Here is a 115,343-nt window from a genome sequence, read left to right as displayed (position 1 = left end):
GAAGATGTAGGCCTGAAGTACGGCTACTAAAAGCTCGATCATCGTCATAAACACGGTGAAAGGACCTACAATCACACTTAAAGCAGCTGACTTGAAAATAAAGATCAAGCTCAGTAAGCTCAACAGGATAATGTGACCTGCCGTAACGTTGGCAAAAAGACGAACCATCAATGAGAAAGGCTTCATCATCATACCCACGATCTCTACGGGAGTCATCACAATAAGCATCCATTTGGGTACACCAGGCATGGCAAAAATGTGCGTCCAGTAGGTTTTGCGACCGTTGAAGTTCACAATGATGAACGTTAAAACGGCGAGGGTCAACGTAACGGCGATGTTACCTGTTACGTTAGCTGCTCCTGGAAGCAGGCCAAGCAGGTTGTTAATCCAGATGAAGAAGAATACCGTCAGCAGGTAAGGAAGGAAGCGGCGGTAATGTTTTTCACCAATATAATTCTTAGCTACTTCGTCACGAATAAAGATGACGAAAGGCTCCATCGCAGACTGAATTCCTTTGGGAGCTTTACCCTGACGTTTCGCGTAACCATTGCGAACGGCAAAGAAAATTGTAATTAAAAGAATGACACTAATGATCAGAGAAGCTACGTTCTTGGTAATGGAAAAATCATAAACGGTAGATCCATCCTCTGATGTGAAATGTTCGTGGTGTAAAGTAAATCCATCATGCTCACCTGACCCGTGATAGAATTCCTTTGAAGAGTATACATGAACCCCCCGGGTTGGCGTATACAGGATCACAGGTAGAGGAATAGCCAGGTGCGATTCGCCAATAGTTGCTAAATGCCACTGGTGTTCATCGGCTACGTGATGAAGAATAGTTTGACCAGGATTAAATTCTTCCGCTTCTCCATGGCTATGGGTGGCTTCCGCATGCCCTTCGTGCTCATGTTGAGCAAAAGTAGCTGGCGAGCTAAAAACGGAAAATACTAGAGTTAGAATACTGATAGCAAGTGCTTTATACGAACGATTGCGGCTCATCACGTCTGGATTTCAGGGCTTTTTCTCCGAAAAGTGCCGCAAGTTACTATACACTCCGGCAATTTCAAAACCTGTGAAAAATAAATAGAGTACAAAAAATTGAATTATGAAGTGCTTGATAGCAAGCGTGCCTAGAAAAAAGTAGACTATCAGGAATACAAAACTCAATACAAGCCGTAAAACCATGCTCGCCATGTAAAAAGTAACGAACTTGTCGCCGTTTTGGGCCATGCCCCTTTCCACCAGCCGATGGTTTAAAAATCCGAGGCCCCCAAAGAAGGCTAACATTTCCCAGCTTTGCGGATGAATCCAAGACTGGAGGCCTAGCACTGGAGCTAGAAAAAATACAATTCCTACGAGAATGATAGGGATAATTAACCGCCACATATCAGCTATTCTTAATAGATCAGGCTGTAAAGGTAGGAACGAAATAAGGACGTAGATGCAGGGGAACCTGCCTGCGTGCTAGGTTTTAGGTAAACTACGGATCAAAGAAATTAGAGCGGCCATAATGAAAAATAACGAACAGCCAATGGTAAACCAAGGTGTTTTGGTTTCCATCCACTCGTCGAGTTTAAGGCCTAAAAACACGCCTACGCCGATGGTAACCAGCATCTGCATAGCAATACCCGTGTAGCGAATGTAGGGATTAGATTGGGGATCCTGGCCTGCCATAGGTGTTAAGGTAAAAAGGTTTTGAATTCATATTTGGTAAGAATTTACGAACTTGGCATAAAAAATAAGCCAGCCCCTACGTTTTAGAATCGATGTAATTATTTCCATGCCAACTCCCTTGTATCGATATTCTTTTATTGCCCTTTTTCTTCTGACTGGTCTGTTTGGCTGCACGCAACACTCAACGGCTCCGGCAAATGTGGCTTTCCATAATGTTACTTCCAAGTATAATGCCTTATTGCAGGCTCGGGAAATAATGGGAGAAGCCGAAAAAACGCTTTTTGCTAATCGTCAGGATAACTATGCCATTCTATTACCTGTGTTAATGCCCATCGATTCGATGGAAACCAAACAGGTAGAAAAAGATTTAGCGGCAATTATTAAAAAGTCTTCTCTGGTAGCCGAGCGTCACCAGAATGCTAAATATTTGCCTGATGCCTACGTGTTGCTGGGGAAAGCCCGCCTGCTTCAGGGAGATTTTAAAAATGCCATCGAAACCTTTAAGTACGTTAATACGAATTATCCCGAGTCGAATGCCCGACCGGATGCTTTGATTGGATTGATGCGAGCCTATACCGAGCAGGATGAATACCGCTCGGCTCTGCGAGTGGCTGAGGTAGTGCGTAATTTACCCTTATCCAAGGAACAAACCCTGACGTATTACTTAACGAAAGCTTACCTGCATGAGCTTAATGGGGAATACGCCATTGCAGCGGCCATTTTGGAAGAAAGCCTTCCGTTAATGAAGAAAAACGAAAAGAAAGCCCGGGTGTATTACGCTCTCGGACAACTTTACGAATTAACGTCTAAGCCCGAAAAAGCTCTCGAGAAATACGCTTCGGTTCAGAGAAGCCGTCCGAACTATGATCTTTCTTTTTATGCCCGCCTGAACGCGTTGCTCAATGAACCCAATACCGATCCCAAAGTAAGCTTTAACAAAATGCTTAAAGATCGTAAGAATGCTGATTTACAAGATCAGATTTACTTCGCTATGGGCTCATTTGAAGAACGCCGGGGTCGCATTCGCGAGGCTTTGCCTTTTTACAAGCAGGCCGCCTCCAGAGCCACAGAGCGACCCGAGCAGCTTTCTGCTATTTATCTGCGAATTGCGGATTTGAGCTATGAGCCTTTGCAGGAATACGAAGCAGCTAAAATGTATTATGACAGTACAATTGCATTGAATCCGCGGAGCCTGCCTAACCTGGCTCAAATCACGGAGAAAAAGAAAGTGCTTGACGCTTTTGTAGAGCATTGGAAAGTCATAAAAACCGAAGATAGTTTACAGCGATTGGCGGCTATGAATCCGACTCAGTTGGATAAATATCTGGAAACGTACGTAAAGCAGAAAAAAGAGAAAGAAGCCCGCGAAAAACAGATCGCCGAAGAAAAAGCTGCCCGGGCTCAGCAGGAACAGATTCTGGCTTCTTCGGGTATGCAGCCGGATAATGTGCAGGCGTCGAATGCCTGGTATTTCTATAATCCAGCTTCGGTACAACGCGGTCGGCAGGAATTTCAGGAAAAGTGGGGGACGCGTACGCTGGAGGATAACTGGCGAAGGGCAACCAAGGAAACGTCTTTAAACCCCGAAGCGGTGGCTGCGGCCCGCAATGCCAACAGTACTCAGTCTGGGTCAGGTAATGTGACGGAGGTAAAGCTTTCTCCGCTGCAACAGGAAGTAGAAACGCTCAAGAAGACGATTCCGTTTGGGCCGGATGCGTTGATAGAATCGAAGAAAAAGCAGGAGTACGCGTATTATGAATTAGGAAAAATTTACCGACTTGGGTTGGGAGAAAACGACAAAGCCATTGCCACGTTTGAAAAATTACTAGCCCTTTTTCCAGCTACGCAATACGAAGCCGAAACCCTGTATTTATCTTATCTGGCTAGCGAAGGGACACCCCGCCAGAATGAATTCAAAAACCGCTTGTTCCAGAAGTTTCCTGAATCCTATTACGTCAGACTCATCAATCGCAGCAGCTTAACGCCCCTGACAGCCGGAGCAGAAGCCGCCGCTCAGAACCTATACGCCCAAGCTTACGAAGCGTATCAGAAGGGAGAATATACCAATGCTCTCACGCAGACCGAGCAGGGATTAAAGCAATATGCCGGCAATGCACTCGAAGATAAATTTGCTCTGTTGAAAACTATGCTGGTAGCTAAAACCGAGAATGCCGAGGCCTATCGAAAAGCTCTGACGGTTTTCATTGATAATTATCCTTCGAGTAACTTGGTTAATATGGCGAAAGAGATGTTAACGGCTGCTAAAGGTAAATAAGATATGTTACAATAGATTACTGGCATCATCTCGACGTTGCTTCGTGATAAGGATTTACCTAAAAGGTATGCTTCTCTATTGATTTTTTAACATTTGTAAAAGGATGGCTTGTTCTGAGAATAGAGTTTTGTTTTTGTAAACAAAACAGTTCTACCTATGAGCGTTATGCCTCCTTATCTTCTGTGCTTACTCTATTTTTTGGCCTATCTTATCGGCTGTCCATTGAACTATTAGACGCTTTAGATTAATCTACTTCTGTTAGCGAAGCGGATAATGGTTTGTTGGTAATCTGAAACATACGAAGAACGGTCTATACCGTATCAATTCAGGATAAGATGAATCTGAGTAAGAAAACAAGCGTTTAACGGCTGGATTATTTACATTTCTCAGGACTATTTAAGTCCTTCTTTAGAGAGCTACTTTGGTTTTATTAGGTAACAATCAGAGGCTTTCAGGGAAGCTCATCATCAAAATAGGGAAGGATTGCGTGCTATTAGCAAGAAAATGATAGTGCCTTATTCAAGGCAGGAATTAGTATTAACTATTGAATCATTTCTGAAATGAAAACTTTACTGTTCGTGCCGCTTCTATGGGGAATAATGGCTGTTGATACGAAACCAATCGCTAGAAACGAAAGAGAAATGGCTGTGTCCTTTGTTAAAGCTATTCACGAAGCAAATTTTAATAAGCAAGAAATTTTAGAAGCTTACTTTAGCAACGGCACTAAAAAAGAAGATGACAGCATTCAAATAAAAAGGAAAGAACTTATAGGAATGGTATTAGAAAGTGTTCATCAAAAGATAGCTCCCAAAGACCTGCGTACGTTTCAATATGTCCCTTACGAAAAATTACCTAAGGAAGAGCAAAACCTATTGCATAAGCAAAAACATAATGAAAGAGTTTTCTGCGTTAAATCAAATAATGAGACGTTGCTAAATCTTTTAATAAAAGACAAAAAGATTCTATCTTTTATAACCATAGATAAAGGCGGTACTAGATTTTGGATAATGTTATGATTATAGGCTAAATGCAGGTTTGAAAAGCTAAATAATAGGGGATAAATATGGAAAATGTAGATTACTTTTTAACGTGGATGCAATTACTATGTGCACTGCTTTGTCAGGTATTTAATTGTTATGGAGAAATGGCCTATTATCCGTTGTGGTATAATGAAACAGGATTTCCTTTATATTACCTGGTGTCGTATTTTTCTAAAAAATGGCCCGAAATTCTTTTGGAAACCTTCTTATATCTGGCAATGATTGGAATCCAAATTTCATTAGTAAAAATAGGAGCTTTAACCAAAAAGAGAGTTATGTGGGCTTTGGGGTTTCCTGTGCTGTATGTTTTATATATGGTAGTTTTTACGAAAAGTTTCGCCTGTTTTACGGCTTTAACTTGGCTAGTTTTAGTAGGCCCTGTAGCCGCGTATGTAGGAATTTTAGCCTTAAGAATTCAGCTACAATATCACAAGCCCTGAAGAAATGAGAGGAATACGCCTAGGCGTATTCCTCATTTAATCTATCATTACATCAGTTTTTTATACTTAATCCGCTTAGGTGTAGCATCCGTACCCAGACGTTTGCGGCGGTTTTCTTCGTATTCACTGAAGTTACCTTCAAACCAGTATACCTGTGAATCCCCTTCAAAAGCCAGAATGTGTGTAGCAATCCGGTCAAGGAACCAGCGGTCGTGGGAAATAATTACGGCACAACCCGCGAAGTTTTCCAGACCTTCTTCCAGTGCCCGGAGCGTGTTAATGTCCAGGTCGTTGGTTGGCTCATCCAACAGGAGCAGGTTAGAACCTTCCTTAAGCATCATGGCCAGGTGAACGCGGTTACGCTCGCCACCGGAAAGATTCGAAATTTTCTTTTCCTGATCCGAACCACTAAAGTTAAAGCGGCTGACGTAAGCCCGGGCATTCACCATTTTTCCACCAATCAGCATGGGGTCATTGCCGCCCGAGATGGTTTCGTAAACGGATTTGTCGGCTTTTAAGCTGTCGTGTAACTGATCTACGTAAGCCAGTTGAACGGTTTCACCCACTTCTACCGACCCTGTATCGGGCTTTTCGTTATTCGTTAATAACTTGAAAAGGGTAGATTTACCCGCACCGTTGGGTCCAATGACGCCAACAATACCAGCCGGAGGTAAAGAAAATGTCAGATTTTCGAAAAGAATCTTATCGCCGTAAGCTTTTGAAACATTTTCTATCTCAATGACCTTACTTCCCAGACGCGGACCCGCCGGGATGAAGATTTCCAACTTCTCTTCCCGCTCTTTTATGTCCTCATTTAACAGACGTTCGTAAGCACCCAGACGGGCTTTGGATTTAGCCTGACGAGCCTTGGGAGCCATGCGTACCCAGTCAAGCTCGCGTTGCAGGGTTTTCTGGCGTTTGGACTCCTGCTTCTCTTCCTGAGCCAAGCGGTTTTGTTTTTGCTCCAGCCAGGACGTGTAATTGCCCTTCCAGGGGATGCCTTCGCCGCGATCCAGCTCCAGAATCCAGCCCGCTACGTTATCCAGGAAGTAACGGTCGTGGGTAACGGCAATGACGGTTCCTTTATAAAGACGTAAGTGTTCTTCCAGCCAGAGTACCGACTCTGCATCCAGGTGGTTGGTTGGCTCATCAAGTAACAGAACGTCAGGCTGTTGGAGTAGCAGACGGCACAGAGCTACCCGGCGACGTTCCCCACCAGAAAGGTTCGCAATTTTAGCATCTTCGGGTGGGCAACGCAGAGCGTCCATGGCCCGTTCCAGACGTGTATCCAGCTCCCAGGCGTCCAGAGCGTCCAGTTTTTCCTGAACTTCTCCCTGACGAGCTAACAGTTTATCAAAATCAGCATCAGGTTCTCCGAAAGCCTCATTGATAGCATCAAATTCTTTGAGTAAGTTTACAACCTCAGCGACGCCTTCTTCTACGACCTCACGAACGGTTTTTTCGGGGTCCAGTTGGGGCTCCTGTTCCAGCATGCCCACGGAGTATCCGGGTGAAAAAACCACGTCACCCTGGTAACTTTTATCAATGCCGGCAATGATTCGCATTAAGGTAGATTTACCAGAACCATTTAACCCTAGAATTCCGATTTTTGCCCCGTAAAAAAGGAAAGAGAAATGTTTTTGATGATCGTTCGGCTGGGTGGAATTACTTTACTCACCCGAGACATCGAAAAGATTATGGTTTCGTTACTCATTTTTTGTTTTATTTGTTGCTTGAATACCAGCACTGGCAAAAGTAGGCGTTCAGAACCATTTGTCCAGTCTCAGCCCTCAAAAACCCATGGAGACCACGATCACACCCAACCGCTACGTCGAAGATACCCACGGTTACACAAAAGAAGGAAAAGTTTATCTCAAAGGCTACAATGGTTACGCAGATCGCGAGATCGGTTATGTGCGTAATACGGAAGAAGAAGCTTTAGAGTACTTTAGAACTCGCTTTCAACTCGCTCAACAGAAGGTTATTCAACTACATCAGGATGTTCAGGAGGCCCAAAACAAGGGTTCTTACTTAACAAAACTGCTGCAACTGAGAAAAAATCTCATTGAGTTTGATGGCCTGGGTGATTTCCCTCCTTTGTTGGCCATGTTGGAAAAGCTGGAAGGCTATCTTCGCGAGCTTATTTCGTCCAATCAGGTAAAGAACCTGGAAATCAAACGAGCCTTGCTGGAGGAAGTTCAGCAGGCCGCTACGGCTATTCCTGACTGGAATGAAGCCACGGATAAAATTCAGGAAATTAAAACGAAATGGCTGAAAACAGGCCCCGTTGACAAAGAATACCTCGATGAGATCGAAGGAGGCTTTGATCGGATTTCTGATGATTTCTTCCAGCGTCGCCGTGAATATTATGCCGAACAGAATCGCATCATCGACGAACGTTTCGATAAACTTGAAGCTATCGTTGCGGAATCCGAAAAACTGATGCGAAGCACGGAGTTTGATGAAGCCTTTGGTCGGGTTCGTCAACTTCAAAATGAATGGAAAACGGTTGGTCCCGTTCCTCCCAAACGTCAAAGCAAATTATGGAAACGCTTTAAGAAGGCCACTACCATTTTCTTTGATCGTTATAACGCTATTAAAGGCATTACGCCCCGTCCTCGCGTAGACCCCCGTCTGGCGGAGTTACAAGCCATTGCCGCAGAAGCAGAAACGCTGACTGCTTCAGTTCATCAGGACGTTATCGCCAGAGCAGCCGATCGGGCCAAAGAGTTACTGGTGAAGTGGAAAGATTTAGCTCCTAAAGTAAAAACGCTGGATCGTAACGTAGCCGAGAAGTTCCGTCTGGCCTGTGATAAAGTGTTTGAGTTAAATTATCTGCGTCGGGTAATTGGGTATCGTTACCCCGATTTTGATGAAAAACCCAAACGCGATCAACTCAAAATCCAGATTTATCAGATGGAATATCTGGTACGTAAGGAAAAAGGTGATCTGGAACAATACCTGGAATTTGACGGTCGGATTCGAGCCTACGTCGCGGCAGATAAAGTTCTCTTCCAAAAAGTAAATACTCAAAAACGGAAAGTGGCCGTGAAAGAAATGTTACTCGTTGAGTTCAAACGTGATCTGGAAACCGTTTTATAAGCTTTTAATTTTTTAGTTTTAGAAGCCAGACTATTCGTAGTCTGGCTTTTTTATTGACCAATAAAAAAGAAAACTAGTAATAAAATATTTCGTAGTATTTTAGGTTATCAATTGAATCAAATACAATCCTTGCCAAAATCAAAATATTGAAATGAAAATTTTTCACCATTTTCTAATTTATTTAACCGTCGTTTTGCTGGCTGCTTCCTGTAAAAAAGATGAGAAAGCAATTACGCCAACGCCAACCCCTACTACTAAAACGGCAGATGTTCGGGACAGTGTGTATTTCCTCTCTCAGGAACTTTACCTGTGGTCGGATAAACTACCTTCTCTAACTAGCTTCAATCCGACGAGTTATGCCACCCCTCAGGATGTAATGAAGAAGGTTCGAACGTACAGTCCGCTTGGTACGAAAGGCACGAATCTGGATCGCTGGAGTTTTGCCATTCTTAAATCCGACTGGGATAATGTTGCCTCAGGAACTGAGGGCGATATCGGTGTAGGGTTTCGATTTGCTGCTGCGAACGACCTGCGTATTGCGTACGTATACGCTAACTCAAGTGCGGGTAAACAGGGCGTACAACGGGGCTGGCAGGTCGTGTCTATCAATAACGTGGCTGCTACTACGGCGAACGTAGACGCCCTGAACACAGAATTAGCTAAGGCTTCGATTTCAGTAGCTTTCAAAAAGCTCGACGGCTCGTCAACGACCTTAAATCTTACCAGTGGGAGTTATCAAACCAATCCGGTATTAACCCGCAGTGTAATTGAGCAGAATGGTAAAAAGATTGGTTACATCGCTTTTAATAGCTTTTTAGGGTCAACAGCTTCCGCCGATCTGGATGAAGCCTTTAGTTATTTAAAAAGCAATCAGGTAACCGAACTCATTTTCGATGAACGTTACAACGGCGGGGGTTACGTAAATCTAGCAGTAAAGATTGCGAACCTCATTGCTCCCAGCACCGCCGCGGGCAAGTTAATGTATAAGGACACGCATAACTCCAAGTACGCAAGCTGGAACAAAACGGTTAATTTTGAAAGTACGCTGCCTGCCTCTAATCTGAATTTGAGCAAGGTAGTTTTTATTACCACGAATAATACGGCATCTGCTAGTGAATTACTAATCAATGCATTAAAGCCTTACATGACGGTAAAGCTGGTAGGAGGAACGACGTACGGAAAACCGGCGGGGTATTATGGTCTTCCCACTATGGATTATTACGCATTCCCACTGGCAGTGAAGCAGGTAAATGCAAACAATTATGGTGATTATTACGATGGCTTGACGGTAGATCGTGAACAGGCCGATGACGTGAGTCATAACTGGGGTGACCCACAGGAAAGGTGCATCAAAGACGCGGTAACGTACTTAACCACGGGACAATTCCCGACTTCAAGTGGTCGGATTGCCAATTTTGATAGGTATAACGAACGCCTGCAAACCGAGCTTAATCTACCGGGCGTCTTGTTGACTTTACCTAAAAAGTCATTATAAGTAATTCCACAAAAAAACCTCCAGACAGCGTCCGGAGGTTTTTTCTTTCACCTTAATGATTAAATGGGGGAAATGTCTATTAAAACTTATAACCTACCGAAAGCTGTACCGTTGAGTTACGAACCTGCAAAAGGTTATTCAGAGAAAATCGATCAAGTAAGGTAAAGTCTTTGTTGACGTTATTTAAACCGTAATTATAACGCCCTCCAATGACAAAATCGCCAGCTTCAAATTCAAGCCCTGCTACCGCATCTACGCCCACTTTCTGAAAAGCATTGTTATAATTAAAGGCAAACCAGTTATTAAGTCCGATACGGGCATTGGCCAGATAACTTACCTGCGGTCCTACCACCAGCGACACGTTAGGTGTCATGTGAATTTTAGCTAACAAAGGGACACTAATGGTATTTAGTGACACATTGCCGAATCCATTAATTAGGCGAAAGCCTGACGGGAATACAGAAGTTCGGGCTGAAAACTGACCTTTTCGCTAATGGGCACTTCCACGAATAACCCCGCATGAAAATCAGTCCGTCCACTGATGAGGTTACCCGGGCGGGGCGACACAATGACGTTTGCTAGGTTAACCCCTGCTTTGAGTCCAAAGCGAACTTCACTTGGGTCCGTGCTGGAATAATACTGCTTACTGGGATGGTAACGATTGGCCTGAGCCTGGGCAAAAATGATAGAGAAAACAAAGGCTGAAGTGAAGAGTAATTTTTTCATGGCTTATAGGGAAATACCCGCTTGAATCGATGACAATGTTCTGTTTGGTGATTCAAAAGTGCTTTAGTTTTGAATATTTAAAGAATTTGTTGAGTTAAAGAGTGTTAAGGATTTTCTGAAAAAAAGTTAAAAATCCAACTGTTAATTGATAATGAGGCGGATAGAAAGGGGTAAAATATCCTGTGAAAGGGTGAAAAAAGAAAAGGTCTGAATCGATACCGATCCAGACCCTTTAACCGAGCACACTAGCGTACTTACATCACTCGAATATCTTCGCGTTCCTTGAATTTCTCGTATACCTGACGAATGCCCTCGGGGAGTTCAATTTTATGTTTCCAGCCCAAGCCATGAAGTCTACTTACGTCCATGAGTTTGCGGGGGGTACCATCGGGTTTGGAAGTATTCCAGACGAGTTCACCTTCGTAGCCTACGGTTTCTTTGACCAGTTCAGCTAACGCTTTGATGGACAAATCAACGCCCGTTCCGACGTTTACAAATTCTTCACCATCGTATTCCTGCATTAAGAAATAACAAGCTTCGGCTAAATCGTCTGCGTGCAAAAATTCCCGCAGGGGAGAACCTGTCCCCCAAACTTCAACGCTTGGCGAACCATTGGCTTTAGCTTCGTGAAATTTGCGAATCAGAGCTGGCAATACGTGCGAATTCTGAAGGTCGTAATTATCATTAGGCCCGTAGAGATTCGTAGGCATCACCGAGATAAAATTTTTCCCGTACTGACGACGATACGATTCACACATTTTAATACCCGCGATCTTCGCAATGGCGTAAGGCTCGTTGGTAGATTCAAGAAAACCCGTTAATAAGTACTCCTCCTTTAAGGGCTGGGGAGCGAGCTTGGGATAGATGCAGGAAGAACCCAGAAACATCAGCTTTTTTACGTCCGTTAGGTGAGCCGAGTGAATAACGTTATTCTGTATCATGAGATTCTCATACAGAAAATCAGCCCGGTACGTGTTATTGGCTACGATGCCTCCTACTTTTGCTGCTGCCAGAAAAACATAATCGGGACGTTCTTCTTCAAAAAAGGCCTGAACCTCTGCCTGATCGCGTAGATCCAGTTCCTTTGAGCTTCGTAAAGCAAAATTAGTAAATCCTTCCTGTTGTAGTTTTCGATGAATAGCGGAGCCTACCATGCCCCGATGCCCGGCAATATAAATTTTAGCGTTTTTTTCCACGATTTTTGAACGATTATATGAGATAGGTGGGTTTAAATGTGAATAGGTTTACCTTAGAATAAAATAACTCTTCGCAATTTTGCACTTAGAATAAGAGACTTCGGAAAATAATTAGCATTTTTTTACCGTTCCACCCGCGAGTACTTACCAGAAGCAATCCATGAACAAATCTTTTCTCAGTGTATTGGGAGGATTTATCCTGCTGATTTGTGCCCAACAAACGCAGGCTCAAACAGATTCCTTATTAACTACATCCAAGGCTCCTCTCATTAACAAGAGCGGCCAGAAAACAGTACTGGATGAGCTCAATGAGAAAAAAAATAAAATAAAGGAAGCCTTTAGTAGTAAAGAAAATCTAAAAAAAGCGGCGTTGAGCGGTGTTTCTGCTGGTGCTGGTCTTTCTTCTCCGCTGGGAGACTTAAACACCGATGGCTTACCTTCTGATTTGGGTCTGAAAGTCCTTAAATCTCGCAAGAAGAACAAAAAGACCGTTAATAAGTTTTCGCGGAATGAATACGAAGGTATTGCGGTGACTAGAATAGCCAATCGCTTAGGCTCGGGCGATAAAGTGACGGTTGAAGAGTTTTATGTATTAAAAGCCTATCAGGCCCCCAGTGTGTATGTGCGGGATATTCACTGGTTTGATTACCGGGCCCATCGCATTTTGGTCACACCCATTAAGGATAAAGATTACGCTCAGATTCTTCACGGCCCTTATCGCAGATTCAAAGGTGAACATCTGGAGGAAGAAGGATATTACTATATGGGGACCAAACACGGTCGCTGGGAAAAGTATGGTCGGGATGTGGACGGAGACGAAGGCTTAATGGATAAGCAGAGTTACGATAAGGGATTTCCGGCTGAATCAGAGATTACGTATTACGACGTAGCGAAAACCAAAATCAAAGAAGTAATTCCCCGCATGCATGGTCATTATACGGGTCTATACCGTTCTTTTTACGAAGGGGGGCAGTTGAAGGAAGAGGGCAACATGGATGATTCGGTTCGGGTGAAACTCTGGCGGGAATACCATCAGTTTGGCAGTGGTAGTCGTACCAAACGGGATATTCAGTATGGAGCGGATAAATACGAAGCCGTAGAAGGAGTGGTATTGCGGGAGTACGACAATCGTGGTAAGCTTATTTACGAGAACAAGAACAAAGGAAAAAAAGAAGAAGAGCAGACTACCGAGCGTTTTTAAAGAATCAATGCCTGAGTAAGGGCAGGGTAATAAGCTTAAGTTTTAGGTTTTTAACGGAAAATATTCACGAAAGTGGGCCCTTCTGTAAAAAATGATTTTTATACCGTTGTAAAAATCAGCAGATTGGCCTAACTTTGCGAGCCTTTTTGACAGAGATGACTAATTCGAAGGAAATCCGAAAGTATGATGTCGATATTCTTCAGTTGGAGAATAAACATTATGACTTTGAGTTTGAGGGAGGAGAAGAGTTTTTTAAAGCTCTGGAGCAGGATTTAATTGATAAAGGAGAGTTTAAGGCGAAAGTAGGGCTGGATAAGTCCTCTACCATGCTTCAGCTGAGCTTCGATATTCAGGGTTCCTACGAGCTGGTATGCGATCGTAGTCTGGATTCATTTCAGGAGCCTTTTCATACGAAAGAGAAGCAGATTCTCAAGTTTGGAGATAAAGCTGAACAGATTTCTGATGAAATTGAACTCATCCCCTGGGATACGGCAACCATTAATGTAGCCCGGTATTTATTCGATTTTATCGGATTAACCGTTCCCATGAAGAAACTTCATCCCCGTTTTCGTACGGAATCCAGTGAAGACGAGGAGGATGAAACCAATGAAACTTTGATTTATACGTCTATTCCGGCGGATGAAGAGAAGGAACCCGAAGTAGACCCTCGCTGGGAAGCTTTGAAAAAACTGAAAAATGGATCGAAGTAATCCAGCTTCAGTACGAGAGAAAGAGTATTCAAAATTGATCACATAGATAACAACGGCCCGACGCTACTGGCGAAAGGCTCATAATTGAGAACAAAATGGCACACCCTAAACGCCGTCACTCCAGCACCCGCCGTGACAAACGCCGGACACACGATAACCTGACCCCTATGCAATTAGCAACTGATTCTGCTACGGGCGAAGTTCACCTTTACCACCGTGCACACGTACACGAAGGAAATCTGTACTACCGTGGTAAAGTAGTAGTAGAAAACTACAAAGCAAACGCCTAGTTTATAGCGTTTAAAATGGTTAATTGTTGGTTAACTAATTATGAATTCGTAATTAAAAGCGAGTTCTAATTAGGAACAATCAGCAATTAACCATTTATTTTTTTGGCGAAACGCTTATTTTTGCCCGCCACCAAATATTGGTTACCTGGATGAAGATTGCAGTAGACGCTATGGGGGGCGACTTTGCCCCAAAAGCAGTTGTTGAGGGAGCCTTACTGGCTGCACCGGAACTACCCGAATCGGTTCGGATCGTACTTATCGGTGATCAGGCGGCTATCCAGGATATTCTGGGTGATCGCACTCTTCCTGCTTCGATTGAAATTGTACACACCACTGAGGTGATCTCCATGGGAGAACATCCTACGAAAGCTTTGTCTCAAAAGCCCAATTCCAGCATTAGCGTAGGATTCAAGCTTTTGAAAGAACGCGTAGTGGATGCTTTCTGCTCGGCTGGAAATACGGGAGCAATGCACGTAGGTGCTTTATTTAGCGTCAAAGCAGTAGAAGGGCTGGTTCGTCCGGCTATTGTGGGTTTTGCTCCGCAGGTTTCTGGAAAAATGGCCGTGTTACTCGACATTGGTGCCAATGCCGACTGTAAGCCCGAAACACTTGAACAATTTGGTGAAATTGGTTCTTTATATGCCCAATATACGCATGGAGTAGAAAACCCTCGCGTAGCTCTGGTTAACATTGGCGAAGAAGAACAGAAAGGATCCCTTGTTGCTCAGGCGGCCTATCAGTTAATGAAGGCGAATAAGAAGTATAACTTCATTGGAAATATCGAAGGAAAAGACCTTTTCACTGATAAAGCAGACGTGATTGTTTGCGACGGATTTACAGGTAACGTAATTCTGAAAATGGGTGAATCGATTTACGATATTTTGAGTAGCCGGAAAGTGGATGACGCTTTTGTTAACCACATGAATTATGAATCAGCCGGCGGAAGTCCCATTTTAGGGGTCAATGGTAATGTGATTATTGCTCACGGGATTTCATCTCCTTTAGCAATTAAAAATATGATTCATTTGGCAAAGCGACAGATTGAATCAGAAGTCTCTACTAAGATTAAGCAAGCGTTAAGTTAGCCAGAAGGCATGGGTCGCGTCTGTAAGCGTATGACTCATGCTTTTTTGCTTTATAAGATCCTATGAAAATCACTGCAGCGATCACGGGCGTTCAGGGTTACGTGCCTGATTACGTACTGACGAACGAAGAGCTTTCTACCTTGGTTGATACCTCGGACGAATGGATTACCAGCCGTACCGGAATCAAAGAACGCCGAATTCTTAAGGGCGAAGGGCAGGGAACTTCCGTAATGGCCATTGAAGCAGTGAAAGGCTTGCTGGCAAAAACTCAGACCAGTCCCGAAGAAGTCGATTTACTGCTTTGTGCTACCGTTACGCCGGATTACGTATTTCCATCAACAGCCAATCTCATTGCTGCCGGCAGTGGATTGGGGAATATTCCCAGCTTCGATTTAGGAGCGGCCTGTTCCGGTTTTTTGTACGCACTAACGGTCGGTTCTCAGTTTATTGAAACGGGGAAATATCGCAAAGTTATTGTAGTCGGAGCCGATAAAATGTCCTCCATCGTTGATTACACGGATCGGACTACCTGCGTTCTTTTCGGAGACGGAGCCGGAGCTGTATTACTCGAACCGAGCACCTCTGGAAATGGAATTATTGATTCTCAGGTTTATTCGGATGGGAGTGGCGTTTCGCACTTGTTTCAAAAAGCAGGGGGAAGTAAATATCCTCCCACGCTGGAAACGGTTCAGAATCGTGAGCACTTCGCACGTCAGGAAGGACAGGCTGTCTTTAAATTTGCGGTCGTCCGCATGGCTGAAGTTGCGGCTGAAATCATGGAGCGAAACAACCTGACGGGTAATGACGTAGCCTGGCTGGTACCGCATCAGGCCAACAAGCGGATCATTGATGCCACTGCTCAGCGAATGGGTATTGGACCAGAAAAGGTCATGCTTAACATTCATCGCTACGGCAACACCACAGCAGCGACTATCCCGCTGTGTTTATGGGATTACGAAAGTCAATTGAAACCCGGAGATAATCTGGTTCTGGCTGCCTTTGGGGGCGGATTTACCTGGGGCTCGGTCTATCTCAAATGGGGTAAATAATACCAAATGAATTCAGGATACGATTGAAGGTACTGAATTCATTTTCTGATGTTTAAACAAACTGTTCATGCATTTTAAACGTAGGAACAGAATAAATGCCTTATCAACTGGATCGGGTATTTCACGATTATAACTGATAACTATTTTCATGGCAACGACCGCAGACATTAAGAACGGCCTGGTCATTAATTACAATAACGACCTGTTCCAAATTGTTGAATTCTTACACGTAAAGCCAGGTAAAGGGCCTGCTTTCGTACGTACGAAGCTTCGCAACTTAACCACAGGCCGGGTTATTGATAACACGTTTAACTCAGGCGTAGCCATTTATCCGGTTCGGGTAGAACGCCGTACGTTCCAGTTCCTGTATAAAGATGAAGTAGGATTCAACTTTATGGATACGGAAACATTCGATCAGATTACGCTGGATGATAAAATCGTACAGGGTGCTGATTTGATGAAAGAAGGACAAAGCGTGGAGGTTCTGATTAACACGGAAAATGAGGCTCCTCTGACGATGGAAATGCCTCCTTTCGTAGAACTGGAAGTAACTTACGCCGAACCTGGTATTCGCGGGGATACGGCTAACTCCCCTAAGAAACCCGTTGAAGTAGAAACCGGAGCAAAAATCATGGTTCCTTTATTCATCGAGCAGGGTGAAAAAATCAAAATTGATACCCGTACTTACGATTACGTAGAACGCGTCAAGTAACAGTTGTTTAATCATCAAAAGTGCTTGATGATTGAGGTATTACCATTCAGCTGAATTCTATTTAACGATTAAAAAGTTCTTCAAAAACACCCGAAATGGAAACTAAAGACATACAGCACCTGCTCGATTTTATCGCTCAGTCTAACCTCGATGAAGTAAACATCGAAACCAATGAGCTGAAAATCAGTGTGAAACGGTACGGTTCAGTTGCCCCCGTGGCAGCACCCGTTCATGTAGTAGCTGCGGCCCCCGTGGCAGCTCCTGCACCCGTAGCCGCTGCTCCAGCTGCCGCCGCCCCCGTAGCTGCCGAAGCTCCTGCTTCTAACCTGATTACCGTTAAATCTCCAATGATCGGAACATTCTACCGTTCAGGTAGCCCTGATGCTCCTTCATTTGTAGAAGTAGGTACTGAAATCAAACCTGGAAAAGTAGTATGTATCATTGAAGCCATGAAGCTTTTCAACGAAATCGAATCTGAGGTATCAGGTCGTATCGTGAAAGTACTGGTTGAAAACGCTACACCGGTAGAATTTGATCAGCCTTTATTCTTAGTTGAGCCAGTTTAGGTAATAGCCGGGTTTAACCCCATTTGTACGTTAATAACCTGATTATTAATCTAAGCATTCTCTTAACTGTATGTTTAAAAAGATATTAGTTGCCAACCGTGGTGAGATTGCCCTTCGTATTATCCGCACTTGTCGGGAAATGGGAATCAAAACGGTGGCGGTGTATTCGACGGCTGATCGTGAGAGTCTGCACGTTCGTTTTGCGGATGAGGCTGTGTGTATCGGTCCTCCAGCGAGCCGTCAGTCGTATCTGAACATTCCTAATTTGATCTCCGCAGCGGAAGTAACGGGAGCAGATGCCATTCACCCCGGTTACGGCTTTTTATCGGAAAATGCTGAGTTTTCTCAGATTTGCCGTGAATACGGAATCAAATTCATCGGAGCTACCCCCGAACAGATCAACTCCATGGGAGATAAGGCTACGGCCAAAGCTACCATGAAGGCTGCGGGTGTTCCCGTTATTCCCGGTTCTGATGGCTTATTGGAATCGCTGGAACAAGGAATTGAATTAGCTCGTGATATTTACCCAGTAATCATCAAAGCTACTGCCGGTGGTGGTGGTCGCGGGATGCGGGTAATTCGCGAAGAAGCAGAATTTGAAAAAGCCTGGAACGATGCTCGTACGGAATCACTGGCGGCTTTCGGTAATGATGGAATGTACATGGAGAAATTCGTGGAAGATCCCCGTCACATCGAAATCCAGATCGTTGGTGATCAGTTTGGAAAAGTATGTCACCTCTCGGAGCGTGATTGTTCCATCCAGCGTCGTCACCAGAAACTGGTAGAAGAAACGCCTTCTCCTGTGATTACGCCTGAACTTCGGGCTCAAATGGGTGAAGCTGCCATCAAAGGAGCTGCTGCCATTGGTTACGAAGGTGCAGGTACAATTGAATTCCTGCTAGATAAGCACGGCAAGTTCTATTTCATGGAAATGAATACGCGTATCCAGGTAGAACACCCAATTACGGAGCAAGTAACGAATTTTGATTTGATTAAAGAACAGATCAAAGTTGCTGCGGGTGTACCTATTTCGGGCCAGAACTATACGCCTCAGTTATATTCCATGGAATGCCGGATTAACGCGGAAGATTCAGGAAATGGATTCCGTCCTTCGCCCGGTAAAATCACGACGCTGCATATTCCCGGTGGGATTGGCGTACGCGTTGACAGCCACGTGTACACGGGTTACACCATTCCTCCGAACTATGACTCCATGATCGCCAAGCTGATCGTGACGGGCCAGAGCCGCGAAGAGGTAATTACCCGCATGAAACGTGCCTTGTCTGAATTCGTGATCGAAGGTGTGAAGACGACGATTCCATTCCACCTTCGTTTGATGGATGATGCAGGTTTCCAATCTGGAAACTTTACGACTCAGTACCTGAATGATTTTGATTTCAGCGGATTATAAGTCGATACAACAGTATTACCTGTGAGTGAAAGGCCGGAATTTTCCGGCCTTTTTTCTTTTGGAAGAATGAATACACAAATCTGACGCATTCAGAAGCTTTTTTGTCCTGTTTTCAAGCCATTGATCGCTCTGCTGAGCTTCCTTGCTTTATCTTTACGTTTTCCCTATAAAACAAGTAGATTAATGAGCCGGATTAAATCCATTACTTCTCTACAAACGGAAGCTGCTGAGCAGGGCAGTCATACTTTAAAACGCAGCCTGGGTTCTTGGAACCTCATTGCCATTGGCATCGGGGTTATTATTGGGGCGGGATTATTTTCCTTAACGGGAATTGCTGCGGCTAATAACACGGGACCAGCGGTGGTGTTATCCTTTTTGCTGGCAGCCGTGGGTTGTGCGTTCAGTGCTCTGTGTTATGCCGAGTTTGCCTCTATGGTACCCGTCGCCGGTAGTGCCTATACTTATGCCTACGCTACAATGGGCGAACTTTTTGCCTGGATTATCGGCTGGGATTTGATTCTGGAATATTCCGTCGGAGCGGCTACGGTTGCCATCAGCTGGTCGCAATACCTAATTAAATTTCTCTCTTCCTACGGCATTCATTTGCCCGCTCAACTGGTCATGGGGCCTTTTGAAGAAGCGACCATGGCTAATGGCGAAGTTATTCACGGTTGGGTTAACCTGCCTTCGCTGTTGATTCTCTGGATCATTACGGCCATCATTATTCGCGGCATTCAGGGATCGGCCTTAATCAATGGTATTATTGTAGCCATTAAACTTCTGGTAGTGGTGGTATTCATTGCTCTGGGCATCCAATACATTAATCCCGAAAATTATCATCCTTTTATTCCTGAGAACACAGGTACCTTTGGCGAATTTGGGTATAGTGGTATTCTTCGGGGAGCCGGCGTTATATTCTTTGTCTTTATTGGTTTTGACATTGTCGCAGCAATGGCTCAGGAAGCCCGCAATCCGCAGAAAACCATGCCGGTAGGGATTATCGGCTCATTAGTAATCTGTACGTTACTTTTTATCGTTTTTGGTTTCGTGCTTACGGGCATGGCTAATTATACCGAGTTCAAGAATAGTGCCGCTCCCATTGCCGTAGCCATCGCTAAAACACCCTATCAATGGCTTCAAAAACTGATTCTGGTGGGTATTATGATCGGTTACACTTCCGTGATTATGGTGGATTTACTCGGTCAATCCCGGGTTTTTTATACCATGAGCAAAGACGGACTACTACCTAAAGTATTCTCCAGCCTCCATCCCCGTTTTCAAACGCCCTATCAATCGAATTTGTTACTCTGCACCTTTATTAGTCTTTTTGCAGGATTCATGCCGATCCACATTGTGGGTGAAATGGTAAGTATCGGTACATTACTGGCCTTCGTGATGGTATGCCTGGGCGTGATTGTCATGCGAAAAAAAATGCCGGATGCTCCGCGTCCTTTTCGTACGCCCTGGGTTCCTCTGGTTCCCATTCTGGGCATTCTGACCTGTTTATTAATGATGTTTTCGCTGCCCCTGGATACCTGGATTCGTTTGATTGTCTGGTTAGTGATCGGCTTTGCTATTTATTTCCTATATGGTAAAAAACGCAGCAAGCTGAATGAAGAAATAAAGTAGCAGAAGTCAGAAAAATATTTTGAGTGAGTAAAGCTGAAGCAGGGAAGAGTTGGTTACTTTCGTCCAAACCAAAACCTCCATTTTAACTATAACCTGTTCAAACGTATGTATCCCAAAATTCTTTTTCTGGCGGCCTTTTGTTTAGGGGTTTTCAACAGTCAGGCTCAAACTATCTCGGCTTCAGCCGATTCGGCCAAAGTGGTATTTTACCGGGGAAGCCAGATGTATCGGGCGGCTATGAATTTTACGATTCGGGCCAATGGCGAAGAACAGTGCCGCATTAGTAACAAACGCTATTTCGTTTATAGCTGCTTGCCTAATACCGTAAAATTTACCTCAGTGATTGGCGGCTTGAACATACCAGACAAAGAAGTACTGGAATTAACGCTTGAAAAAGGCAAAGTATATTACGTTCAGTGTGATATTAAATCCAGCTTTCTAGCGGATCGTATAGAAATGACTGAAGTTACGGAATCGACGGCTAAGAAGAAAATGGTAAATCTGAAACCGGATAACTGTATGACTTCTAGACAATAACCCATTTCCATAAAAAAGGCAAGACTTAAGAAACTGTCTAAAAATAAGGTTTTACTAAAAGTGCCCCCGGATAAAATCCGGGGGCACTTTTAGTAAAAGCGAAATTCCCGCAGTCGCTCGGCTCTGTCCGAGCGACTAACTAGCTCTAGGCCTCTGTCCGGTAGACTACGAACCAGTAGGGGGCAGAGAATAACTTTTCTCCAGCAAAAACAGGCTTGCTAACATCGGCCAGAGCCGAGCGAATCTGTAATGTAGTAAACGTAGTTTGGCCCAAAAATTTGGTTTTGAAAAGGTAGAGACGCGATAAAGCCGCGTCTGGAGCAGAGGCCGTTCCCGCCCTGGCTGGTGTCTTCACCAGCCCTTACTCAAAGCCTAGTGGTTGGTGAGGACACCAACCAGAGCGGATGACAATAAGAAAGAACTGCTCTCCATAAAAAAGACAAGACTCGCTTAAGTCTTGTCTTTTTTTATGGTGTAGCAAACTACTAGAACTTCATAAACCGCTTGCTGACTTTAATTCCTTCAGGGGTTAAAACAGAAAGAATGTAAGTACCGGGTTGTAACAGCGAGAGATTCAGCTCGTCGGTTTTCTGTTCAGAAAAATGCTGTTGATGCACTAAGCTTCCCTGAAGTGTATACACTTGAAGGGTTCCGGTAAGGGTAGGACCAAAATTGACAAATAACCGATCTGAAACCGGGTTGGGACCTAGCGTGAGGCTTTGGCTTAAGTATTCTTCAGAAATCGAGGAAGTCTGCACGGATGCCTGAGCATAAGCCGATTCAGAGAGACGAGTCACGGCTTTTAAGCGGTAGGTATACGCTTGCTGCGGCTCGAAGGTCAAATCCCGAAACTGGTTTTTATCCACACTTGCCAGGTATTCAAAAGAATCCGAACCGCTCAATCGTCTTTCAAGGATATACGCTTCGGCTCCGCTAATAGTAGGCCAGGAAAGCACAACGATCCCATTTTGCAGGCGGGCTTCCAGTGTAGGCGTAGAAAGGGCATTTCCCACCGGGAATCGATGAAACGTAAAGGCCGCCAGTCCCCGCGAATTTTTAATGTAAGGACCGATGAAGGGAGAAATGGGAAGATTCGCTGAATGAGAAGGTAGATACGTCAGGGAATTCAGCGAGACCGATCGGCTAAGTTTTAAATGGACCGTATTGCCCTGGGCCGTAGCTGAGCTGATGGGTAACACGCTGGATTCATTGCCGTTGATGTAAAGAAAGTTTCTGAAACTTAATAGATAAAACCCAATCACCGAATCGGCTGGTAACTGAACGGGCTGGTCGAACTGAAGGGCCAGTTGCGTGGCGGCCTCGTCTTCGTAATAAACCTTTTGAATATCGGGTGCCCGAAGACCAGCCGTTTGCGGAACGCCATAATGCTTGGGCGAAAGGTAATTTACCAAACGAGTGGCCAGCGTTCCATAGCCCAAACTGCTGTAATGCACCCCGTCGTAGCCCGGCTGGCCCACGGTAGCAAAAGAATTCATTTTAGGATACAAGGCTGAAACCGTCCGCTGCGATTCTCGAATTGCACTACCTGTATTAGAAGCAATGGAAGGCACATCCATTTGCATGATCACAAACTCATCTACTACGGGGTAATAATCTTTCTCCCAAAGCTTTTGCAGTTTATCGAACAGTTCCGGGTAGTTAGGCGTGTGAGTAAACGCATCGTTTTCGCCGTGGTAGAAGAAAAAAGCCCTGATTCTACTGGCGTGTGATTTAGAAATGCGAAGTTTTAAGTGCTTGTAATAGTTGGATGGCTGTCCCTGAAAATACGTTAACTCGTCAATGGAGCGTCCGGGAAAAGCTCCGTTAATTACGCAGGTTGGAATCCCATATTTCTGTAAAATCTGGTTTTGAAGCTCTAGCCCCCAATATCCGACGGGTGAAACGGTCCAGGCCGCATTGATCCAGTTCGTATCCGCATCACTTACACCAGGATTAGTAAGATCCGGTGTTCTGGAAAAGGTACGAATGTACTTGTCACCAACGGGCGAGCTCATAATAGCATTGGCGTTCGACTGGCCGTAAATGGCATAGATATCGCCCGCTACAATGTCCTGGCAATGGGTTAGGTGAACAGAATCAGTGGCTGTACAGCAGTAGATATCAAAGGAATAGTCGGCTTTTTCGGCTTTGATGGTGGGGTACATCTCAAAAGCAGCCTGCGTACTAGTCAGTGGTTTAAAAGAGGAACGGTGATAGGAGAAAGGCTGGCCGTTTCGATAAGTAACCACGGACACATAATTCCAGTTTTTCCAATCAGCCGTTCTGCCCGTGATGGGCACCTGAGCCATATTATCATTGCCCCGGGCGTAAAGCTGGTAATTTTTAGGAAGCTGATCATAAACGATCCAGCCTACATGTTGAGACTGAGCATTACTTTTAAGTACTAGGCTGAAGGTCAGAACGGTAAGTAACAAAAAAGATAAAGCAGGTAAAATTTTCTTCATTTATGAAAGGGTTGACGGATTTGACTGACAATTCAGTTCCAAAAATACATCCCAAAAATCAGCCATACGCTGGAATGACTCAATCAAAGAAAATTTAATTCCAATTTTCTCATTACTTCAAATAGAAAAGAAGGTTAAAGTACTGCTACCTTAACCTTCTTTTCTATACGTCTTAAAAAGTAAGTACTACTTGTTCAATACGATCACAAGCCTTTTGCATTTGAGCTTCGGTAATAACCAAAGGCGGAGCAAAACGGATTTTATTACCATGCGTAGGTTTCGCCAATAGCCCTTTCTCTTTCAGCCTGAGGCAAAGCTCCCAGGCCGTGCCGCTTTCTTCGGTATCATGAATGACAATGGCATTTAGTAAACCTTTACCGCGAACCTGCGTAATAAGATTCGTTTTCTTTATGAGAGCGTTCATGCGACTGCGGAAAAGCTCGCCCATCCTTTCCGCGTTTTCGGCTAGTTTTTCTTCACGTAATACATCTAAAGCAGCCATGGTAACGGCACAGGCCAGAGGGTTACCACCATAGGTACTGCCATGTTCGCCGGGACGGATGGTTAGCATGATTTCATCATCGGCCAGAACGCAGGAAACGGGATAAACCCCGCCGGAAAGGGCTTTTCCTAAAATGAGTATATCGGGTCGAACGTTTTCGTGGTCGCAGGCGAGCCGCTTGCCCGTGCGAGCCAGACCCGTTTGTACTTCATCAGCAATAAAGAGAACGTTATATTTCGTACATAACTCCCGAACACCTGTTAAGTACCCTTCGTCGGGGACCACTACGCCCGCTTCCCCCTGGATGGGTTCTACCATGAAACCCGCAATGTTGGGATCGGCAGCCAGTGTTTGCTCCAGAGCCTGTAAATCATTGTAGGGAATAATAACGTAACCGGGTAAAAAGGGACCATAATCATTCGTACTAGAGGGATCGGTGGAAGCAGAAATGGCTGCCAGCGTGCGTCCCCAGAAGTTGCCCGATGCGTACACGGTTTTAGCTTCATTCGCTGGAATACCCTTGACTTTATAGGCCCATTTACGGGTGAGTTTCAGAGCGGTTTCGCCGCCTTCTACACCCGAATTCATCATTAGGACTTTATCATAACCGAAGTACTCGCAAAGGTATTTTTCGCATTCGCCGAGCTTGTCGGAATAAAAGGCCCGTGACGTTAGCGTCAGGGTTTGGGCCTGCCGGGTCAGGGCTTCAATGATGCGGGGGTGACAATGTCCCTGATTAACCGCTGAATAGGCCGAAAGAAAATCCAGATACTCCCGTCCTTCGGCATCATATACGTAAACACCTTGTCCACGACTGAGGACAACGGGTAAGGGGTGATAATTATGAGCACCATATTGCTCTTCGAGAGCCATCGCTCGCTGCGTTGCTGTTTCCATGAATATGAGTAGGTTAACTAGTAAATACCAACAAAAAATGAGGGAAGTTGTGGTTCACTAGAAAGCCGGGATTTCACTGGAAGTCGCAATGACGTAGAGCAGTTGATCGGAAGAAGTACGGATGCGGTGAAGTTTACAGAAATGACCGTACAAAGCTCCCGCCGTTGCCGACCGCCGAAGCTTGGTCGGACAAAGAACAAACGTTGCTTTTTTGAAGAGAAAGTCGGCCATGTTAATTCATTACAGGTATAGCTAAGGTACTTAAAAATGAGCAGATCCCCAATTCTGAAGCAAAGCTGGCTGCAAAGCAGTAGCCTTATACAGGCTTAATACATTCAAGAAGGCAACGGTAAGCGGGTTAATAGCTGGCTCTTCCTATTCAGATTGTGGAAATGATGCCTTCTATGACTGGAGTGATTGAATAAAAAAGAGCATGCGTCTACCGAAGACGAGAGAAGCATAAAAAAGCCTGTTCGAATCAATTCAAAACCTGCTGGTATTTAGTGGATAACAGCTTGATCTTCAATAATTAAAAGTAAAGCAGCCTCCCATATTCAACGCCTAAGTAACCCTACCGTAAGTAGAAATTAAGACCTGTTCGAAAGGGGACCGATCTTAATAAAATCAGAAATTATGTTATTAAATTATATTTGGACTTAATCTAAATAAATTATATTTGTACCACTCGAAAGGCTAAATATCAGGAAATGCCTGTCTCTGAATGCTTTACAAAAGAGATGCTAGCTTTTTAAACGGAATTGACCAATGTATTTTAGATCCCTTTTGTTGGTGTGCTTATGCACCTTCGCTTTATCTTCCCAAGCTCAGCGTTCAGGCATTATTCGGGGAGTAGTACGTAACTACTCGGGTTCCCCACTTCACGCTATTACGGTTAAAATCGCTGAACTCAATAAAATCGCCACTACTAATCAGGAAGGAGAGTATCAGTTTTCGAATGTGGCTTCGGGTAAGTATACGCTCGTTTTTACAGGTGTAGGCTTGAAAAAGCTGGAAGAGAAAATGGAGGTAAAGGCTGGGGAGGAAAGTTTCTTAGAAGTGCTCCTTCACGACCATTCGGTTGACTTGAATACGGTAACCGTCGTAGGGCGTACGGAAGTTCAGGAGGTCAACCGACAGGCCTTCAACGTGGCGGCCATTGATGCTAAACAACTGTATAACTCCACGCTTGACCTAAGCAGTGCTCTGGATCGGGTTTCCGGGGTACGGGTTCGGGAGTCTGGTGGCGTAGGGTCCAATTTCAACCTTTCTTTGAACGGTTTTTCCGGTAACCGCATCCGTTATTTTATTGACGGAGTCCCCATGGACAATTTCGGATCTTCTTTTCAGATTAATAACATTCCCATAAATATCGCTGATCGACTGGAAGTCTATAAAGGTGTAGTGCCCATTTGGCTGGGTTCAGACGCTTTAGGAGGTGCCATTAATATTGTGACGGGTGATCGATACCGGAATTACGTCGATGCTTCTTATTCTTATGGTTCCTTTAACACCCATCGTAGCGTAGTAAACGCTGCTTTCACCACCAAAGGCGGATTTACGTTTCGATTAAACGCCTTCCAGAATTATTCAGACAACAACTATAAAGTAACCCTTGACGTAGCCGCATCTATACGGGGGCTTTCAAGCCTAATACGGTCGTACGACGCTTCCACGATACCTATCATAATGAAACGCTGGTGGCCAATGTAGGGGTAGTTGGTAAAAAATTCGCAGACCAGCTTCTTTTCGGGATTACCCTTGGTAAAAATTATAAAGAGCTTCAAACGGGGGCTCGAATGGTCGCTGTTTTTGGCGGCTGGCACCGACGCGGCAACATTGTAATGCCGACTTTGAAATATCGTAAAACGGACCTCATCAAAGGCCTTGATCTGACCGTAAATGCCAATTATAACCTGGGTAAAGAGCAAAATATTGATACACTATCCGCACGTTTTGACTGGTATGGCAATTCAAAACCGCATCCCAGTGGTGAAGGCCGGGGAAAGAGTCTAGCAAAATACGGTAATAATAACGGACTGGTAACGGCTACTGCCAACTACAAGCTAACGGATCAGCAGTCCATTGCTTTAAGTAACGCTTTTAGTACGTTTAATCGCCAGGGTTCAGATGCTTTTAATGAAAACTTTACCAGGGGGGATGTTCGTCCCCGGCTTAATAAAAACGTATTAGGTCTGGGCTATACCTATAATGAAAAAGAGAAATGGAGCACATCTATTTTTGGAAAATACCTTTACCAGAATACCCCCGGTCAGCAGGCGTTTAATAAACTGGGATTCGGGGCTGCCGTCAGCTATTTCATAACACCCAGCCTCCAATTGAAGGCATCGTATGAACGTGCCAACCGTCTACCCGAGGCAAACGAACTTTTTGGTGACGTAGAGTTAGTACAGGGTAATCTTTCGCTGAAACCCGAAGAAAGCCAGAACATTAATGCCGGATTTAGTTACGGTTTTGCTGCCCGGGAAGATCATCGCTTTCTGATTAATGCCAACGCGATTTATCGGTATTCCTACAACTACATCTACTCCAGGCTAAATCAAAACCAATCCGCCTTAATACTGGATAATTTGGATGGTGTGTTTACCATGGGTGGTGAAGGCGAACTGCGGTACTCCTATAAAAAGTTTCTCACGATAGGCACAACCCTTACCTATCAGTACCTGCAAAATCAGCAGCAATACGTATACGATAACAATAATAATCTGGTATTGAGTCCGGTATACAAAGATCAGATGCCAAATATTCCCTACCTGTTCGGGAATGCGGATGCTTCGCTCACGCTACGAAACCTGGGACAAAAAGGCAACGTGCTCAACATTGGTTATAACCTGCTCTATGTGCATGCCTTTTGGTTATACTGGCCTAGTCGAGGGGGCAATGATGGTGGAGATAAATATGGAATTCCCATGCAATTATCTCATGATCTCAACGCCGTTTATAGTATCAATAATGGCCGATACAATATTGGGCTGGAAGTAAGAAATCTTACGGACAGACGACTTTATGACAACTTTAGCTTACAAAAACCTGGTCGTGGCTTCTACGTGAACTTACGCTATTTCTTTAATTCTTTCAAAATATAATGTGCATGAAATTAAGATCGACCCTCGCTCTGGCGGTTGCGGCTGGCCTGCTGGCCTCTTGTAGCTCCAAAACTGAAACTACCCCGGCAAATTCTGGGAATTACATCATTACGGTTAGTCCTGCGGCTACCACAGCAGTAGCAGATTACTTACTTACGGCTAAAAGCCTGGATAAAGACACGATCTCAACCAAAGGAAATGGCATAGAGCAGGATGGATCTTATCGGTATTATGTAACGCACAACGGCAAGTTCTTTAGCATGCTGTACGGACAGCAGAACCCAGGAGCCGTTACCGCTTACAATATCCAGGATGGAAAGCTCAATAAGCTAACTAATTTCCAGACGGAAACGGTGCAGGCTTTTGCTCCGGTAAATGATGATTTGTTACTCTTCAAAATTTCGAGGAGTTTGACGGCCCCTACGTCAAGCTGGTACAAAGTCAATACCAACAGTCTAACGATTACTTCTGAGGGAACAGTCAATACGCTGGAAATGACTAAACTAGGGGAGTTAGCACACTTTACCTGGATTAAACAGGTAGGAACAAAAGTGTTTGCCCCCTATCAAACCATCTACGACCGCAGTTTCAATACCAAATATCCTGATCAAGGTTCTATCGCCATTTTCAATTATGCTGATATGAAACTGGAAAAAGTAATTACAGATACGCGTATCAGCTTCATTGGTCGCTATTTCCAGGATGGTCTTTCGGTACAGGAAAATGGAGATGTATACGGATTCTCTCCCGCTACTGCCATCACCGATGGGAAAATGTCGACGACCAAGCCTTCAGCGATTGTAAAAATCAAATCAGGTACGACGGAATTTGATCAAAGCTACTTCTTTGACGTAGAAGCGGCCAGCGGTGGCATGAGCATTACTTCGTGGCAATATTTAGGTAATAACACGTACGTCGTCAACGCGGTGGCTAAGTCAGAAAAAACTTCCGCTTACGCAGCAGGCGTGCGGATAGGGATTGTGAACGTAGTTGATAAAACCTACAAAGCAGTTACGGGTTTGCCCGAAGCCGCAAGTATCTCTGAAATAACGACTAACAACTATACCCCGAAAGATGGTAAAACGGGCTACGTTGGAGTAAACCTGAAAGACGGTACTAGCTACGTTTATAAGATTGATGCCAGTACACAAACGGCTACGAAGGGTTTACGAGTGGAGGGAGGAACCATCACGGCTATTCAACACCTGGACTAAGCTTTCAGAATAGGATTACGATAGAACCGGAAGATACGCAGGTCTTCCGGTTCTGTCGGTTTGTAGAGATAACTGACCAATCATGACAATCTCCTTATGGTAAGTACCTTATTTCTGATTCAATTTGTCGCTTTTTACTTTTGGCAACTTACTTCGGCCTCGAACAAACGACCCGTCACGGGGGGATTTTCGGCCTATATGCTCAGGGATAGATCCCGAACCCGTTTCATTGGAGGAGTACTAGTTCTGGCGGCTTTGCTGGGTTTTATCTTCACCTGGGGCATCGCCAGCGGCATCCTTGGTTTTATCGTGGGATTGATGGGCGTGGGTTGTCTTTCGGTAGTGATTGACCCTTTTAATTACCTGCGGGTGCAGGGGCTTGCAGCGATCTACGTGTGTTGTGTCTTACTGGAAATGACAATTTAACTATGCCTGCCAACAAAAAATACCTGACTAAATCTCCCTGGATTAAACTCTCTAAACTATTGGCTGGTTCGCTGGGTGGTTACCTGGTTACCCTCAGCTTTCACGCTGCCCTGACTCGCGTGTTTCCCAAGGAATACGTCATGATTACTTCCTTCATTACGGGTTATCTGCTCTGGGCGACGCTTTTACTAGTGGCGTTTCTCATCCCGAAAGCCTGGAAAACCTGGGCTATTTATGTGATGCTAATCGGTTTGTTTTCAGGAATTTACTTCATTTAATTGGCTATGGATAACCGGAAGTATAACATTTACTTTAATACGCACACCATCAGCGGCATTATCATCTGTGCCATTTTGTATGTGATGTTCTTTGCAGGTTCGTTCTCATTTTTCAAAGACGATTTGGCATCCTGGCAAAAAAACGAGTCGTATGTAAGTCACAAAGGAAAAATTACGAAGGATTTCAACTTCATCCTGGACTCTCTTTCCAGGCATCATACCCTCAAAGGACGGGATGTGGATTTTACCATTCAGCGTCATTCGGTGGGAGCCTACGTCGCCATGAGTACCTCGCACGACCCGGTCGTGCAAAAGATGAATAAGCCCAAGAAAAAGCCGGAAGCCAAACGCGGCGGCGGTCGGGGCAGACGCGGTGACGAGGACTCCGCTTTCTTTACTTATAACTTCAGCCAAAAGAAAGAAGCAGATTACGCCTCTTCTTATACCATAGGCGAATTTTTATATCGCTTGCACTTTCTGGCTCAGCTCAATCAGGTTTTCCCTTTCCGCATAGGGGTGCCTTTTGGGTATATGCTGGCGGGAATTATTTCTTTCATCTTCCTCTTCGCCCTGATTACGGGTTTGCTACTGCATTGGGATAAACTAAGGTCTAACTTCTTTACCTTCCGACCCTGGAGTAAATGGAAGACGGTCTGGACCGACTTACATACGGTTTTAGGCGTAATTGGCTTTCCCTTTCAGCTCGTTTTTGCCTTGACGGGTATTATTCTGATCTTTAATTCATTTTTCATTATTCCTTATACCAAGCTGTTTTACCAGGGAAACGAAGAGAAAATCTATCAGGATTTGGGCTATGGAGTAAAGGCCGAGTATCCCTACGCAAACAAGCCTTTAATGGCCTCCTTCGATATCAATGGATTAGTTAGTCAGGTCCAGCAGCAATGGCAGAAAAGTGACATTAGTATGGTGGCCATCCGTAACTATGGGGATGAAAACATGCACGTTATTGTGCAGGCTAAAGCCCATACCGATGCTCAGTTGAATGGAGAAGGAGAAATCATTTACCGCGTTCGTGATCAGAAATTTATCTCTGAAAGCTCGCCACTGGAAATGCCTTCGTACATCCAGACAGTTAAAGGGTTCATTTACCACCTGCACTTTGGTGATTTTGGCGGAAGACCCCTTCGGGTTATCTATTTTGTACTGGGTATTATGGGGTGCTTGGTGATTAACTCGGGGGTCATGATTTGGCTGGTAGCTCGGGATAAGAAGAACATTCCTGCTCGTAAACGTACCTTTAATTTTTGGACAGCAAACGTATACCTCTCTTCGAGTTTGAGCCTGTTACCTGTAACGGCTTTTACGATGATAAGTCTGTTATTCTTGGAAAAACCCGGACAAAGCGACATTTACCACTGGTATTTTTATCCTTGGTTAATCCTGAGTGTGTATTTCCTGGTTCGCAAAGATCTGAATCTGGTCAATCGTCAGTCTACGTTCTTGTCAGCAGTGACTTGTTTCCTCTTGCCCGTACTCGACGGCATCGTTCGCGGAAACTGGTTCTGGAATACCTTTAGCCGCCAGGCCTACGATATTCTTTTCATCGATGTATTATTCCTGATTCTTTCCCTGATGAGCGGATTTGTTCTCTGGAAAATAGTGCAGAAACAATGCCTTCAGCCCGGCGAAGAAACTTCAAAAACCAAAGTGGGTCAGATGAGTCACGCGTAGTCAGGATAAGGCTTAAGTCACTATATTAGTTAGAAAGAGTCCATCTGATGTTTAGTTGGACTCTTTTTCTTTGCAGGCTACAGTTAATACTCTCACTGATTTATAGGTTGTCCTGAATGAAAGGCTGTAGGCTTCTCTCTTCGTTTGAGAGTATGTTAGGAAGAAGAGCTTACCCCTCGCTCTGTCATCCAGAGCGAAGCGAAGGACCTTATTACTATTAGGAAAGTAGTTGATCTTGAGGAAACGCCGCCGTCGCTCAGCTCTAGGCCTCTGGCCAGTAGGATGCGAATCCTTAGCTGGTTACAGAACATGTATTCTCAAATAAAAACATCCTTCTGATAATGAATCTGTAAGTTTATTAACTAGCTGAATAATAGTTATTTGTAGAGATATACTAGCATTTTTGTGACTTTTTTAAGCAGTTTTCCTGCATCTTTTCCTTTCTTTACGGCCCTTCAAAAGCATTGTTAAGCTAAGCCTACGTGAAAATTTATGACAGAAGAGCAGGTCGTACAACTGGCTCCTGATGCTGCCTCGCTGAAAGCGGGAAAAGCTTTAGCCGTCGAAAATAAATGGGTTACTCTATCCTATAATTCTCGGGTTCTTTGGGGCGAAGTGCAAGGAAGTGGCAAGGAACCGTACCGAACGCAGGTTGATTTACAGCAAACCGCTTTCAAGTGTAGCTGCCCGAGTCGAAAATTTCCTTGCAAGCACGGACTCGGCCTGCTGTTACTTTTTGCCAAATCCGCTCCTGGTTTTAAGAATTCGGAAGATGAACCCGTCTGGGTGAGTGAATGGATTGGTAAACGCCAGACGAAAGCCGAAAAAGCCGCCGAGCCTGCCGCTGAAGTTAATCCCGAACAAAAGGAAAAAGACCGACTCAAACGCCAACAGCAACGTTACCAGAAAGTAGAGGCCGGGGTAGGGGAGCTTAGCCAGTGGCTGCGAGATATGGTGCGGACAGGAACCCTGAGCGTGCCCGAAAAGGGGCCTCGCTATTTTGAGCAAACCGCCGCCCGCATGGTCGATGCTCAGGCTACGGGTCTGGCTAATGGAGTGAAAGCGTTTAACCATATCGCTTATTCGGGTTCCAACTGGCAGAGTGAGGTACTGAAGCAATGCAGTCAGTTATACCTTTGGACGCAAGCCTTTAAAAACCTTCCTCAGTTACCGCCTCCGCTTCAGGAAGATGTTAAAAATGCCATTGGGTGGGGCCGGTCTGCCAAAGATCTGGGCGAAGAAGCCGAAAGCGTCACCGACGACTGGCTGGTGCTGGGCCGCATGAGCCGGGAGGAAGATCGCATTACCGTGCAGCAGAACTGGCTGTATGGGTATACGTCGGGTCGAATCGCCTTGATTCTCAACTTTTCTTATCAAAATGCGGGCGTAGAAACGCCGCTTGTACCGGGACGAATTTCTAAAGCTACGCTCCAGTTTTATCCTTCGGCCTTTCCTTTCAGGGCTCTGGTTGCTGAGCACAGGGGTTATGAAAATATGTACCCCCAAGCAAATGTTTTCCCGGATTTCTCCGAAGCCGAAACGTTTTTAAATCAGACCTGGCAAGCTCAGCCCTGGGCCGATGAAATTCCCCTTTGGGTGGATCAGCTTCAACTCGTTAAGGCTGAAAATGACTGGTACCTTCGCGATAACAAAAGTCAGGTCATGTCCATTGATTCGGCTTTTGATGAGATGAAAATTCTTCAACTGCTAGCTCTGAGTGGCGGTCAGCCCATGCGTTTAGCCATCCTTTACAGCGAGGGTTACGTATATCCTTTAGGCTTTCAACTGGATGCCACTTATCACCTTTTATCCGTTTAAACCATGAATACCTGGAATGAATTAGTGCAGGTAGCTTTGCTGGGAACGGAAAAAAGTAAATTTTCTTCCGAAAGCTTACCGCAGTCCATCCAAACGCTACTGGCTAAGGCCAACCCGCAGGATCGGGAAGGTTTTTTTCTGACGGCAGCGGCCCTGACCTATCAATACGAGCGTTCAGGGAAAAAACGGGCCGTGATGGACTTACCAGCCATACCGCCAGCGGAACAGGAAAGCCGCCTGGAAGCTCCAAAGGAAGCCGTCGATTTACTAAAAACGCTTCTCGATCAGCAGCCTTTGAACGCCACGTTACTGAGCCTTTCCTTACAAAAGCTTCAGGAAAAAGACTGGGTGATCCCTAGTGCTCATTTAGTGCAGGTACTTAATGTCGAAGATGCTCAGGTTCAAAAATCCCTTCTTCCCGTTTTAGGCAAGCGGGGCGAGTGGTTACGCTCGTTTCATTCCCCCTGCAACAGGCCGCCGAAACAGACTGGGAAAAAAGCTGGCAGGAAGGAAAAATTGCTGAACGAAAGAAGGCTTTGTATGCTTTTCGGGAACAAAATCCCACGCTGGCTCGCCAGCGACTGGAAGAAAGCTGGAGCGAACTCGCGGCCCGCGAAAGAAAAGAGTTACTGGAAGTATTATCCCTGAATCTTTCTAAGGACGACGAGGCCTTTTTAAGAGCCATTCAGCAGGAATTAAAAGGGAACAAACCTTTAACGCAGGAAATCAGACAGCTTATTTTTCGCCTATTAGCCCTTTTATCCGCCGGAGCCGAACAGCTTTTTTTGCAGCAAAACCTTCCTACGTACATTATTCGGGAAAAGAAGTTACTGGGATTAGTTTCTACGCCCAAGTTGGTTTTACCCGAAGGCGAAGACACTTTTTTCTCCCTGCAACGCTTTGCTCAGGACTGGGGCTTTTATGATAAAAATCCAGATTCTTATCAATACCAGAGTTTAAGTGATTACTGGTTTTGGGAAGCGGTAGCTTTGACCAATCCCCAAATTTGGCGTGAAGCCTTAAAAACGGACTGGGCAGGCGTGGTGAAATTCTTTACCATTGAAAACGCCAAGGCCGACCGTTCGGCGGCTCGCCATAAAGCTTTGTTGCTCGCCTCGGTTCGCTTTAATGTGCCCGAATTATTTGTAGAAGCCTATCAAAAAGGCGTTTCCTTTACGGGCGTTACCACGTTCTCGCTTCAGGATTACCAGTTCATCTTGCAACGTATCCCTTTCCGGCATTTATATCTCCAAAAAAATGAGCTGTTGCAGGGCTCGTGGTCGGCGGAGTTGAGTCGACACATTTTTCAGGAACTGCTTGAACTTGTGAAAAGCTCACACGTGTATCTGGACTTTGCCCGGCAGGCCAGTGAGTACTGGTATGAGTTTTCGGATGCTGAAATAGATGGATTATTACCCGAAAACACGCCTTCGTATTACCGTTCCGGCGAAGAAAAATTAGCCGCTCAACTGAAAGAAATTCTGAGTCTTCGCCGCTGGATTCGAGCTTTATAAGGAGTTGATAGTTCTGGGCGGCCGCCGCTGCGGTTATTGGTTGATAGGCCGTGTTTTGTAGCCCAATAATAGAGCATTAACTAATTACAAAAACGTAATTCATTCTAACCTACTAAAATTTTACCATGAACGCTTTACGCCAACACGCCGAAGAGCAATTTGCCCACGAGTTAGAAGAACTTCAAAAGCAGGATAATGGCCAACGTCCCCCCAACTGGATTCTTACGCCTCAATCAGTAGTAACTTACTTAATGGGAGGTACGCTGAAAAATGGATTTGAGGTAAGTCCCAAATACATTGGCAGTCGTCGCTTGATGGAAATTGCCGTGGCAACCCTGACAACCGACCGGGCTTTATTACTCTACGGTTTACCGGGAACGGCTAAATCCTGGGTTGCTGAACATTTGGCCGCTGCCGTTTCGGGGAACTCAACGTTATTGATTCAGGGAACCGCCGGAACGGGCGAAGAGGCCATTCGTTACGGCTGGAATTACGCCCGTCTACTTTCCGAAGGACCCTCCGAAAACGCTTTAGTGGTTACACCAATGATGCGGGCGATGAAAGACGGGAAAATCGCCCGAATTGAAGAATTAACCCGGATTTCCGCCGATGTTCAGGATACGCTGATTACTATTTTGTCCGAAAAAACGCTTCCCATTCCAGAGCTTAATACCGAAGTGCAGGCTACCAAAGGTTTTAACGTCATTGCCACGGCCAACAACCGTGATAAGGGGGTTAATGAGTTATCCAGTGCTCTGAAACGTCGTTTTAATACTGTGATTTTACCCGTGCCCGAAAGTATGAATGAAGAGGTGGATATTGTGCAGCGTCGGGTAAGTAGTCTTTCCAAAAGCTTGGAACTGCCCGCTGAATTACCCAGGCTAGCTGAAGTGCAGCGGTTGGTTACCATCTTCCGCGAGCTACGTTCAGGGGTGAGCGAAGATGGAAAAACCAAACTTAAAAGTCCATCGGGTACGATGAGTACCGCCGAAGCCATTTCGGTAATGAATAACGGCATGGCTCTGGCGGCTCATTTTGGCGATGGTAGGGTAACGGCTGAGGATTTGGCGGCGGGCTTGATTGGAGCGTCGTAAAAGATCCCGTTCAGGATAAAGTCGTCTGGAACGAATACCTGGAAACGGTCCTCAAAACCCGCGAAAATTACCGTGACATTTACCGGGCCTGTAAGGAATTAAGCCTATGAGGATTCATTTGCTTGGCATTCGCCACCACGGGGTGGGTTCGGCCCGGCAGGTGCAGCAGCGGCTGGCCGAAGTGCAGCCCGATCTGATTCTGGTGGAAGGTCCGCCGGAACTGACCGAACTTTTACACTGGATGGCTCATAAGGAGCTAACGCCTCCCGTGGCCATCCTGGCTTACGATGCGGACGATCCGCAGAAAGCCGTTTTTTATCCCTTTGCCGAATTCTCACCCGAATGGATAGCGGTTCGCTATGCTCAGGAGCAGTCCATTCCGGTTCGCATGACGGATATGCCTTTGGTGCACTCGCTGGCTACCAAAGCGGTTGAAAAGCTCGATAAACTTGAAAATGCCGAGCAGCCTCAGCGGCGGGTTTTTCCATTGGAAGAGCTGGCCCGGCTTGCGGGCTATGATAATTACCACGACTGGTGGGAAGAACGCTTTGAGCAGGACACGAGCCAGGGCGAGAGCGAAGCGTATTTTCAGGCAGTTGAGTTAACGATGCAGGCCAGCCGTGAAGCTGAAGAGGGCATCGAACGAACGAACGATGAAGTTCGGGAAGCATTTATGCGACAGTCGCTTCGCGAAGCTCAGAAAGAAGGCTTTGAAAACATCGCCGTCATTTGCGGAGCCTGGCACGTACCAGCTTTGGGTGATCTGAAGACGACGAAAAAAGAAGATGCTCAGAAGATCAAAGGTTTGGCTAAAACCAAAGTTCGCCTGACCTGGATTCCCTGGACCAATTCCCGTATGAGCTGGTGGAGCGGCTACGGAGCAGGCATTCACTCGCCGGGATGGTATGAACACCGCTGGAAAAACCCAGATGATTTTGGCGAGTGGTGGTTAACAAAAGTGGCCCATTTACTTCGAAAGCAAAAAGTAGACGTTTCTACGGCTCACGTCATCGAAGCGTACCGACTGGCGGAGTCACTGGCCATTCTTCGCAACTTACCCAGAGCAGGACTTCGTGAATTAAATGAAGCCACCCAGTCGGTCATGTGCATGGGTGAAGGCATCCTAATGCGACTCGTGCAGGATGAGCTTATTATGGCTCACCGCATGGGAAGCGTGCCTCAGGAGTTACCAAAACTGCCAATTCAAACCGATTTTGAAACAAAAGCAAAGAAGCTTCGGCTCGAAATTCGGGAGGATCGCAAATACCTGGAGTTGGACCTTCGCAAAGAACTGGATCTGAGTCGGAGTATTTTCCTGCACCGTTTGCGGGTATTAGACATTACCTGGGCAGATTTGGTTCGAACTTCCAGCAAGGGAACTTTCAAGGAAGGCTGGCAACTGAGCTGGCGACCCGAGTCGATTCTCGAATTGATTGAAAAAGCCATTTGGGGTAATCGGATTGAAGACGCAGCTACGCAGTTGTTGCTCGATCAAAGCAAAAAAAGCACCTCCATTACCGAATTAGCTGCCAAACTCGAAGCGGCCATCCCCGCCGAGTTATTCGGAGTATTAGACGGATTAATTACCCGTATCAGCGATTTGGCTACGGTTTCAGCCGATATGCAGGAGCTGATGACGGCCTTAACGCCGCTGGTAACCGTAAGTCGCTATGGAAACGTTCGTAAAACGGACTTCTCGGCCTTAATGCAGGTCGTTGAAAGTTTGTTAACCCGCATCTGTATCGGCTTGCCTACGGCCTGTTATGGACTGGATGATGACAATGCCCGAAAAATGTTTACGCTGATTCGTCAGGTGGATGAATCAGTGATGCTCTTAGAGATCGAGCCGCTTCTATTGGAATGGCAAAATACGCTGAAAGTATTAGCCGATAAAGAACAGATTCCGCCGCTGTTAAAAGGCGGTAGTAGCCGTTTACTATTTGATCGCCGCCTGCTCTCGGAAGAAACCATGGCTCAGCTCTTTGAACAGGCTTTGTCCAAAGGGTATGAACCCGCTTATTCGGCGGCCTGGCTGGAAGGTTTCTTAAAAGGGAGTGGACTCATCTTACTTTATGATCCTATTCTCTGGAAGCTACTTTATACCTGGGTAGCCGACTTAGATAACGAGGTATTCATCGAGCAACTGCCCGTCTTACGGCGAACCTTTGCCGAATTTGAAGTTGCTGAACGCCGAAAGCTGGGGGAGAAAGCCAAGAGCTTACCCGCATTACCCACTCGGACGGTAAGCCTGACGACGGATGATTTTGACTTTGAACGAGCCGAGGCGAGTCTACCCACTATGGCGGCACTTTTAGGATTGATGTAAGCAATGGAAAAGCAAGAAGAAACGCTTAAACGCTGGCGACTCTTACTCGGAGGCCAGAACGCGGACGGAACGGGCGTGAGTCTAAACGACCAGGAAAAGCAGATTGATGAAGCTTTATCAGCTCTGTATGATTTTGAACAACGAGGCAAGTTTGAATACGGACCTAACCAGAAAGGGGGCTCGGGGGCTTCGCAGCCTAATGTAGCCCGTTGGCTGGGAGATATTCGCCAGTATTTTCCTACTTCGGTCGTACAAGTCATGCAGCAGGATGCTTTGCAAAAGCCGGAACTGCAAAAAAAGCTACTTTTCGAACCTGAAATTCTGGAGCAGGCCACGCCCGATGTACATCTGGTAGCTACATTAATGGAGCTGGGAAAACTCATTCCTTCCAAAACCAAAGACACAGCTCGCCGGGTAGTCCAGAAAGTGGTGGATGAATTGCTGGAAAAGCTTTCACAAAATACGATTCAGGCTATTACCGGAGCTTTAAATCGAGGTGTTCGGAACCGTCGCCCCCGGCTCAATGAAATGGACTGGCCTTCGACGATTCGTAAGAACCTCCGTCATTATCAGGCAGACTATAAAACCATTATTCCCGAAGATCTCATTGGTTTTGGACGCAAAACCCGCCGCAGTTTAAAAGACGTCGTTTTGTGTCTGGATCAATCGGGCTCGATGGGAAGTTCGGTGGTGTATTCGGGCATTTTTGGCTCGGTTATGGCCTCCATTCCTTCGATAAAAACCCGCATGGTCGTTTTTGATACCGAGGTTGTGGATTTGACCGAAGATTTAAATGATCCGGTAGATTTGCTCTTCGGAGTTCAATTGGGAGGTGGAACAGATATTGACCGGGCTCTGGGGTATTGCCAGACGGTTATTCAAAAGCCTAACGATACGATTCTGGTATTGATTACTGATTTATACGAAGGCGGAAATCAGCAGCAAATGCGGCAACGCATGCAAGAAATTGTGGCTTCTGGCGTACAATTAATCTGTTTGCTGGCTTTGAACGATGAAGGAGCTCCGTATTATGATGCGAGAAACGCGAAGTTTTTAGGAGATTTGGGCGTTCCGGTTTTCGCCTGCACTCCCGATCTTTTTCCTGAAGTGATGGCTGCCGCTATTAACAAACAGGATTTAAAGCAGTGGGCGGGCGATCAGGACATTGCTCTGAAGGGATAATTACGAAAGACAAAAGACATGCAACTCATTGCTGATAGTGGTTCTACAAAAACCGACTGGCGGATGCTGGCCGATGACGGAAGTGTGGGACAAGCCCGTACGGTTGGATTTAATCCTTTTTACCAAAGTTCCGAGCAAATCGCTCATGAATTAAAGCTGAGTTTGAAGCCTAAAGTAAAAGAGCTGGTAACGGCTATTTTTTCTATGGAGCAGGGGTTACGGGAGCCGAGAAGGCTCAGGTAATCATGGATGGATTAAAGGACGTTTTCCCGGAAGCTGAACACATCGAAGCCCATTCCGATATGCTGGGAGCGGCCCGGGCCTTGTGTGGGCGGGAAAAGGGCATTGCCTGCATTTTAGGAACGGGCTCTAACACCTGTCAGATTGAAAACGGTGAAATCACCCATAAAGTAGATACCCTGGGCTTCTGGCTGGGGGACGAAGGTAGCGGCGGTTATCTGGGGAAAACGCTCGTACAGACCTATCTCCACAAAGAGTTACCCCAAGCCTTACACGAAAAATTTGAAAAGCGTTACCCAAACCTAAACCGGGACGTAGTGCTGGAAAATGCGTATCAAAAGCCCTTTCCCAATCGCTATTTTGCCGGATTTTCCAAGTTTCTCTTTGATAACAGAACTGACGCCGCAGCCTATCAGATTGCAGCGAATGCCTTTGGTTTATTCTTTGAAAAGTACGTTCAAAAATATCCAGACTATTCAAACTACCGGGTTAGTCTGACGGGCTCAGTAGCGTTTTATTACTCGGATATTATTCGAAGAGTCGCCCGGGAAAAGAATATTACCATCGGTGTAATCATGGAAACACCCATTGCCGGATTGACGCTTTATCATCAGGGGAAATCATAAAAAAAGGCTGTTGAACATTTCTTCAACAGCCTTTTCATTAAGAAAGATTGGTAGTGTTTTCAGTGGATTCCAATGCTACCTTGTTTTCGAGTAAATCAGCTACCGTGTTTTGCTCTAATACGTGAAGGTTGGCATCCCGCCAGTTTCGCATGACATTTCGCAGCGTACAGGTGTGCTCATCGGCACAATCATCGCATTTCCCGTAGAAATACAGCGATACGCATAGGGTAGGCGAAATAGGTCCGTCAATGATGCGTAAGACCTTTGCAAAACTTACTTCCTCGGGTGGAATTCGAAGCATGTATCCTCCTCCTTTGCCTTTTTGACTTTGGAGTATGCCATGATTGCGTAGGTCCAGCAGGATTGCCTCCAGAAATTTCTTGGGAATTTTTTCCTGTTCGGCAATGTAGGAAATCAAAACGGGCTTTTGGTTTCCGTACTCCTGACCCAACACTTTCAGGGCTTTAAGAGCATATTTGGCTTTTTTAGAAATCATAATGATGAAGTAACCTTAAGAGCGGTTCTTTGTCAATTTTGCTTTGAATCTACGAAAAGTTTACCATATCTATCATTTCCCTAGGACAGAAAGGCTTCCCTGTTCGATGAAATTATATAATTCTTATTAAATACTTTCACTTCAGACTAAGCCTTTTACATCCCCAAACTCCGGTTACGTCAATTTATTTTATATAAAATGAAAGTTCTAGTAGACTTTTCCGAATGAATAACGACATTTAGTGAGAAAAAATCCATTTTTTTCAAGCATACGTCTTGGGAAACAGAAAATTCTGGCTAATTTTGCCGCTCGATTCTGAAAAAATGAGTTATCCGTTGTCTGTTTCGTAACAACGGCTCGGACGGATAACAGGTAACCAAATAAATAAATAAGGCAATGAAAAGAACTTTCCAACCATCAAATCGCAAGCGTCGCAACAAGCACGGCTTCCGCGAGCGGATGAGCACTCCTAATGGTCGTCGTGTATTGGCAGCTCGCCGTGCCCGTGGTCGCTGGAAATTGACCGTTTCTGACGAAAAACGTCACAAACAATAGTCAATAAAGATTTTCCGTACAAAAAGGACGCTTGCCCAGGGTAAGCGTCCTTTTTGTTTTCAAAGTAGAGACGCGACTTCATCACGTCTGGTTTCTCCTGCAAGCAAGTTAGGGAGTTACCCATGGCCTCCCGCCCTGGCTGGTGTCTTCACAGCCATTAATAAGCACAGTGGTTGGTGAGGACACCAACCATGGTAGAAGATTTTCCGTAAAAAAAGGACGCTTACCCTGGCAAGCGTCCTTTTTGTTTTCAAAGTAGAGACGCGACTTTATCGCATCTGGTTTCTCCTGCAAGCAAGTTAGGGAGTTACCCACGGACTCCCGTCCTGACTGGTGTCTTCACCAACCAGGGCGGAGAAAAGGTGGCTTTATTGCCTTTAAATTGTTAATAGAGGCGACAAAAGAACCTCATCAATTCTTTTGCTGACCGTTTTCAAAGCGGGCGGCTCCCAGTTTATTGCCCTTGGCATCGAAGAATTCTCCTTCTCCTGTCAGACTAATCATTCTGCCATCCGTAAACGTGCCTACCAGTTTGCGTCCATCGCCAAAGCGGTATTCTCCCTTACCAGCCGGCATACCTTTGGCATTGTAGGCACCATGCCAGCCGAATTCAGGATGAAAACGGCACAGGAAAGTATCGGGATTTTGCAATTGAACCACAATCTCAAATTGATCGGGATTGGCCTGTACATAGGGTACCAGGTAACGAGGTGTCGAGGAATAACCTAGGGCATCAATGACGACAAAATCAGCTTTTCGCTTGATTAAGTAATCGTGAAAATCCTTTTGGTTTTCGGTAAATGGGTAATTGGTAACGTAGCTATCCGAAAAAACAATGAATAGACTTGGCTTTCGGCAGATAACCATGGAGTTTTTTGGAGCGTATTCCCGAATCCAGGCTGCTGCTTGAAAATAGTTCTCGTGTGCCGGATCGTAATTGGGAACCCGGGCAAATTGTCGTAAATACTTAAGTCCCGAGCCTTCCCGCGTTTCGGTAGCCGTTTGCCCTACGAAACTCGGAACAAGTAATAAAAACAGGAGCGGCACCAGCGTTTGAGTAACTACACGATTCGTAACCTTTACTTTCGCAAGAGCTAAAATGATAAGGTAATACAGTCCATAAATGCCACAAAAAACAAAGAAGGGCACGATGTGAATCATGAGTCGATTCCCCGTCCAGACTTCAGGTAGATGAGTAGTAGGGCAAAAGTTGCCAGTCCGTATCCGGCAATTAATAGCCGATACTGCTTGAGATGGTACCAGCCCAAAGCCATAATAGCCAGCAGTACCAAACTGCCGATCCATTCTTCTGAAGACACGGGTACTGAATAATCTTCTACGTTGGTGCTTAGCGTGGCCGTGGGAATTTCTCGGGTCAGGTAACGCTCGGTATTATGATAAAATCGCTCGACCCAGCCGCTAAAACCCTGCACGGTGCCTTCTTCAGGCCGCAACGGATTAATCATCTGCATATCGCGAAGGTGACTATCACCGCCGAGTTTGGAAGCCCGAATTTGCCAGGGCAGAATTCCCAGAAAAAAGACTATGGCCATTAACCCAATGTGCAGCCATTTCTTACGAAACAGCAGGTAAAGCCCTACGCCCGCCAATATCATCAGACCCGTTTGCCGGACGTAATACGAACAAACGACACCAATCATAAAACCCCAGAAGTAAGGATCTTTCCAGGCGGGGCGACTTAAATCAGCTCGTACAAAAAGCCAGATGGAGAGCAGCGAGATAAAGAAGTACGTCAGCTCGCTCATCATCATGGTGGAGTATTGAAGAATATGGAAATTCAGCAGTACCAGTAAAGCACTAACAAAAGCCAGGTGAATGTTGCGACTCATGCGGCGGAATAAGTCGAACATTAAAAGAATAGAGGCGATGAGAAAAACGCCGTTGAATCCCTGAATGGTAGTGGTTTTGGTCGAGAAAAACTTCATAATCATGGCAATTACGAAGGGATAACCCGGCGGGAAGTGATTCGCTGGTACTTTCTCTGGCCCGGTAATACCCACGTAGCCGTCCCCCTGAGCGATGGCTTTCCCGAGGATATAATAATCCGTGGCATCTCCGGTAAGGGAGATTTTCTTGTCAAAAATGTACTGAAAGACAAACCAGCCAATGCCAATCAGTAAAAAAGCATAGATAAAGAGTAATAGCTTTTCCGAAGAAACCCCTGGGGTAGCCGCAGGGGTGGGGTGGGGGGAAGAAGGTGTAGTGGCTTTATTTTTCATTCATGAACCAGCTTTCGATCTGCCCAAAGATACAATTGAATTCTACACAACTCGAAAGAAGTGGGAACGGCCTTTCGATGAAGTAAAGAAGAACTTTTGCCGATTTGATGCTCAAACTCGTCTACGGAGTCGAATAGTTTCCCTAAAAACTGCTAAACTCGCAGTTAGATTGCAAAAAATGGCCTCTCCACGTCGCATAACATTATGATTTTCCTCTTCGCTTATACTCTAAATTAAACATTTCAAAAATGAAGTCTTCCGTACGGATTCAATTAATGATCATGATGTTTCTCCAGTTTTTCACCTGGGGGGCCTGGTATGGTCAGGTAACCAAGTACCTGGGTACGACGCTCGGAGCGACGGGTGAGCAGCAGGGGGCCGCCTTCTCGACTTTTTCCATTGCCATGCTTATTGCTCCTTTTTTCGTGGGGATGATTGCCGACCGTTATTTCTCGGCTCAGAAAGTGATGGGTGTGCTGAATTTGCTGGGGGCAGGTGTTTTGTATTTTTTAACTCAGGCCGATAATCCCGATACGTTTTTCTGGTTGATTCTGGCGTACTGTTTAACCTTTACACCTACGCTGGCTCTGGCTACTACCATTGCCATGAATCAGATGGCGAGTCCTGAAAAAGAATTTCCTAACATCCGGGTAGCGGGGACGATAGCCTGGATTGTAGTGGTTAATATCATTGGTTCTCTCGGCGTAGGGGATCAGGTAACGATTTTCCAGTTTGCTATGCTTACTTCGCTACTGCTGGGAATTTTCTCATTCTTTTTACCGGACACGCCTCCCAAGGCGGCGGGGCCGGCCCAATTCTCTCAGATTCTGGGTACGGATGCCTTTGTATTATTCAAGGATCGCTCGTTTGCGATTTTCTTTTTGTCTTCGATTCTGATCTGTATTCCTCTTTCCTTTTACTACGCCATGGCCAACCCTTCCTTAACGGATTCTGGCATGGCGAATGTCGAAAACAAAATGTCTTTAGGGCAGGCTTCAGAAGTTATTTTCATGCTTTTATTACCCTTATCCTACAGCCGCCTGGGCGTGAAGTGGACCTTTATCGTTGCTTTAATCGCCTGGATTTTACGTTTCCTTTGTTTTGGTTTTGGCGATGCGGGTTCGGGAGAATGGATTTTATACCTGGCGATTATCCTGCACGGCGTGTGCTATGACTTCTTCTTTGTAACGGGTCAGATTTATACGGATAATAAAGCCGGTGAACGCATCAAAACTCAGGCACAAAGTCTGATTAGCTTTGCTACATATGGCGTGGGTATGGGCGTTGGCTCGTACATTGCCGGTGTTTTAAAAGATACGTTTACAACATCGACAGGCATGAACTGGAGTGGTTACTGGATGGTACCCGCGGGCATTGCTGCCGTTATTTTATTACTATTCATTGCCGTTTTCCGGGAAAGAAAAACCGAAATTAATGCATAAGTAACCGTGGGTTGTAAGAACAAAAAATCCCTCGCTAACTACTAGCGAGGGATTTTTTGTTCTTACCTATAGGTTTGCCTAAAAGGCTTCGACTTCCGTTCCTGCGAGTGGAATAGTAATAGTGAAACTGGTTCCCCGGCCCACTTCTGATTCCACGTCGATGCGGGCTTTGTGCGACTGAATAATGCTCAGTGTTGCCGCCAGACCCAAGCCAATGCCATTGTTTTTTGAAGTGAAATAAGGCTCGAACAAACGACCGAGGTTTTCAGCCGGTATGCCTGAACCATTGTCTTCCACGGAAATGTAACAGAAGTCACCTGCCACATGATTCTGAACGTGCAGAATGCCCTCTTCGGGCTGCATGGCTTCAATGGCATTGACAATGATATTAAGAACGGCAATTTTGACTTTTTCTTTATCTACCTTAATGAAGCAGTCTTCGCCGTAATCTTTTTGAAGCGTGATGTTTTTAAGTTGAATTCGATCCAGTGCCAGAGCCAGTGTTTCATCTAGCAACTGATGGACAGAAACATCGGCCAGGTTGATCTCTGCCTGACGAGAAGAGTTCAGTAGCTCTGAAATCAAATCATTGATGCGTTGCGAGTTGCGTTTGATGATCTGCGGATACATCAGCAGATCTTCCTCCTGCATACCCGTCAGTAACTCATCGGCTGACAGGTTAATATTGGTCAGCGGGTTGCGAACTTCGTGAGCCAGCGTGCGAACCAGACGAGCCGTAGCCGCCAGTTTTTCCGTGAGTAAAGTATCGCGTTCTGCTTTTTTACGGGCTGTGATATCATGCACAATACCCTGAATTTGTTTACTACCAAAACCATCGGTTTGTAAACTGGCGTAGATCGTACAGTAACGTTTGTCGCCCTGGCTGGTTTGCAGAGCTACTTCAAAATCTTCAATTTCACCAAACTGCTCCAGCATCGTCATGAAGAGGGCGTAGCGTTCGGTACTTTCAAAGATTTCTGCCATCCGTTTTTTCGTGAATTCTTCGGGAGTATATCCCAGTAATTCACTACCATTGGGATTGACATACAGAAATTCACCCGATGTATTGGCCAGAAAAATCATCTCCCGCAATTGATTAAATAAACTGCGGTACTGGCGTTCACTATCACGTAATTTATTAAGTGTGGTGGTCCGCTCCAGGGTGTAACGAATGCAGCGTTCGAGTTTTTCAGCGTTCAGATCACTTTTTACCAGATAATCCACGGCACCTCGACGAGTAGCTTCTTCGTCTACTTTGCGATCGCCCCGGCCCGTAAGTAAAACCATGGGTGTTCGCAGGCCAATCGCATTGGCCTCTTCGATGAGATCAAGTCCTGTCTTGGCCCCTAGGAAGAAATCAACGAAAGCGATATCGGGTTGCTGCTCTTTGAGTTTAGCCAGAGCTGTAGAATAGCCATTGGCCCAATCCAGCGTAAAGTGATTGCCCGGAATATCCCGTAGTGAATCGCTGGTGAGCAGATAATCATCCTCATCGTCATCCACAATGAGAATCTTTGTAAAGTTATTCATAAGTCCTCCCTGCTCGCCAGAGAGCATTTGGTGGTGAAATAGATTAATCGGAAGTTACAGGTATCTGAACAATTTCAAACCAGTACTTACCAAGCGATTTAGTAACTTCAATAAAGTCCCGGAAGGTAACAGGCTTAGTAATAAAGCAGTTAACACCCAGGTCGTAACTTCTTAAAATATCTTCTTCTGCATGAGAAGTCGTGAGAATGATCACTGGAATCCTACGAAGGTCGGGATGAGATTTGATATGCTTCAGAGCTTCGCGTCCATCCATTCGGGGCATATTCAAATCCAGCAAAATTAGGCCCGGTCTGGGGCTTAATTTCGGATTCTCGTACTTTCCTCGTCTTAATAAGTAATCGAGCAACTCCAGACCATCTTCTACAAAATGAATTTCATTGAGTATAAAGTTTTCTTCTAGTGCTTCCTGAGTCATCTCCCGGTCTTCTTCATCGTCATCAGCGATAAGAATCACGACCGGCTTCTTCTTACTAATCGTTTCCATAACACTTTTATTCTAAAGAAGAATACGTGTCGTCTGTATACACTATTTTCTTCCTGTTAAATGACAGTAACTTGCTGCTCAGGAAGTAGGAGTACGAAGGTTGTTCCCTGTCCGCTTTGGCTGGTGGCGTAAATAGCCCCCCCATGATTCTCCACAATTCGTTTGCAAATGGCTAGGCCCATTCCTGCTCCTTCATATTCTGAGCGGCCATGTAATCGCTTGAAAAGTGTAAAAATCTGTTCCGAATACTTCGATTCAAAGCCTATGCCGTTATCGGCAATGGTAAGCTTGTGGAAATTCTGACCCACTGGTAAACGGGCTTCGGCAATTTCCTGACGCGAAGCGGGTAGGGAGTTAATGGTAATGGTTAAAGAACGTTCGGGACTATTAAACTTCAGGGCATTACCAATCAGATTCTGGAATAGCTGGTGCATCTGAGTGGGTAAGGCCAGAATGGTTGGTAAGGATCCGATGCTGACGCTTGCCTGAGTTTCGGCAATACGCAGCTCAAAATCACTCAGTACATTCTTCACTACATCTTGAAGCTGAACGGGTGTAAAAGGCTCTTCGGGACGGGAAGCCCGGGAGTAGCTCAACAGGCTATCAATCAAGAGCTTCATGCGTTGGGTAGCCCCAAGCATCCGGGTTAGGTAATGAGCACCTTCGTCGCCTAGGTTTTCCCGGTATTTGCTATTGATACGCTCCCCGAATGAAGTAATTTTTCGCAGAGGCTCCTGTAAGTCATGCGAAGCAATGTAGGCAAATTGTTCCAGCTCAAAATTAGACTGGTCTAGTGCCTGCATTTTATTTTCCAGCTCTTGCTGATACTGAACTTTAGCCGTCAAATCGGCTGTGATTCCTACTAAATGTAATTTCCCGGTAACGGGATGAACCTGCGTACGGCCCTGTGAAAGCAAAACGAGTTCTTTTCCTTCGTAATTCGTTACGCGATATTGAGCTCTGAAGGAAGTCTGATTATCAATGGCTTCTTGAATAAGCTCATAGGTATGTTGACGATCAGGCTCCAAAATTTGCTGAATGTACCAGTCAAAATTCAGTACCTCTTCGTCATGAGTCGGGATGTTAAAAACATCATATAAGCCCCTGGACCAGTGGATAGAACTTTGGCCTATTTCCCAATCGAACGTACCAAATTGTAATAAAGATTCAGCTTCCCGAAGGTAAGAAGTACTATCATAAAGCTGAGACATAGTAAAAAGGGCAGAAGTTTAGAAATAGTTACGGCTCATCATACCCTAAAACGAAGCATGATGAGCCGTAAGAACTTAAGATAAATGGTAATTCTTCATTTTGTTATAAAGCGTTTTCCGGTCAATACCCAGAAGTTGAGCGGCTTTGCTTTTATTGAAGTTTACCTGTTTGAGCGTCTTGAGAATCATGTCATACTCCGCTTCCAGTGCTGCCGAACGCAGGTTGGGCTTTTCGCCTTTGTTGGCATCGGGCGTAGCAATGGCAATGGGAGGTTCTGTATAATAAGGCTGAGTTGGAATAACGGGAATGACCTGAGGTTGCTCTGGTACATACGTGGGCATCGGGGCCGAGTTATCCATGGATTGCAGCTTATTGAAATGGACAATTTCAAAAGGCAGGTCGCGAGATTGAATAGCTTCGCTATCGGTTAATAACGTAGCCCTTTTGATCACATTTCGCATTTCGCGTAAGTTACCCGGCCACTCGTAACGCATGAACAAATCCACAACGTCTTCGGCAAACCCACGCACTTGCTTACCCAATTCACCATTGGTTGCCTGAAGAAAATAATCGGCAAAGGTCATAATATCAGCGGGTCGTTCCCGTAGGGGCGGCACGTCGATACTAAACTCATTGAAACGATAGTAAAGGTCTTCTCGGAATTTTCCTTTTTTCGCAGATTCAATCAGACGTTCGTTGGAAGCAACAATGATGCGAACATCAATCGGTGTTTCTTTGGTGCCGCCCAATCGGCGAAGCTTTCGCTCCTGCACTACCCGCAATAAAGAAACTTGAACGTCGTAAGGCAAGTTACCTACTTCATCCAGAAAGAGAGTCCCACCGTGAGCTTGTTCAAAGTGCCCAATTTTCTGATTTAAGGCACCCGTAAAGGCTCCCTTTTCGTGCCCAAAAAGCTCGGACCCTGCCAGCTCTTTAGAGATTGCTCCACAGTCCATCGCGACAAAGGGACCACCGGAACGTTTACTGCGTTTATGAATCTCCTGAGCAACGGCTTCTTTTCCTGAGCCGCTTTCTCCGTAAATGATTACGCTATAATTAGTCGGTGCTACTAAATCAACCTGACGATAAAGATATTTGGATTCAGCACCATTTCCGAAGATGTATTGCTCTGAGCCGGAAGGCCGTTTGGCAGGTGCCTGGGTTGGAGCTCCCGAATCATTCGCCGCCGAAGGAGGCGGAGCCAGCGTGCCAGCTGCACTTTGCTCAAGGGCCTTACGAATGGTTACTAAAATTTCATCGGGAAACAGAGGCTTCGTTACGTAATCGTAGGCACCCTGTTTCATTACATTAACGGCAATCTTAATATCTGAGTAACCGGTAATGATGATTACAGGAACCCTGGGAAACTGCTCTTTAATGCGAACCAATAACTCACCCCCGTCCATATCGCCAAGGCGAAAGTCGGTCATGACTAGATCGGGTTTAAAATCAGTTAGTGTTTCAAGACCAGAGGTTCCATTATGAGCAATGGCGACCTCGAAGCCGTTACGCCCCAAGAATCGCCGTAGAAGCAGACAAATGTCCGTATCGTCGTCAATTACTAATATTCTCTGCATAAAAACCTGCCATTGCCCTCACTTAAAAAGAAGTCCTCATATTCCTTAAAGGAGGACTTATGTGTTTATCGTTAATACTATTGCTTTCCAAAACAAGGCTGACCTGTTATACGCCACGCCGGAACTGGGCCGATTGAATACCAAGCTGGTCGCGGTATTTGGCAACCGTACGCCGTGAAATCAAATAACCCTGGGTAGCCAATAATCGCATCAAATCAAAGTCATTGAAAGGATTACGTTTGTCTTCACAGGAGATATGTTCGACCAGAGCCTGTTGGATGGCCTTGTTGGATACTTCCGTTCCGTTCTCAGTACGGATACCTTCTGTGAACAGATCTTTCAGGTGAATAAGTCCGAAAGGAGTCTGAGCATATTTACCGGAGGTAACCCGGGAAATGGTCGAAATATCCATACCAATGCAATCGGCTACGTCTTTAAGAATCATGGGCTTAAGCAAACGCACATCCCCTGTTTCAAAGTAAGGACGCTGTAGCTGAACCAGAACCCGCATGGCTCGATGCATCGTGTTCTCCCGCTGACGAATGGCATCAACCAGCCACTGAGCTGATTGCAATTTATTTTTTAGGTAAGTGGCAGCACCGCGTTCACGGCTGGTGTCCACTAACCCAATGATAGAACTATTTACGCGAATATCAGGCCAGTTGCCGCGATTAAGTGCTACCTCGATTCTTCCATAATCATCGTAATGAAGCACATAATCAGGAATGATGCCTCTTTTGATGACCATGGAATCGTTATTTCCGCCTACAATAGGTTTCGGATTTAACTTACCAATTTCAGCTAGAGCCAGGCGTAACTCGTCTTCATCAATTTCCAGGCTTTTACAAATCTTTTCAAAGTTACGATTTGAAAGCTCAGTAAAGCAGTTGGTAACGATTTCAACGGCCCGTAAGGAAGCTGGTGTAGCTCGACGGCTTTCGAGTTGTAATAATAAACATTCACGTAAATCCCGAGCTGCCAAACCAGCAGGTTCGAGTTCATCGTGAATGGCCGCAAGTACTTCTTCCACTTCTGAACCATCCACAAAAATTCCATGCCCGAATGAATAGTCATCGGCCAGAGAATCGGCATCGCTACGCAGAAAACCGTCGTCATCGAGTGAATCGATAATGAAATCGGCAATGCCACGCTGACGATCCTGTAGGTTCATCCACCGAATCTGTTCCTTGATTACTTCCCGCCAGGTTTCCTGTTCAACAATAGGAGTAGAGTAGAGGTCATCTTCGGCGTTAGGGTCTTGGCTTAAGCGTGTTTTATATTCAGGAATATCATCATTCGAAAATTCATCCCAGTCCCGATAATCTTCAACATTGGTCGGCGTCTCATAATCTGACGAAGAATCGTCGTGACTATCAGACATCTCCATTTCGTCGGTAGATTCATTTTCATTAACTCCTTCTTCCAACAGAGGGTTCTCTTCCAGCTCATTACGAAGGTGCTGTTCGAGTTCCAGGGTAGAAAGCTGAAGGAAATTCAGGAACTGTATCTGCTGAGGGGCGACCCGTAGCGTTTGTTTTTGGCTTTGTGATAAATTAACAGACGTGCTCATAGAGTGGCTTGGATCATTAAGGCGGTAACTGAAGTACTTTACCTTATCATAAAGTCAAGCCATGTATTTCATTTTGAAAGTTATGTTGCATATTCGATACGAAATTAGAGGACTTAGCATACTTTTTTTGTTGATAATCAAGCGGTTTATACAATTATTTAAATTTTAGGCTTGATTTAACTTTCATTAACGGAAGTTTTCAGGGAACAGTAACTGCTTCAAATCCCCTCCTCCTATTTCCCCATGTTGTAGAAAATTTACCACTAGGTTTTGCCCTTTTTATAGATGAAGTCATCTAGCATCTGGTTACTTAACATTGCCGCAGCTTCCGCAATTGCTATTTTAATTCTATTAACTTATCTGGGACTGGATCAGGTGAAATCAACGGCCTGGTTTAGCGAACGCGTAGAGCATACCTATAAAACCATTAATGAAAGTGAGCAATTACTGGCTCACATGAAGGAAGCAGAATCCAGTAATCGGGGATACATGATTACTGCCAGCGAAACGTTTTAAAACGTATAAGAAGGCCCGTCGGGAGTATAACCTTTCGCTTAGACGGATGGCCAATCTAGTAATAGACAACGCCCATCAGATGAGGCGTTTGGCTATTTTTGAAAATTTAAGCCGGGACAAATGGCTGACGATGGATGAAAACATTCGTCTGCAACCCACCGTGAAAAAGCAGAATCTGGATGCTAATGTCCTGAAAGGTAAGGCCATCATGGATGCCATGCAGAAGGTCATTCTGGAAATACAGCAGGAAGAAAGTAAGCTTCTGCAAAGCCGGCTTAAGGCCCGGCAACGGGAGTTTAGTTTAGCACCAGCTTACTTGCTGATTCTGGCTCTATTAGCCGTTTTGTTATTAATCATTTCGGCAGGAATGCTGAACATAGAATTAAGACGCCGTCGTGCCACCCAGAAAGATCTGGAAAAAAAGATAGAAGCGTTAAACCGCTCAAACGCCGAGCTGGAACAGTTTGCTTATATCGCTTCGCATGACTTACAGGAACCTTTACGTAAAATAAGAGCGTTTGCTGATCGGTTACTGATTCGTCAGAAAGACAGTTTGTCTGAAGATGGGCAAACGATGCTTGACAAAATTTCCAATGCTGCCGAACGCATGCAGGGGCTGATTAACGATTTGCTAACCTACTCGCGAATGGTAAGTCGGACGGATACCGCTCAGGTCGTTAATCTGAGCAGCTTGTTGGAAGAGGTCAAGGCGGATTTATCACTGATGATTTCAGAAAAAAATGCTCAGATTGACTGTGATGCCTTACCCACGCTGCTGGTTTACCCTACACAGATTCGGCAATTGTTTCTGAATTTGTTGAGTAACGCTCTTAAATTTCAACAAACGGGCATTAACCCTCGAGTAAGAATTAGTTACAAACAGGTAACAGGCCAGGAGATTCCTAACATCGATACGGATCTCAAAAAAGAGCAATCGTATCATCGCATTCGGATTAGTGACAATGGTATTGGCTTTGAACCCGAATATGCCGAAAAGATTTTTATCATCTTTCAGCGATTGCACGCCAAGACAGCCTATGGCGGTACTGGTATAGGCCTGGCTATTTGTCGCCGGGTGGTTACAAACCACGAAGGGTATATCTTTGCCGAGGGAAAACCCGGAGAAGGTGCTATCTTTACTATTTATTTTCCTATGGAAACCACTAGTCAGGAATTAGTAAATCCAGTCTTGGTTACGGGAAAGAATGAGCGAACCTATTGAATAAAGTGAAGGCTTTTTGTGCAAAATATGAATACTCAAATTCCTATATTGGTTGCCGATGATGACGAAGATGATCGTTTCCTGATTAAAACTGCGTTTCGCGACAGCCTGCTTGTAAACGACATTTTCTTTGTAGCAGATGGGGTAGAGCTCATGCAGTTTCTTCACAATGAAGGAGCTTATGCAGATCGTGGACGCTTTCCCAGACCCGGCATTATTTTTCTCGATTTAAATATGCCGCGTAAGGACGGTTGGGAGGCATTAACTGAAATTAAACAGAATCCGGACTTAAAAGCAATTCCCGTGGTTGTATTGACTACGTCCAATTCAGAGCGGGATATCCTGAAAACCTACGAATCAGGAGCTAACTGCTACATTACCAAGCCTATTTCTTTTGATCAGTTACTTCAGATCGTAAAGAGCTTCGGGCAGTTCTGGTTGAATATAGCTTCCGTACCCGGTAAATAAAAAAGCCAATTCGGAGAAGAATTGGCTTTCTTGCTACTTAAAGCGGCGTGCGAATGTTCAGATCAGGCGAAGTCAGAGGGAGTGTCTCAATAACTATGGCTTCTTTAGGTTCCGGGTCATGGTCTTCCGTCACATCTTTGAGCCAACTGAAGAACTTTTCCTTTAAGCTTTTTTCAGGTTTCAGGCTAATCTTAGCGGGAAAGGCTGGTCTTTCGTCCGTAACATTCTTTACCCATATAAGTGACTTCTCCAGAACCTGAGGACCATTTGAATTCAGAAAGTTCGTCGTTACCCGTTTAACCGCAAAAGGCACTAACATCCGAAGCGGCCAGGCGGCTCTTCCCAGGGGAGTAAACTGCAAGGCGAGATCTATACCTCGCCAATGCCGTTACTAAACAGATTATTTTCAGGCTTGGCCATAAGACCCGAAACCGTGTTGATGACTTGCCGGGCTGGATTGATATCGTCTTTAATGCCGTCAAATTGACGTTTGATCTGTACCTTGGATACTTCAAGCTGATTCTTCAGCCGAGCTCTTTCCGCCTGCAAATCTGATAAATTTTCAATTTTTCTTTCCATAATAAGCTGAGTAAGGACTATCGTTTGTCTAACTATTATTTTTCTTCAGGCTTATAATAAAAGCGTTTGATGAAGGTATTAAGGATAGGGATTTTAATAAACTTGTCCCGAATCATAAATAATACAAGTGTAATCAGGGCATAGCCCAACGCTACCAGACCAAACCCTGCGGCCACGCTACCCGTACTTTCGCCAATCCACCAGGCCAAAGCAATGCTTCCAAAAAGGACAACCATTCCACCGAAAACCGATAAAATGATTATTGCAGCTAGAGAAGAAACAATGTCTGCTGTTTTGTCGGCGGTCTGAAGCACTGCCATATTCCAGCGTGCTTCAATATATTCAGTAATACGTCCAAATAAATCCTCAGCAGATTCACGTATATCTTTCAGAGATTCCATAGATTAAATGCGGGTGAAACAGATAGATTTTGGTTCAAAAGAATCATTTTAATAAAGGAGAATCACTTCAAATCGCGTGGTGAAGAACAAACGGGGAACCCAAATCTGAGTTCCCCGTTTGTACATAGACGAACCGATCGGTAATTAGCTCAATTGTTCGTTTACTTTTTTCTTAGCTACATCAGCTGTATCTTCAGCTTTGCTCTGTAATTCATCAAATTTAGAACGAGCTTTGTCTTTCAGATCTTCAGCTTTAGAAGTAGCCTGGGTTTTCAGGTCGTCTAAAGAAATTTTGCCTTTCTGAATAGCTTTCAGAATTTCATCGGCAATATCGTTTACTTGTTTTTTTACTTTTCCACGTGTATCAGTTCCTTTATCGGGAGCGAATAACAGACCGATAACGGCACCAGCTGCGGCTGCAGTTACAATTCCCAAAAAGATTTTTCCATTATTTGACATGATATCCTCCTGTTTAATTTGTGAAACTTTTGATTCGTGTTGATAAATGAAACACCCGTGCCACCGCAAGACAATATAGAGATAAATACTATGAAAATAGGTATAAAAACGCTTTTATTAATAAAGGAAGATATTTATAATGGTGATTCCTGAATCCCCATTTCGTCATCTTAGAAACGAATTAAGAACAAAATGGAGCAGATTGGGGAATTTTTCACACAGAATCGCTTTGGTATATTATTTTAAAAATACTTCCCGGATACCGCACCGTACAGGTGTTTTAGGTTAGGTGGAAGATCGGCATTGGGCAAATCCACCGGGTTTGCCCAATCTTTTTTAATCACATCCTATTGAGAATTAAAATAATAACTAACAAGTAACACGGATGACTTAGGATATTTCCTATGTTTTAACTTATACGAGATATGCCCACGTATCTTCAGAGTATATATGGTAACAATATGAAGGTTTTAATCGTAGATGATGAAGAAGACTTATGTATGTTGTTAGGCAGCTTTCTGCAAAGAAAAAAAGCCGACGTAAGTTATGCTAACAACCTTCGTAGTGGTTATGAACAACTAATGAGCGTAAATCCAGACGTTGTTTTTCTTGATAATAACCTTCCTGATGGTACGGGGCTTGATGCTTTGCCTAGCTGGCGTCGACTATATCCTGGCAGTCGGATTGTAATGATTAGTGCGATGAGTAATCTTCGCGAAAAGGCATTAGCCTCAGGAGCAGACGCTTTCCTGGAAAAGCCACTTAGTTTTAGACTAGTAGAATCTGTTTTAGACTAATACAACCTATCACTTGATTATTGATACGAAGCTCGGGCATCTAGTCTGAGCTTTATTTATTTTTACGAATACAGGACATCGTTAGCATTTTTTCTACTAAAAATGATACAATCGTTGTACGAATAAGGAGCAATACTAGAATCTGCATTGCTCTTTATTCGTACGCTGACTTTCCTCGGTGAATCTATACCCCAAAATGAGGTGATGGGGATTATTTTTCTACACTAAGTACATTTACTTATGATCGATGCTTTCTTTGGTTTCTTCTATCGTGCGATCAGTTTTGCGTTTAAATTCCTGCCAATCCGATTGAACTTTTAACTTTAATTCTTTCAGAGAAACATCTAGTTTATCACGTTCTAATTCCAGCTTAGCCTTGCGTTCCTGCCAGCGAACTTTCTCTTTTGCCTGAGCTACTTTAATTTTTCCATCAATTCGGTCAATTTCATTCTGCAACGCCGACTTTTGATCCTGAAGTTTTACTTTTAGTTCCGTACGCTCTGCTTCGAGATCTTCTTTGCCCTCTTTTGTCTCCTGGCGAACATCTGAAGCGATATCATCGTAAGCCTCTTTGGTCTTCTCCGCAGCTTTGTCGGCAGCATTTTCAATTTTATCCTGAGCTTTCTGGGCATCGTCAGCTACTTTGTGTTTGTCTTTCTGAGAGCAAGCGATGAATGAAGTACTCAATAACAAAACTGAGCTGAGGTAAATGAAGGATTTTTTCATGATTAAATAAGTAGAAATAAGGGAGATACGTTAAACTACTTACTTAAATAAAAAAAGCGTACAGCAAAGCTCAGTAGGGCCGTGTACGCTTTAACGAAAGATTATAGATAAAAAGAGTGTGTAATTAATTCTACATTGCTCTGTTAATTTTGATTAAGAGGAAGCGGAATGCGTAAGAGCAGAAGGCTGTACGGCCTGTACATCGACCTGTAAACTGCGGAAATTTACCCCTCCAAAATAAGAAGCAAACGCTACATCGGCAGCATCACGTCCGTACGCTACAGCTAATCGATTGCCTTTAGGCTCCGATTGCGTGGCGTCGAAGGTATACCAGCGATCTCCCACATAGGCTTCAAACCAGGCGTGTAAGTCCATGGGATCAAGTTTATACAGATAACCCACCACCATTCGGGCCGGAATATTGAGACTCCGGCAGAGAGCAATGCCCAAGTGAGCAAAATCCCGGCAGACGCCCACACGTGTCTTAGTAATATCTACGGCAGAGGTTGAGGCGTTCGTCACGCCGTATTCATAGCGGACATTCTGATGTATCCACTGACGAATGGCTTCTACCTGAGCATACCCCAAGGAGTAACCTTTAGTAATATCGGCTGCCAGCCAGCCTAGTTTATCTGCCTCACAGTAGCGACTTTGAAGCAGAAACTGCATGACCTCATCGGGAACATTAGACACAGGAACCCAGTCGGCATTCATATGAATGTCAATCTGATCGGCACAGTCGGCAGTGACTCTTGATTCTAGTCGAAAAGGTCCGGGAGGAATCATCAGTCGCTGGCAAAGATTACCGTATGAATCAGTGTATTCGGTAATAGGAACAAGCGGGTCTACGATGTATTCTTCTTTGAGCACAAACTGGCCTACGCCACTGCGAGGACGTAGCATAAAAACAGCTGGAACCAGATAGAGAGCTTCCAGTTCAATTTGACAACTAGCTTCAATAAGCATATAGGGGTGGTGTTAATCAGAGGAGATAACCTTGAAAAAGCTAAGCCAGTTTTTCAGACTAGGCTTTTGGGTAAAAATAAGAAATAGGTGGCACTAAATTTTCAAATAAATGGGGATGTGTTGCTCAAAATGCTCTAATTCCAGGCTGAAAATGCAGATTTTATAATTTCTTAACTTCCCACACGCATGGATTCGAATGAACAAAGACAGATATTGAATTTTTTATATGCTGTTTGTAGTGATCGACTTGAGCAATACCGAAACGCTCAGGATGAAATTAAAGAACCCCATTTTAAGGAATTGTTTAGCCACTGCGAGCAGGAGTCGGCGGAAATGATGTCAGAAATTCATCAGTTACTGGAGCAACTGGGACTGGAGTGGGAAGAACAAAGCACTCTTTCCGGCGATTTGCACAACCTTTGGATTGACTTCCGCTCTAAACTTTCAGGACACGATACCAAGGCTATCTTAAAAGCTTTATTATGTGCAGAAGAAGCAAATCTTGCCAAGTATGCACAGGAATGCGACCAGATACAACTCAGTGAGGATAGCGTACAAACCCTATTACTCAAACATTACGGGGAATTGAAAAATGCTGTGCAGAGGCTTCGGGACTTCATTGAAAAACACGAAAAAGCAACGGAAGTGCATTCAGAATAAGAACGCTTATAAATGAAAAAAAGACACGTTCCTGAAGAGCGTGTCTTTTTCATTTCTGCCAAGTTGTAAGTAAAACGGCGGGAGATATGCTAAAGTTTCACCTTTGAAAAATAATGCGATTATTTTCAGGAAAGTTTTTCAATTCGTCCTGTTTTATAATAAATCGCCCAAAAACCGCAGGCGGCCATGACGCAGAAGGTTACCATAAGCCACCAAACCATAGTAAAACCCATCCGGCTAATGAACTGCGTTCCGATTAGCGGAGCCGAAATCTGAGCGATGGACCAAGAGGCAGTATAGATAGCCGTGTATTGGCCACGATTGTGGGGTTTTGCCCGTTGTAAAGCATAGGTATTCATAAAAGGCATGGCCAACATTTCAGCAAAAGTGGCCGTTATCATCGCAATAACTAACCACCAGACGCCAAAGGTGACATTGAAAATAAAGTAGGAGCAAGCCACTAGTATACTTCCCACAGCCATCAAGTGTAGAGAAGGGTACCGATTTTCGAGTTTATGAACCAGCACCATTTCAATACACACAATCAGGATTCCATTCAGGGCCATTAAGGTACCGATCTGGTCTTCGGGTAAATGATACACCTGTTTATAGTACAGCGGAACAGTGGAAAATAACTGGAAAAAGCTGATGGCAAACAAGGTCACAAAAATCATGAAAACCAGGTATTTATAATCCCGGTAAGCCGAGTCGGTAGGGCTGGATTGTTCGGTGACTTCTTCGGAAGAGCGGGAAGTTTTAGGTAAGATCAACCGGAGGAGAATAGCCGCGGCGATGCAGGTGCAGCCGTCTACCCAGAATAAAAGTGAGTAATTAACAGAAGCCAGCCAACCACCCACCGCCGGTCCTACTGACCAGCCCAGATTTAAAGCCAGACGATTTAATGAATACGAACGCGTTCGGTTTTCGGGTCTACTATATAATGCTACTGAAGCCGTCACGGCGGGGCGGAACGCTTCGGCTACGCTGCCCAGAACGAAAGTACCCAGACAAAGAGCTTCGAAGGATTGAAGCTGACCCACAACAATGAACATCAGGCCACCCAGGCCCAAACTCATCCACATGACGTTATAGGCTCCAAGTCGGTCGGTTAAGCGTCCGCCCACGAGGGTTCCAACGATGGAGCCTACGCCAAAAAGAGCCATGACGACGCCGGACTTATCAATACTTAAATGCAGGGATTCCGTTAAATAAACTCCCAAAAAAGGAATTACCATGGTGCCGCAGCGGTTAATAAACATAACGGCTGCCAGTAACCACACCGATCGCGAGAGGCCACTGTAGGCTGAGCGATATAACTGAATGATCATGATCAAAGGGGAAAGAGCGATAAAGATAATCATTCCCGGAGGTCTGTTCTTGTCGGGACGTTATTTTTGAAAACCAGTCCATAACTAACCAGTCATGAATAAAGATGCTTTACTCCAGGCGGCTCACTTTTGTGCCTACCAGGAACGTACCGTGCAGGATGTCAAACAGAAGCTCAAGAGCTGGGATGTATCAGAAGACGACTCCGAAGAAATCATCGGGCGGCTCATCGAGGATGGATATTTGAGTCAGGAACGTTATGCCCAGTCGTTTGCCCGGGGAAAATTTAGAACCCGGCAGTGGGGACGTTTGAAGATTGAACAGGAAATGCGTCGGAAAGGCCTCGATAGCGAAGATCGAAAGACGGGATTAGAGCAAATTAATGAGGAGCAGTACCTGGAGTCTTTGAAAAATCTGTTGAAAAAGAAGGACGCTTCCCTGAAAGATGAGGATCCCCGCGTTCGCAAGCAGAAGCTGGTTCGCTTTGCTCTGGGGAAAGGCTACGAGTCCGGTTTAGTCTGGAAAATTCTTGGCGAAGACTGGGAATAAGTGGCTCGGAGTTTTTAATGCATTAGGCCTCAAAACGCACGTTAAAGATGGATTTTGGTAAGGTTTCACCCGAAAAAATAGATCAGATAAACTTTCAGCTTCCACCGGATCATCCGGTGACAACCCAGGTTTTAGAAGCAGCCCCAACGCCGAACGAATTTCGGGCCTATGTAGGCTGTCCGGTTTGGCATGAAAAGAGTTGGTTTGGTAAAATTTATCCTTTTGGATTAAAAGAAAAAGAAGCCCTGCCACACTATACCGAGCAGTTCAATACCATCGAACTCAATACGACGCATTATCAGATTCCAAGTGATGAGACGATTGAACGCTGGAAGAAGGCGGCTACGCCGGGCTTTACGTATTGTCCTAAATTCCCGCAGGTCATCAGTCATGAGAAAGAGCTCTTAAACGCCGAGGAGGCAACGGCTTACTTTTGCCAGCAAATCCTGAAGCTGGGCGAGCACCTAGGGATTCCTTTCTTACAGATGGGCCCGGCGTATACGCCTCAGAAGGGAAAAGGGCTGGTAGAGTTTTTCAAACAGATCCCTTCCGGGCTATCCATTGCCATCGAGTTCAGGCATGCGGACTGGTTCAATCGGCCCCGAATCTGGGCTCGTACCTGTGAAGTGGTGGCTGAAGCGGGCCACGCTCTGGTCATTACAGATGTTTCTGGCCGGCGGGATGTTTTGCACCAAAGTCTGACGATTCCTAAAGCGGTGTTACGTTTTGTGGGTAATGAGTTACATCCCACCGATTACAGCCGAACGGATGCCTGGATTGAACGATTGAAAACCTGGAAAGAAGCTGGGTTAGAGGAAGTATACGCCTTTATTCACTGCGGTCAAAGTGAATGTGCTCCTGAATTGGCCGCCTATTGGGTGGAACAGTTCAATACGCACTTGAAGACGGATATAAAGCCACCTCGTTTTCTGCCTAAAGTTGACCAAATGGAGCTGTTTTAGTGCTAAAACAAGACCGTTGAATAAGTTTATTGGTACTTACCTAGCTATATACTAAAAGGCTTGGCTATTTTATTGATATTTATTAATAAATTGGTTGATCATACTTAAATAATTTGTATTTAGTACGATCACTAATTATGAAAAAAATATTTTATGGATTAGTTTATGGCTATTGTCTCTAGCCAGTCTACAGGCTCAGCAAACGCTGGTAGTAAATGAGATAATGGCTTCTAATAGCCATTCAGCTAGTGATGGTTCTGGTGAATTTGAGGACTGGTTTGAGATTTACAATGCTTCCTCCACTACCATCAACCTGGCCGGATATTATCTATCAGATGATGCCGCTAATCCAAAAAAATATAAAGTTCCTGCGGGCTCAGGCACTACCCAGATCTGCCGGAGGGTTTCTGGTTATTTGGGCTAGTGAGGCCATAAATCGTGGACCTTTGCATACTAACTTTAAGTTATCAGCTAATGGTGAACAAGTAATTATTACTTCTCCCGATGGTATAACTACGGTAAACAGTGTCACGTTTGGCTCGCAAAAAACGGATGTTTCTTACGGACGAAAACCGGATGGCAGTAATGACTGGCTTTATTTTGTAAACCCTACTGCCGGATCTAGTAATAATGCAGTGGCGGGTTTGGCTGAGCTTTTGAAAGCACCTAGTTTTTCGCAACCGGGTGGTTTCTACGCTCAGAATATAAACCTAAGTATTTCTTCACAGGATCAGGGGACTATGATCTATTATACGCTGGATGGTTCAGAGCCAACCCCAGATAATTTAACGGCAAAAACCTTCACGTATAAAAATCAGTATCCTGAAGGGCCAAATCAGGGCTTTGGTCCTTTATTATCGGCTAGTTATCAGTCTTATGTTTATACCGGTCCTCTTACCATCAGTGATCAAAGCTCTAGTTCGAACAAACTTTCCGTAAAGTCATCTACTGCTAATTATGACCCGAATTTTTATTTCCCAACGAGTCCGGTTTTTAAAGGAACCGTAGTAAAAGCCAAGGCTTATAAAGCCAACGCCTTACCCAGTGAAACAATTACCCAAACCTTTTTCATTACTCCCAACCCCAATCGGTATAGCATTCCCGTAGTTTCAGTTTCACTGGAAGAAAAACACTTGTTTGACTACAATCAGGGTATATACACGGCTGGTGTCAACTTTGACAATAAACGAATTGAGGATCCTAATTTTTTGCGACAGAATTCTGTACCAAAGGAAATTTTACGAACGAGGGAGAGGCTTGGGAGCGAAACGGTAACGTAGAGTTTTTCTCTACTAATACTACGGTAATCAATCAACCTGTTGGTTTACGAATTCATGGGGGATGTTCCAGTAGTATCTTCAGAAAAAGCCTGCGTTTATACAGTGATAGCGAGTTCGATTATCCTTTATTTACCGACCGGCCCTCTACTTTAGCTCATAAACGACTGATTTTAAGAAGCGGGGGTAACGATTACAAATACTCTTTACTAACGGATGCCTTTATGCAGAAGATGGTAAGGCATTTACCCGTAGCTACGCAGGCCAATCGGGCAGCAGTGGTCTTTTTAAACGGTGAATATTGGGGCGTTCATACGCTTGACGAACGTTACGACAAATATTACTTTAATAAACTTTACCGGGTTGCAACGGATTCCTTGGATTTGCTGACACTATCCCTTGGTATAGAGGTTGATGAAGGCGATCAGACCACCTATGATGCCTTTTACAATTACTTTGCTAATAACAATCCAGTAAACTATACCTACGTGAAGACCTTAATGGATGTAGAAAACTTCACGGATTATTACATTGCTGAAATCTTCAGTTCTAATACCGATTGGCCTCATAATAATCAGGTTTTGTGGCGAAAACGAGTGACTCCCGGCACGCCAACCAATCACTATGGTAATGACGGACGCTGGCGTTGGGCATTGAAGGATATGGACTATGGTCTGGGACTGATGAATCAGTCTAACCATAATACGCTGGCAACAGCTACGGATAACGGTGTTTTTGGCGGTTATACTCGTTACCTGAGACGCTTGCTTGACATTGATGAGTTTAAAGTCTATTTCATCAATCGCTTTGCCGACTTACTCAATACCACCTTCAACCCAACACGGACGAGTGCAATGCTGACGGAAATGAAGAACGAATATAGTCCAGCTATGCAGGAGCATTTTACACGTTGGCCAGAAGGAAACACTTACCAGGGATGGTTGACGAATGTAGAAAAAATCAGGACATTTATTCAGCAGCGACCTGACTTTGTGCGGGAGCATATTCGTAACAAATTTGGATTGCCCGCTAATTACAACTTGACGCTGGGGGTATCTAATACTGAACAAGGATACATCAAAATTAATACAATAGAGTTAGTGCCCAGCACGGCGGGGGTTAGTCAAAACCCTTATCCTTGGACGGGAAGTTATTTTCAGGGCAATCCCATTAAGGTAACGGCCCGGTCTCGGGTGGGTTATAAGTTCATGCACTGGAAAGAAGCGAATACTATCATTAGTACGGATAGCGTCTATACCATCGCAAGTTTAAATTCAGCCCGAAGTCTGGAGGCCGTTTTTGCTTCAGATGCGGTAATTAAAGTAACGCCTACTCCCTACGCCTTGGCTCAATGCGACTATCGGATGGAAAGCTGGTCTTCTTCAGCCACAGCAGGAACGTATCCGCCCCATATGCAGTTTGTACATATGTCAACAGAAGATCCCACCCTTGTCGCTACGGTAGCGGATACCGTACTGGGTCTTTACAATCATACCTCTCGTACGCGACTTAACGGATTGAATGAAAATGGGTTTCCTTTATTAACACTAGTGTTGATAATACCAATCCAGGGTATATACCTGGTCGTTTAGGCGGTGCTTTATTGGCCTTAAACACCCAAAATATAACCGAAGCTCAAGTGCAGTGGACGGGTGGAACCGTAACGGCAAATACTCGTCCCTATCGTATTCGTCTGCGGTACCGAGTGGGTAATAGTGGAGATTTTCAGGATTTACTCGATAACCAGAGTAATCCAATAGAATACGTTCGTAACATCACTGGACATAGTCAGATGATTGGGCCAGTGGCTTTACCCACGGCAATTTTGAATAAACCTTATGTGCAATTACTCTGGCAGTATTACTTCATGGGTACAGGTTCGGGGGCTCGCGATCAATTACGGGTAGATGACATCATCATTACCCGTGGCAAATGCGAAAGTGTAGCTTCGGGTATCTGGAGCGTTGCCAGTACCTGGAGTTGCGGTCGAATACCAACGGTTTGTGATGCCGTTACGATTCGATCTGGGCATACCGTAAAAGCTCAGAAACTGGTCACGTTGGGTAAAAGCCTTCAGATTGAAAACGGCGGAGTTCTTCAATATTTTGAACCTAACGCTACGCTAAACGTTTCTACGAATCCGTAGAATTATCTACAGGAGCAACCTAATTCTCAAAAAATACTCTACTTTTGCCCTATGAATTGCACCGTATTTCATCATCATCCTCACGCATTAATCCGCTCCAACAGGCTGATGTGATTCCGGTTTCCTGATACTGTCACTACCGAATAACAGATATGAACGCCTGATTCCAAGAATCGGGCGTTTTTTTATTCATTTCTCTGAATCAAAGCAATGAAAACCGTTATTATCAAATACAACGCCGGTAATGTACAGAGTGTGCGTTACGCTCTGGAACGAATCGGGGCGTCTTACCTCTGGACCGACGACGAAGAGGAAATTCGTTCGGCGGATAAAGTCATTTTCCCTGGTGTAGGCGAAGCTTCCACAGCCATGGCATATTTGAGGGAAAAGGGTCTGGATCAGGTTATTCCGACTTTAAAACAACCCGTTCTGGGAACTTGCGTGGGCATGCAACTGATGTGCCGCTTTTCCGAAGAAAATAATACGGACGCACTAAATATTTTTCCAGTGGATGTCAAACGTTTCCCCAGCGGGTCGTTGAAAGTGCCGCACGTGGGATGGAACAACCTGTACGACCTGAAGTCGCCCTTAACTAGCGGGTTAACGGAAAATCCCTTTGTCTATTTTGTGCACAGTTACGCGGCCCCCGTTAATAAATACACGGTAGCGACTTGCGACTATGTGGTTCCGTTTTCGGCCATGCTACATAGAGACAATTTCTATGCGGCTCAGTTTCACGCCGAAATCAGCGGTAAGGAAGGACAAACCATTCTGGAAAATTTCCTGGCTTTATAATCAAACGAACCAGACGTGAGGAATCACGTTTCTACAAAACTATAACGTAACGGAATGTACATTATTCCCGCAATTGATTTGATTGAAGGCAAGGCCGTTCGATTGACTCAGGGCGATTATTCCCAGAAGACGATTTATAATGCCAATCCGCTCGAAGTGGCCAAAGAATTTGAAGGAGCCGGACTGACGCGTTTGCATTTAGTGGATTTGGACGGAGCTAAGGCCAAAAAGGTTATTAACTACAAAGTTCTGGAGCGGATTGCCAGTCAGACTTCTTTACATGTGGATTTTGGTGGGGGTGTTCAGTCGGATGAAGACTTAAAGATCGTTTTTGAAAGCGGGGCCAGACAGGTAACAGGGGGCAGTATTGCCGTAAAAAATCCAGATCTGTTTGAAAGCTGGCTGAGCCGCTTTGGCGGAGAGAAAATGATTTTGGGTGCAGATGCTAAAAACGAACGTATCGCGGTGAGTGGTTGGGAAGAAGGTACCGAACTTTGGGTCTATGATTTTGTGAAAAACTGGGAGGAGAAAGGTATTCAATACATTATCTCTACCGACGTAGCCAAAGATGGCTTACTTCAGGGACCCAGTTTTGACCTTTATAAGAAATTGCAGGAACAGTCCCCCGAGCTGAAGATTATCGCTTCGGGTGGGGTAAGTAGCATGGATGATTTAACCAAACTCGCCGATATGAATGTGTACGGTGTGATTGTGGGCAAGGCTATTTACGAAGGAAGAGTTACCCTAAGTGATTTACGTACGTTCGCTTAAAGAAAATCAGGCATGTTAACCAAACGCATTATACCCTGTTTAGATATCAAAGATGGACGCACGGTAAAAGGTACCAACTTTGTTAATCTTCGCGACGCGGGTGATCCCGTTGAACTGGGAGCCCTTTACGCTGAGCAAGGAGCCGATGAACTCGTCTTTTTGGACATTACTGCCACGGTGGATAACCGCAAAACCCTGGTGGACTTGGTTCGTAAGGTGGCCCAGCACGTCAATATTCCTTTTACCGTTGGCGGCGGTATCAGTTCGGTTGAAGATGTTTCCGCCTTACTCAATGCCGGAGCCGACAAGATCTCCATTAACTCGTCGGCGGTTCGCCGTCCCGAGCTAATTGATGAACTGGCTCTGCAATTCGGTTCGCAGTGCATCATCGTCGCCATCGATACTAGGGAAATTTCGGTGCCTGTTCAGACCATCAGTCACCAGGAAAGAGTAACCGACCGTTTTGGCTCCGAACGTGTTAGCTCACACGATGAAAAGCTCATCATCGAACACATTGTGCATACCCACGGGGGAAGAAAGCCTACCGAGCTTCGCACGATTGCCTGGGCCAAAGAAGCTCAGGAGCGGGGAGCAGGGGAAATTTTATTAACCTCGATGGACGCCGACGGTACCAAAGCTGGTTTTGCTCTGGATTTAACGGCTACCGTTTCAGGAGCGTTGAGTATTCCGGTCATTGCTTCGGGCGGGGCGGGAAACATGGAGCACTTCCAGCAGGTCTTTACTACGGGTAAAGCTGACGCAGGGCTAGCGGCCAGTATTTTCCACTTCCGCGAAATCGGTATTCCGGATTTAAAAAATTACCTTAAAGATCAGGGTCTTCCCATTCGTATCTAAGTCATGGAATCATTGGACTTTGCCAAGGCGGGGGGGCTTATTCCCGCTATTATTCAGGACGTTCTTACGAATAAAGTTCTAATGTTGGGCTTTATGAATCAGGAAGCCTATGAAAAAACCCAGCTGAAAAAGTAGTTACTTTTTTAGCCGGACTAAAAATCGTCTTTGGACGAAGGGGGAAACCTCAGGTAATTTTCTGAACGTCAAGGAAATTCGGGTGGATTGCGATCAGGATACCCTGCTAATTAAAGTGGAACCCGTCGGCCCGGTCTGTCATACAGGAGCAGATACCTGTTTTTCGGAAGAAAATCCTCGTTGAAATACATTACACGTATTAATAAAATCTATTATGTCAGTTGAGTTTTTAAATACTCTGAAAACCATCATCCGCGAGCGGAAACTATCGCCATCCGAAAGCTCGTATACGGCTAAACTTTTCGCCCGGGGCACAAATAAAATTGCTCAAAAAGTAGGAGAGGAAGCTGTGGAATTAGTAATTGAAGCCATGTCAGCTAATGACGAACTCTTCAAAAACGAAGCTGCCGACTTACTTTTCCATTACCTGATTTTACTGGAAGATCGCAATATTGATCTCGACGAAATCATTGCTATTTTAGAGGAGCGTCACCAGCAGCGGAAGTAAAATCGACGATTCTGAGGCGGAGAAGTAGATTTGGTACGAAATTTTTTTAGTATTGCTTAAACTTTAATCCTTCTCCTTATGGGTCTCATTGTTCGATTATTAATTAATGCCGTTGTGGTATACCTGGTGGCAAGTTTTCTGCCGGGGGTATCCGTTGCCGGTTTCGGTACTGCTTTAATCGTTGCCGTTGTACTGGCATTACTAAACACCTTTGTTAAGCCTATTTTACAGATTCTAAGCCTACCCATTACTATTCTGACATTAGGTCTGTTTCTATTGGTAATCAATATTTTAATTATCAAGCTAGCGGCTGCTCTCGTCGATGGTTTCTACGTAGAGAACTGGCTGATTGCCTTGATTTTTAGTTTTATAGTCTCGCTGGTTTCGAGTGCTCTGGGAGCGGCGGCTGAAGATTAGTTGCTTCTAGATAAGTAACCAAAGAAAAACCTCTTGAAACGGAAATCATTTCCCAGTTTCAAGAGGTTTTTTGCTGTACGTATAAGTCCATCCTGTAAAAAGCGAATAAGGCTAGTCCACAAAGGATAAGAAATAAGAGCAGGCGATCAAGTGTAGGTCAACGCATCAGAAGATGGCAACCCTAAAAGCTAGGCTAACTTAACATCAACGGCGTTAAGTCCTTTTTTACCTTCCTGAACGTTGAAAGTTACCTGATCATTTTCACGAATATCATCATTGAGACCGGTGATGTGTACGAAAATATCTTCGCCACCTTCGGTAGGAGTAATGAAGCCAAAGCCTTTCGATTGGTTAAAGAATTTTACTGTTCCTTCTTGCATGGTAATGTTTAATTAAATGAAAAATTGATTGATATTTTTTGATATGGTTCTGGTGTTAGCGTTTGGAGTCTAGTGTTCAGAAACGATAAGCAGAGCACGTACGCTGGTATTTTCATACCTGGTTTATTGCAAAACCGGGATACGGGAACCAATGAGTTTTTGAATGTTAGTAAAATCTGCCTTTTCTTCCTGATCACAGAAGGATATGGCAACGCCGTTCATGCCCGCCCGGCCTGTTCTACCAATGCGGTGAACGTAGGTTTCAGGCACGTTGGGAATTTCGTAATTTACTACGTGTGGGAGTTCTTCAATATCAATACCCCGGGCAGCTACATCGGTAGCTACCAGCACACGAATACGGCTATCGCGAAAATCACTCAAGGCACGCTGCCGGGCGTTTTGCGATTTATTACCGTGAATGGCTGCCGCGTGGATTCCCATTTTGCTTAACTGCTTGACCAGTTTGTCCGCACCATGTTTAGTACGGGTAAAGACCAAACTACGCAAAATGTCCACGTCCTTCAGTAAATCAACAAGTAAACGGGTTTTCTCGTTTTTGTTGACAAAGTAAACCGCCTGTTTCACTGTTTTTGCCGTAGAAGAAACGGGGGTTACATTGATTTCAACGGGTTGCCTTACGATGGTATTGGCAAATTTTCGAATACTGGTGGGCATCGTTGCTGAGAAAAACAGCGTCTGTTTTTTGACTGGTACTTTGGTAAGTACTTTCTTCACATCATTCACAAACCCCATATCCAGCATTCGGTCGGCTTCGTCTAATACTAGTATCTTAATCTGAGAGAGACTAATCAATCCCTGTTGAAGCAAATCCAGCAGGCGGCCCGGCGTAGCAATGAGAATATGTACCCCTCTTTTGAGAGCAGCCACTTGCTTACCCTGAGGGACTCCGCCAAAAATAGCCAAGTGTTTTAGGGGCAAATACTTACCGTACATTTTAAAATTATCATCAATCTGAATAGCCAGCTCCCGGGTCGGTGTCAGGATCAAGGCCTGAATACCGGCTTTGGGACTCGAATTCGAATGAAGTAATTGTAAAATAGGGATGGCAAATGCTGCCGTTTTTCCGGTTCCTGTCTGAGCACAGCCAATAATATCACTGCCTTTTAAGATGGTGGGAATGGCCTGGGCTTGTATTTCCGTGGCCTGGGTATATCCTATCTCGCTAAGGGCTTTATAAATAGGAGATATAAGGTTAAATTCCTGAAAGTTCATTAATGTATGTACCGAACTATCGGTTTGTTATTTTGATGGATTAACGGGCCAAAAAGCCCATTGAATAGTAATAAAATCACCTCCCAAAACTATCATTTGATTGATCGTACCATTTGAATATTCTGACTAATGGATAAACGATTGGTTCAATTTTAATGGTGTGGAGGTAACTTGCTTTTTTACTATTATCCTTGATAATCAACAAAATACACCAGTAAATAATGAACTATATGCCTAAACTAGGCTTGCTTTTATATGGACTGAATGTTTAATCTTTTACTGCACAAATGCAGATAAATGACTACTCTTTAGTGCAGTCTAAATACACACAGGGTTTAAATAAATTTGATTTTATAAAAGGGACAACTGAGGAAGCGAAAACTGCTTAGAGGGGAAGAAAATATTCCGAGCTAGATCAGAAGTAGCAAAGGCAGAAACTTTTATATGGTAAAGTTACATATAATTACCACAATGATAACTATCGCTTGTCATTTATAGTTCAATTTAAATTTACTTTTCTTTTTCATCCTCTGATTAAGGATGCTTTCTATTACAGAAAAGCCCGTTTAATCTTTATTTCATTAATCATAATTCACCTGAATCCACAGCGTTTTTACCCGGCCCTGATCGTCCACGCAGGAGATTTTTACCTTTCCTGCCGAAGGCTGACAAAAGACGGATTGCTGAGGAGCCGCCGAGCCGACTAAAACATCATTTACATACCAGTAAAGTGTCTTGGTATCGCTGGCCGTCTGGGCCGTTAGAGCTAACCGGGTCTGGTCTTTGCGGTTCAAACGGTAGGTTGACCCTTCCACTGGATACGTAATTTTCAGCGGAGAAGCATTCCCAAATACCCGGGTGCAGGAAGGATTATGCGGCGGAATTTTTTCGTAGGAGATATGGCGGGCTTCGTAATACTGCGTAAGCTGAGGCGGATCATTGGGAAGAAAAACCTGCTCAACGCCCGTTTCAGGCATGCAGTAAGGACAATAACTCATGCGACGCCGGACATCCAGCCAGACGCTTTTTTTGTGCTCGCAGACTTGGGTGCTGGAAACGCCCGGCAAGTAATAATCTTCGATTTGATGGGTACAGAAAGAACTGGGAATTTGCCCCGTTTCCTGACAAACCATTCGGTGCGAAAGTCCTTCGGGCTGAGCGAACCACTGAGCCGTAGAGTTATAATCAATGCTATTAAAGATCTCGAACAAAAGCGGCGTGGCAATATTGGCTCCGTTAAGTTCGGGCACGCCTTCGCCGGAAAAATTTCCTACCCATACACCAACGGTATAGTGAGCGTTATATCCGATACTCCAGGCGTCTTTCTTACCAAAAGAAGTACCCGTTTTCCAGGCAATGCGGGGCAGCCGGTAGGTGTAGGCGTAGTTATTAGGTAAATCGGGACGAGTAGGCTGGGTAAGAATCTGATTAATGAGAAAATTCGCTTCTTCACTAATCAGCGAAGTGGGGTTATGAAATTCTGGTTTTTGCAGGTAATAGGCTTTGCTAAACTGGCCCTGATTGGCAAAGCTGGCAAATAGGGTGGTTAACTCTTCTAATGTTACACCGCAGCCGCCCAGAATCATGGAGAGGCCCAGTTTGGAGGATTGCTTTTGAATGGTTTTGAATTCCGCTTTTTTGAGTTTTTCGAGGAAAGCTGTCGTTCCCAACTGGCTTAATACCTGAACGGCGGGGACATTAAGCGAATTAGCCAGGGCAAATTCTACGCTCACTTTGCCATGAAACTGCTGGTCAAAATTTTCGGGTTCAAACCCCTGAAAGTTGGTAGGAACGTCGTAGAGAATTGACTTGGGTGTAAGTAAGCCCGCATCAAAAGCCGTCGCATAAAGCAGAGGTTTAAGCGTGCTACCGGGTGAGCGAATGGCCCGAATCCCATCCACCTGTCCGCCGTCAGTATGATCATTAAAGTCGGCAGAACCTACGTAAGCTTCCACGGCCATCGTACGGTTATTAATCACCAGTACAGCCGCATTGCGGATGTTCATCGCTTTCAAGCGGCTGACGTAGTTATAGGTTAACTTTTCAAGCGTGGATTGCCGGGCTCTTTGAAGGGTGGTTTTGAGAATGGGAGTATATGGAAATTCACTTTTTAGTCTGAGGGCCAGGTGCGGAGCCGATTGTGGAGCGGCTACACGTTTGGCCAGTAAAGGCTCGGCAATGGCATCCGTAATCGTTTGCGAATCAAATAACTTTTCTTCTTTGAAGCGTTGCAGCCAACGGTTTCGTTCGCTGAGTAAATAGGTGTTACTCTTACCGGGGCGAAGGCTGCTGGGGCGGTTGGGAATAATCGTCAGGGCCATTACTTCGGCCAAACTTAAGACTTCGGGAGGCTTTTGAAAATAGAGTAAAGACGCTGCTTTAATTCCCTCAATGTTGGAGCCGTAAGGCACCAGATTAATGTACAACTGAAGAATTTCATCTTTGCTGTAATGGGCTTCGAGCTGAAACGCCCGCAGAATTTCAATGCCCTTACTCAGGTACGTGCGAGGGCGAGGTTCAAGCAACCGCACCACTTGCATGGTAATGGTAGACGCTCCCGAGCTTCGCTTGTGGCGGCTGAGGTTTGTAGAAAGGGCCCGGACCAAAGCCAGCGGATTCACCCCCGGATGGTAATAAAACCAACGGTCTTCTTTATGGATAAGGGTTGTGCGAAGCGTAGGGCTGATTTCTTCAAGTTCGGTATAAAGTCGCCATTTATCCTCTTCATTGAGAAAAGCGTGCAAAACCGAACCATCAGCCGCCTCTACCAGAGTGGAATACCGTGGATTTACCCGGAAGGGCAGTAAAAAATCCAGCAACAGGAGTAAGGCTGCCGTTAATAGAAAAATCCATACTGCTTTAGTGAACCGCATGGAGAACAAAAGGGGCTATAAATCGTCTACTACGTAAGTCTGAGCGGCCAGATCGTGCACGCACTGATGTAAACGGTTAAAAAGACCGAAGACGTATACCATATAAAAGTAGCCGCTGATTTCCTTCACTACGTTACGAAAAAGTGAATCTTTATAGGACAGGGGTTGCCCCGTTACTTTTACTACCTTCAGCTTTAGAATGCGTTTGCCAATAGTAGCCTGGTATCGCGAGCTTTCCTGGAGAAAACGGTAAAAGAAGCTAACGGGGATGGCAATCATCAGAAATTGGTAATAGATTTCGTAAAAGGCTTCAGGATTGGCATTAACCTGTTGAATATCCAGATTGAAGAGGGGAATACCTACCAAATACGCTAAGAGAAAGGAAAGAATATTAATTAGGATATTGTCAATTAAATTGGCCAGAAAGCGATTTCCTACACTTGCCAACACCAAATCTTCGGGATTCTGCATAAACTGAGCTAAAATGAGTCTACAAATGTAAAGGCTTTTAGCGGCCAGCAAAGCAGTTTTTTTAGGGTTAAAGCAGAATTTATTAGCCTATTTATTGACTTTCCAGTCTATATGTATTCTCTTTGTGTACGAATAGTTGCTTTGCTAATTATTTACTTATACTTCATCAACAGCGGTTCTACAACTCCCTTTGCCTGAATCGTCCCAATGATTTGGGCATAGGGCTTGTAGGACTTTCTCTCTCTACTTTCCTGATTCTTCCCACGGATAAAGACGTTTGTTACGGGCCTTTTAGCTAATACCCTAGGCTAAAGTGTCTATTTTTAGTTTTCAAATCCTACATTTGAAGTTAAATCATTCGGCAGCTACCCCTAACTGCTTCATCAACGACACCGACTTATCATGACTGCTTCCGATCAACGAGCCTACTTTTTTAAAATTGACACGACTATTAAAAAAGTCCGTTATGTTTTTCAGAAGCGATTGGATGAAGCGGGCATGGAGCTGACGGTAGACCAATGGGTATTACTCGATCACATTCAACATTTTCCGGGCATTAGTCAGAATGCACTGGCTGACAAAACGGCCAAGGATAACCCTACCGTTACCCGAATTCTGGATATCCTCGTTAAAAAAGGCCTCATTGAGCGGCGGATGGCTGAAGAAGATCGCCGAAAATTCAATCTACACTTAACCCCGGCGGGCCTGGATAAATTTCATGCCGCTTTCCCCGTAGTAGCCGAGGTAAGGAAAATCGGCTGGGCCAATCTTTCCGATCAGGATTTCGACGATTTAGTACGAATCCTCGACACCATCTATCTCAACATCACGGGTTAGTTCAATTTTGAATGAGTGAGTGAGAGAATGAGTGAATAAGTAAGAACATAGAGAGAGGTGATGGCAATGATGTGAGCATTAACACAAGGACGACAGTAACTCCACTCCATTCAATCTCTCTCTCCTTCACTCATTCAAAATTGCTGAAGTTCAACATTTGTCATCACGCCATAACTTTCATTTTGCAGCCGATCCAGCGAAGTCACTACGTAACGGTAATTCCCTGGGTTGGGGGGAGTATCGGTGTAGGAAAGCCGTGAGGCGTTGAGAATGGCCAGTATTTTAGAGGCGTTATTCAGAGCAATGGGTTCGTTATCCCGGAAGCGGTACACCACAAATTGCCGGGGTCGTTCACCATCAACGGCGGCAGGAGGTAACTGCCAGTTCATGATCACCTGATTATCCTGCTTGCGTACTTCAAATTCCTGCGGGGGTAAAGGCGGTGTTTTGTCCTTCCAGGGCATGGTTGGTACTAACGCTGGTAAGCGGTACAGATCCTGACGCAGGGTGTCCTGAAAGCCCTGATAGTTATTAATCAGCGAACGCGAGCTAAAGTAAATGCTACCCTGAATTTCCGGGTGTGTACGGTTAAATCGAATCTGAATGGGCATTTCGTCGGCTTTCTCCCAGCCGTTTTCTCCGTTCATGCGATAGGCTCCCTGCCCGATGTAAAGGTGCTTGCCAAAGCAATTTTTTCGCCACCATTCCACTAATGGCTGGTAGGGCACGAGTTTATGATTACGGTGAAAATAGACTTGCGGAGCAATGTAGTCGATCCAGCCCATTTTTAGCCATTTCCGCGTATCTGCGTACAGATCGTCATAGGAACTGAGACCACGGGTTTCGGAGCCGTCGGGAGCCAGCGAACTACGGTTTCGCCAGATGGCAAAAGGACTAATCCCAAACTTAACGTAAGGCTTATGAACTTTAATGGAATCCGAAATTTGATGGATTAACTGATCGATATTATCCCGCCGCCAGTCGTGGATGTTGGCAAAACCGGCTCCGTATTTATAAAAACTAACCTGATCGTTTAAAACCTGCCCAACTACGCGGTAGGGATAAAAGTAATCGTCAAAGTGAATGCCGTCGAGGTCATAATTCTTAACGAGGTTAACCACGATCTGGGTAATGTAATTGCGAACTTCGGGAATGCCGACATTGAAGAGTTTCATACCGTCGTAGCTTAGCATCCAGTCGGGATGCTGGCGGCTGACGTGATCGGCAGTAACGTTGGGATGACCTTTAAAAACGGCCCGGTTGAGGTTAAGCCAGGCATGAAATTCCAGCCCTCGGTTATGCGATTCCTCGATCATGAATTCCAGCGGATCATAGAAGGGCTCGGGAGCTTTGCCTTGCTGGCCCGTGAGCCACTTAGACCAGGGCTCAATGGACCCTTTGGCGTAATAGGAATCGGCAGCATCGCGAACCTGCACAAACAAAGCGTTCATGCCCGATTTCTGGTGCTGATCAATAATTTGTCGAAAGGATTGTTGCTGAGAAGCCGTATTATAATCTCCCGGCTTAGGCCAGTCAATGTTATTAACCGTGGCTATCCACACGGCCCGAAGCTCACGCTTGGGAGAAATTTGCTGAGCACCAACTTGCCCACACACACATAACCAGAAAACGAAAAGCAGGCGTACACTCATTAAACCAGAAAGGATCGGATTGAATAGCAAAATAAGAGTATTCACGGTGACAAAACACCATAAATAGGGTAAAACTGCTTCTACCTAAAGCTATTCATGAAAACCGCTACTCCCCTGAAAAGGTTATGAGTAGCGGTTATTCTTTTTCTATTCCAGCTCTGATTTGGGGCTGATAACAGCCGGACGGCGTCTGGCCCGGCGTTCTAACAGCAGAAATAATGGAGGAATTAATAAGGGAGCAAAAAGGAGCGTGGAAGTAAGTCCACCGATGATTACAGTAGCCAGGGGCCGCTGCACATCCGAGCCGATTCCCGAGGAAGTAGCCGCCGGAACCAAGCCAATGATCGCGACAATCATAATGGCCATAATTGCCCGAAGCTGTTCTTTGGAAACTTCATAAACGGTTTCAAATAAATCACCCCCCGCCGTTTTCGCCCGGTTAAGGGCCGAAACCAGTAAGACACCTGCCATAACTGAAATCCCGAAAATCGATACAAAACCTACCCCAGCCGATACATTGAAGTTATATCCCCGCATCAGCAAAGCGGTAATGCCGCCACCTAAGGCAAAAAGAATACAGGTTAACGTCAGGAAGGTATCCTGGAAATTTTTAAAGAGCAGATATAAAAACAGGCTTACCACGACAACCGTCAGCGGAATGGTTAATAAAAGTTGCCCACCGGCTCGTTCCAGGTTTTCATACTGGCCGCCGTAGATGACTTCGTAGCCTTCGGGAATGGTAACCTTTCCACTAATCTTACCCTGTACTTCTTCTACAAAGCCGCCCTGATCCCGACCCCGAATATTGGTGCGGACAGTAACCATGCGTTTGCTGTTGATGCGGTAAATGTTAGTTTGGCCCTGTACATACTTAATGTCAGCCAGCTCGCTCATCGGAATTAAGGCACCTGAGGCCGCCGGAACCTGCAACTCCCGAATCACGTCAATTGAGTTACGGCTTTCGGGGGTAAAACGAATGACTAGATCATAACGGCGGTCTTCATCGTAAATCGTGCCCACATCCTTACCGCCAATGGCCGCTTCAACCATGGTTTCAACGTCAGAAACATTGACGCCGTAGCGGGCCGCAGCCTGTCGATTCACCTGAATGGAAAGCTGATCCTGTGGGCCTTCCTGTTCAATATTTACCGCCACTGCTCCTTTGGTTTGTTTGACGATGGCAGCAATGCTATCGGCTTTGGTACGGAGCAAATCCAGGTCATTTCCCACGACGGAAATAGCTAAATCTGCCGCCGAGCCCGTTACAATTTCCATAACCTGATCAATAATAGGCTGTCCCGAAGAAAAGAACGAACCGGGAAAGGTATTCTGAAGCTCGGTTTGAATCCGGGCCACGAGATCTTTTTTTCGTAGACTATCCGTCCAGGTAGCGTAATCCTTTAATCCCACGAGAATTTCAGTTCGGTTGGGAGGGAAAGGGTCGGTTCCCGTATCATTTCTTCCGGTCTGGGTAATGACAAAATCAACGGGGTAATTTTTAGCAATAATCTGCCGGATTTTAGGAGCAATTTTGGCGTTTTCCTGAATGGTAACGCCCGAAGGCATAAACGAACGCAGGAATATCGAGCCTTCATCCAGCTCAGGAAGAAATTCCGTTCCCAGTTTAACGCCCATGCCAATCATCACAAAAACGACTGCAAAACCGACGGTTAATACCAGCTTAGGTCCGCGAAGTAAGTGTGTGAGCAACCGAGCGTAGCCTTTTTCGAAGGGATTCAGCAGGAAGTTTTTATGCTCTTTTGCGGGCTTAGCCGACGGGTCCAGCGATTTTTTAAAGGCAAAAGAGACCAACACCGGAATAAAGGTAAGAGCCGCCAACATGGAACCTACTACGGCAAAAGCCAGGGTTAGGGCCATGGGTCGGAAGAGTTTTCCTTCTACCCGCTGCATGAGCAGAATGGGTAAATAGGCCAGAATGATAATGGTTACGGAAAAGAAAATTTCCCGACCTACTTCCTGAGCTGCCGAGAGGGTAAGGGGTATAATGCCCCGCTGTTTTTCTTCCTGCGTGGCCGAACGATACCTTCGAATCAAATGCTCAACCATCACGCAGGCTCCATCGACAATGATACCAAAGTCAATTGCTCCCAGGGAAAGAAGGTTAGCCGGGATGCCCGCAATTTTCATGAGCATGAAGGCAAACAGCAGCGAAAAGGGAATGGTAATGGTCACCACCAAAGCCGCCCGGAAACTACCCAAGAAGAGGACCAAAAGTACAATGACAATCGAAATGCCCTCAAACAGGGTATGGGCTACCGTTTCTAAGGAGTGATCAATTAAAAAGCTCCGGTCATAAAGCACCCGTAGGGTAACGCCTTTAGGTAAATCACGAGCCTGTAATTCGGCCATTTTGGCTTTTAGGGCTTCCAGAGCTTCGCTGGGGTTTTCGCCCCGTCGAAGCACGACGATGCCTTCTGTTGAACCCGTAATGTCAACTTTAGCTTCCCGTACATTATAGCCCAGAATACCCGAAGGAGCTGGCGGAGAGATTTCCACCCGGGCTACGTCGGATAGGAAAACAGGCACGCCGTCAATGGCCGTAAGCACGATGGTTTCAATGTCCTTGGGCGTTTTTAAAACGCCTAATCCCCGCACGGCAAAGCCCTGTCCGCCCCGGTCAATGAGGTTACCGCCGGTGTTCTGGTTATTTTTGCTGACAGCCTCCATGACGTCCGTAAGCTTGAGGTTGTACTTGCGAAGCTTGGTGGGGTCTGTTAGGATATGAAATTCTTTTAGTGGCCCGCCGAACGTTACCACATCCGCAATGCCGGGAACTTGCAGTAACTGCGGTACAATTCGCCAATCCTGTAAATCCCGAAGTTGCATGGGCGTATAGGTTGGCGGAGCTTCCACGACGTAACGGAAAATCTCGCCCACGGCGGTGGTCAGCGGAGCTAGCTCGGTGGTTACTCCATCGGGCAATTCGGCATCGGCAATGCGTTCAAGAACCTGTTGCCGGGCAAAGTAATCTGTGACGGTTTCGTCAAAATTGAGCTGAACTACTGATAACCCAAAAATCGTACGTGATCGGCGATCCGTGACGTGGGGGGTGTTATTAAGAGCCCGTTCAATGGGAATGGTGACTTGTTGTTCGACCTCTTCGGCTGCTCGTCCATCGTACTTGGCAATGACAATGACGTTGGTATCGGCAATGTCGGGATAGGCTTCGATTTTGAGCATTCGAAAACACCAGTATCCCAGACCCATCATGCTGTTGCCAGGGCAATAACCACCCACCGATTCTTGAGGGAAAACAATAATAAACTGCGAATCATCGGGAATGTTAGCAAAGACTATTGGCCCAAAGCCAAGGGTCGGTTAGAAAATTTCTATGGGGTAAGCAATGATTTGAATCCGGGGAGAAAAGCTGCGAATCTCGCGAAGCGTAGCTCTTACCTTTTCCGTTTCTTCTTCAAACAGAATCACCACGGGCGGCTCGTCAAAGGAAAACAAAGCTCCGGGCTGAATAATGCGATGGTTCCCAATGCCACTAATGCCTTCAAACACCGAAGCCTGAGCAATGTCATGAGCGACCAGCCATTGCAGTAAGGTTAAGTATAAGGGATGCCCGTGAGCATCCATTTCGTCTTTATTAAGTAAAATCTGAGCCTGAAGCATCATGGTAGTTTTCAGTTTTCTGTTAAGAGTTTGCAGTTTTCGAATCAGTAAATACTAGAGGTTAGGAAAACTTGACCCTTACTCATTCTATCATTCACTCCTTCAACATTGAAGCCCTAAAACCCGAAGCTGATGCCTTTGAGCTGCATGGCGTTTTCCGTTACCACCTGTTCTCCGGCTTTAAGACCCGAGAAAATGACCAGGGCGTTACCCGTTTGCTGGCCCGTCGTTACTGAGCGGCGTTCGTAGGTCAAGGGCTTGGTTTCCACAAAAAGATAATCCTTACCCTGAATGGTCACCACGGCGGACTGGGGAACTGAAAGGTAATTCCCTTCGGCCAGACCAAAACGTACCGTGGCAAACATGCCGGCTTTGAGTTTTCCACCTGCGTTATTAACCAGAATACGAAGTTTGATCATGCGGGTCTGAACATCAGCGATTTCGTTAATGGCCTGAAGAACTCCAGAGAATTCCTCGTTTGGGTAAGCTGTAAAGGTTAGCTTGCAGGTCTGACCTTTTTTCACACGGGTAAGCTGGCTTTCGGGCACCTCGCAAACCACCCAGGCCGTATGAGGACGTGCTTTTAATAATAGTTCTGCCGGAAAACCACCCATTTGCAGCCGGGCTTCGTGCTCAATGACGGCGGCTTCTTCGTTATCCAACTGGGTTTCGGCTTCGAGTACATCCCGTCCCGTTCCGGCTCCGTTGGCTGCCAGATCTTTGGCCCGGCTTACGTTGACTTTAAGCGTTCGGATGTTAATGCGGTGTTGAAGCAGTTGTGTGTAATGAGCAGCTAGTTCGGCATCGTTAAAGAGAACCAGGTTTTGATTTGGGTTTTCCTGAGAAGCTAGTACGGTCGCCGCTACCTGAGCCGGTGCTTCAAAATGAGCCACCAGATTACTCGTGCTGGCAGTAATGGTTTTAAAGGCCGAAGCCATTTCCTTCGTAGGTAAAATGAGTACTTTGCCGTCCTGCTCAACGGTGGGGCGTAACAGTTCGGGTGGGGCTTTCTTTTCGGTTTTCTGACAGGCCATTATGCTCAGAAGCAGGGCCAGAGCCGCGATATATTGATTCATTACCATTGAGAGATTAATCCAGAACTGTATAAGACGTCAACAAAACTTTTTCGGTATTCAAACAGGGCATCGTAATAGGTCTGACGGGTGTCATACCAGGTACGCTGGGCTTCGAGGTAATCCACCAGCGTGGTAGCTCCCTTGAGATACGCATAGCGAACCGAAGCCAGTACTTTGTCCGATTGTAGCAAAAGCTGCTCGTATTGCTGAAGGGTTCGCTGATGATTTTGAAAGGATGTTAAGGCATTTCTGAGTTCGACGCTGATGCGTTTTTGGAGAAAAGTAAGCTGATCCTGAGCCTGTTGTTGAAGAATTTTAGACTTCTGAATTTCCCCCTGATTCCGGCTAAAAACGGGTAACTCAAAAGTCAGGAACACGCCCGCGTAGGGGATGGCATTCTGTGGGTTCCAGATGGCTCCCATTTCATTGGCTGGTTTGGCCAGTACCTGTTGAAGCTCCCTATTTCGATTAGCCGCTTCCAGACCACTGCGGGCGGCCAGTACGTCTGAACGCTGGTTCTGGGAATACGTTAATAAGCTATCTACGCTAAAAGGTGAAAGCACGGGATCGTTAATGTCAAGCTGGATACTATCGGGCTGACCCATCTGAATGGTAAGCTCGGCCAGTTCATTCCGATACAGTTGTCGGGCCGTGCGAAGTTGCAGGGCATTTTGCGTAGAAAGCACTTCCGTCCGGGTAAGGTCCGTTGTACTAACTACCTGATTGCGGAGCCGCACCCGGTTGAGATAGACCAGGCTATCCAGGTTAATCTGGGTTTGTTCCAGAAGCGTCACCTTCGTAGACGCGTACCAGGCATCCAGCCACAAAAGAGCCGCATCGCGAAGTACATTCCTTGAGGTTTCCTTGACGTTATTGGCTGACAATTGAGTAAGCCCCTGAGCCAGACTTACTCGTCGGCTACGTTTACCATAAATATCAAATTCTTTGGTAAGCTGGAGCCAGAACTGCCGATTTTGGCGACTTAAGAAGGTACCATCGTTGGGCAAATGCCGAGGAGAAAGTTGAAAAAGGGTTTGATTATTCAAGAAAGGATTACTCTTCAATCCAGCCGTAATTTCATCCGATTGGGTTGTGGCAACATCCAGATTTTGCAGTCGTAGGGTAGGGTTACTCTGGCGAACTTGTTCGAGGGTTTTTCGGAACGAGTACAGCGTCTGGCCCCAACTGGAGCTCACCACGAGCATTACCAACCCGATGGTCAGTACCTGTATTCTCATGTATTAACGTTTTTGGGGATAATAAATCAGGATATGCACCAGTCTAAAACAGACTGATGCCTGATAGCCGAGATAAGACGTTAGAAGGCTATGAAAGTCAAATGGCCGCTAATTTCGTTTTTGGAAGTGGAAAAGGATGGTTTGGTAGTGTTAATTTTTGATGAAATAGTGGTAAGGAAGTGGTTGGGTTTGGGCGTATTACGTCTGGCAAAAAGAGCAGATTTAAGGGGCAAACGCAAGTAATGTAGATTAGAAGAGTATTAAAAAACCTGGTAAGGTGATAGGAGAGCAGAGGGACTAAAAGGCAGAAATGAAATCGGATCGTTCAGGTTCTGAAAAGTATTCAAAAGTATTTTTCCAGAACATAAAACAAAAAAACGGCATTGATGGAATTCAATGCGTTTTAGAGATGTGGTAAAGGGCGGGTTCGAACCGCCGACACACGGATTTTCAGTCCGTTGCTCTACCAACTGAGCTACTTCACCTTATTTTCTTGTCCCTGACTGGTGTGTTTTGGGACTGCAAAAGTAGTGACTGAAATAGCCGAATGCAATACCTGTCTGAAAAAATTTCCCAAAAAAGTTGTTAATGATTGATTATCAGGATGAAAAATTTTCAAAAAAATCTAAAAGCCGGATCATAACTAAAAGTTGCTCAATCAGAACTATCCCCGTATGTTTGCACACAGTCTAAAATAGATGCCATATTTTTGATAACGCTGAATAATCAAAATCAATAGGTAGGAATTATTCACACAATCAAAGAAGCGTATTACTAGTTAAGTCATGAATATAATTATTCCCATGGCGGGGATGGGCAAGCGAATGCGGCCTCATACGCTCAGTATTCCTAAACCTCTTATTCCTATTGCCGGAAAACCGATCGTACAGCGTCTGGTAGAAGATATTGCCAAAGTTTGTGCGACTCCCATCGATGAAATTGCGTTTGTCATTGGTGATTTTGGACAGGAAGTAGAGCAACGCCTGCTGGCCATTGCCGAGTCAGTAGGAGCGAAAGGACGCATTTGTTACCAAAATGAGCCTCTGGGTACAGCTCATGCTATTTTGTGTGGCGGTGAAAGCTTAAAAGGTAACGTGATTGTTGCCTACGCAGATACATTATTCCGGGCGAACTTTCATCTGGAAACGGAACAGGATGCCATTATCTGGGTGCAGGCGGTGGAAGATCCCAGTGCGTTTGGCGTGGCTCAGGTCAATGAAAACGGCGAGATCATCGGCTTCGTTGAAAAACCCCAGACCTTTGTTTCAGATCTGGCCATTATTGGCATTTATTACTTCAAGGATGGAGAAAACCTGAAGAATGAATTACAATACCTGGTGGATCATGACATCAAAGTATCAGGGGAATATCAATTAACCGATGCCATTGAAAACATGCGTCGTAAGGGAATGAAATTTATTCCCGGTCAGGTGCAGGAATGGCTCGATTGCGGTAATAAACAGGCAACGGTTGAAACCAATCGCCGTTACCTGGAATTTGTGAGCGATCAAAATCTGATTCACCCTTCGGTGAAACTGATTAATTCCGTCGTAATTCCTCCCGTTTTTGTGGGGGAAAACGCCGTGATTGAAAATACCGTGCTGGGCCCTCACGTGTCGGTTGGCAAGAAAACCAGCGTGAAAGACTCCGTGATCCGCAATTCCATCGTACAGGAAAATACGGTGATTGAAAGCGTAAATCTGGAGAATTCAATGGTGGGTAATTTCGTGCATTTGACCAGCAAAGCTGCGGATCTGAGTGTAGGAGATTACAATTCCATTACAGTATAGGAATGCTCTTCATAACGACTGAGTAATCAACTTTTTAGTTGAAAAATCAGACTGATTTTATTAATACTTTTGCTATTGAAATTATCTTCACTGGCGAAAGTATTAATTGTATCTGACCCTTCGTTGATGAAAACAAAGGGGGAGGAAATGTAGGTAAGGGTATTTCCTTCAAAGAAACATTTACGGGCTACTAACCAAAGTACCCCTTTCAAAGTTTATCTATCAGCGTTAGTAATTCCGCTGGCCATAGATTGCCTCCAGTGAGTTTAAGAAGTTTCGAGCTAAACCCGCACAGCTGTGTATGAAAGCAATCGCGTTAGGGATAGTAATGGCTGTATTGAGTTTGCCAGTTTCCGCTCAACAGAAAAAAAAGAAAGAAGCCCTCACTTCGGAACAGAAGGCAGAGGCTGAACGGGTATTTACGGAGGGCATGAAATTCTTCATGCAGGATGAATATGATCAGGCTATTCCCATTTTTGAAAAAGCCCTGGAATTATCGCCTGACAATTCGGGTATTCAGTTTTCATTAGCTAAATCTTACGAGAAAAAAGGCGATACGGACAAGGCGTTGCCACTGGCCGAAAAGTCGTTCATTGCTACGCCCGAGAATCGGTACTCAACGTTATTGTTAGCGGATTTATACGAGAAAAAAAACAAGTTTGCTGAAGCGGCCAAATTGTATCAGCTCTTGTTTACCCGTTACCCCGACAATGCCGAATACGCTCTGGAGCTTGCCTCGCTCTATATGCAGCAGGATCAGTATCCTGAGGCTTTGAAGGTGTATGAGCGGCTGGAAAAATCGCTAGGGATAACCGAAGAGATTAGCCGTCAGAAACAGTTGGTATTACTCAAACAGGGAAAAGTGAATGAAGCCGTTTCTGAAGGGCAGCGTTTGATTAATTCCGATCCCGGTGAAGTAGAATACCTGGTTGAGCAGGCGGAGCTTTTAATGACGCATGACCGTTCGAACGAGGCTATACCGGTACTAGAGAAAATTCTGCAACTGCAAAGTAATAATGCTCAGGCTCACATCATGCTGGCTGAGTTATACCGCAAAAAGGCGACCTTAAACGCTGCAATGAAGAGTTAGCCAAAGCCTTTTCTGATCCTTCGCTGGATGCGACAACCAAGGCCCGCGTGTTGACGAGTTACATTGCCATGCTGCCGCAGGAAACCAAAAATGAAGAAGTTTTGAAGTTTGCCAAAGCACTCGTAGAAAGCCATCCTGAACAAGTGCAGGGGCACGTCATTCTGGGAGATTTGCTGGCTCAGCGGGATGAAAAAGCCGCCGCCCGGGATAGCTATATTAAGGCTGCCCGGCTGGATAAATCACTCAATGAAGTCTGGCAACGGGTTATCCAGCTCGATGGGGATCTGAACCAAATGGATAGCGTCATTACGCACTCGGAAGAAGCTTTGGAAGTATTTCCCAACCAGGGTATTTTCTGGTACGCCAATGGCTCGGCTTACCTGGCTAAAAAGCAGTACAAAAAGTCGAGCGAATCCATGGAAGAAGCCCGGCGTTTGACAACGGATGCCAATTTACTAGGCTTTATCTACGCTCAACTCGGCGATGCCTATAATGCCATGGGCAAATTCGATGCTTCGGACCATTCCTACGAAGAGGCCCTCAAACTGAATGCCAATAACGAACATGTCTTAAACAATTACGGCTATTTTTTGTCTCTTCGAAAAGCCAAGCTAGAGAAGGCTACTGAAATGACGAGTCGGCTGGTAAAACTATTCCCCGAAAATGCAACGTATTTGGATACGCATGCCTGGGTGCTTTTTGTGAAAGGGGATTATGCCAATGCCCGCAAATTGCTTGAGAAAGCTACCCGGTTAGATGCCTCCAATGCCACTATTTGGGAGCATTATGGGGATGTTCTTTTTCAGTCCAACGACAAAGAAAAAGCCCTTGAGATGTGGAAAAAGGCCAAATCATTGGGAGAAACTTCCGATCGTCTGGAAAAAAAGATCTCGACGGGTTCTATCTAGCCTGATCATCGCTCCAAAGGGGCCTTACGTAAAAGCAATGAAATACTGGATGTTATACGCCTTTATAATCGTTTTTTCATTAAGCGGTTGTAAGCGGCATAAAATGCAGAAATCAGCAACAGGTATTACGGTTGATACGCTCCAGAAAGGAGAAATATCGGTTCGTAGCCCGGAAAGTAAAGAGGGAGAGAACGTTAATTTCACGATCAAAGACGTGGATTTTTCGTACCTGACTACGCGATCAAAAGTTGGTTTTAAAGCGGGAAACAGCGGCATTGACAATGCGGACTTAACCCTTCGCATGAAAAAAGACAGCATCATCTGGTTTACCGCCGGGCAATTTGGCATTACCGGAGCCCGTGGTCTTATTACCCGTGATACGGTGACGATTGTTAATGTGCTGGATCGGAGTTATACCCAGTTAAGTTTTCAGCAATTAAGTGCCCGCTTCGGAATTGAGCTTAACTTTGATCTTTTGCAAGCCATAATCATTGGTACTATGCCCTGGAAATACGAGCCCGCCTCGGTCTCTAAAACCAGCGAGGCTTATTGGGTTCATCAGCAAGAGGGATCTTTAGTCATTGATAATCAGATTAATGTAGAAAATAACAAGCTTACAAACGTGAAAGCCACGCAGGGAAACCGAACGCTCGATCTAGCCTTTTCTGATTTTAATTCGTTGAATTCCTTTTTGTTTCCCTTTACCAGCCAATTGCAGTTACAGGCTCAGACGGCGGATGGGAAAACAGCCCAGACCTCGATTGAGTTGCGGCATAAGAAAGTGGATTTAACGCAGGAAAAACAGAGTTTTCCTTTTAGCATTCCATCCAGGTATACCCGTAAATAAGTTGGTCTGAAAGGCCTCAATTATACTGGTTTAACTATTTGTCTTTTAAAATCTTGAGTACCCCCAAACGTCATTCTATACTCCATTGGCTGCGGCGGCCCTCTCTTCTGTATCTGGGAGTAGGGCTTTTCCTGTTTTTAGTGCCCATGTCGGAAGCTCACGCTCAAAAAGGGAAGAAAAAAACGACTCAGCGTCAGCAGCCTGCCTCAAAGGCTAAGAAAGCTTCAGGGCAGAAGGCATCGGCAAAGGTCGCTCCTAAAAAGCAGCAGGTTCCCGTTAAAAAGACGACTACCCGTCGGCCCACTTCCCGGAAGACTTCGTCAGGGGGTGGAGATGAGATGGTCATCAAGCAAAGTCGTCAGCAACTGGAAGCCGAAAAACAGCAAAATCAGGAGCGAATCCGGGAAATCAACCGTGTACTAGGGCAGACTGCCACTAAAAAAACGGCCACCTTAACCGAATTGAAAGCCCTCAACAGCAAAATTGAAACCAAGACCAAGCAAATAGATCTGCTGGCTCAGGATATAAATTTATTGAACAGCGAGATGAAAGGCCTCTCGGTACAATCGGCTGGTCTGGCCCGGGATTTAAAAAACCTTAAGAAAGAATACGCGGCCATGGTCTTTGCAGCTTCGAAAACGGCCAACACGTATAATAAACTCAGCTTTTTATTCTCGGCCAATAGCTTTAACTCGCTGGTGATGCGGTACCAATACCTGCGTCAGTATACGGATGCCCGCAAAAACCAGGCCCGGCACATTGAGCAAGTGCGGGGAGAGTTAAATACCAAGCAGCAAACCATTAAGTACAAACAGGTTCGTAAAAAAGACGTTTTACAGGCTCAGGTGAAAGAAAATGAGTCTTTAGAAGAAACAAAAGAGCGGCAGGCCGTTGTCGTCAACGAGTTAAGTAAACAGGAAAATACCCTTAAATCGGAGCTTACGGAGCGTACCAAAGCCATTAATCGACTCGATAACATGATTCGGGTTGTGATTGAACGGGAAATTCAGCGGGCCGCCCGCGAACGCGAAGAACGCCTCAGACGCGAGCGAATTGCCCGCCAGCAGGCCGAAGAACGCGAAGCCGCCGCCCGGGCCAGAGCCGAAGCTGCGGCGAAGGCTGCCGCCGCTCCAACGCCTGAAAAAGCCAAAGAAATTATCGAAAAAGCGGACGAGGCCTTAGCTAAAGCTCCTTCTGCTGAAGAGGTAGTCAAAAGTAAAGCGGAAGCCCGAGCCATTGCGGCTGCTCCCGAGGCTGAAGCTGGAGCTACCTTTGGCTCTTCCCGAGGCCGCTTGCCCTGGCCTGTTCGTTCGGGATATATCTCTGAGCATTTTGGTGTACACTCACCCATGCCCGGAATCTCGGTGAAAAATCTGGGTGTGGATATTGCTACTAATGTTGGCGAACCCGTTCGGGCCGTTTATGATGGCATTGTTAGAAATATATTTTCACTTGCGGGCGTAGGAACGGTAGTTACGATTCAGCACGGAGAATACTTTACCATTTACGCTAAACTTTCCAGTGCATCCGTATCTGAAGGTCAACGGGTAAACGCCCGGCAGGTCATTGGAACAGCGAAAGCGGATCCCGATGGAGGTGCTGAAATTAATTTTCAGATTTGGAAAGGCACTGGCAAGCTGAACCCCGAAGGATGGTTGGCTGGTAAGTAACCAATGTCGTATAAAAGCAAAAAGCCGTCCCTGCTATTAGACAGTGGGCGGCTTTTTGCCAGGTGGAAGTTGTTATTTTTTAGAACCCTCTTCGATATTTTCAATAATCTTTTCTAATAAGGTAGAATCAGTGTTAGGAAAATCGGAATTTTCTCTGGTTTCTACACTGGAAGGTTCTTCCTGATTGCCTTCATAATTAGGTTGTGGCTGGGGCTTAGGAGTAACTTTACTCCTTTCTTCATGGGTATTCATGGTCGTAAAGGTTTACTTGTTGCAACTATAAGACTAAAAAACCGTACCCTAGTTAAGCTATAAAAATAAATAATTCACTTATTTAAGAAATAAATTTTCCGTATTAATAAGCTCGAGCTCATCCTGCCTGCCTTGCTATTGTAGCTATTTCTGTATTGCCAAGAGGAGACTCTACTCATAAATTGACGTACTTGTCGTAATAAGAACGTCCTAAGGCCCTGCTTTAGTTCTGATCCCGATCAGAACTAAAGCAGGGCCTTGTATTTCATACCTCTTCGTCAGGTGTAATAATTAAGGCTAATTGCGAAAAGTACATAAAGGGTAAGCTTTGCCAAATTATATTTTTTTGATGTGCCTTAGTACTTAAATAACCTATTGAAATTTTATAAATATACTTTTATAAAATTTTTGATAATAGGTAATATCTTTACAGCAGTTACCCCAAAACCAAAACTACCTTATATGAAAAAATCTCTGTACTTCATCCTAGGGATGATGTGCTTGGCCTGGACGTCTGCCTGGGCCCAAGATCGCAAGATCACCGGTAAAGTCACGTTTGTTGACGACGGAACGGCCCTGCCAGGGGTCACAGTGCGAATCAAAAACACCGGAACGGGTACAAATACAGATGCCCGTGGTATGTTTAGCCTCACTATTTCGGGAAGTACCACCACGCTGGTTTTTAGCTCAGTAGGTATGCTCACTCAGGAAGTAGAAGTGGGGAATCAAACGACGGTGGATGTAGCTATGGCCTCCGACGCGAAAGGCTTGCAGGAAGTCGTGGTAACCGCTCAGGGGATCGTCCGCGAAAAGAAAGCTCTGGGTTATTCAGTTACCACTTTAGAACAGAAGCAGCTCGAGAATAGGCCCCAACCCGACATTGCCCGCGTCTTACAAGGCAAGATTCCTGGTGTAAATATTACCTCTACCTCCGGGGTATCAGGTACGGGTACCAGCATCAACATTCGTGGGTTTTCTTCCATTACGGGTTCTACACAACCGCTATTTGTAGTCGATGGGGTACCATTTAACTCCAATACCAACGGTCGGGGTAATTTTACCGAGGGTGGGCAGTCGTCTTCCAGCCGTTTTATGGATCTGGACCCCAATAATATTGAAAATGTAACCGTACTGAAAGGCCTGGCGGCAACGGTAACCTACGGGGATCAGGGCCGGAACGGCGTAATCTTGGTAACGACTAAAAACGGAACGAAAAAAGCTCGTCCAACCGAGTTCTCTGTTACGCAATCTTACTTTACCAACCGGGCTCACTTACCGCATTATACTGATAAATACATCGGTGGATTCCAGCAAAACTTAGGGTACTTCTTTAGTAACTTTGGTCCAACGCTCGACGAAGCCTATGCGTATCCTTCTCAAAATAAAAACACAGCCTTATCGACGCACCCTTACGCCAATTTCTCAAATGCCGCTCTGCGGGGAGCCTTTGCCGATTATGTCGCTTCTCAGGGTCCTTACCGGTTACAGATTTATCCAAATAACGTACGGGACTTTTTCCGCACGGGTCAGATTTCCAATACTTCCCTTAATATCTCGGGTGGAACGGATCGGGTGAGCTATAATATCTCGGCAGGATACAATGCTGAGCAGGGCTATGTTCCTGAAAATGGCATTAAGAAAATCACGCTGGGCACGGGCCTAAATGCTCAGTTAACCAAAAAGCTACAGGTTACTACCTCATTTAACTTCACTAATACGGATCAGTATTCACCCCCGTTGAGTGGAGGTACGGGTAATAACGCTTTGAACTTCCCTTCGGTACTGGCGAACGTGATGTACACGCCGCGTCAAGTGGATTTGATGGGCTGGCCTTTTGAAAATCCTATCGACGGTAGCACAGTCTATTTCAGAAGTGGAAATGATATTCCTAACCCTCGTTGGATTCTTAAAAATTACAAGACTACAGGTCAGGTAAACCGGGTTTTCTCGGCTACTACGTTCACCTTCGATTTGGCGAAAGACCTCACACTTTTATATAAAGTTGGTTTAGACACCTATATTGAAAAGCAGCGGTACATGCTGAACAAAGGCGGTGTGTCCTATGTCAACGGTTTTTACGCGACCTACGACATTCAGAATACGATCTGGGATAACAGTATGATCTTGTCCTACTCCAAGTCCTTTGGTGAGAAGTTTAGCTTTTCGGCCCGTGCAGGCGGAAACATGCGGAACGATTACACACGTTATTCGGGTGCCACTAGTGAAAATCAGTTAGCTCGTGGTCTCTTCCGTCATAGTAATTTTATTAATAACGTTGCTTTTGACAGTGAAGTTGAGCAAACCCGTATAGGGGTTTTCGGAGAGGTAACCGCCGATTTCAACAACTATCTGTACTTGAATTTAGCGGGTCGTAACGACTGGACTTCTACTGTTGAGATACCCAACCGCCGGATTTTCTATCCTTCGGCCAGCCTTTCCTTCGTGCCTACAACGCCTTCGGCATGCATTCGGATGTAGTTAACTTTTTAAAGGTAAGAGCGGGCGTTGGAACGTCAGCAGGCTTCCCTTATCCTTACTCTACCCGAAACATCCTCGATCAGAACGCTCGTGCCTGGCTTTCTGCCAGCGGAACAGCTTTGCAGTCGCAGTCGGTGAATAACACACTGGGTAACCCCAATCTTAAACCTGAATTACACACCGAATACGAAGCAGGTGTGGAAGGTAAAATCCTGAATAATAAAGTTAGCTTTGATCTGACGGCTTATCGGCGTATCACGCGGAATCTGATTACCAATTCTCCTCTGGATGCTTCAACGGGTTATACAGCTACGACGACCAACATTGGTAAAATCAAAAATGAAGGTATCGAAGCCAGCGTAACGATGACGCCCATTAGCCGGGGAGATTTTACCTGGAATGCAACGGTGGTCTTTAACCGTAACAAACCCAAAGTAGTAGACCTGGGTGGAACGCTTCAGGAAGTACAGATCTCAGGTTTTGGCGGAACGCTGGGTAACTACGCCGTAGTAGGTCAGCCTTTTAACGTAATTAAAGGCATCGGTTTCCGTCGGAACGAACAGGGACAGCTTATTGTCGGTGGTGATGGTTACTTATTATCTACGGCTAGTCCCGTCGTGTTAGGTGATCCTAACCCTGCTTTTACTACAAGCTTGATTAATAGCTTCTCTTACAAAGGTTTTACGCTGGATTTCATGATTTCTTACCGCCACGGCGGAGCCATGTATTCTACGACGGCAGGAGCACTGCTGGGTCGGGGAATGGTGGATCTGGCGATGGGTAAGAACGGCGGTTTTGATCGTGCACAGACCATCATTGTTCCTGGTGTGAAACTCGACGGAACTCCGAATGATATCCAGATCACTGCCTCGGATTTCTACTTTAATAACTACTACTTCTTTGGCGACGAAGGCCGTATTTATGACGGCTCGACCATTCGTTTGCAGGAGGCTTCGCTGTCGTATCAGTTCCCTAAAGCTTGGTTTAGTAGCTAGCAATCAAAGGAGCATCGCTGTCTTTTACGGGTAATAACCTCTGGTACAGAGCTATTCACTTTCCTAAAGGACTCAATTTTGATACCGATAACCTGGGTCTGGGTGTAGGAAATGGGCTAGGTTTTGAATTCCTGACGGGACCAAGTTCTCGCCGTCTGGGAGGTACCGTCAAGCTAACCTTCTAATCCATACTCATCCGAAAATATAAAAAGATGATCAAGAAATTAAGTTTCGCTTTGCTGGCGGCACTAACATTGAGTGTAAGCTCCTGTAAGCTGGATCTGCTCGATAACCCCAATGCCGTAACCAACAGCAACACTGATATTAACTATTTGCTTAACAATATTCAGCTGAATTATGCCACACACTTCAATCAGGTGAGTGATCCGGGCATGCGATTAACCCGAATGCTGAATCAGGGATCGGCTATTTACGAAAACGCCGTTTCGCCTAGTAACTATGATGATACCTGGAGTAGAGCGTATGCCAGCTTGTTAACCGATATTAAAACGCTTATTCCGCTGGCGGAAAGCTCGCAATTGTATGTACACGCGGGAATTGCCCGCACAATTCGGGCTTCGGTTCTTCTGAATCTGGTAGATATGTTCGGCGATGTGCCTTACTCCGAAGCGATTGATCCAGCCAATTTTAATCCCAAAGTGGATGCCGGAGCTACCGTTTATGAAGTGGCACTTAAGGATTTAAATGACGCTATTTCCAATTTTGCGGCTAATTCGGCGAGTAGTCCTTCGAGTGATCTTTACTTCTCTGCCAGTAAAGACAATTGGACCAGAACGGCGAATTCACTCAAGTTAAAGGCCTATCTTAACCGTCGGTTAGTAGATAAGTCGGGGTCAACTACGGCTATTAATGCCCTGATTGCTGGAGGAAAACTCATCTCGTCGGCGGATCAGAACTTTACCTTTAAGTATGGCTCGAACTTGACCAATCCTGATACGCGTCACCCGAGGTATGGGTATAGTAACACCGGAGCTGGAGATTATCAGTCGAATTCCTACATGGGAACGATGTATTACTCCAAGGGTTTCGTTGATCCCCGGATGCGGTTTTATTTCTACCGTCAAACGATTAAAAATCCGACGGACGTAAACGCTCTTCGTTGCATTACTAACTCAAAACCTAATCACTTTTCGGCGTCGGATTTCTTCTGCTTGCCAACGGATGTGGGCTACTGGGGACGCGATCACTTGAATAACGAAGGTATTCCACCCGATGGATTACTGCGGACGGCTTTTGGGGTATACCCTGCCGGTGGCCTTTACGATAACAATGCCGGAACAGGCGTGTTTTTAGGAGCCGGAGCAGGTGGAGCAGGTATTCAGCCTATTATCATGCGTTCGTTTGTAGACTTTATGCTGGCAGAATCAGCCTGACTCTGGGTACGACGGGTTCGGCACGGAGTCTGTTACAATCAGCCGTTGAAAAGTCGATGGCCGATGTGCGAGCCATGGCCTTAGCCACCACCGAAAGTAGTAAGATTACCAGCTTCGAAGCGGCTAATAATATTGTCTGGACGACGGAAGTCAGCAAGTACGTAGCCAAAGTGCTTGAGAACTACGACGCTGCCACAACCGATGACGCTCGCCTGAACGTGATTGCCACGGAATACTGGTTGGCCCTATACGGGAATGGTGTTGAATCCTATAACCTGTACCGCCGAACGGGTAAGCCCGCGAATATGCAACCAGCTTTGGAGGCTAATCCGGGCTCTTTTCCTCGCTCGGTATATTACCCGGCTTCCTACATCAATCGTAACGCCAATGCTAAGCAAAAAGCCGGAGTTACCGTGCCCGTTTTCTGGGATAACAACGCAGCGAATCTGTTAAAATAAAGGTAAAAATTACTGATAATCAGACACATGATTGCACTGAAAAATAAACTGATCCTAGGTTTGCTGGCTACGGCTATGCTGGCCTGTAAAACCGATATGATCAACCGGATCGATACTGAAGAAATGGAAAACGGCGGTTATGTTCGCACAGTAACGCCTTACCCGGTATTATCCAGTACGTTCTTCTTTAATAAGGCTGCTCTCTCAAGCACGGCTATGAGCTTTGTTGCCGAGGCAATTACGCCTAATAAAGGAAGTTATTTATCTTCTTATGATTTAACGATTGGTTTTGTTGATAACACCCGAAGCCGGGGCAGTAACGCTTCGGTAAACCCGCTGACTTTAAAATCCATTGCCGCTTCGGCCTTTGCCAAAAACGATACAACGGGTTATCCGCGGACGGTGATTTCAGTAACGGCTACAGAGGCCCTGACTACCTTGAAGCTCCCCGCTGACAGTATAAACGTAGGGGATTACTTTGAAATCCGTGGGACGATGAAACTCACTACGGGTCAGAGCTTTAACGCTAACAATACCGGAGCCAACATTACTGGAGGAGCTTTCTATAGTTCTCCCTTTTACTACCGGGTAAATGTGGTAAGCCGTTAAGGAGAGTACCCTAGTAAACAGACGTAATCAGACCCGTTAAACGTACTTATGTTTAACGGGTTTTATTTTGTCTATATCGCTCTAGTTATTGCTTTTAATGAAGTATAAAAAGGTTAATTAAGCTGAATAAATACATAATACTTAAATTAAGTAATAGTGAAAAATTAAACGCTAAATGATAGCATAATAAGTGATTTATTTTATCCCCCCTAAATCTTGGTATATTGTACTTTTTTGAGAAAAATACCTCTCATGAGTAAGCGACAAATAATAAATTGAATCGGAAATAAATAGTAATTATTTGCTCATAATGAGTGAATTAGGTGTATGTATATATTGGTATCTGTTTTTTTATAGGGCTTGCGGTTTAACTGCTTTTGATGATTAGTAAGTAAAAGAATACTCAATTGTGAGTCTTACTTTACAGAGTGGTAAATAGGACGAATGCAAGAACAGTATTACACTACTATTGTTACTTTATAAATGAAATAAGTACTTACGGTTCATTTATAAAAGTTCACAATAACTAATTTATCTGGGCAATACTATTCATCTTTTTCAAGCCCATTTATGTCAATTTTTTCTTCAGACACCCCTACGTCGGGTGATCTCATTGGCTCCAAATCTTCCGTGGGCCGTCGAACGTTTCTTCGGTTTGCAGGCATTTCTTCTGTTTCTGCCATGGCTTTGACTACGCTTGCCTGCGAAGATCACAGACCTGCTCCTTTAAACGGAGCGGTAGATTTAGGAGCAGGTGATGTAGGAATCATGAACCTGGCTTATTCCCAGGAACAGCTCGAAGTGGCTTTTTATTCGCAGGTAGTTCAAACGCCTTATGCGAACATCTCTTCTGAAGAACTGGCCTTCTTTACGGATTTACGCGACCGGGAGCGAACGCACCTGGAGCTCTTCAAATACCTGCTGGGCGATAAAGCGATTCCCATGCTGACGCCTAATTTTTCTTCCGTAGACTTTTCCAGTCGCGAGAGTGTGTTGAAAACAGGTCATACGTTTGAAGACTTGGGAGTGGCGGCCTTAAATGGAGCCGGAAGATTTGTAACGGATATGGAGCTACTGGCTTTGTCGGGAAAAATCGTGTCGGTGGAAGCTCGTCACGCTGCTTTATTGCGTGATTTATTACACCCAAAATCGCAAGCGATGGGTTTTGCGGGGGATGATATCATCACTACGGATACGGGTTTGGATCGGGCCTTCTTGCCGCCGCAAGTTGTCATGATGGCTCAGCCCTTCATTCAGCAAAAAATTTCTGCGGAACGCCTGCCCAAGGCTTAAGGTCCGTTTTGAAGTATCAAACACACCTGTTAGGTGCTGCTTTACCCTATTCATGCATCCTTTGAACAATCCAGTCAATGAATATTTTTCAACTGTTTTCTGATATTGAAAGCGTCGACGCAGACGCTCCTGAAAAGCTCTCGTTTTATTCCAGACGGTTTTTCCTGAGAAAAGGCAGTAAAGCGGCTACGGCTGTGGCCTTACCCATGGCTTTGGCTTCCATTTCACAGGAGGCTTTTGCTCAATCAACCGAAGTTCAGGAAGTACTTAATTTTGCTTTGAAGCTGGAATACCTCGAAGAGGATTTCTACAAAAAAGCCTTGGCCGAGGCCACGTTCGATTTTGGTGCAGACCGTCCTGTTTTCGAGCAGATTCACAAACACGAAGCTTCCCACGTGAAGCTCTTGCAAACCGCTTTAGGAGCCGCTGCGGCTCCTAAACCTGCCTTGAAATACGATGCCTTTCCAGACGTATTTACTAATTATCAGACGTTTCTAATCGTTGCTCAGGCTTTTGAAGATACGGGCGTTCGGGCCTATAAAGGGCAGGCTCCCAAACTCTATAAGTTACCTGAACTGACCACGGCTTTGCAAATTCACGCTGTAGAGGCTCGTCATGCTGCTGAAGTACGCCGTTTGCGGGAAGGACGGGTGTGGGTAACCAAAAATGAAAGTGATGGAGCTCCTGCTGCCGTTTATGCGGGCGAAGAAAATACCGTTCAAAAGGTAGACGTTCGCACGTTAGGACCCGGATTTTCGGATATCGTAGTGACTGAAGCGTTTGATGAACCGCTGACTAAAGAAGCGGTTCTGGAGATTGTGAAGCCCTTCGGCGTGGCTTAATCAGTAAGGGAGGGCTTAAAACCCTTTGAAGACCCAATAGGCAGGTTAGCTAACTCTTCATCTATAAGAAGAGTTAGCTAACCTGATTTTTTATGAATTAAAAAGGCTAGGAGCACCAGTGTTCAGCCGCAGGCACTGGTCCCTCTTTTCGAATAACTTCCAGGCACTGCTCCCGATTGTTAAATCCCCAGGAATCCATTTGCTGGAGAACAGGGAGCAGAGACTGGCCCAAATCGGTGAGTACGTATTCTACTTTAAGCGGAATTTCAGCGTAGATAATGCGACGAATAATGCCGTGGTTTTCCAATTCCCGCAGTTGCAGATTTAATACGCGTCTGGAAGCCTGGGTGAGATAGCGTTGTAAATCAGAGGGACGGTGCGTACCCCGGGAGATGGCTAGAATCAGGGCCGCTTTCCATTTACCACCAATAATTTCCATGATCAGGCTTATGCCGCAATTGTAATGTTTAGGAATCTTTGTTTCGTACATAAGGGTTGTTTAGTAAGAGCTTCATCTTCAGATAGGGTTAATTTTTTCCCCCTTTGAATCGAATTTCCCTGCTGGTAAGGATTCGTTTTATCCCTCGATTTTTGGAAGTGTAACTGGGTGATACCCCCTTTTTATAACTTCCAATGAAAACTTTACTATTATTTATTGCCGGGATATTCGGTTTTACGGGCCTGAGTGCCCAACACGTTTTGGCTCCGACTGGTTTCTTTTCTTATGCGTTTCATGATTATGAGATTACTGCTCTGAGTGACGGCTCGATTACCCTGAACTTTAATGCCCTGATTCCCCAGGCTAAAAAAGGCGTGGTCGATAGTTTATTAAATCTGGACCGGGTGAAGAATCCCGTGGCCGTCTCGGTGAATGCGTACGTGATTAAACACGGATCAAAACTGATTCTAATCGATGCGGGAGCGGGTAGTAGCATGGGCTCTTCGCTGGGTCAATTACCTGTTCATTTAAAGAGGGCGGGCTATGATCCTTCTCAGATTGATGTAGTTTTATTAACCCACATTCACGCTGATCACTCCAATGGTCTACTTGACCAAGGAAAACGCGTTTTTCCTAAGGCAACGCTCTATGTAAACCAGGTAGACCATGATTTTGGCTAAGTAAAACCCAGCAGGATGCGGCTGCCGAAAGCGAGAAAAAAGGTTTTATTCAGGCCCGTCGGGTGGTGGATGCTTATGCAAAAGCAAATCGCTTGAAGACTTTTCAGGCTGGATCATCGCTTTTGGAAGGCATTACAGCCCTGGCGAGTCCCGGCCATACCCTGGGTCATACGCATTACCGATTGAGCAGTGGGACAGAAACTCTGTTGTTTATTGGCGACGGCATTCACTCAGCTCCGATTCAACTGCGAGAACCCTGCTTGAGCACCTACTTTGATCGGGATACAATGGCTGCGGCCATTCAGCGAAAAAAACTGCTGGAGCAGGCGGCTACTCATCATTACCTGATTGCCGGAGCTCACCTTGATTTTCCAGGGATGGGTTATATTCGAAAGAAAGGAAAGCTCTATGAATGGGTGCCTTTAAAAAAGTAAGTATTGACTAAGCAAAAAGCGGACTTATCTAAACTCATAGACAAGCCCGCTTTTCTTTTTCATAGCCTTAAATAGCGGCTTCTGCTGATTCAGGCATGGTCATGCCTTCGGCTGGATCTACTTTACCAAACCATTTCATACGTACTTTTTCATTGATGTAATAGAGACAGGGCACGATAACCAGTGTCAGGATGGTCGAGAAAATAACCCCATAGATAATGGTCCAGGCCAGGATGTTCCAGAATACGGCACTATCTCCACCGACCACAATGTTAGGGGCTAGGTCGGAGAAAAAACCAGCAAAGTCGATGGTCAGGCCAATAGCCAACGGAATCAGACCCAGAATTACGGCAGAGGCTGTTAAAAGCACGGGGGTCATGCGAATGCCACCCGCTTCGATGATGGCTCTTCTCAAGGGAAACCCCCGCTGACGAAGCTCTTCGGTGAATTCAATCAAAAGAATGCCGTTTTTAATTACAATTCCAGCCAGGGCGAAAATCCCTACGCCCGACATGATTACTGAAAAACTTTGATTGAATATCGAAAAGCCTAGTAATACGCCAATCAGCGAAAGAAGAATCGTACTGAAAATAATAATGGGCTTCACCGCCGAGTTAAACTGCGTGGCCAGAATCAGATAAATCAGCATAATTGCTCCGAGGAAGGCTACGACTAAGAAATCTGTCGTTTCAGCCTGAGCTTCCTGCTCGCCACCCAACTGAATGTGGTAGCCATTGGGCAATTCCATCTGATTCATTACCTGGGTAATTTGCAGGTTAATGGCGTTGGCATTGGCTCCGGGTACGATATCTGAACTTAGGGTAATAACCCGCTGCTGATTTTTACGGTTAATCTGGCTGTAGGTGGTGGAGTAACTAATGGTTGCGACAGCTGATAAAGGAACTTTGCGAAGCTGACCGCCCATGTTCATATCCCGGTAGACGATTTCCTGACTCAAGAGTCGTTCAATTTGACTACGATCATCGGGTTTTAATCGAAGCATGATGGGATACTCATCTTTGGAATCGCGGAATTTACTGATCTCCAGACCGAATAAAGCCGTTCGGATTGAACCCGCAATTTGCTGAGAACTAATGCCTTCCCGCTCGGCTTTGATGCGATCAATCTGAACGATGATTTCGGGTTTGTTGGTAATTAAATCCGATTTTAGCTGATCAATTCCTTCAATACCCGCTTCCTTAATTTTTTGCCGAAATTCCTTCTCAATCTTCATCAAAGGCTCAAATTCATCACCTGAGATTTCAATCTGGATGGGCTTACCCGTGGCTGGCCCGTTTTGCTCGCGTTCGACCGAGATTTCAGTGCCTGGAATGCCCTGTACGGCTGTGCGGATTTTTTCCAGCATGGCTTGGGAAGAAACGCCATTCCGATCCACGCTTTTCACAAAAGCAATGGTAACCTTTGACTTATGCGGCGTGTCTGAGCGGTCGGGATTGAAGGGATCTCCTGCATTTTTACCCACGTTGGAAATAACTGAGTTCACGGCTCCCATGGCTTTGTTCTCCTGGAGAATCTTAAAGACCCGTCGCTCGATTTCCCTGGTGGTTTTATCAGTAACTACCGCATCTGTTCCCACCGGCATGACGTTATAAATGTAGACATAATCAGGCTCGCCGCTGGGAAAAAATACGACTGCTGGCTGGCGAATGCTTACGGCTATAAAGGAAATAATCAGTAAAGTTATGGCTGCTCCCACGGCAAAGACCGGGCGATACCCCGTAATGACCCAGCTAATAAGATTGCGATAGCCATGCTGAAGTTTAGGTAACATTCTTTCCTGAAAAGGCACCAGAATTCGAGGCGTCAGGATAAAATGATTAAAGTAATACAGCAGCAAAAGGAAAATAAAGAAGTTACCGACACCACGGTGAATAAGGTAACCTACCAAAGCTACTGCTAACAGGCTGATCGTAGGCTTGAATATCGCTTTGCGATGATTGACCTCTACGTGAGCCCCGTGCTGATCGTCGTGGCGTTGCATGAAAGTTACGGCAAAAACCGGGTTCATGACGTAGGCCACAAAAAGCGAAGCAAACAGGGTAATGATGAGGGTAATGGGTAGAAACTTCATGAATTCTCCCACAATGCCCGGCCAGAATAAGAGTGGGAAAAAAGGAGCAATGGTCGTCAGTGTTCCTGAGAGTACGGGCACGAATACTTCGCCCGCGGCTGCTTTGACGGCCTGCTTAATGTCCCAGTCTTTATGCTGATTAAACAGTCGGTGCGTGTTTTCAATAACTACAATTGCGTCATCTACCACAATGCCAAGGCCGAGTAAGAAAGCGAATAATACCAGCGTATTGAGCGTAAAGACCGAACCAATTAAGGGACCAACCAGCGGAAAACAGACGAAGGCTACGAGCGTTGAAAGTGGCACGGAAAGCCCGACGAAGATGGCATCGCGGACGCCCATAAAGAACATCAACACAAGCACTACGAAGATAAAGCCGAGAATTACGGTGTTAATCAAATCGTGAATGTCGGCCTTGGTTCGCTCGGACTGATCAGCCGTAATGATAACGTTCAGTCCCGCAGGCAACTGATTGGTCTTGTATTCTTCGATGATTTTTTCAATGCCTTCCGAGGCAGAAATCAGGTTAGTTCCCGCCCGTTTGATTACGTTTAGCGTGACAACGGATTTATTATTGAGACGGGCAAAGTCCTGCCGCTCTTCGTAACTGTCTTCTACCTGAGCCACATCGCCCAGGCGAACGGTTGCCCCCGTAGAGGTGCGAATCTGGAGTTCCCGCATTTGGGCTACATCCGTGAATTCTCCTTTTACGCGAAGCGTTCTTCTGACGTCGTTGACATTTAATTCACCACCCGAGATATTAATGTTTTCGCCCTGAACGGCCTGTTGAATATCATAGAAGGTTAAGCCGGAAGATTGCATGCGGGCTAAATCCACATTGATCTGAATTTCCCGCTCCAAAGCTCCCACAATATCTACGCGGCTGATTTCGGGTAAACCTTCAAAAGCATCCTGTAAATCTTCGGCGTAGTCCTTGAGTTTTTGCAGGGGGAAGTTACCCGCCAAATTCACGTTCATGATTGGAAACTCGGAAAACTCTACGTTTTGAGCGGTAGGACCCGCATCAAGCTTCACCGGCAAATCCTGCTTGGACTTATCAATCGCATCGCGAACCCGTTGCAGGGCTACTTCCGAATTCACTTCCGGCAAAAATTCTACCAGAATGACGGATACATCATTGAGAGCATTAGACTTCACTGATTTTACCCCATTGAGCGATTTTAACTGCTTTTCAATGGGCTTATTAATCAGGTTTTCAATATCGGCGGGAGCCGTGCCAAAGTATACCGTATTAATGTAAACCTGCGGAACTTTAATATCGGGAAACTGCTCTTTGGGCAAATTGCTGTAAACCAGCCATCCCGCCAGGGTAATAATTACCGTGAAGATGTAGACGGTGGTTCGGTTTTCCACGCACCAGTTGGTAAAACCGAGGGTTTTATATTCTTCGAATTTCATTTCGAATGAAGGTTAAATGGCAGATTAGTAACTAATGGGCTGTCCATCGGTTAACTCCTGATAGCCTACCGTAATAAGCTCGTCACCCGCAGAAAGGCCTTCGGTAATCTCAATTTTGCCGTTGTAACTCAGCCCCGTTTTTACTGGTCTGGCTTTAGCGATTTTTTTACCGCCTTCCTGCACGGCTACATACACGACTTGCCCATTTTCCGTATTTGAATCAGGTTTTGTTCGATTACCAAAGCCTGAGGTTTAGTTACGTCATTAATGAGCATTTGAGCCAGCATATTAGGCTTGAACTCCTTGTTCGAAGGCAGGGTCGCTTCGATGGTAAAAGTTCTGGAAAGCGGATCAACGGTATTGGAAACAAACGTGATTTTGGCCTTAATTTCCTTATTCACATCGGGGAGCTTGATTGTTACCGCATCGCCCCGGCGGATGTTAGCCACGTACGTATCCGCCACTTTTCCAACTACTTTCAGACTACTCAAATTCACAATTCGCATTAAGGGCACGCCGGGCGTAGCCATCATACCCACTTTGCCGTCTACCTGATCGACCGTTCCCGCAATCGGAGCAGATACACGCGATTGGTTGAGCTGAACCTGTAGGGTTGCAATGCGTTTTTCCAGGGCCTCCTTATTATTCTTAGCCTGTAAATACTGAATCTCCGTACCAATTTGCTGATCCCAGAGCCGCTTTTGTTTGTCATAAAGCGTTTGAGCCAACGAAAGTTGATTTTTGGTTTCTTCGATGGATTCCTTCAAGATGCTATCGTCAATGCGGGCCAAGGTGGTTCCTACGCCCACGGCATCGCCTTCTTTGACCAGAATGGCTTTGATTACACCCGAAGCTTGAGGACTGATCTGTACGTTATTTTTGGCATCAACGCTGCCCTGCACCTCAATCATGTGTTCAAACGTGCTGGCTTGCAGCGGCTGAACCGAGACGGCTTTTACTTTTGCTTCTTCGGCTTTTTTAGGATCAAGCTTGGCAATTTCACCTTCCAGCTTTTTGATTTTAGTGTTGATTTCGGCCTGCTCACTTTTTAGTTCCGCTAACTCTTCTTTCTTACCTTCCAGACCTTCTTTTTTTTGAGAACAAGCGACTAAAAGAGCTGTGAGAATAAATAAGTAGGTGACTTTCATGATTGTATTTCTTGCGATGATAGGAGATGAGATTATTCGACGTAGAGCTTTCCGGCGGCTTTGTCGAGATCCACTTTAGCCACAATGGCGTTGTAAAGAGCCGTATAGTAGTTGGTCTGGGCCTCGCGGAAGCTGGCTTCGGCGTTGATGACTTCAATGTTGGAGCCTACGCCTTCTTTGTATTTGATTTGGGTAACCCGGAGGACTTCCTGAGCCAAATCCAGGTTCTTTTGCTGTTCCTGTAGCGTAAACCAGTAATTGCGAAGCTGAATTTCGGACTGACTTAGTTGTAGATCAATGCTTTGCTTAAGAAGCTCCATATTGTTTTCTACTTTCAAAAGATTGCTTCGCGATTGAGAAAGCTTGTAACGGCGGGTAAAACCATCAAACACAGGAACATTAATAGCAAAACCAATGGATCCCGCATCCAACCAGGGACGAGTAATGAAACGGGCAATGCTTTGACGACCATTATAATACCCATACGTTCCCTGCAAAGAAAGGGTAGGCCAAAGGCTCCGCTGAACGTTTTTAACATCAATCGTCTGTAAATCCCGCTGAGTTTGAAGTGTAGCATATTCAATGCGGTCGCCGTACTGGAAAGGGCGTTTAATAGCCTGAATCATTTCTTCAGAAAAAGAAAGCTTGGCTAGTTTCTCGCTTAATTCAAAGGATTGGTCCAGCGGATGACCCATTTGATACTTGAGCAGAATATAGGCCAGGTCCTGCAACCGTTGCACGTTTTGCTGCTCGGTGACCAGGTTGTTTCGCTGCACCTCAATGCGTTGTACGTCAATTTTCTCAACGAGCCCTTCCAGATTTGAAGCCCTCGTATCCCGCAGTAATGTATCGAGTCGATGCACGTTTACTTCCAGCAAATTCAAGCGTTCTTCATTGACTAAAACCGCATAATACGCCTTCGTAATGTTTTCAGCCACCGTAATCTTGCTGGCGGTAATGTTTTTACTGGACAGATCAGTATATACTTTCGCGGCTTTAAGGCCCAGTAAATACGAGTTACTGAATAACAGCCAGTTCAGACTAGCCACGGCACTGGAGTTGTAACGAACCCCGCCAAAAGCCAACGCAAGTTCTTCATCACCCGGCGGAGCAGGCTCGCCGGGAATAAAGCTCATGCCGGGGGGCATGAAAAAGGGTTGCGGCTTAATGGTATGCGAAAGGCCCAGAGCCACGTTGGCCTGAGGCAGACCCATGGCCTTGGTTTCGCCAATGCGGGCCTTGGCGATGGCTAGATCCAACTGAGCATTGGTAACGTTTCGGTTGTTTTTAAGGCCGTATTCAATGGCCTGTTGGAGTGAAAAAGCAGATTGAGCGTAACTGCCATAACTTGCCCAAAGCATACACAGCAGTAAGCCCCATCGATTTAGATAGAGTTTTTCATTGGGAATGGTGGTCGTGCACAAGTTCAGATGCGTAATCTGAAGCGGCGGATAAATAGAGGAAAACGAGAGTAATGCCCTGCGGACTTTAGCCAGAAAGCTGCTTAAGCCATTGGGTACGTTGGCTTACCTGAGGAGTAGACAGAGAGGTGTATAGAACTCCTGGTAATAGTCAACAAGGGGCTTTTTAGTGATACTAGTAATTCAGTCTGAAACTTAGCTGGGTCAGGTCGCCTAACGAGCGTGTTACCGATTCATGAAACGACTGGCATACAAAGATCTCCCTGGAAAATTTCGTATAATACCGCTTTGGGTGGAACGGGGATTTTTAGGGATGGTCTACGAAGAATAGTACTAGCCCATACACCTACTTTCGCAGGCCAATGAAAGGATAAGAAAAGATCGAAACATACATAGAATTGAGGTTATTAGAGAATTTGGCTGAATCGGTTCGAAAGTTCGTAAATATTCTTTTAAAACAAGCATGATAGTTGCTTAATTTGTTTAAAATATATTTTTTTAGACAAAATAAGTAATAATGACTGAAAATGGCAGGTTCAATGATACGGTTGGTTATAAAATTAACTCACGTTGGACGGTAAAGTCAAAAATAGATGGTGGTTCTGACAACCCTATGTCAGCAGGAATTAGTAATTCAGGAATTTGATTAAATAATTAACAAAATGGCCGATTGGATTCAACTGCGAGTAAAGGCAGTTCAGAATGAAACCTTAGAAAGTAAAACCTATACGCTTGAGCCCACGGATGGTCAGGGCCTGTCCTACGAGGCTGGGCAGTTTTTAACGCTAGGATTAATTCATGAGGCCATGAAATCAGACGTTCGTATTCGCTGAGTTCTACGCCAGGAGTAGATACGGACGTTAAATTAACGATCAAGCGAGTGCCTAATGGAGAAATTTCCCGCTGGCTTTTGCAAACCCTGGAGGTAGGTTCAATTCTCAACAGCCTGCCCCCTTCAGGTCGCTTTACGCTGGCTTCGCCTTCGCAGGAAAAGTCAGATATCTTCCTATTTGCAGCAGGGAGTGGCATTACACCCATTTTTTCGATTTTAAAAGCCGTCTTAACCCAACAGCCGGATCGCCGGGTTGTTCTTATTTACAGCAATACCCATCCACGTAGCACTATTTTTCTAGCTGAACTTGGAGAGTGGCAAGAGTTATATCCCAACCGTTTGTTCATTGAACACATCTGGAGTAATCCGGGGGGAGATGCCGCAGGGCGACGGCTTAATAATACCTTACTTGAAAAACTTGTCAATCAGTATCATCACGCTCGATGGGGGAAGCCCGAATTTTACATTTGCGGCCCTGAAGATTACATGCGAATGGTTCGCATCGTGCTCATTTTTATGGGTTTTGACGCAGAATCAATCAGGAAGGAAAACTTTGTGATTCCGATGGTAACACCTCAGGTTCCCGAAGGCTTTGGCGTTGCTTCTAAAGTAACGATTCATTACCGTCAGCAGTCGCATGCATTAGCCGTAGAAGCCGGAACCTACATCCTCACAGCAGCTTTGAAAGCAGGCATTGAATTGCCCTACAGTTGCCGGGGTGGACGCTGTAGTACCTGCGTCGCTCTTTGTCAGGAAGGACGGGTTAAAATGACCATTAATGACGTATTAACCGAGCGAGAACTCGCTGAGGGTGAGATTCTAACCTGCACAGCATTAGCCGAAACGAGTGAAATTGTGATTAGAGTAGAATAAGTTTAATTTTTTGGGAGATTCATGAGTTGAAAAGATTGTAAAACTGCTTTGTTTTGTAGTTGTTTACCTTTCACATTTCAACGTTAACATGAAAAAACCTCTTCTTGGGCTATGGGCTGCCGGATGGCTTGTGGCTGGATTGAGCACCATAGCCTCGGCTCAGTTCGGTACCCCTGCTCAACCTGTTACCCTAACCGACATGAGTGCGTTTCGTCCCACCAATGCTGGCAATTGGAAGATTGTCGGGGACGCAGCCGCAGATCTTCAGCAAAAAGAAGTATTAACGACCAAGCCCGGATCGGGCGTTTTAGTGAATCAGCCCAGTGATAAAAACCGGGCCAATTTACTGACGGCTTTCGAGCACGGTGATGCTGATTTTGAGTTTGACTTTATGATGGCCGTGCATTCCAATTCAGGTTTCTATTTGCAAGGACGTTACGAAATTCAATTGCTTGATAGTTGGGGCGTTAACGTGCCTACTTACGGCGATGTAGGCGGTATTTACAAGCGTCGTGAATTGCCTTCGGGCCGTTTATACGAAGGACACGCTCCCCGCGTCAACGCAGGTAAGGCTCCAGGACTTTGGCAACACATGGAAATTTCTTTCCAGGCTCCCCGTTTTGATGCTAGCGGCAAAAAGATTGAAAATGCCAAGGTACTTAAACTGGTTCTCAACGGCGTTACAGTTCAGGAAAACGTAGAACTTTCAGGTCCTACGGGCGGCCCCATCTCAGAAGAAGAAGCGGCCAAAGGTCCCATAATGATTCAGGGAGATCACGGTGCGGTTGCGTTCAAAAACATGACGTACCGCAACTACAATGCACAACCCTTACAACTGACGGGAAATGCTTATAAGGTGTATCAACCTAGTAATGATGATGCCTTTTCTAAAATTCCTGATTTCTCGAAGCTCAAGGCCAGTAACACCGGAAGCAGTCCAGAGGTAACCTGGGACGTAGCTAACCTGACGAATAATTTCGGTTTGGTTTCTATTTCCAAAGTAAAAATCCCCACGGAAGGCGAATATACTTTTTACCTTTCAGCCGGAGGTACTTCTCGCCTGAAAGTCAATAACAAAGTAGTAGTTGCGGAAGGTTTTGGTCAGCCTGGTCAGTTCCGTTCGGGTAAGGTGAAGCTTTCTCCTGGTGAAGCCACAGTGGAAGTTGAATACGTAAAACGCGATGAGTGGGTACGCCCTGGTCTGGCCGTTGAAGTAGAAGGTCCCGGCCTTCGTCACGCAACGCTGACGGCTGGTTCTTCCTTACTAAGTAACCCGGCTACGGATCCGATTCTGATCGATGCCCGTGAAGCAACCATTACCCGGAGCTTCATGGATTTGTACACGAAAGAAGGCCGCAGAGGCAAACGCGTGGTTCACTCGGTACAGGTAGGTTCTCCTCAGGGCTTACACTATACGTTTGATCTGGACAATGGAGCTTTAGTGCAAGCCTGGAAAGGTGATTTCCTCGATGCTACGCCTATGTGGCACAATCGCGGCGATGGTTCTTCCCGTCCCCGTGGCGTGCTGGTATCTTTTAACGATTTTCCTGATTTTGCCGTTTTAGGTTCTTCTTCAGCCGCATGGAGTGATACGCTTTCAGGTAAAGAAAATTATAAACCCATGGGCTATGACGTAGACGAAGCAGGGTATCCTACTTTCCTTTACGCGTATGGCTCCACGCAGGTAAGCGATGCCATTCGTTTATCGGACGGAAATAAGGCCTTAAGCCGGGAAATTACGGTGAAAAACCCAGGCTCTAATCTCTATCACCTGGTAGCTACTGGGCAAGACATTAACGAAGTTGAGCCCGGTCTGTATGCCATTAATGGTAAGGCTTATTACGTACGCGTAAAAGGAGCGACGCTTCGCAAATCCGGGGATCGGCAGGAGCTGATTATGCCCGTTTCGGCTAACAAAATCAACTACGAAATTCTATTCTAAATAGTATAGTGCAGGTGCTGACTGCTTCGGCTTCTCGGGACTTGCCTAATAACGCATTGTCAATGAAACGTATTCTTCAAGCGACGCTTTTGAGTCTGGGAATGGCGACGGCTGCACTGGCTCAGGACAGTTCTCCGGCTGAAAGCGATCTCTATAAAATTGTTAAAGTAAGTACGCCGGAAGGCATCGTACTGGAAATTGGCGGGGTAACTTCCCTGCCCAACGGAGACGTAGCTGTTTCGACGCGTCGGGGTGATGTTTGGGTGATTGAAAATCCCAGTAGCCCTAGACCGCACTTCCGCAAATTTGCCAGTGGTCTGCACGAAATCCTGGGTCTGGTTTACAAAGATGGCTCTTTCTACTGTGCTCAACGCGGAGAGTTAACCCGTCTGACGGATACCAACGGTGACGGAAAAGCCGATCAGTACCATACCGTATACGCCTGGCCAATCTCTGGTCACTACCACGAGTATAGCTTCGGTCCTAAAATCGCTCCCGATGGCAGTTTCTTTGTGAGTGCTAACGTAGCCTTTGGTAATGAAGAATGGTGGAGAGGGGAGAGTAAAGTGCCTTACCGCGGTTGGGTCATGAAAATTTCTCCCGACGGAAAAATGGAGCCCTGGGCAACGGGTATGCGTTCTCCGTGCGGACTAGGCATGATTGACGGCGAACTTTTTTACACGGATAACCAAGGTGACTGGATGGGTTCAGGTGGCGTTTGGCACGTGAAAAAAGGAGCTTTCGTAGGACACCCTGCCGGGCTACGCTGGAGCAACCTGCCTGGCTCTCCCGTAAAACTTACGCAGGAAGAATTCTACAAAACCTACGATGAGCGTCGTCGCCGGGATGCCAATGGCCGAGCCATTAAGCCCGAAAACGATGCTTCAGAGAAGAATCCGTTACTGTTATTCGAAGCCAAGAAAAAATTCCCTGAAATTCAGCTTCCCGTTGTTTGGTTACCTCACGGAGTATTGGGGATTTCTAACTCGGAAATCATCACAGATGATACCAAAGGAGCTTTTGGTCCTTTCGCTGGCCAAATGCTGGTAGGGGATCAGGGCCAATCGAAAATCATGCGGGTATTTATGGAAAAAGTAAACGGCGAATTTCAGGGAGCAGCCTTTGATTTCCGTTCGGGTTTCCAGTCCGGCGTATTACGTATGGCTTTTGGTAAAGACAACTCATTATTTGTCGGTGAAACCAACCGGGGTTGGGGTTCAGCCGGGGAAGCGAATGAAGGCTTGCAACGTCTGGTTTGGACGGGTAAAACTCCTTTCGAAATGAAAGCCGTTCGTGCCATGCCTGACGGCTTTGAAGTAGAATTTACCCAGCCCATTGATGCTGCGAGTGCCGAAGATTTAGCAAGCTATAAAGTAAAAAGCTTCATCTATAAATATCACTCAACCTACGGAAGTCCAACGATTAACGAAGAAGAGAATCCCGTAAAAGGCGTGAAGGTATCCGCCGATGGGCTCAAAGCTCGTATCATCGTTGATAACCTGCGTCAGTATTACGTACACCAGTTAACGCTGGACGGCATTCGGGAGAAAAACAGCAAGTTTAGCCTGGTTCACCCTAATGCTTACTATACGCTCAACAATATCCCAACGGGCGAGAAGTTAGCTATTTCGCAAACAAGCACGAAAAATTCGGCTACCCCTACGACCGCCGCTCCTGCAAAAACGCCTGCTAAAGCAGTTGCTGGTAAAAATGCGAAGACGGATGTTACCAAGGTCGGTGCTACTGTGAAAACAAAGGTGCCTACTTACGAAGAAGTGAAGCCACTACTTTCCAAACACACCTGTTTGGCTTGTCACAACGCTGATAAACGCCAGGTAGGACCAGCTTATAAAGAAGTAGCCAAGCGTAACTATTCAAATGAGAAGATCGTGGATTTGATCTATAACCCTAAGCCTCAGAACTGGCCTGGTTATGCCACGGAGATGCCACCGATGCCTCAGGTTCCTAAAGGCGATGCTCTTAAAATTGCAGCCTGGATTAATTCATTAAAGAATGCTCCAGCAAGTGCTAATCCTTAATTGTTAATAAGGTGATCTATAGAAACGGTACGGCTCATTTGGGTCGTACCGTTTTTGTTTATGGAAAAAGGTATATACCTTTAAATTAGTTAATTTATTAAGTTTTTATACTTAATATTGGCAAAAAGATAAATATATATTTATGGACAACCCCATTGAAATTTATCAGAGTAGTGAGGGAGATACGCAGATCGAAGTAAAGTTTGAAGAGGAAACCGTGTGGTTAAATCGTATGCAAATGGCTCATCTGTTTGATAGAGATGTGAAGACCATAGGCAAGCATATTAATAATGTATTTCAGGAGGCAGAATTGATCGAAAATGCAGTTGTCGCAAAATTTGCGACAACTGCTGCTGATGGTAAAACCTATCAAATCGAACACTATAATCTTGATCTGATTATATCCGTGGGCTATCGGGTCAAATCTCGGCAGGGAACCAGATTCCGGCAGTGGGCTACGCAGCGTTTAAAGGAGTATTTGATACAAGGGTATGCCCTTAATGAAAAACGGCTGGAGCAGAAACAACAGCAGATTCAGACCTTAAAAGAAGGCATTCGAATACTAAGCCGAGCCATCGAAAGTAAAAGTAGGTCGGAAGAGATCCAATGGCTTAGCTGGTATTCAACGGGGCTTGAGTTGCTGGATGATTACGACCATGAAAGGCTGGACAAGCTTGGACTTACGAAACGCCCGGCAGTCTACCCTGACCTGAAGGATTACTTCCAGGTGATTGATGCGATGAGAACCGACTTTGAGTCGGCAATATTTGGAAAAGAAAAAGACCAGGGTTTTCAGAGTGCAACACTTCAGATTGCTCAGGGATTTGGCGAAACGGACTTTTATCCCTCCATTGAAGAAAAAGCAGCTACCCTTCTTTATTTGATTGTCAAAAATCATGCATTCGTTGATGGTAACAAACGCATTGCGGCGGCCTGTTTTCTATTGTTTCTGAACGAAAATGAAATGCTCTATACCAAGAATGGGTTTACCCTGATTAGCAATGAAGCTCTGGCCAGTTTAACGTTGTTCATCGCGTCCAGTAAACCAGAAGAAATGGAAACGGTAAAAAAGCTAATCATAAGCGTTTTGAATAGAAATCAGAAGAATCTATAAGGGCTATTTCAAACAAAAGCGGTACCCGCATTGCTGATACCGCTTTTGTTTGATGGCTTAATCCTGCAGTAACTCTTTGTAAATCTGCCAGTATTCTTCGGCAGTGTTTCTCCAGTTGAATTGCTGAGCCCAGGCTTTGATCTGCTGACTTTCAGCCTGCGTGTCAATGCTTTCCAGAATTTTGGTGGTTAACATACTCACCTGATCGGGATCGAACCCGTCAAAGTAATGAGCATGAGGACCGCCGATTTCAGGTAAGGACGTTGAATCCGAAAGAACCACGTTTTTGCCAAAGTGCATGGCTTCAATCACGGGTAATCCGAAGCCCTCAGCCAAGGATGGAAAACAGAATAAATCGCAATTTTTAAGTAACCAGTATTTTTCAGCTTCCGTAATAGGGCCCGTCAAATGTACCCGGTTATGCACACCCAGGCGTTTGGATTCACTTAAAACTTTCTGGTGGTATTCTTTATGAAACATCGTTCCCGCAATGATTAAATCCAGATCATTGTCCAGCAACATGGCGGGTAATACGTGAAAATTCTTTTTGGGAGCAATCGTACCGATACTGAAAAGGAAAGGATTTTCTACCGAAAACTGAGGTTTGATGGGTCGAATATGCTCGTTAATATTGCAGCCATTGTAAATAACCTGAATTTCTTTTCCCCGAAGATTCATGGTTTCTTCAATCTCTTTTTTTACAAAATTGGAGATCGTTACAATGCGATCCGTTCGATCAATTTTATCCTGCAAATTCTTGATATACTTGGCAATTTTATCGGCAGGCTTGTTTTCGTGAAGAAAGTTTAAATCATGAACCGTTAATACTTTTTTGGTTGAACTTCGCAACGGAAAATAGTTAGAATCCTGATACGTTCCGTGCCATACCGAATACTTATTGGCAAAAGGCATGGCGTATTTATGGAGCGAACTATGGCTTTTATTGTAAGGGTTTTCACCAAAAAGCGAAGCCTCTTTTGAGGGCAAATAAAAGCCTAGACGATGATTTGAATGATTTCTGTTAAGCATCAAAGCATTGCCTAGTTGTAGACAGAAATGATACAGACCCGTATGAGCATGCCTCATTCGTTCACAGTCAAAAATGACATCTGCTTTTTTGTTGGATTGGTTCATGGGTAGAGCCGAAATGGTTTCTTTCCTAGTACTGGAATAACTAAAAAATCACTAAACAGACCCGGCCTCGTGTTAAAAGGTTGGAAGGGATATGTTATTTAATCAGCGTGAAAAGAATTTCTGACAGTAAGAAATTGATAATGAGATAGTAATGGGTTGAAAAATTCTGTAATCAGAAAATAATGCACAGCTTCAAAATGATTAATATGGAACCGATTTCACTTTTCAGAATCGGTCGTCTTTTTGATACTTACGCAATTCTACGACGGAATGTTGTATAAATTAGGTTTTTTGTACAAGCGACTTTTTTAAGGCTAAGTTAAAAAGCTTAAAATAAGCTACTTTTGAATGCCTCACAGTGGATAAAATAAAAATTAAAAAATCTGTTCCTACTCGATCATAACCCTTTTAGTAAATGATGACGTTTTCCATGATTCTAATCGCTCTGGTAGCTATAGAGCACGTTTATATTCTCTGGATGGAAATGTTCGCCTGGACCACGCGAGGCAAAGCCACTTTTAAAAGTTTGCCCCCTCATCTTTTTGAGCCCACGAAAGGTTTAGCGGCTAATCAGGGACTATACAACGGCTTTTTAGCCGCTGGATTATTTTGGTCCTTAGGAATTTCGGATCCGGAGTGGTCGAAGAATGTGGCTTTATTTTTTTAGGATGTGTAACCGTAGCGGGTATCTACGGAGGGCTGACGGCTTCCCGTTCCATTATTTTCGTGCAGGCTTTGCCCGCATTAGTGGGACTGATCGTAACGTGGTTTCGGCCATAGCCAGTCGTTTTTCGTAGGTATTCGGAAAGCTACCCGATTCGATTACCTTAAGAAAAGCTTTATTATGAAAAAACATTGGTTCATGTTAGGAACTATGATTCTCCTGTCTGCTTGTGGAGGAACTAGTTCCGAAGAGAATAAAGAAAATACTGAAACCGCCGTTACGGAAACTGCTCCGCAGGCTAGCAAAGTCAGTACACTCATCTTTTTGGATAAATCCCGCAGTGTAAATGAGGATAAAGACTTTGTGGAGAAAAAGTACACGAAAGTAATTAACTCATTAGTCCAGGAGGAGATCCGTCGGGCGGGAGATAACATACAGGTGTGGCTGATTCACGAAAATACTGCTCAAAGTAAAGCTCTGGATCTAACCAGCCAAACTACGCTGGATGCTACGGAAGGCATGAGCCAAACGGACGTAGAAGCCGCCGAAGCCAGTTACGATTTGGCCCTGCAACGGGAGCGTTTGAATTTTGCCAAACAGGTCCTAGCTCAACTCGCTACTCCCAACGTCAGCAAGAGTAGTGAGCAAACCGATATTCAGGCTAGTCTGGCTGCTATTAACGCAAGGGTAGGCGAAGGGTATGCCGTAAAGGTGTATTACTTTTCGGACATGGTGGAAAGTATGAAGCAGCCGGGTCGACGGGACTTTCATAAAACGCCCCCCAAAAGCACTGCCGAAGCTGATGCCTGGGCTAAAGCGGACGCTGCATCGTTGAAGGCACGTTATCCTAATTTAAGCTCCGTGGAAGTATCGATTGTTTTACCTTTCGAACCCACCACTTCTTCCAAAGTCAATAATCCCAACGTAAGTGAATACTGGAAGACTTTCTTTAATGAGGTAGGCGTGAAGAAAGTGGAAGAGAAGATATAAAAAGTTAAACGAGTTATAGAAAGGATTTCTATAACTCGTTTATTATGATGATCGTGAGTTATAGCAGCTATCGCTATCGCTCACGATTTCTTTTTGGCAAATGCCTGCGTTTATCTTTGAGCCTTAACCGTGGTAAATCCCAGGGGAGCTTTGGGCGTTTCAAAGTCGAAGATAGTAATATACAGAGTCGTCTTTTTGGCTATGTTTTTAGAATCCCGGTAATTCACTTCCAGCACCTCAATGGTGCCCTTTCCGTTAGGAGCATAGTTAGAGGCATACGGAAGCGTTCCCGTCTTTTTGTATTCCACGGTTTTATTCTGTCCATCCCGAAGCAAATCCATGTAAGTCGATAGGTTTTCGTATTCCCCGGCGGGGCTGGTTCCTACTTTGATGGGATTGGTCTTTGTAGTGCCGTATTTAGGGTCCGTAGCTACACCACTGAGTTGTAAAAGAGGCTTTCGGTTAGCCGGAACGGGCAGTGGATTAGCACAGCTCTCTACTTTCAACTCGGCTGGCTTCAGTCCGTTGGCGAGAGCCGCTTTGTAATCATTGCAGGCTTTTTCGGTATTTCCTAACAATTCATAAACCAAAGCCCGGTTATAGTAGCTTCTGCCATTTTAGGGTCTACTTTGATGGCCGCTGAGAAATCACTGATAGCTCCCTGATAATCGGCTAGCTTCTTGCGGCTACGCCGCGTCCAACCATTGACTTCTTGGCGTCGGCTTTGAAAGAAATGGCTTTCGTGAAATCTTCCACCGCATTTTCATATTGCCGTAGTAAGGAATAAGCCATGCCCCGGCTTTGCCGAACGGGGTAATCGTCTTTAGCGGCAATTGACTGATTAAATAGCGTAATGGCCTGACTTACCTGGCCCGCCTGAGCCTTTTTTAATCCTTCATCCAATAAACTTTTGGCATCCTGAGCAAAGGTGTGAAGGCTGGCTATACAAATGCCTGCGGTTAGTAAGGTTTTTAATTTCATAAGGTAAACCAAAGGATTTCAGAATTTATAGGGAAACGGGAATATTGAAAAGTTTAGTGTAAAAAATAGGTTAAGCTCTAACAGAATATTGATGGAAAAGGGTTTCCTAAATTTTGTCTGCACATACTTAGATTGGAATACCTTAGTTGAAAGGTTCATTCCTGATCTGATAACGTATACGCACTCAAGTTCAGCTGTGCTTTTGCAAAGGGGCAGTTCTCAGACCTTTAGCCCCGATACTATGTAAATAGGAATGAACGATTGGTTCCTAATGAACAATGGCCTGATAAGGCTTTGGAATTTTTGATGAGAGAAGCGGCTAAAGGGGCCCCTTCTCTCGTTAATGGACTGAACACTAATTTTTAGCGTGATTTCCTGATTTTCTTTCCTCGGTTTTCGCCCCATTCTTTTGCTTTCTCAGTAGCAATGGCAATGGCAGAATCTTCAGGGCGACCGTCGGCAACTAAGGCGTTTGCAATTTCAATGGCTTTGTTTCGAATCGGTGCCATGAAATTTTTCAAAGAGTCGGGATATTCGGATTTAGTCCAGGGCATTTTTTTAAGGGTTGATAGACCTGGTAATACGCTCAAAAAATATACCAGAAAGAAGAAGGCCATCGCAAGTCTGGGAAATGTTACAGAAATGATATTTTTTTGTAAGAATTTTTCGGCCTTATATTCGAAGGTTAGAAATACCAATCATTGAGTAAATCATTGACATACACGGACGATACAGAACTTTGGCTTGCCTTTAAACAGGGAGAACTGAAGGCTTTTGAACAAATCTACCGAAATCACTTTTCCATGCTTCTCTCGTATGGAAAGCGGATTTCCAGTGACGTAGAAATGGTCGAAGACGCCATTCAGGATGTATACGTAGAGCTTTGGAAGCGGAGAGAAAACCTGAAAAGCCTGCATACCATCAAGTTTTATTTATTC

General features: G+C 45.2%; 110 protein-coding genes, 1 tRNA gene and 3 pseudogenes (2 of these 114 running past the window's edge). 69 read left to right on the top strand and 45 right to left on the bottom strand.

Annotated features, from left to right (window positions below; all coding sequences use genetic code 11):
- Both atpB and BWI96_RS13010 read right to left on the bottom strand, forming a co-directional pair.
- Positions 1-999, bottom strand: the 5' portion of a protein-coding gene (atpB, locus tag BWI96_RS13020) for a F0F1 ATP synthase subunit A (RefSeq protein ID WP_106637056.1). Its footprint begins 66 nt before the window's first position; 999 of the gene's 1,065 nt are visible here — the first part of the coding sequence; the start codon lies at positions 997-999; its stop codon lies beyond the left edge, outside the window.
- A gap of 465 nt (positions 1,000-1,464) precedes the next feature.
- Positions 1,465-1,674 (bottom strand): AtpZ/AtpI family protein, encoded by a 210-nt coding sequence (locus tag BWI96_RS13010; protein WP_106637054.1) that lies wholly within the window; start codon positions 1,672-1,674, stop codon positions 1,465-1,467.
- Positions 1,675-1,780: 106 nt separating this feature from the next.
- On the opposite strand from BWI96_RS13010, the gene BWI96_RS13005 reads away from it, so the two are divergent.
- The 3 genes from BWI96_RS13005 (at position 1,781) to BWI96_RS12995 (ending at position 5,429) form a co-directional block, all read left to right on the top strand.
- Positions 1,781-3,949: a tetratricopeptide repeat protein gene (locus BWI96_RS13005; RefSeq protein WP_106637053.1), complete on the top strand. Its 2,169-nt coding sequence runs from the start codon at positions 1,781-1,783 to the stop codon at positions 3,947-3,949.
- A 560-nt stretch (positions 3,950-4,509) separates the two neighbouring features.
- The gene (locus BWI96_RS13000) at positions 4,510-4,965 is read left to right on the top strand and encodes a hypothetical protein (protein ID WP_106637052.1); all 456 of its coding nucleotides are present in this window, start codon (positions 4,510-4,512) and stop codon (positions 4,963-4,965) included.
- Between the two features lie 47 nt (positions 4,966-5,012).
- A complete protein-coding gene (locus BWI96_RS12995; protein ID WP_106637051.1) occupies positions 5,013-5,429 on the top strand; it encodes a hypothetical protein in 417 nt (138 codons plus the stop codon).
- Positions 5,430-5,476: 47 nt separating this feature from the next.
- Here the strand turns inward: BWI96_RS12995 and ettA are convergent.
- Positions 5,477-7,143: pseudogene (gene ettA / locus BWI96_RS12990) on the bottom strand (energy-dependent translational throttle protein EttA).
- A gap of 86 nt (positions 7,144-7,229) precedes the next feature.
- Between ettA and BWI96_RS12985 the strand changes: the two are divergent.
- The gene (locus tag BWI96_RS12985; RefSeq protein ID WP_106637050.1) at positions 7,230-8,531 is read left to right on the top strand and encodes a DUF349 domain-containing protein; all 1,302 of its coding nucleotides are present in this window, start codon (positions 7,230-7,232) and stop codon (positions 8,529-8,531) included.
- Positions 8,532-8,682: 151 nt separating this feature from the next.
- Positions 8,683-10,026 carry a S41 family peptidase gene (locus BWI96_RS12980; protein WP_106637049.1) on the top strand — a complete coding sequence of 448 codons (1,344 nt, stop codon included), beginning with the start codon at positions 8,683-8,685 and terminating at the stop codon, positions 10,024-10,026.
- Between the two features lie 79 nt (positions 10,027-10,105).
- Here the strand turns inward: BWI96_RS12980 and BWI96_RS22915 are convergent, their stop codons facing one another.
- The 3 genes from BWI96_RS22915 to BWI96_RS12965 form a co-directional block, all read right to left on the bottom strand.
- Positions 10,106-10,444: an outer membrane beta-barrel protein gene (locus tag BWI96_RS22915; protein ID WP_157830359.1), complete on the bottom strand. Its 339-nt coding sequence runs from the start codon at positions 10,442-10,444 to the stop codon at positions 10,106-10,108.
- Between the two features lie 17 nt (positions 10,445-10,461).
- Positions 10,462-10,752 carry an outer membrane beta-barrel protein gene (locus BWI96_RS22910; protein WP_106637047.1) on the bottom strand — a complete coding sequence of 97 codons (291 nt, stop codon included), beginning with the start codon at positions 10,750-10,752 and terminating at the stop codon, positions 10,462-10,464.
- Positions 10,753-11,006: 254 nt separating this feature from the next.
- The gene (locus tag BWI96_RS12965) at positions 11,007-11,948 is read right to left on the bottom strand and encodes a GDP-L-fucose synthase (RefSeq protein ID WP_106637046.1); all 942 of its coding nucleotides are present in this window, start codon (positions 11,946-11,948) and stop codon (positions 11,007-11,009) included.
- A 160-nt stretch (positions 11,949-12,108) separates the two neighbouring features.
- On the opposite strand from BWI96_RS12965, the gene BWI96_RS12960 reads away from it, so the two are divergent.
- From BWI96_RS12960 to BWI96_RS12915, 10 genes are all read left to right on the top strand, one after another.
- Positions 12,109-13,149: a toxin-antitoxin system YwqK family antitoxin gene (locus BWI96_RS12960; RefSeq protein ID WP_106637045.1), complete on the top strand. Its 1,041-nt coding sequence runs from the start codon at positions 12,109-12,111 to the stop codon at positions 13,147-13,149.
- 155 nt (positions 13,150-13,304) lie between these two features.
- Positions 13,305-13,859 (top strand): DUF177 domain-containing protein, encoded by a 555-nt coding sequence (locus tag BWI96_RS12955; protein ID WP_106637044.1) that lies wholly within the window; start codon positions 13,305-13,307, stop codon positions 13,857-13,859.
- A 95-nt stretch (positions 13,860-13,954) separates the two neighbouring features.
- Positions 13,955-14,149 carry a 50S ribosomal protein L32 gene (rpmF, locus tag BWI96_RS12950; protein ID WP_106637043.1) on the top strand — a complete coding sequence of 65 codons (195 nt, stop codon included), beginning with the start codon at positions 13,955-13,957 and terminating at the stop codon, positions 14,147-14,149.
- 149 nt (positions 14,150-14,298) lie between these two features.
- Positions 14,299-15,234, top strand: coding sequence for a phosphate acyltransferase PlsX (gene plsX / locus BWI96_RS12945; protein WP_106637098.1), 936 nt, complete (start codon positions 14,299-14,301; stop codon positions 15,232-15,234).
- Positions 15,235-15,296: 62 nt separating this feature from the next.
- Positions 15,297-16,283 carry a beta-ketoacyl-ACP synthase III gene (locus BWI96_RS12940; RefSeq protein WP_106637042.1) on the top strand — a complete coding sequence of 329 codons (987 nt, stop codon included), beginning with the start codon at positions 15,297-15,299 and terminating at the stop codon, positions 16,281-16,283.
- A gap of 148 nt (positions 16,284-16,431) precedes the next feature.
- On the top strand, positions 16,432-16,995 hold the full coding sequence (gene efp, locus BWI96_RS12935; RefSeq protein ID WP_106637041.1) for an elongation factor P: 564 nt from the start codon (positions 16,432-16,434) through the stop codon (positions 16,993-16,995).
- A 95-nt stretch (positions 16,996-17,090) separates the two neighbouring features.
- The gene (gene accB, locus BWI96_RS12930; protein ID WP_106637040.1) at positions 17,091-17,561 is read left to right on the top strand and encodes an acetyl-CoA carboxylase biotin carboxyl carrier protein; all 471 of its coding nucleotides are present in this window, start codon (positions 17,091-17,093) and stop codon (positions 17,559-17,561) included.
- Between the two features lie 70 nt (positions 17,562-17,631).
- Complete coding sequence (gene accC, locus BWI96_RS12925) at positions 17,632-18,972, top strand: acetyl-CoA carboxylase biotin carboxylase subunit (protein ID WP_106637039.1); 1,341 nt, start codon at positions 17,632-17,634, stop codon at positions 18,970-18,972.
- A gap of 183 nt (positions 18,973-19,155) precedes the next feature.
- Positions 19,156-20,601: an amino acid permease gene (locus BWI96_RS12920; protein WP_106637038.1), complete on the top strand. Its 1,446-nt coding sequence runs from the start codon at positions 19,156-19,158 to the stop codon at positions 20,599-20,601.
- A gap of 105 nt (positions 20,602-20,706) precedes the next feature.
- Positions 20,707-21,138, top strand: a complete 432-nt coding sequence (locus tag BWI96_RS12915; protein ID WP_106637037.1) for a DUF2846 domain-containing protein — start codon at positions 20,707-20,709, stop codon at positions 21,136-21,138.
- Between the two features lie 145 nt (positions 21,139-21,283).
- Here BWI96_RS12915 and BWI96_RS12910 read toward each other — a convergent pair whose 3' ends face one another.
- The 4 genes from BWI96_RS12910 to BWI96_RS21615 form a co-directional block, all read right to left on the bottom strand.
- Positions 21,284-21,493 carry a hypothetical protein gene (locus BWI96_RS12910; RefSeq protein ID WP_106637036.1) on the bottom strand — a complete coding sequence of 70 codons (210 nt, stop codon included), beginning with the start codon at positions 21,491-21,493 and terminating at the stop codon, positions 21,284-21,286.
- Between the two features lie 130 nt (positions 21,494-21,623).
- Positions 21,624-23,603, bottom strand: coding sequence for a T9SS type A sorting domain-containing protein (locus tag BWI96_RS12905; RefSeq protein WP_106637035.1), 1,980 nt, complete (start codon positions 23,601-23,603; stop codon positions 21,624-21,626).
- A 172-nt stretch (positions 23,604-23,775) separates the two neighbouring features.
- Entirely contained in the window at positions 23,776-25,002 is a 1,227-nt protein-coding gene (gene rocD, locus BWI96_RS12900; protein WP_106637034.1) for an ornithine--oxo-acid transaminase, read from the bottom strand.
- Between the two features lie 57 nt (positions 25,003-25,059).
- Positions 25,060-25,233: a hypothetical protein gene (locus tag BWI96_RS21615; protein WP_157830358.1), complete on the bottom strand. Its 174-nt coding sequence runs from the start codon at positions 25,231-25,233 to the stop codon at positions 25,060-25,062.
- Positions 25,234-25,767: 534 nt separating this feature from the next.
- Here BWI96_RS21615 and BWI96_RS21940 point away from each other — a divergent pair.
- The 13 genes from BWI96_RS21940 (at position 25,768) to BWI96_RS12840 (ending at position 40,516) form a co-directional block, all read left to right on the top strand.
- The gene (locus tag BWI96_RS21940) at positions 25,768-26,712 is read left to right on the top strand and encodes a carboxypeptidase-like regulatory domain-containing protein (protein WP_198555251.1); all 945 of its coding nucleotides are present in this window, start codon (positions 25,768-25,770) and stop codon (positions 26,710-26,712) included.
- Positions 26,713-26,798: 86 nt separating this feature from the next.
- Positions 26,799-28,106, top strand: a complete 1,308-nt coding sequence (locus BWI96_RS21935; protein WP_198555250.1) for a TonB-dependent receptor domain-containing protein — start codon at positions 26,799-26,801, stop codon at positions 28,104-28,106.
- Between the two features lie 5 nt (positions 28,107-28,111).
- Complete coding sequence (locus tag BWI96_RS12890) at positions 28,112-29,320, top strand: DUF4374 domain-containing protein (RefSeq protein WP_106637033.1); 1,209 nt, start codon at positions 28,112-28,114, stop codon at positions 29,318-29,320.
- A gap of 96 nt (positions 29,321-29,416) precedes the next feature.
- On the top strand, positions 29,417-29,746 hold the full coding sequence (locus BWI96_RS12885; RefSeq protein WP_106637032.1) for a hypothetical protein: 330 nt from the start codon (positions 29,417-29,419) through the stop codon (positions 29,744-29,746).
- 2 nt (positions 29,747-29,748) lie between these two features.
- Positions 29,749-30,024: a hypothetical protein gene (locus BWI96_RS12880; protein ID WP_106637031.1), complete on the top strand. Its 276-nt coding sequence runs from the start codon at positions 29,749-29,751 to the stop codon at positions 30,022-30,024.
- Between the two features lie 6 nt (positions 30,025-30,030).
- The gene (locus tag BWI96_RS12875) at positions 30,031-31,716 is read left to right on the top strand and encodes a PepSY domain-containing protein (RefSeq protein WP_106637030.1); all 1,686 of its coding nucleotides are present in this window, start codon (positions 30,031-30,033) and stop codon (positions 31,714-31,716) included.
- Positions 31,717-32,208: 492 nt separating this feature from the next.
- A complete protein-coding gene (locus tag BWI96_RS12870; RefSeq protein ID WP_106637029.1) occupies positions 32,209-33,534 on the top strand; it encodes an SWIM zinc finger family protein in 1,326 nt (441 codons plus the stop codon).
- A 440-nt stretch (positions 33,535-33,974) separates the two neighbouring features.
- Positions 33,975-35,048, top strand: coding sequence for a DUF5691 domain-containing protein (locus BWI96_RS12860; RefSeq protein WP_198555248.1), 1,074 nt, complete (start codon positions 33,975-33,977; stop codon positions 35,046-35,048).
- 125 nt (positions 35,049-35,173) lie between these two features.
- Positions 35,174-36,142, top strand: a complete 969-nt coding sequence (locus BWI96_RS12855) for an AAA family ATPase (protein WP_232793711.1) — start codon at positions 35,174-35,176, stop codon at positions 36,140-36,142.
- Between the two features lie 106 nt (positions 36,143-36,248).
- Positions 36,249-38,468: a DUF5682 family protein gene (locus BWI96_RS12850; RefSeq protein ID WP_106637026.1), complete on the top strand. Its 2,220-nt coding sequence runs from the start codon at positions 36,249-36,251 to the stop codon at positions 38,466-38,468.
- A 3-nt stretch (positions 38,469-38,471) separates the two neighbouring features.
- Positions 38,472-39,650 (top strand): VWA domain-containing protein, encoded by a 1,179-nt coding sequence (locus tag BWI96_RS12845; protein WP_106637025.1) that lies wholly within the window; start codon positions 38,472-38,474, stop codon positions 39,648-39,650.
- A gap of 18 nt (positions 39,651-39,668) precedes the next feature.
- Positions 39,669-39,893 (top strand): hypothetical protein, encoded by a 225-nt coding sequence (locus tag BWI96_RS22415; protein WP_232793710.1) that lies wholly within the window; start codon positions 39,669-39,671, stop codon positions 39,891-39,893.
- 2 nt (positions 39,894-39,895) lie between these two features.
- Entirely contained in the window at positions 39,896-40,516 is a 621-nt protein-coding gene (locus BWI96_RS12840) for an N-acetylglucosamine kinase (protein WP_232793709.1), read from the top strand.
- 37 nt (positions 40,517-40,553) lie between these two features.
- On the opposite strand, the gene BWI96_RS12835 is transcribed toward BWI96_RS12840, so the two are convergent.
- The gene (locus tag BWI96_RS12835; RefSeq protein WP_106637024.1) at positions 40,554-41,012 is read right to left on the bottom strand and encodes an Rrf2 family transcriptional regulator; all 459 of its coding nucleotides are present in this window, start codon (positions 41,010-41,012) and stop codon (positions 40,554-40,556) included.
- A 396-nt stretch (positions 41,013-41,408) separates the two neighbouring features.
- On the opposite strand from BWI96_RS12835, the gene rpmH reads away from it, so the two are divergent.
- A complete protein-coding gene (rpmH, locus tag BWI96_RS12830; protein WP_093208143.1) occupies positions 41,409-41,567 on the top strand; it encodes a 50S ribosomal protein L34 in 159 nt (52 codons plus the stop codon).
- 411 nt (positions 41,568-41,978) lie between these two features.
- On the opposite strand, the gene BWI96_RS12825 is transcribed toward rpmH, so the two are convergent.
- Together BWI96_RS12825 and BWI96_RS12820 are read right to left on the bottom strand one after the other, a co-directional pair.
- Positions 41,979-42,728, bottom strand: coding sequence for a hypothetical protein (locus BWI96_RS12825; protein WP_106637023.1), 750 nt, complete (start codon positions 42,726-42,728; stop codon positions 41,979-41,981).
- Positions 42,725-43,807, bottom strand: coding sequence for a glycosyltransferase family 39 protein (locus BWI96_RS12820; protein WP_106637022.1), 1,083 nt, complete (start codon positions 43,805-43,807; stop codon positions 42,725-42,727). The genes BWI96_RS12825 and BWI96_RS12820 overlap by 4 nt, the downstream gene beginning before the upstream one ends.
- Positions 43,808-44,055: 248 nt before the next feature.
- Here BWI96_RS12820 and BWI96_RS12815 point away from each other — a divergent pair, with 248 nt between their 5' ends.
- Positions 44,056-45,249 carry a nucleoside permease gene (locus BWI96_RS12815; protein WP_106637021.1) on the top strand — a complete coding sequence of 398 codons (1,194 nt, stop codon included), beginning with the start codon at positions 44,056-44,058 and terminating at the stop codon, positions 45,247-45,249.
- A 78-nt stretch (positions 45,250-45,327) separates the two neighbouring features.
- Here BWI96_RS12815 and BWI96_RS12810 read toward each other — a convergent pair whose 3' ends face one another.
- The 5 genes from BWI96_RS12810 to rpoN all read right to left on the bottom strand — a co-directional run bounded on the left by BWI96_RS12810 (position 45,328) and on the right by rpoN (position 51,643).
- Positions 45,328-46,779: a hybrid sensor histidine kinase/response regulator gene (locus tag BWI96_RS12810; RefSeq protein ID WP_106637097.1), complete on the bottom strand. Its 1,452-nt coding sequence runs from the start codon at positions 46,777-46,779 to the stop codon at positions 45,328-45,330.
- Positions 46,780-46,822: 43 nt separating this feature from the next.
- Positions 46,823-47,284: a response regulator gene (locus BWI96_RS12805; protein ID WP_106637020.1), complete on the bottom strand. Its 462-nt coding sequence runs from the start codon at positions 47,282-47,284 to the stop codon at positions 46,823-46,825.
- A 56-nt stretch (positions 47,285-47,340) separates the two neighbouring features.
- Positions 47,341-48,495: an ATP-binding protein gene (locus tag BWI96_RS12800; protein ID WP_106637019.1), complete on the bottom strand. Its 1,155-nt coding sequence runs from the start codon at positions 48,493-48,495 to the stop codon at positions 47,341-47,343.
- Between the two features lie 75 nt (positions 48,496-48,570).
- Complete coding sequence (locus tag BWI96_RS12795; RefSeq protein WP_106637018.1) at positions 48,571-50,073, bottom strand: sigma-54 dependent transcriptional regulator; 1,503 nt, start codon at positions 50,071-50,073, stop codon at positions 48,571-48,573.
- Between the two features lie 106 nt (positions 50,074-50,179).
- Entirely contained in the window at positions 50,180-51,643 is a 1,464-nt protein-coding gene (rpoN, locus tag BWI96_RS12790) for an RNA polymerase factor sigma-54 (protein ID WP_106637017.1), read from the bottom strand.
- A 285-nt stretch (positions 51,644-51,928) separates the two neighbouring features.
- Between rpoN and BWI96_RS22905 the strand changes: the two genes are divergently transcribed.
- Genes BWI96_RS22905 through BWI96_RS12775 form a run of 3 tightly spaced genes read left to right on the top strand, consistent with a single transcriptional unit; the run spans position 51,929 to position 53,849 of the window.
- Positions 51,929-52,159, top strand: a complete 231-nt coding sequence (locus tag BWI96_RS22905) for a CHASE3 domain-containing protein (protein WP_106637016.1) — start codon at positions 51,929-51,931, stop codon at positions 52,157-52,159.
- Complete coding sequence (locus tag BWI96_RS12780; protein WP_255400694.1) at positions 52,140-53,381, top strand: ATP-binding protein; 1,242 nt, start codon at positions 52,140-52,142, stop codon at positions 53,379-53,381. Before BWI96_RS22905 ends, BWI96_RS12780 begins: the two co-directional genes overlap by 20 nt.
- Before the next feature lie 27 nt (positions 53,382-53,408).
- The gene (locus BWI96_RS12775; RefSeq protein ID WP_106637014.1) at positions 53,409-53,849 is read left to right on the top strand and encodes a response regulator; all 441 of its coding nucleotides are present in this window, start codon (positions 53,409-53,411) and stop codon (positions 53,847-53,849) included.
- 37 nt (positions 53,850-53,886) lie between these two features.
- Here BWI96_RS12775 and BWI96_RS12770 read toward each other — a convergent pair whose 3' ends face one another.
- From BWI96_RS12770 to BWI96_RS12755, 4 genes are all read right to left on the bottom strand, one after another.
- The gene (locus BWI96_RS12770) at positions 53,887-54,210 is read right to left on the bottom strand and encodes a hypothetical protein (RefSeq protein ID WP_106637013.1); all 324 of its coding nucleotides are present in this window, start codon (positions 54,208-54,210) and stop codon (positions 53,887-53,889) included.
- Positions 54,211-54,218: 8 nt separating this feature from the next.
- Entirely contained in the window at positions 54,219-54,428 is a 210-nt protein-coding gene (locus BWI96_RS12765) for a hypothetical protein (RefSeq protein WP_106637012.1), read from the bottom strand.
- 35 nt (positions 54,429-54,463) lie between these two features.
- Positions 54,464-54,829 carry a phage holin family protein gene (locus BWI96_RS12760; protein ID WP_106637011.1) on the bottom strand — a complete coding sequence of 122 codons (366 nt, stop codon included), beginning with the start codon at positions 54,827-54,829 and terminating at the stop codon, positions 54,464-54,466.
- Between the two features lie 144 nt (positions 54,830-54,973).
- Positions 54,974-55,288 (bottom strand): YtxH domain-containing protein, encoded by a 315-nt coding sequence (locus tag BWI96_RS12755; protein WP_106637010.1) that lies wholly within the window; start codon positions 55,286-55,288, stop codon positions 54,974-54,976.
- A gap of 425 nt (positions 55,289-55,713) precedes the next feature.
- On the opposite strand from BWI96_RS12755, the gene BWI96_RS12750 reads away from it, so the two are divergent.
- Positions 55,714-56,085 carry a response regulator gene (locus BWI96_RS12750; protein WP_106637009.1) on the top strand — a complete coding sequence of 124 codons (372 nt, stop codon included), beginning with the start codon at positions 55,714-55,716 and terminating at the stop codon, positions 56,083-56,085.
- Positions 56,086-56,319: 234 nt separating this feature from the next.
- Here the strand turns inward: BWI96_RS12750 and BWI96_RS12745 are convergent, their stop codons facing one another.
- Complete coding sequence (locus BWI96_RS12745) at positions 56,320-56,811, bottom strand: hypothetical protein (RefSeq protein WP_106637008.1); 492 nt, start codon at positions 56,809-56,811, stop codon at positions 56,320-56,322.
- Positions 56,812-56,964: 153 nt separating this feature from the next.
- Positions 56,965-57,777 carry a transglutaminase family protein gene (locus BWI96_RS12740; RefSeq protein ID WP_106637007.1) on the bottom strand — a complete coding sequence of 271 codons (813 nt, stop codon included), beginning with the start codon at positions 57,775-57,777 and terminating at the stop codon, positions 56,965-56,967.
- A 186-nt stretch (positions 57,778-57,963) separates the two neighbouring features.
- Between BWI96_RS12740 and BWI96_RS12735 the strand changes: the two genes are divergently transcribed.
- Positions 57,964-58,437, top strand: a complete 474-nt coding sequence (locus BWI96_RS12735; RefSeq protein ID WP_106637006.1) for a PA2169 family four-helix-bundle protein — start codon at positions 57,964-57,966, stop codon at positions 58,435-58,437.
- A 125-nt stretch (positions 58,438-58,562) separates the two neighbouring features.
- Here the strand turns inward: BWI96_RS12735 and BWI96_RS12730 are convergent, their stop codons facing one another.
- Positions 58,563-59,798: an MFS transporter gene (locus BWI96_RS12730; protein ID WP_106637005.1), complete on the bottom strand. Its 1,236-nt coding sequence runs from the start codon at positions 59,796-59,798 to the stop codon at positions 58,563-58,565.
- A 61-nt stretch (positions 59,799-59,859) separates the two neighbouring features.
- Here BWI96_RS12730 and BWI96_RS12725 point away from each other — a divergent pair, with 61 nt between their 5' ends.
- The 11 genes and pseudogenes from BWI96_RS12725 (at position 59,860) to BWI96_RS12675 (ending at position 68,178) form a co-directional block, all read left to right on the top strand.
- Entirely contained in the window at positions 59,860-60,312 is a 453-nt protein-coding gene (locus tag BWI96_RS12725) for a regulatory protein RecX (RefSeq protein ID WP_106637004.1), read from the top strand.
- Between the two features lie 47 nt (positions 60,313-60,359).
- Positions 60,360-61,274, top strand: a complete 915-nt coding sequence (locus BWI96_RS12720) for a DUF72 domain-containing protein (RefSeq protein ID WP_106637003.1) — start codon at positions 60,360-60,362, stop codon at positions 61,272-61,274.
- Between the two features lie 172 nt (positions 61,275-61,446).
- Positions 61,447-61,698, top strand: coding sequence for a lamin tail domain-containing protein (locus tag BWI96_RS12715; RefSeq protein ID WP_106637002.1), 252 nt, complete (start codon positions 61,447-61,449; stop codon positions 61,696-61,698).
- A gap of 22 nt (positions 61,699-61,720) precedes the next feature.
- Positions 61,721-62,554 (top strand): FN3 associated domain-containing protein, encoded by an 834-nt coding sequence (locus BWI96_RS12710; RefSeq protein WP_157830356.1) that lies wholly within the window; start codon positions 61,721-61,723, stop codon positions 62,552-62,554.
- Between the two features lie 26 nt (positions 62,555-62,580).
- Positions 62,581-64,143 (top strand): CotH kinase family protein, encoded by a 1,563-nt coding sequence (locus BWI96_RS12705; RefSeq protein ID WP_106637000.1) that lies wholly within the window; start codon positions 62,581-62,583, stop codon positions 64,141-64,143.
- An 11-nt stretch (positions 64,144-64,154) separates the two neighbouring features.
- Positions 64,155-64,697, top strand: a complete 543-nt coding sequence (locus BWI96_RS12700; protein WP_157830355.1) for a hypothetical protein — start codon at positions 64,155-64,157, stop codon at positions 64,695-64,697.
- Between the two features lie 210 nt (positions 64,698-64,907).
- Positions 64,908-65,492, top strand: coding sequence for an imidazole glycerol phosphate synthase subunit HisH (gene hisH / locus BWI96_RS12695; protein ID WP_106636998.1), 585 nt, complete (start codon positions 64,908-64,910; stop codon positions 65,490-65,492).
- Positions 65,493-65,546: 54 nt separating this feature from the next.
- On the top strand, positions 65,547-66,263 hold the full coding sequence (gene hisA, locus BWI96_RS12690) for a 1-(5-phosphoribosyl)-5-[(5-phosphoribosylamino)methylideneamino]imidazole-4-carboxamide isomerase (protein WP_106636997.1): 717 nt from the start codon (positions 65,547-65,549) through the stop codon (positions 66,261-66,263).
- A 12-nt stretch (positions 66,264-66,275) separates the two neighbouring features.
- Positions 66,276-67,118, top strand: coding sequence for an imidazole glycerol phosphate synthase subunit HisF (gene hisF / locus BWI96_RS12685; RefSeq protein ID WP_106636996.1), 843 nt, complete (start codon positions 66,276-66,278; stop codon positions 67,116-67,118).
- Between the two features lie 3 nt (positions 67,119-67,121).
- A pseudogene (hisIE, locus tag BWI96_RS12680) lies at positions 67,122-67,761 on the top strand (bifunctional phosphoribosyl-AMP cyclohydrolase/phosphoribosyl-ATP diphosphatase HisIE).
- Positions 67,762-67,839: 78 nt separating this feature from the next.
- Entirely contained in the window at positions 67,840-68,178 is a 339-nt protein-coding gene (locus BWI96_RS12675) for a phage holin family protein (protein WP_106636995.1), read from the top strand.
- A 188-nt stretch (positions 68,179-68,366) separates the two neighbouring features.
- On the opposite strand, the gene BWI96_RS12670 is transcribed toward BWI96_RS12675, so the two are convergent.
- The 4 genes from BWI96_RS12670 to BWI96_RS12655 all read right to left on the bottom strand — a co-directional run bounded on the left by BWI96_RS12670 (position 68,367) and on the right by BWI96_RS12655 (position 73,135).
- Positions 68,367-68,558 (bottom strand): cold-shock protein, encoded by a 192-nt coding sequence (locus tag BWI96_RS12670; protein ID WP_106636994.1) that lies wholly within the window; start codon positions 68,556-68,558, stop codon positions 68,367-68,369.
- Between the two features lie 123 nt (positions 68,559-68,681).
- A complete protein-coding gene (locus BWI96_RS12665; protein ID WP_106636993.1) occupies positions 68,682-69,791 on the bottom strand; it encodes a DEAD/DEAH box helicase in 1,110 nt (369 codons plus the stop codon).
- Between the two features lie 581 nt (positions 69,792-70,372).
- Positions 70,373-72,664 (bottom strand): penicillin-binding protein 1C, encoded by a 2,292-nt coding sequence (pbpC, locus tag BWI96_RS12660; RefSeq protein ID WP_106636992.1) that lies wholly within the window; start codon positions 72,662-72,664, stop codon positions 70,373-70,375.
- Positions 72,665-72,679: 15 nt separating this feature from the next.
- On the bottom strand, positions 72,680-73,135 hold the full coding sequence (locus BWI96_RS12655; RefSeq protein WP_157830354.1) for an RDD family protein: 456 nt from the start codon (positions 73,133-73,135) through the stop codon (positions 72,680-72,682).
- Positions 73,136-73,537: 402 nt separating this feature from the next.
- Between BWI96_RS12655 and BWI96_RS12650 the strand changes: the two genes are divergently transcribed.
- Entirely contained in the window at positions 73,538-73,972 is a 435-nt protein-coding gene (locus BWI96_RS12650) for a MarR family winged helix-turn-helix transcriptional regulator (RefSeq protein WP_106636990.1), read from the top strand.
- Between the two features lie 134 nt (positions 73,973-74,106).
- Here BWI96_RS12650 and BWI96_RS12645 read toward each other — a convergent pair whose 3' ends face one another.
- The 6 genes from BWI96_RS12645 to BWI96_RS12620 form a co-directional block, all read right to left on the bottom strand.
- Positions 74,107-75,669 (bottom strand): glycoside hydrolase family 10 protein, encoded by a 1,563-nt coding sequence (locus tag BWI96_RS12645; RefSeq protein ID WP_232793708.1) that lies wholly within the window; start codon positions 75,667-75,669, stop codon positions 74,107-74,109.
- 102 nt (positions 75,670-75,771) lie between these two features.
- Positions 75,772-78,855, bottom strand: a complete 3,084-nt coding sequence (locus BWI96_RS12640) for an efflux RND transporter permease subunit (RefSeq protein WP_232793707.1) — start codon at positions 78,853-78,855, stop codon at positions 75,772-75,774.
- A gap of 108 nt (positions 78,856-78,963) precedes the next feature.
- A complete protein-coding gene (locus BWI96_RS12635; RefSeq protein ID WP_106636988.1) occupies positions 78,964-79,266 on the bottom strand; it encodes a DUF190 domain-containing protein in 303 nt (100 codons plus the stop codon).
- Positions 79,267-79,379: 113 nt separating this feature from the next.
- On the bottom strand, positions 79,380-80,339 hold the full coding sequence (locus BWI96_RS12630; protein ID WP_157830353.1) for an efflux RND transporter periplasmic adaptor subunit: 960 nt from the start codon (positions 80,337-80,339) through the stop codon (positions 79,380-79,382).
- Entirely contained in the window at positions 80,339-81,577 is a 1,239-nt protein-coding gene (locus BWI96_RS12625) for a TolC family protein (protein WP_106636986.1), read from the bottom strand. The genes BWI96_RS12630 and BWI96_RS12625 overlap by 1 nt, the downstream gene beginning before the upstream one ends.
- A 412-nt stretch (positions 81,578-81,989) precedes the next feature.
- Positions 81,990-82,062: transfer RNA gene (locus tag BWI96_RS12620), tRNA-Phe, on the bottom strand.
- Between the two features lie 300 nt (positions 82,063-82,362).
- Here BWI96_RS12620 and BWI96_RS12615 point away from each other — a divergent pair.
- The 5 genes from BWI96_RS12615 (at position 82,363) to BWI96_RS12590 (ending at position 87,882) form a co-directional block, all read left to right on the top strand.
- Positions 82,363-83,367 (top strand): sugar phosphate nucleotidyltransferase, encoded by a 1,005-nt coding sequence (locus BWI96_RS12615; protein WP_106636985.1) that lies wholly within the window; start codon positions 82,363-82,365, stop codon positions 83,365-83,367.
- Positions 83,368-83,668: 301 nt separating this feature from the next.
- A complete protein-coding gene (locus BWI96_RS12605) occupies positions 83,669-84,457 on the top strand; it encodes a lipopolysaccharide assembly protein LapB (protein ID WP_106636983.1) in 789 nt (262 codons plus the stop codon).
- A gap of 47 nt (positions 84,458-84,504) precedes the next feature.
- Entirely contained in the window at positions 84,505-85,365 is an 861-nt protein-coding gene (locus BWI96_RS12600) for a tetratricopeptide repeat protein (protein ID WP_157830352.1), read from the top strand.
- Positions 85,366-85,468: 103 nt separating this feature from the next.
- On the top strand, positions 85,469-86,212 hold the full coding sequence (locus BWI96_RS12595) for a DUF4292 domain-containing protein (RefSeq protein ID WP_198555247.1): 744 nt from the start codon (positions 85,469-85,471) through the stop codon (positions 86,210-86,212).
- A 53-nt stretch (positions 86,213-86,265) separates the two neighbouring features.
- Positions 86,266-87,882, top strand: a complete 1,617-nt coding sequence (locus tag BWI96_RS12590; protein ID WP_157830350.1) for a murein hydrolase activator EnvC — start codon at positions 86,266-86,268, stop codon at positions 87,880-87,882.
- Between the two features lie 72 nt (positions 87,883-87,954).
- On the opposite strand, the gene BWI96_RS12585 is transcribed toward BWI96_RS12590, so the two are convergent.
- Positions 87,955-88,134 carry a hypothetical protein gene (locus tag BWI96_RS12585; RefSeq protein ID WP_106636979.1) on the bottom strand — a complete coding sequence of 60 codons (180 nt, stop codon included), beginning with the start codon at positions 88,132-88,134 and terminating at the stop codon, positions 87,955-87,957.
- 462 nt (positions 88,135-88,596) lie between these two features.
- On the opposite strand from BWI96_RS12585, the gene BWI96_RS23315 reads away from it, so the two are divergent.
- The 7 genes from BWI96_RS23315 to BWI96_RS12560 all read left to right on the top strand — a co-directional run bounded on the left by BWI96_RS23315 (position 88,597) and on the right by BWI96_RS12560 (position 96,203).
- Positions 88,597-90,612: a TonB-dependent receptor plug domain-containing protein gene (locus tag BWI96_RS23315; protein ID WP_369804160.1), complete on the top strand. Its 2,016-nt coding sequence runs from the start codon at positions 88,597-88,599 to the stop codon at positions 90,610-90,612.
- Positions 90,597-91,607, top strand: coding sequence for a TonB-dependent receptor domain-containing protein (locus BWI96_RS23310; RefSeq protein ID WP_369804159.1), 1,011 nt, complete (start codon positions 90,597-90,599; stop codon positions 91,605-91,607). Before BWI96_RS23315 ends, BWI96_RS23310 begins: the two co-directional genes overlap by 16 nt.
- Before the next feature lie 212 nt (positions 91,608-91,819).
- Positions 91,820-93,001: a SusD/RagB family nutrient-binding outer membrane lipoprotein gene (locus BWI96_RS12575; RefSeq protein WP_232793706.1), complete on the top strand. Its 1,182-nt coding sequence runs from the start codon at positions 91,820-91,822 to the stop codon at positions 92,999-93,001.
- A gap of 56 nt (positions 93,002-93,057) precedes the next feature.
- The gene (locus tag BWI96_RS22405; protein ID WP_232793705.1) at positions 93,058-93,459 is read left to right on the top strand and encodes a SusD/RagB family nutrient-binding outer membrane lipoprotein; all 402 of its coding nucleotides are present in this window, start codon (positions 93,058-93,060) and stop codon (positions 93,457-93,459) included.
- A gap of 27 nt (positions 93,460-93,486) precedes the next feature.
- Positions 93,487-94,068, top strand: a complete 582-nt coding sequence (locus tag BWI96_RS12570) for a hypothetical protein (RefSeq protein ID WP_198555246.1) — start codon at positions 93,487-93,489, stop codon at positions 94,066-94,068.
- Between the two features lie 570 nt (positions 94,069-94,638).
- On the top strand, positions 94,639-95,361 hold the full coding sequence (locus BWI96_RS12565) for a ferritin-like domain-containing protein (protein WP_106636978.1): 723 nt from the start codon (positions 94,639-94,641) through the stop codon (positions 95,359-95,361).
- Between the two features lie 77 nt (positions 95,362-95,438).
- A complete protein-coding gene (locus tag BWI96_RS12560; protein WP_106636977.1) occupies positions 95,439-96,203 on the top strand; it encodes a ferritin-like domain-containing protein in 765 nt (254 codons plus the stop codon).
- 106 nt (positions 96,204-96,309) lie between these two features.
- On the opposite strand, the gene BWI96_RS12555 is transcribed toward BWI96_RS12560, so the two are convergent.
- Complete coding sequence (locus BWI96_RS12555; RefSeq protein WP_106636976.1) at positions 96,310-96,693, bottom strand: helix-turn-helix domain-containing protein; 384 nt, start codon at positions 96,691-96,693, stop codon at positions 96,310-96,312.
- A 143-nt stretch (positions 96,694-96,836) separates the two neighbouring features.
- Here BWI96_RS12555 and BWI96_RS12550 point away from each other — a divergent pair, with 143 nt between their 5' ends.
- Both BWI96_RS12550 and BWI96_RS12545 read left to right on the top strand, forming a co-directional pair.
- Positions 96,837-97,322, top strand: a complete 486-nt coding sequence (locus BWI96_RS12550) for an MBL fold metallo-hydrolase (protein WP_106636975.1) — start codon at positions 96,837-96,839, stop codon at positions 97,320-97,322.
- Between the two features lie 92 nt (positions 97,323-97,414).
- On the top strand, positions 97,415-97,756 hold the full coding sequence (locus BWI96_RS12545) for an MBL fold metallo-hydrolase (RefSeq protein ID WP_198555245.1): 342 nt from the start codon (positions 97,415-97,417) through the stop codon (positions 97,754-97,756).
- Between the two features lie 67 nt (positions 97,757-97,823).
- Here BWI96_RS12545 and BWI96_RS12540 read toward each other — a convergent pair whose 3' ends face one another.
- The 4 genes from BWI96_RS12540 to BWI96_RS12530 are packed head-to-tail and all read right to left on the bottom strand — an operon-like array spanning position 97,824 to position 103,839.
- Entirely contained in the window at positions 97,824-101,267 is a 3,444-nt protein-coding gene (locus tag BWI96_RS12540; protein WP_106636973.1) for an efflux RND transporter permease subunit, read from the bottom strand.
- 24 nt (positions 101,268-101,291) lie between these two features.
- On the bottom strand, positions 101,292-101,462 hold the full coding sequence (locus BWI96_RS23305; RefSeq protein WP_369804157.1) for a hypothetical protein: 171 nt from the start codon (positions 101,460-101,462) through the stop codon (positions 101,292-101,294).
- Positions 101,453-102,415: an efflux RND transporter periplasmic adaptor subunit gene (locus tag BWI96_RS12535; protein WP_369804156.1), complete on the bottom strand. Its 963-nt coding sequence runs from the start codon at positions 102,413-102,415 to the stop codon at positions 101,453-101,455. The genes BWI96_RS23305 and BWI96_RS12535 overlap by 10 nt, the downstream gene beginning before the upstream one ends.
- 32 nt (positions 102,416-102,447) lie before the next feature.
- A complete protein-coding gene (locus tag BWI96_RS12530; RefSeq protein ID WP_157830348.1) occupies positions 102,448-103,839 on the bottom strand; it encodes a TolC family protein in 1,392 nt (463 codons plus the stop codon).
- 659 nt (positions 103,840-104,498) lie between these two features.
- Between BWI96_RS12530 and BWI96_RS22400 the strand changes: the two genes are divergently transcribed.
- From BWI96_RS22400 to rhuM, 5 genes are all read left to right on the top strand, one after another.
- A complete protein-coding gene (locus BWI96_RS22400) occupies positions 104,499-104,669 on the top strand; it encodes a hypothetical protein (protein ID WP_232793704.1) in 171 nt (56 codons plus the stop codon).
- Positions 104,648-105,541 (top strand): 2Fe-2S iron-sulfur cluster-binding protein, encoded by an 894-nt coding sequence (locus BWI96_RS12525; protein WP_369804164.1) that lies wholly within the window; start codon positions 104,648-104,650, stop codon positions 105,539-105,541. Before BWI96_RS22400 ends, BWI96_RS12525 begins: the two co-directional genes overlap by 22 nt.
- Positions 105,542-105,629: 88 nt before the next feature.
- The gene (locus BWI96_RS12520; protein WP_106636971.1) at positions 105,630-107,483 is read left to right on the top strand and encodes a family 16 glycoside hydrolase; all 1,854 of its coding nucleotides are present in this window, start codon (positions 105,630-105,632) and stop codon (positions 107,481-107,483) included.
- A 62-nt stretch (positions 107,484-107,545) separates the two neighbouring features.
- The gene (locus tag BWI96_RS12515; protein ID WP_106636970.1) at positions 107,546-109,522 is read left to right on the top strand and encodes a hypothetical protein; all 1,977 of its coding nucleotides are present in this window, start codon (positions 107,546-107,548) and stop codon (positions 109,520-109,522) included.
- 142 nt (positions 109,523-109,664) lie between these two features.
- On the top strand, positions 109,665-110,636 hold the full coding sequence (rhuM, locus tag BWI96_RS12510) for a virulence protein RhuM/Fic/DOC family protein (protein WP_106636969.1): 972 nt from the start codon (positions 109,665-109,667) through the stop codon (positions 110,634-110,636).
- A gap of 57 nt (positions 110,637-110,693) precedes the next feature.
- Here the strand turns inward: rhuM and BWI96_RS12505 are convergent, their stop codons facing one another.
- Positions 110,694-111,770 carry a glycosyltransferase family 1 protein gene (locus BWI96_RS12505; RefSeq protein WP_106636968.1) on the bottom strand — a complete coding sequence of 359 codons (1,077 nt, stop codon included), beginning with the start codon at positions 111,768-111,770 and terminating at the stop codon, positions 110,694-110,696.
- A 415-nt stretch (positions 111,771-112,185) separates the two neighbouring features.
- On the opposite strand from BWI96_RS12505, the pseudogene BWI96_RS12500 reads away from it, so the two are divergent.
- A pseudogene (locus BWI96_RS12500) lies at positions 112,186-112,550 on the top strand (DUF1304 domain-containing protein).
- Between the two features lie 64 nt (positions 112,551-112,614).
- Entirely contained in the window at positions 112,615-113,424 is an 810-nt protein-coding gene (locus tag BWI96_RS12495) for a hypothetical protein (RefSeq protein ID WP_157830347.1), read from the top strand.
- 110 nt (positions 113,425-113,534) lie between these two features.
- Here BWI96_RS12495 and BWI96_RS12490 read toward each other — a convergent pair whose 3' ends face one another.
- The 3 genes from BWI96_RS12490 to BWI96_RS12480 all read right to left on the bottom strand — a co-directional run bounded on the left by BWI96_RS12490 (position 113,535) and on the right by BWI96_RS12480 (position 114,959).
- Positions 113,535-114,014 (bottom strand): hypothetical protein, encoded by a 480-nt coding sequence (locus BWI96_RS12490; protein ID WP_106636966.1) that lies wholly within the window; start codon positions 114,012-114,014, stop codon positions 113,535-113,537.
- An 82-nt stretch (positions 114,015-114,096) separates the two neighbouring features.
- Positions 114,097-114,405: a hypothetical protein gene (locus tag BWI96_RS12485; RefSeq protein WP_106636965.1), complete on the bottom strand. Its 309-nt coding sequence runs from the start codon at positions 114,403-114,405 to the stop codon at positions 114,097-114,099.
- Positions 114,406-114,767: 362 nt separating this feature from the next.
- On the bottom strand, positions 114,768-114,959 hold the full coding sequence (locus BWI96_RS12480) for a hypothetical protein (protein ID WP_106637094.1): 192 nt from the start codon (positions 114,957-114,959) through the stop codon (positions 114,768-114,770).
- Positions 114,960-115,106: 147 nt separating this feature from the next.
- Between BWI96_RS12480 and BWI96_RS12475 the strand changes: the two genes are divergently transcribed.
- Positions 115,107-115,343: the start of a sigma-70 family RNA polymerase sigma factor gene (locus BWI96_RS12475; RefSeq protein ID WP_309711025.1), read on the top strand. 369 nt of this gene lie beyond the right edge of the window; 237 of the gene's 606 nt are visible here — the first part of the coding sequence; it begins with the start codon at positions 115,107-115,109; its stop codon lies off the right edge, out of view.

Origin of the sequence: Siphonobacter sp. SORGH_AS_0500 (genome assembly GCF_002838835.1) — a bacterium.
Classification (GTDB): Bacteria; Bacteroidota; Bacteroidia; order Cytophagales; family Spirosomataceae; genus Siphonobacter.
The sequence above is the reverse complement of the archived record's forward strand: the minus strand, read 5'-3'. Positions and strand labels throughout refer to the sequence as shown.

Coding starts and splice junctions, on each gene's coding strand:
- BWI96_RS12735 (WP_106637006.1), top strand. CDS start 57,964: ATGGATTCGAATGAACAAAGACAGATATTGAATTTTTTATATGCTGTT.
- BWI96_RS12740 (WP_106637007.1), bottom strand. CDS start 57,777: ATGCTTATTGAAGCTAGTTGTCAAATTGAACTGGAAGCTCTCTATCTG.
- BWI96_RS21935 (WP_198555250.1), top strand. CDS start 26,799: ATGGTCGCTGTTTTTGGCGGCTGGCACCGACGCGGCAACATTGTAATG.
- BWI96_RS12745 (WP_106637008.1), bottom strand. CDS start 56,811: ATGAAAAAATCCTTCATTTACCTCAGCTCAGTTTTGTTATTGAGTACT.
- BWI96_RS12760 (WP_106637011.1), bottom strand. CDS start 54,829: ATGGAATCTCTGAAAGATATACGTGAATCTGCTGAGGATTTATTTGGA.
- BWI96_RS12835 (WP_106637024.1), bottom strand. CDS start 41,012: ATGATTTCTAAAAAAGCCAAATATGCTCTTAAAGCCCTGAAAGTGTTG.
- BWI96_RS12650 (WP_106636990.1), top strand. CDS start 73,538: ATGACTGCTTCCGATCAACGAGCCTACTTTTTTAAAATTGACACGACT.
- BWI96_RS12775 (WP_106637014.1), top strand. CDS start 53,409: ATGAATACTCAAATTCCTATATTGGTTGCCGATGATGACGAAGATGAT.
- BWI96_RS12625 (WP_106636986.1), bottom strand. CDS start 81,577: ATGAGAATACAGGTACTGACCATCGGGTTGGTAATGCTCGTGGTGAGC.
- BWI96_RS12550 (WP_106636975.1), top strand. CDS start 96,837: ATGAAAACTTTACTATTATTTATTGCCGGGATATTCGGTTTTACGGGC.
- BWI96_RS23315 (WP_369804160.1), top strand. CDS start 88,597: ATGAAAAAATCTCTGTACTTCATCCTAGGGATGATGTGCTTGGCCTGG.
- BWI96_RS12570 (WP_198555246.1), top strand. CDS start 93,487: ATGATTGCACTGAAAAATAAACTGATCCTAGGTTTGCTGGCTACGGCT.
- BWI96_RS12955 (WP_106637044.1), top strand. CDS start 13,305: ATGACTAATTCGAAGGAAATCCGAAAGTATGATGTCGATATTCTTCAG.
- BWI96_RS13005 (WP_106637053.1), top strand. CDS start 1,781: ATGCCAACTCCCTTGTATCGATATTCTTTTATTGCCCTTTTTCTTCTG.
- BWI96_RS12505 (WP_106636968.1), bottom strand. CDS start 111,770: ATGAACCAATCCAACAAAAAAGCAGATGTCATTTTTGACTGTGAACGA.
- BWI96_RS21940 (WP_198555251.1), top strand. CDS start 25,768: ATGTATTTTAGATCCCTTTTGTTGGTGTGCTTATGCACCTTCGCTTTA.
- BWI96_RS12920 (WP_106637038.1), top strand. CDS start 19,156: ATGAGCCGGATTAAATCCATTACTTCTCTACAAACGGAAGCTGCTGAG.
- BWI96_RS21615 (WP_157830358.1), bottom strand. CDS start 25,233: ATGGCCGACTTTCTCTTCAAAAAAGCAACGTTTGTTCTTTGTCCGACC.
- BWI96_RS12870 (WP_106637029.1), top strand. CDS start 32,209: ATGACAGAAGAGCAGGTCGTACAACTGGCTCCTGATGCTGCCTCGCTG.
- BWI96_RS12840 (WP_232793709.1), top strand. CDS start 39,896: ATGGATGGATTAAAGGACGTTTTCCCGGAAGCTGAACACATCGAAGCC.
- BWI96_RS12480 (WP_106637094.1), bottom strand. CDS start 114,959: ATGCCCTGGACTAAATCCGAATATCCCGACTCTTTGAAAAATTTCATG.
- BWI96_RS12575 (WP_232793706.1), top strand. CDS start 91,820: ATGATCAAGAAATTAAGTTTCGCTTTGCTGGCGGCACTAACATTGAGT.
- pbpC (WP_106636992.1), bottom strand. CDS start 72,664: ATGCGGTTCACTAAAGCAGTATGGATTTTTCTATTAACGGCAGCCTTA.
- accC (WP_106637039.1), top strand. CDS start 17,632: ATGTTTAAAAAGATATTAGTTGCCAACCGTGGTGAGATTGCCCTTCGT.
- BWI96_RS12985 (WP_106637050.1), top strand. CDS start 7,230: ATGGAGACCACGATCACACCCAACCGCTACGTCGAAGATACCCACGGT.
- BWI96_RS12825 (WP_106637023.1), bottom strand. CDS start 42,728: ATGATTCACATCGTGCCCTTCTTTGTTTTTTGTGGCATTTATGGACTG.
- BWI96_RS12815 (WP_106637021.1), top strand. CDS start 44,056: ATGAAGTCTTCCGTACGGATTCAATTAATGATCATGATGTTTCTCCAG.
- plsX (WP_106637098.1), top strand. CDS start 14,299: ATGAAGATTGCAGTAGACGCTATGGGGGGCGACTTTGCCCCAAAAGCA.
- BWI96_RS22400 (WP_232793704.1), top strand. CDS start 104,499: ATGGCCGATTGGATTCAACTGCGAGTAAAGGCAGTTCAGAATGAAACC.
- BWI96_RS12890 (WP_106637033.1), top strand. CDS start 28,112: ATGAAATTAAGATCGACCCTCGCTCTGGCGGTTGCGGCTGGCCTGCTG.
- BWI96_RS12725 (WP_106637004.1), top strand. CDS start 59,860: ATGAATAAAGATGCTTTACTCCAGGCGGCTCACTTTTGTGCCTACCAG.
- BWI96_RS12585 (WP_106636979.1), bottom strand. CDS start 88,134: ATGAATACCCATGAAGAAAGGAGTAAAGTTACTCCTAAGCCCCAGCCA.
- BWI96_RS12595 (WP_198555247.1), top strand. CDS start 85,469: ATGCAGAAATCAGCAACAGGTATTACGGTTGATACGCTCCAGAAAGGA.
- BWI96_RS12810 (WP_106637097.1), bottom strand. CDS start 46,779: ATGAATAACTTTACAAAGATTCTCATTGTGGATGACGATGAGGATGAT.
- BWI96_RS13010 (WP_106637054.1), bottom strand. CDS start 1,674: ATGGCAGGCCAGGATCCCCAATCTAATCCCTACATTCGCTACACGGGT.
- BWI96_RS12915 (WP_106637037.1), top strand. CDS start 20,707: ATGTATCCCAAAATTCTTTTTCTGGCGGCCTTTTGTTTAGGGGTTTTC.
- BWI96_RS12940 (WP_106637042.1), top strand. CDS start 15,297: ATGAAAATCACTGCAGCGATCACGGGCGTTCAGGGTTACGTGCCTGAT.
- rpmF (WP_106637043.1), top strand. CDS start 13,955: ATGGCACACCCTAAACGCCGTCACTCCAGCACCCGCCGTGACAAACGC.
- BWI96_RS12615 (WP_106636985.1), top strand. CDS start 82,363: ATGAATATAATTATTCCCATGGCGGGGATGGGCAAGCGAATGCGGCCT.
- BWI96_RS12560 (WP_106636977.1), top strand. CDS start 95,439: ATGAATATTTTTCAACTGTTTTCTGATATTGAAAGCGTCGACGCAGAC.
- BWI96_RS12730 (WP_106637005.1), bottom strand. CDS start 59,798: ATGATTATCTTTATCGCTCTTTCCCCTTTGATCATGATCATTCAGTTA.
- hisA (WP_106636997.1), top strand. CDS start 65,547: ATGTACATTATTCCCGCAATTGATTTGATTGAAGGCAAGGCCGTTCGA.
- BWI96_RS12565 (WP_106636978.1), top strand. CDS start 94,639: ATGTCAATTTTTTCTTCAGACACCCCTACGTCGGGTGATCTCATTGGC.
- BWI96_RS12605 (WP_106636983.1), top strand. CDS start 83,669: ATGAAAGCAATCGCGTTAGGGATAGTAATGGCTGTATTGAGTTTGCCA.
- BWI96_RS12755 (WP_106637010.1), bottom strand. CDS start 55,288: ATGTCAAATAATGGAAAAATCTTTTTGGGAATTGTAACTGCAGCCGCA.
- BWI96_RS12880 (WP_106637031.1), top strand. CDS start 29,749: ATGCCTGCCAACAAAAAATACCTGACTAAATCTCCCTGGATTAAACTC.
- rocD (WP_106637034.1), bottom strand. CDS start 25,002: ATGGAAACAGCAACGCAGCGAGCGATGGCTCTCGAAGAGCAATATGGT.
- BWI96_RS12995 (WP_106637051.1), top strand. CDS start 5,013: ATGGAAAATGTAGATTACTTTTTAACGTGGATGCAATTACTATGTGCA.
- BWI96_RS12875 (WP_106637030.1), top strand. CDS start 30,031: ATGGATAACCGGAAGTATAACATTTACTTTAATACGCACACCATCAGC.
- BWI96_RS12655 (WP_157830354.1), bottom strand. CDS start 73,135: ATGCAGAATCCCGAAGATTTGGTGTTGGCAAGTGTAGGAAATCGCTTT.
- BWI96_RS12495 (WP_157830347.1), top strand. CDS start 112,615: ATGAAAAAACATTGGTTCATGTTAGGAACTATGATTCTCCTGTCTGCT.
- BWI96_RS12555 (WP_106636976.1), bottom strand. CDS start 96,693: ATGTACGAAACAAAGATTCCTAAACATTACAATTGCGGCATAAGCCTG.
- BWI96_RS12805 (WP_106637020.1), bottom strand. CDS start 47,284: ATGGAAACGATTAGTAAGAAGAAGCCGGTCGTGATTCTTATCGCTGAT.
- BWI96_RS12665 (WP_106636993.1), bottom strand. CDS start 69,791: ATGAACTTTCAGGAATTTAACCTTATATCTCCTATTTATAAAGCCCTT.
- BWI96_RS12820 (WP_106637022.1), bottom strand. CDS start 43,807: ATGAAAAATAAAGCCACTACACCTTCTTCCCCCCACCCCACCCCTGCG.
- BWI96_RS12670 (WP_106636994.1), bottom strand. CDS start 68,558: ATGCAAGAAGGAACAGTAAAATTCTTTAACCAATCGAAAGGCTTTGGC.
- BWI96_RS12905 (WP_106637035.1), bottom strand. CDS start 23,603: ATGAAGAAAATTTTACCTGCTTTATCTTTTTTGTTACTTACCGTTCTG.
- rhuM (WP_106636969.1), top strand. CDS start 109,665: ATGGACAACCCCATTGAAATTTATCAGAGTAGTGAGGGAGATACGCAG.
- BWI96_RS12845 (WP_106637025.1), top strand. CDS start 38,472: ATGGAAAAGCAAGAAGAAACGCTTAAACGCTGGCGACTCTTACTCGGA.
- BWI96_RS12765 (WP_106637012.1), bottom strand. CDS start 54,428: ATGGAAAGAAAAATTGAAAATTTATCAGATTTGCAGGCGGAAAGAGCT.
- BWI96_RS12675 (WP_106636995.1), top strand. CDS start 67,840: ATGGGTCTCATTGTTCGATTATTAATTAATGCCGTTGTGGTATACCTG.
- efp (WP_106637041.1), top strand. CDS start 16,432: ATGGCAACGACCGCAGACATTAAGAACGGCCTGGTCATTAATTACAAT.
- BWI96_RS12520 (WP_106636971.1), top strand. CDS start 105,630: ATGAAAAAACCTCTTCTTGGGCTATGGGCTGCCGGATGGCTTGTGGCT.
- BWI96_RS12485 (WP_106636965.1), bottom strand. CDS start 114,405: ATGAAATTAAAAACCTTACTAACCGCAGGCATTTGTATAGCCAGCCTT.
- BWI96_RS12640 (WP_232793707.1), bottom strand. CDS start 78,855: ATGATGGGTCTGGGATACTGGTGTTTTCGAATGCTCAAAATCGAAGCC.
- BWI96_RS22905 (WP_106637016.1), top strand. CDS start 51,929: ATGAAGTCATCTAGCATCTGGTTACTTAACATTGCCGCAGCTTCCGCA.
- BWI96_RS12885 (WP_106637032.1), top strand. CDS start 29,417: ATGGTAAGTACCTTATTTCTGATTCAATTTGTCGCTTTTTACTTTTGG.
- BWI96_RS12720 (WP_106637003.1), top strand. CDS start 60,360: ATGGATTTTGGTAAGGTTTCACCCGAAAAAATAGATCAGATAAACTTT.
- BWI96_RS12800 (WP_106637019.1), bottom strand. CDS start 48,495: ATGTCTCAGCTTTATGATAGTACTTCTTACCTTCGGGAAGCTGAATCT.
- BWI96_RS12540 (WP_106636973.1), bottom strand. CDS start 101,267: ATGAAATTCGAAGAATATAAAACCCTCGGTTTTACCAACTGGTGCGTG.
- hisF (WP_106636996.1), top strand. CDS start 66,276: ATGTTAACCAAACGCATTATACCCTGTTTAGATATCAAAGATGGACGC.
- BWI96_RS12535 (WP_369804156.1), bottom strand. CDS start 102,415: ATGAAAGTCACCTACTTATTTATTCTCACAGCTCTTTTAGTCGCTTGT.
- accB (WP_106637040.1), top strand. CDS start 17,091: ATGGAAACTAAAGACATACAGCACCTGCTCGATTTTATCGCTCAGTCT.
- BWI96_RS13000 (WP_106637052.1), top strand. CDS start 4,510: ATGAAAACTTTACTGTTCGTGCCGCTTCTATGGGGAATAATGGCTGTT.
- rpmH (WP_093208143.1), top strand. CDS start 41,409: ATGAAAAGAACTTTCCAACCATCAAATCGCAAGCGTCGCAACAAGCAC.
- BWI96_RS22405 (WP_232793705.1), top strand. CDS start 93,058: ATGGCCGATGTGCGAGCCATGGCCTTAGCCACCACCGAAAGTAGTAAG.
- BWI96_RS12850 (WP_106637026.1), top strand. CDS start 36,249: ATGAGGATTCATTTGCTTGGCATTCGCCACCACGGGGTGGGTTCGGCC.
- BWI96_RS12515 (WP_106636970.1), top strand. CDS start 107,546: ATGAAACGTATTCTTCAAGCGACGCTTTTGAGTCTGGGAATGGCGACG.
- hisH (WP_106636998.1), top strand. CDS start 64,908: ATGAAAACCGTTATTATCAAATACAACGCCGGTAATGTACAGAGTGTG.
- BWI96_RS12960 (WP_106637045.1), top strand. CDS start 12,109: ATGAACAAATCTTTTCTCAGTGTATTGGGAGGATTTATCCTGCTGATT.
- BWI96_RS12750 (WP_106637009.1), top strand. CDS start 55,714: ATGCCCACGTATCTTCAGAGTATATATGGTAACAATATGAAGGTTTTA.
- BWI96_RS12980 (WP_106637049.1), top strand. CDS start 8,683: ATGAAAATTTTTCACCATTTTCTAATTTATTTAACCGTCGTTTTGCTG.
- BWI96_RS23310 (WP_369804159.1), top strand. CDS start 90,597: ATGCATTCGGATGTAGTTAACTTTTTAAAGGTAAGAGCGGGCGTTGGA.
- rpoN (WP_106637017.1), bottom strand. CDS start 51,643: ATGAGCACGTCTGTTAATTTATCACAAAGCCAAAAACAAACGCTACGG.
- BWI96_RS22910 (WP_106637047.1), bottom strand. CDS start 10,752: ATGAAAAAATTACTCTTCACTTCAGCCTTTGTTTTCTCTATCATTTTT.
- BWI96_RS12630 (WP_157830353.1), bottom strand. CDS start 80,339: ATGAATCAATATATCGCGGCTCTGGCCCTGCTTCTGAGCATAATGGCC.
- BWI96_RS12855 (WP_232793711.1), top strand. CDS start 35,174: ATGAACGCTTTACGCCAACACGCCGAAGAGCAATTTGCCCACGAGTTA.
- BWI96_RS12795 (WP_106637018.1), bottom strand. CDS start 50,073: ATGCAGAGAATATTAGTAATTGACGACGATACGGACATTTGTCTGCTT.
- BWI96_RS12635 (WP_106636988.1), bottom strand. CDS start 79,266: ATGATGCTTCAGGCTCAGATTTTACTTAATAAAGACGAAATGGATGCT.
- BWI96_RS22415 (WP_232793710.1), top strand. CDS start 39,669: ATGCAACTCATTGCTGATAGTGGTTCTACAAAAACCGACTGGCGGATG.